The sequence below is a fragment of the Amycolatopsis jiangsuensis genome, assembly GCF_014204865.1.
Lineage (GTDB): Bacteria > Actinomycetota > Actinomycetes > Mycobacteriales > Pseudonocardiaceae > Amycolatopsis > Amycolatopsis jiangsuensis.
In genome coordinates this window covers 918850-1031767 of sequence record NZ_JACHMG010000001.1, presented here as the reverse complement: position 1 = coordinate 1031767, position 112918 = coordinate 918850, and the positions used below count along the sequence as shown (strand labels likewise).

The window sequence follows — 112918 nt, the reverse complement described above, 5'->3', positions numbered from 1 at the left end:
CTGGGCCAGGAAAGCTTCGTCGCCGACATGGCCAGCGTCGGCTGCGCGACGTTCGCCAACGGACGGATGACGTTCCTGCCGACGTCGGTGGGCAGCCGGGCGTTCATCGGCAACGCCGCGTTCGTCCCTTCCGGCTCCCGCCTCGGCGACGGTTCCCTCGTCGGCGTCAGCACGGTTCCACCGCACGACGGGGTACCGGAGGGCACCTCGTGGCTCGGCTCGCCGGCGATGCACCTGCCGCGGCGCCAGGACAGCGGCTCGTTCCCGGAGGAGCAGACGTTCCGGCCGCCGCGGCGGGTCGTCGCGCACCGGCTGGCGATCGAGTTCTGCCGCGCCACCCTGCCCGCCGCACTGCTCGGCATGAGCTTCTACCTGTACCTGCTCGTGCTGTCCAGTCTGGCGCAGGGCAACTACCTGCCGATCCCGGCGTTCGTCTCACCGGTCGTGGCGATCGCGGCGAGCCTCGCGGTGATCGGATTCTGCGCGGCCACCAAACGCAATCTCATCGGCAGCTACCGGCCGCGCGTCGAACCCCTGTGGAGCCGGTTCGTGCGCCGCGCCGAATTCGTCACCGGGCTCTACGAGGCCGCGGCGGTCCCGGCCGGGCTGGAAATGCTCGTCGGCACGCCGTTCCTGCCCGCGCTGCTGCGCTGGTTCGGGGTGTCGGTGGGCCACCGGACCTGGATCGGCACCACCTACCTGACCGAGTTCGACCTCGTCCGGATCGGCGACGACGCCTGTGTCGGCACGGAATCCTCGTTGCAGACCCACCTGTTCGAGGACCGCGTGATGAAGATGTCGCACGTGACCGTGGAACCTGGTGCGACAGTCGGTACCCGCGCGATCGTGCTGTACGACTCCGTGGTCGGCGAGCAGGTCTCGCTGGGTTCGCTGTCCCTGCTGATGAAGGGTGAGCAGTTGCCCGCCAGGACGAGCTGGCACGGCATTCCGGCACAGGGGCTCGCCGCGGCGGGAGCGGCCTCGTGAACCGGCCACTCGCCCTCGTGTACCGCGGACCCGCCACCCTCGACGGTTGTCCGGAGGCGGTCGCCGGGGTCCTCCGGGAAAGCCCGTGGGACTTCGACGTCCGCTACGTCGGCCCCCGCGAACGGATCCCGCTCGGACAGTCCACACTGGACGCCGCCACGCTGTACGCGCAGCCGGGCGGCGGCACGGTGAAGAAGGCCTTCAAGCAGTTGCGCGGACATCGCGACGAGCTCCGCGCGTTCGTCCACCGCGGCGGCCGCTACCTCGGGTTCTGCCTCGGCGGCTACCTCGCCGGCGCGACGCCCGGGTTCGGCCTGCTGCCCGGGGACACCGACCAGTACATCGACTCCGCCGGGACCGAACTGGACACCGACGGCGACGCCTTGATCGACGTGCACTGGCGTGGCCGGCGCCGGACGCTGTTCTTCCAGGACGGCCCGTACTTCTGGCTGCACGAGGGCGCCGAGGCGGACATCGTCGCGACCTACCGCAACGGCCGGATCGCCGCGCTGGCCACGCCGTTCGGTGCCGGCCGGGTCGGCGTGGCCGGGCCGCATCCGGAGGCCACCGAGGACTGGTTCACCGACGCCGGCCTCGCGGTGCCCGCATCGAGCCACCCGGCCGCGCACGAACTGGTCGACGCCGTGATGGCGAGCGGCCGGTGAAGGCGCGGCTCACCGGCGTCGACGCCACGCGCGGGATCGCGTTGCTCGGCATGATGGCCGTGCACTCACTGTACGAGTCCGACGGGCAGGGCAATCCGACCTGGTCGTTCGCCGTCTTCGGCGGCCGGGCGGCGGCGACGTTCGCGGTGCTGGCCGGAGTCGGCATCGCGTTCCTGACCGGCCGCCGCCGGGTTCGCGTGGCCGACGGGCTGCCGACCGCCGCCGCGCTCGTCGCCCGGGCCGTGACCATCCTCGCGATCGGGCTGGCGCTCGGCTACACCGATTCCTCGCTGGGCGCGGTGATCCTGCCGTACTACGCGGTGATGTTCCTGCTCGCCATCCCGGTGGTGTTCCTGCCGACCTGGGCGGTCGCGGTCACCGGCGGGCTGCTCGCGGGCGGCGTACCGGTGCTGAGCCACTTCGCGCTGGCGCGGCTGCCACCGGCCACATTGGACAATCCGACGCTCGGCTATCTGCTGCACGACCCGGTGGGCCTGCTGTCCGAGCTGTCGCTCACCGGTGAGTACCCGGCGCTGCCGTGGATGACCTATCTGTGCGCCGGAATCTTCGTCGGCCGGCTGACGCTCGCCCGCGTCAGGGTCGCGGCCTGGCTGGTGGCCGGCGGGAGCGCCCTCGCGGTCGCGGCGATCACGGCGTCCTGGGTCCTGCTGCACCACTACGGCGGGCTGACGCAGATCCAGGCCACGATCCCGCAGAGCATCCTGACCGGACCCGAGACCCAGGAGGTGCTCGCCCTCGGCGGCGATGGCACGGTCCCCACCGTGAGCTGGTGGTGGCTGGCCGTCGACTCGCCGCACACCAGCACTCCGCCCGACCTGCTGAGTACCATTGGCACGGCCGTCGCCCTGCTGGGCCTGATGCTGCTGGCCGGGCAGGTGACCGCGAAGTGGCCGCGGCGGATCATCGGCGTCGTCCAGAAACCGCTTGCCGCGGCGGGGAGCATGACGCTCACGCTTTACACCGCGCACATCATGTTCATCAATTCCGCCTATGACGTCTACGGTCCGGGCACCGGATACGTGGTGCAGGCCGTCGCGGTGCTGCTGATCGGGCTGGGCTGGCGGGCCACCGCCGGACGCGGCCCGCTCGAAGCGCTCGTCTCGGCGGTGTCGTCGCGGGCACGGCGCTGGGCGGGGAACGGTATGCGCCTGCCGCGGCTGCGGAGGGCACCGGCCGGGGAGGGTGCCTAATGGACCGGCGGCGGTTCCTGCTGGGCGCCGGGGTCCTGACCGGCGCCGCCGGCCTGACCGCGGCCGGCATCACGGTGTTCGCCCCCGATTCGCGGCCGCTCGCGCTCGTCTACCGCGGACCGGCGTCCACGGAGGGCTGCCCGGAAGCGGTCGCCGCGCTGCTCGGCAGTCAGTACCGCGTCGCCTACACCGGACCCGACGAGGAGTACCCGCTCACGGCGGACTCCCTGGCGAAAGCCGCGCTCTACGCGCAGCCCGGCGGCGGCGGTCTCGATCCGGCGTGGCGGAGGATGCGCGAGCACGCCGGGGACCTGCGCGACTACGTCCGCGGCGGCGGCAACTACCTCGGCTTCTGCCTGGGCGGCTACCTCGCCGGCCGGTCGCCCGGATTCGGTTTCCTGCCCGGCGACACCGACCAGTACATCGGCTCGCAAGGCGCGCACCTGCGCTCGACGCGCGACACCGTCCTGCCCGTGACGTGGCGCGGCGAACGGCGGCAGATGTACTTCCAGGACGGCCCGCTGTTCACCTTGGAACCCAGCGCCCCGGCGACCGTCCTCGCGACCTACCCGACCGGCGCCGTCGCGGCCGCGGTCACCCCGTACGGCAAGGGAAAGGTCGGCGTGGTCGGCCCCCACCCGGAAGCCGACGAAAGCTGGTTCCACGACGCCCGCCTCAACAGCGCCGGCGCCCTCCACCCGGAACTGGGCCGCGACCTCGTGGCGACGACGGTGGCCCGCTGAAGCCCCACCGGACGCACAGCACCAAGCCGCTGCGATCCGGATCGACTGTCATCGACACCTCGGCCACCGCACGACCCACCACGGGCAGCATCGCGAACTGGTCTCCGGCGAACCCCGCCACAGCCACCGCCGGGCCCACCCTCGCGAGCACCGGTTGCCGGGTGAAGGCGTAACCGCGCGCGGTTTCGGGTTCCGGGGTGGTTTCCAGGCCCGGCAGGTGCTCTCGCGCGTATCGCCGCGACGCGCGGACCGCCCGTCATCATCCACAACGGACACTTCAAACCGTGCGCGCAGCCCGCCCCGTGCGCACGGGACCCCTCGGACCGACGCCGGGAAGCCACCGATGGCCCGCTGCGTCCCGCCGAGTACGTGGCGGACCACCGGCCATTCCAGACCGCTCCGTACCGCCGCGAAGTCCACCGCCTCCTCGCGCACCGAGAACAGCGGCGGAACCGGCACGAGACCGGCCGTCAGCCGGGCCGAGGCGACCCCGGCCGCCACCACGACCCGCCGCGCCCGGTATCCGCCCTGGTCGCTGCGCACTTCGACCCATTCGTCACCGCGGGCCTCGATCGCGGTGACCTGTTCGCCGCCACGCATCTCGAGCCCGTCCACCCGGCTGCTCCCCCGCCGCAAGGCGGCCGTCGCCGCCGACGTGTCCAGGCTGCCGCCCAGCGGATGGAAGAAGATCCGCTTCCCGTACCGGATCCCGGGCCACCGTTCGACCGCCTCGTCCGGTCCGAGCCACCGGCCCGGCCGGCCGGCCGCATCCGAGGTCCAGGCCAGCAGATCCAGTTCGGCGGATTCGCCGTGCACGATCACGCCGGTACCCCGTTCCACCACTCCGCCCCTCCACAGTGGACGATCAACAGTGGACGACCAACAGTGGCCCGGCCGCGCCCGCTCCGCCAGCATGGATCCGGTCACCGGCCCGGCACCAGTGTTCCCACGGACTGGGCGAGACGCGTCCATCCGGGAACCGGGACCGTACAGCCCGAGGACCGGTCAGCCGGGCAGCGCGGACCGGGCCGTCGAGCACCGAGGGCCGATACGCCTCGGGCACCGGTCAGCCCGGACACCGGCACCGGCCCGCACCGCGGCTGTCACCGTCAGCCTTACCGAGCCGCCGGACCGCACCTCACGAACGCCGCCCCGGCTCGGCAAGCTCCCGGAACGTGCCGAGCAGTACGTGCGCCAGGTTGTACACCACCGCACCCGGTGGCGCGTCCTCCGCTTCGCGCGCACTGCCGACGATGCTCACCATCGGCTTGCCCACGCGCTCGGCCGCCGCCGCGACATCGCGCAGTGCCTGGCGAACCCGGGGCTCGGACGCGCCGCCGGTCAGTCCTGATGCGACGGACAGGTCGGCCGGTCCCACGAGAACCGCGTCGACGCCGGGGACCGCGAAGATTTCCGGAGCGGCCGCGACGGCCTCGGGCGTTTCGATCATCGGCACCACCACCGTGGTCTCCGCGGTGCGTTCGAGGTGCTCGGCGATCCCGCGGGCGCCGAATCGTCCCGCGCGGCTGTAGGTCGCGAACCCACGCCCGCCCAGTGGTGGGTAGTGCGCCGCCGCGACCGTTTCCCGCGCCTGGTCCACGGTGTCGACGTGCGCCGCGATCACCCCGTCCGCGCCGAGATCCAGCACGCGCAGCACGAGCGCCGGTTCGCCACTCCCGACCCGCACCAGCACGCCGAGGCCGTGCGCCCGGGCGGCGATCACGTGCTGCTGCAAGGGAACCAGGTCCGCGGGCCCGTGCTCGCAGTCGAGCACCACGAAGTCGAACCCGGCCACCCCGGCCAGCTCCACCAGGAACTCCGACGGCAGCCGCAGCAACCCGCCGAGCAGTCGTTCCCCGGAGCCGAGACGCTGCTTGAGCGTGCTCACCGGGCCACCATTCCCGCGGACAGGTCGATGTCGGCCGCGCACAGCCCTGGCATCGCGAGCATCGCGAGCACCGCGGCCGCGACCTCGGACTCGGTGACCATCCGGCCGAGCGCCGCCCGGCTGGTGAACGCGCGCTCCGCTTCGTCGACGGAAACTCCGGTGCGTTCGGCCTCCAGCCGGAAGTTGCGCGTCATCCGCGGCCCGTCCACCGGTCCGGGCGACAGCGAGTTCACCGCCACCCCGAGTGGCCCGACCTCGGCAGCGAGCGTGGTGGTCAGGCCGATCACCGCCATTTTCGACGCGCAGTAGGGCGTGCGGCGCAGCAGTGGCCGTTTCCCGCTGACCGACGCGATGTTCACGACGTCGCCCGCTCCGCGCGAGACCATCGCCGGGAGGAAGGCCCGGCACATCAGGTAGACGCCGCGGACGTTGACGGCGAAGACCTCGTCCCACTCCTGTGGTTCGACCTCGGTGAGCGGCCGCACCGGTCCCGCGACCCCGGCGTTGTTCACCAGGACCGAGATCTCCTCGTCCGCCAGTTCGGCGGAGAGCGCGGCGACCGATCCGGCGTCGGAGACGTCGCACACCGCGGCACGGCCCGGAACCGGCAAAGCCGCCACGACCGCGTCGAGGGCCGTTTTGTTCCGCCCGGCCACGACGACGCGTGCGCCGTCGCCGGCCAACGCCTCGGCGATGGCGCGGCCCAGCCCGTTGCCACCACCGGTGACGAGCGCGGTGCGGCCGGCGAGCGGGGCCGTCACGCCGGGTTCCACGACAACTCGCCGCGGCGGAACTCCGCCGCCCGCACGTCCCCGGAACGGGCGTGCCCCTCGAACAGCTCGACCCGCGCGGCACGCCCGCAGACCTCGCCGAGGCGCACGCTCGACTCGCTGTTGGTCACCTCCTGATAGGTCACTGTCTTCAGGTACTTGCCGACCCACAGCCCGCCGGTGTAGCGGGCGGCGCCGCGCGTGGGCAGCACGTGGTTCGTCCCGATCACCTTGTCGCCGTAGGACACGCAGGTACCCGGCCCGAGGAACAACGCGCCGTAGTCGTGCATCTTCTCCAGCGCCTGCCGCGGCTGTTCGGTGAGCACCTGGACGTGCTCGGCGGCGTAGCTGTCGGCCAGCGCGAACGCCTCGTCGACGGAGCCGACGACGTGGATCTCGCCGTGGTCCCGCCAGGCGGGGCCGGCGAAGTCCCGGGTGGGCATGCCCGGCAGCAACGCCTCGACGTGCCCGAGCACCTCCCGCCCGAGCGCGGCCGAGGTGGTGATCAGCACCGCGGGGGAATCCGGTCCGTGCTCGGCCTGGGACAGCAGGTCCACCGCGACGACGAACGGATCGGCGGTGTGGTCGGCGACGATCAGCACCTCGGTCGGTCCGGCGAACAGGTCGATCCCGACCTCACCGAACAGCTGCCGCTTGGCTTCGGCGACGTAGGCGTTGCCCGGCCCGGCGAGCAGGTCGACGCCTCCGATCGTTTCGGTGCCCACGGCGAGCGCGGCCACCGCCTGCACCCCTCCGAGCAGGTAGATCTCGTCGGCACCGGCCAGGTGCATCGCGGCGACGGTGGCCTCCGGGATCTCGCCGCGGATCGGCGGTGTGCACGCGGCGACCCGGGGCACTCCGGCGACCTTCGCCGTCACGATCGTCATGTGCGCCGACGCCGTGAGCGGGTACCGGCCGCCCGGCACGTAGGCACCGGCCGCGGACACCGGGACGTGTTTCTGTCCCAGGTGGACCCCTGGCAGGGTCTCCACCTCGAACTCGCGCAGCGACTCCCGCTGGTGGCCGGCGAACGTGCGCACCTGGTCCTGGACGAACCGGATGTCGTCGAGCACCTGCCCGGGCACCCGGGCGACGATCCGCTCGATCTCCCCGGCGGAGAGCCGGAACCGTTCCGGCGACCACGAGTCGAACTTCGTCGAGTAGTCGCGCACGGCGGCGTCACCGCGGTCCCGGATGTCGGCGATGATGCCGCGGACGCGCTCGCTGACGTCGTCCCGCTCGGCGGCGACCTGCGCGGCGGGCACCGCGGATTTCAGGACCTCGGACATGGGGGCTCCTCATACAGTTGCAGGGATGGGATTTCGCACAGCCAATCGGCCAGCGACGCGGCTGTGGCCTCCGGCGCCTCGACCGGCAGGAGATGCCCGGCATCCGGCAGAACCCGGAAGGCCGAGTCGCGCGCCTGCGCGGCGATGGCGCGGTGGAACTCCGGCGGGCACAACGCGTCCCGCGCGCCGCACAGCGCCAGGACCGGACAGTGCAATCCGGCGATCGCGGCGAGCGCGTCCCGCCGGGTGGCCTGTGCGGCCAGCTGTGCACGGAACACGGCGGGCCCGATCCGGCGGGCCATGGCCAGGAACTGCTCACCCAGCGCCGGGGCCGGCACCCGGCCGGCGAACATCGTGGGCAGGATTTCTTCAATGACAACGGTTTCGAACTCGCCGCACCCGGTGCGTCCGGCCAGCTCCGCCCATCCGGCCAGCTGCTCGGGCGTCGGGGCGCCGGCGTTGGTGGACATCGCGCAGAACCCGGCCAGCCGCTCCGGTGCCCGCCGGGCCACCTCGAAACCGGCGATCGCCCCGAGGCTCAGCCCGGCGAGCACGAACGGCCCCTCGACCGCCGACAGGATCTGCTCGGCCATGCCGCCGATCCCGGGCGCGGTGATCGCCACGTGCACCACGCGCCCGGGGAGCCGCGGCGCGACCGCAGACCAGAGGTCCGCGTCGCAGAGCATGCCCGGCACGAACACGACCGGCGGACGGTCGGCCGGGTTCACCGGCCGACGGGCCGGGGCAGCAGGTGGTACGGCGCGAGGTACCCGTTGTGGTCCAGGCCGGTTCCGGCGTCCGCGGCGGCCTTGACCACCTCCTCGTCCCATTCCACGCGGACGCGCCCGTCCCCGCTGTTGACGACGAGCAGCGTGGCGGTGTCCCCGGAGACGTTGCGGACGCTGCGCCACGCCCCGCGTGGCACCGACAGCATGTCCCACGGGCCAAGCCGCACGCTCACCTCGTCGTGCCGGTTGAGCGTCACCTCCCACTCGCCGTCCTTGACCAGCAGCACCTGCGTCTCGTCGTGGCGGTGCGCCGGCACGCCCTCCCCCGGCGCGGCACGCAGCCACGCCACGTTGTGCCCGTGCGGGTGGTAGATCCGCGGCTCCTGCATCCGGTCCTCGGTCATCCCGAAGCCGATCACCGGCGCCAGCTCCGCACGTCCGCCGGGCAGCACGCTGCCCAGCAGGGCGTGCCCGGACCAGTCGAGGTCACCGGTGGTCACCACCCGGCGGCGCAGCTGCTCCGCGCTGTAGGAGGGCAGCGCCGCGATGTCCTCGGCGGCCATCGGCGCCACCAGCTCGCCCGGGTCCGGCATCGGGTCGCCGGCCACGGTGTCGACCAGCCGGTTGTCCGCGGTGAGGTGCAGGCCGTGTCCCCCGGCCTCGCGCAGCACCGACGGGCCCCAGATGATCCCGCCGGTGTCGTCGTGGCCTAGGACGGTGAACAGCCAGCCGTCGTCCGGTCCGATGTTGGTGAAGCCGCGGAAGATCCAGGTGGGAATCGAGGCGATGTCACCCTCGCGCAGCACCAGCTCGCCCTGCTGTCCCTCGGCGCCCCAGCGGAGCAGGAACTCGCCCCGGAAGCACAGGAAGACCTCGGCGGTGAAGTGCAGGTGCAGGTTGTTGACGATCCCGTTCGGCATCGCCGCGGCGCCGATGTTGAACCCGTGCGCCTCGCGCAGGTTCACCACCTGGTCGGCGCTCTGGGTCACCCCCGGCCCGATCATCGAGTAGTTCTCCTTGCGGTCCGACCCGGGCGTCCGGCAGTCGATGAACGCCTGGTCACACGACACGAAATCGGCCCGCCGGATCGTGCGGCGGCTCAGCTCCCCGGCCGAGACCCAGCCCTCGCCGTTGGTCATGACACCCTCCCGAAGCAGCTTGTTAATACGTATGCAGACCATCATCCGTGCCGCGTTCTGTCAAGACTCCGACGCGCCGAGCAGGCCCCGTGAAGGCCCGCACCGATTCAGCTAGGATCCGTATGCAACAACCGGTTTCGGGGAAGGGACCGTCGATGTCGATCACGAGCCATGACGTGGCCCGGCTCGCCGGGGTCTCCCAGCCGACGGTGTCCCGCGCGCTGCGCGGCGACCACCGGGTGTCCGAGACGACCCGGGCCCGGGTGCGCGAGGCCGCCGAAGCACTCGGCTACGTGCCCAGCGAGGCCGGGCGCAGCCTGTCCACCCGCTCGACCCGGCGGATCGGGGTGGTCGTGACCGACCTGACGAACCCGTTCTACCCGTACCTCATCGAGCCGCTGCACGACCGGCTCGAGCAGCACGGGTACCGGATGATGCTGTTCACCGAGCGCAGCGAGACCGCGCTGGAGACCGAACGGCTGCTGGACCGCTCGATCGACGGGGTCGTGCTCACCACCGCGGTGCTCGGCTCCGCGCTGCCCGCCGAGCTCACCCGACGCGGGCTGCCGTTCGTCTTCCTCAACCGGGAGACCGGGACCGGTCTCGGGGACGCGGCGGTGGTCGACAACGAGGCGGGCGGCCGGCTGGCCGCCGAGGAGCTGGTCCGGCTCGGGCACCACGAGGTCGGCCTGCTCGGCGGACCGGCGGACACCACCACCGGGCGCGACCGCGAACTGGGGTTCCGGGTGGGCCTGTCCGAGGCCGGGGTCGGGCTGCCTCGCGAACGGGTGCGCCGTGGCCCCTTCGACTACGGCACCGGCTACGAGGGCCTGCTCGAGCTGGCCGGGCAGCGGCCCCGGCCCACCGCGGTCTTCTGCGGCAACGACGTGATCGCGATCGGCGCGATGAACGCGGCGCGGCGCCTCGGGCTTGCCGTGCCCGGCGACCTGACCGTGATCGGGTTCGACGATCTGCCGATGGCCTCCTGGGAGACCTTCGGCCTCACCACCGTCCGCCACGACCTGGACGGGATGGCCCAGGCCGCGGCGGAACTACTGGTCGAGCGCCTCGCCGGGACCGCGTCCGTGGCACCCCGACGGGTCAGCTTCGCCCCGGTGCTGGTGCCGCGCGGCACGCACGCGGCACGCTGACTCAGTCCGTCACCGGGGAGGACTCGGCGAACCGCCCGGTCCGCAGGGTGGCCGTGGCGCGATGGGCGGCCATCCCCTCGGAGGCGGAGATGACCTCGACCGCGTCGGCGAGCGCGGGTGTCGCCTCCCGCGCGGCGCGCTGGTAGGTCAGCGGCCGGACGAACCGCGACACGGACAGTCCGGCGCTGTGCCTGGCCCCGCCCGCGGTGGGCAGCACGTGGTTCGTTCCGGCCATTCCCTTGTCCGAGTAGGCCACCGTGCTCCACGGTCCGAGGAACAGCGATCCGTACGCGGTGAGCCGGTCGTGGTACCAGTCGTCCTCGGCGGTCTGGACCTCCAAGTGCTCCGGGGCGAGGTCGTCCATCAGTGCGGCCGCGGTCTCGCGGTCGGCCGCGACCGTGACCGAGCCGTGGTCACGCCACGCCGGGCCGGCGATCGGTGCCGTCGCCAGGGTCCCGAGCTGCCGGTCGACCTCCGCGGTGACGCGGGCCGCCAGCTCGGCGCTGGTCGTGATGAGCGCCGCGGGCGAATCCGGGCCGTGCTCCGCCTGGCCGAGCAGGTCGGCGGCGACCAGTTCGGCATCGGCCGTTTCGTCGGCGAGGACCGCGACCTCGGAGGGGCCGGCGAGCAGATCGATCGCGACGGTGCCGAACAGCTGTCGCTTGGCCTCGGCCACGAAAGCGTTGCCGGCGCCGACGAGCATGTCCACCGGGGCGTCTCCGACGAGGCCGAAGGCCATCGACGCGAGCGCCTGCACCTCGCCGAGCAGGAAGACCCGGTCGACCCCGGACACGTACGCGGCGTAGAGAACCGCGGGGTTCGGACCGCCGTGCGGTTGCGGCGGTGTGCAAGCGACGACCGACGGCACACCCGCGGCCTTCGCGACGTTGACGGTCATGAACGCACTGGCAGTCAACGGAAATCGGCCCGCGGGCAGGTACGCACCGACGCGCTGCACTGGCACGTAGCGGTAGCCGGCGACCAGTCCGGGCTCCAGCTCGACTTCCATGTCCCGCAGTGCGGAACGCGACGCACGGGCGAACGCCGCGGTCCGCGCGGCGCCGAGTTCGATCGCCTCGCGCAGGTCTGCCGGCAGCGCCGTGCCGCTTTCGCGCATCTCCTCCCGCGTGATCTCCAGCGGCCTGCCGTCGTAGTTGTCGAGCTCGGTGGCGTACCGGGTCACCGCGTCCAGCCCGTCGGCGCGGATCCGTTCGAGCATGCGGGTCACCGTCTCGATCACGGCAGGGTCGCGCTGTGCGGGTGTGCCGCCGGCCGCAGGCGTCTTGACGGCGGTGAACCGGCCGTCGAACCGGCGCCGGGTGGTTTCGGTGAAGTACATGCCCGGAAAGCTAACTGCCACCGCCCCTCGGCACTACCTTGCCCTTCGTGGGATGAGCTATAGGATTTCCTTGTGACGCTGACGCAATTGCGGGCCTTGGTCGCCGCTGCCGAGCTGGGTTCGTTCACCGCGGCCGGTACCGCGCTCGGTTACACCCAGGCCGCGATCTCGGAGCTGGTGCGCCGGCTGGAGGACGAATGCGGTCTGCAGCTGTTCCACCGGGGCGGACGCCGGCTCGCGCTGACCTCCGCCGGCGATCAGTTGCTGCCGTACGCGCGGCAGACGGTGAACGCAGCGGAAAACGCCGAGAACACGGTGAAGGCGGTACGCGGCCTGACCGGCGGGGTGGCTTCCCTCGGCTTGTTCCGCAACGCCGACTTCTACCTGCTGGCCGAACTGGGCGAGCAATTCGCCGCCGCGTATCCGGACGTACGCGTCCGGCTGGTCGGGGTGAACGCCGCGGTGGTCGCCGAGGCCGTCGCCGCCGGGGATCTGGAAGCCGGCATCGTGGTTCTCCCGGTCACGCCCGCCGGCCTGACAGTCACCCCACTCGCGCGGGACGAAGTTCTTTACGTGTCAGCGAATCCGGCACACGTCACCGAGCCGGTGGACATCACCACGCTGACCGGGCGGCGCATGGTGCTCTACGACGCGCACGCGGGCTGGACGGACCCGGACCGGCTCCAGTTGGCCGGGCGCGCCCAGGCGGCCGGCGTGCGGATCGAACCGTTCGCTGAGGTCGAGCAGGCCCAGGCAGCCCTGCACCTGGTGGCCCGCGGGGTGGGCGACACGTTCCTCTCCCGGGCGGTCGCCGAGCGGCTGTTGCGCACCGAAGGGCTGCCGCTGCACACGACGACCTTCGATCCGCCACTGCACAACACGTTCGCGCTCGTGCACCGGCAGCACACCCAGCTGTCCCCGGCCACCGGGGAACTCGCCCGGCTCGCCGTGGACCTGTTGCTGCGCAACCCGATGCTCGAACACCGGCGGCCCCTGCCGATGCAGGAGCCGCCGGAGGCGTGAGCAGACCGGACTCAGCGCGCGAACTTGTCCGCGGACAGATCGCTGCGGTAGGTCTCGGTCATGAACCTGGTGATCACCACGAGCGCCAGCACCGCGGCCACCCCGAGGTAGACCCACACCGCGTAGATCGTGCCGAAGGACGACACCAGCAGGGTCCCGACGAACGGCGTGATGCCCATGAAGATGGAGAACGAGCAGTTGTAGGCGATCGAACTGGCGCTAAACCTGGTCCGCGTCGCGAACAGCTCGGCCGCGCAGACGGTGACGATCCCGGTGAGGAAGAACTCCGGGATCAGGTAGATCAGCTGGCTCAGCACGGCGGCGGTGAACGTGCCGCCCTCGCCCACCCGGAACGCCAGCGGCACCAGCACGATGCAGGCCACCGCGCCGGTGATCAGCATCGGCTTGCGGCCGATCCGGTCGGAGAGCGCGCCGGCCAGCGGCAGCAGCGGGATCAGCACCGCGACCGAGATCGCGTTCGACAGCAAGGCGCTCGACTGCGACAGGTGCAGCGTGTCCGTCAGGTACTCCGGATAGAAGGTGACCCAGGTGTAGGACAGGATCGCCAGCATCGAGGAAGCCCCGCAGAACACCAGGATCGGCCGCCACTGCGTACGCAGCGCCTCGCGGAACGGCGCCGCGACCACGTCCGTGCCCTGCTCGGTGGCCGCCATGAACTCCGGTGACTCGTCGATCCGGCGCCGCAGCCACAACCCCACCGCCGACAGCGGCAGCACGGCGAGGAACGGGATCCGCCAGCCCCAGCTGTGCAGCGCCGCGTCGCTGAACAGCGCGCTCACCAGCGCGGCGACCCCGGCACCGGCGAGGATGCCCAGGAAGCAGCTGTTGGACGCGTAGGAGGTGTAGTACCCGCGGCGTCGCGGCTCCGCCCACTCGACCACGAACGCGACCGCGCCCACGTACTCCCCGCCCGCGACCATCCCCTGCACGACGCGGAACACCAGCAACAGCACCGGTGCGGCCAGGCCGATCCGGTCGTAGGTGGGCAGCACCCCGATCGCGGCGGTGGACACCCCCATGAACACGATCGTCCACAGCAGTACCCTCTTGCGGCCGAACCGGTCGCCCCACCGGCCCAGCAGGCTGCCGCCCAGCGGCCGGACGAGGCAGGCGATCGCGATCACCGCGTAGGCGCTCAGCACGCTCGCGGTGTGGTCGGCGGCCGGGAAGAACGAGGAGGCGAGGACCGGCGCGAGATAGCCGTACAAGCCGTAGTCGAACTGTTCGACGAAGTTCCCGATACTGCCCGCGAGGATCGCGCGGCGGATGACCTTACGGCGTCCGGCCGGATCGGCGGGAGCGGCAGTGGTCGGCACGACGGTGGACATGACACCTCCAGTGTGTGTCCCGTTTCCAGTGTGTGTCGCGAGGATGTCCCGACGGCTCGGCCGTCTGCATACGTATGATGTGCAACATAGAAGGACCGGGCCCTGGGGTCAAGGCGGCAATGACCGAGCGTTTCCGCGCCTGATCGTGGTGATCCACGCCGGAAACCGGGGCGGACTCCGCCTTGCCCGGCATAGTGCATACGGATACAGTGCCGGGCAATCGCCGCCGTGCCACGAAGGGAAGACCCATGCCACTCGATCCGGTCGCCTACCGTCCCTACCAGGATCCGGACGATTTCATCCGCGAGGTGACCGACCGCATCTGGGTCCAGCGCGACATCTCCTACATCACCGACAACTACGAGCCGGATTCGATCGTGCACGGCGGGCTCGGCACCATCGCCGGACGTGACGGGGTCATCGAAGGCAGCCTGATGCGCATCGCGCAGGTGCCGCAGCACGTCGGGCAGGCCGAGGACGTGATCTGGGAAACCCGCGGCGACGACGCCTTCCTCAGCTCGCACCTGGTCTTCTCCAGCGACACGCACCTCGTCGGCGGTGTGCCGGTGCCGATCCGCCAGCGCACCATCGCCAACTGCCTCTACCGCCGCGGCCGGATGGTGGAGGAATGGGTGGTTCGCGACGAACTCGCCAGCTGCCTGCAGCGCGGCCTCGACCCGGCGGAAGCCGCCCGTGACATGGCCTTCCGCGGGTACGAGGGCTCGATGACCGCACCCGCCCCGGCCGACGTGCTGGCCGTGGGAGACAGCGGGCCCCGCGCTGACGATTTCCGTCCGGAGTGCGAGATGGTGCTCGAGTTCATCGAGGAGGTCTGGAACGCCCGGCGGCTGCACAAGGTCACCGACTACATGCCGCGCGATCTGTTCCTGCACACCGTCGGCGACCGGACCGTCATCCGGCCGGACGGCTACCAGCGGGATCTACTCGCCCAGGTGGCGCCGTTCCCGGATGCCCGGTTCGAGGTCCGCGACGTCCAGACCAACCAGGCCGGACGCTACGGCGGGCTGCGGATCGCCGTGGTGTGGGTGATGAAGGGCAGCTACCGCGGCGTCGCCGATTTCGGGCCGCTGACCGGCCGCCCGGTCGATCTGATGGGCATCTCGCAGTTCCTCGTCCAGCAAGGCCGGATCGTCCGAGAGGTCCGGGTGTTCGACCAGCTGGCCCTGCGCGCGCAGATCAACAGCCACGAAAGTTCGTTCACCGACACGAACATCTACTGACGGCACGGGACACGCCCGCCGCCGTGTCCGATCCGACCGGACCGCGGCGGCGGGCTGCGCGAATCTCGAGGGACGGCACAGACGTTCAGTCTCTCCATTGTGGACGGCCACGCCGGTGGGCGGCGACCGCGACCGCCGCGGCCGCGGCGAGGAGTCCGAAGGACCAGATCACCGCCCCGCGGACGTTCGTGCCGAGGGAAGTCGCCGTCGAGAAGACGCCGCCGCTGAGCAGGGCGCCGACTGCGGTGCCGGCCGTTTCGGCGAAGGCGATCGCGATACCGAGCCGTGGGGTTTCCTCGGTGCGCACGCCGTCGAACACCGACGACGAGACCGGGGCGTAGCTCAATCCCATACCCAGCCCCGCCAGCGCCCACGCCGTGACCAGGATCGGCAACGCGGGCACTGGGCCGGTGACCGGCAGCTGCGGGACCACTTCCAGGACCAGCGCCACCGTCACCAGCAGCAAACCGGGCAACGCGCGGCCACCGGAGCGGCGCAGGCCGGTCAGCGCCCACGCGACCAGGCCCGCACCGACGGCGACACTGCTCGCGACAATCCCGTGGCCCAGCCCATTCACCGCGGCCAGTGGCACCGCTCCCCCGCCGCCGAAGAAGGCCAGACAGAGCCAGAACATCGTGACGGTGATGCGGAACCGCGCGCGGTCACCGTCCACTTGCGACCACAGAATGCGCAAGCCGGCCCCGATCGCGGCCGCCACCCCGAGGGCCAGCATGACCGTGCCGGCCACCCGGTTCTGCACCGCGGGCGCGGTGGTCGCGACCGCCAAGCCGCCGAGCAGCACTATCGCGTTACCCAGCTCGAGCCGCTCGGCGTGGTCACGTTTCCACGGGATCAGCTCGACGTCCCGGCCGATCAACAGCCGCCCCAGCACGATCAGCACAGCGGGCCACGCCATCGCGGCACGCCAGCCGACGGCCACCGTCACCACGGCGTTGACCGCGGGACCGGCCAGCGACGGCAGCAGCCACATCAACGCGAACAGCCCCATCACCCGCGTCCGCACCGCCCCCTGGTACAGCGCGCCGAGCGCGGTCATCCCAAACCCGGCCAGCAGTCCGCCGGAAAGCCCGCGCACGATCGTGCCGGCCAGTACGAAGGCCATCGACGGGGCGCCCACGCACAGTGCCGCCCCGCCGAGGTACAGCAGTGTCGCGATCAGCAGCACCCGGCCGGGCGCCATACGCGCGAACGGCCCGGGGCCGGCCGCCAGCACGAGAATGGTGTGAACGAACCCGCGGCGAGGGTCGCGCCGTACAGCGCGGAGCCGGACAGTTCGTTCGACGCGATCGGCAGCACCGACGAGTAGGCGATGCTCTGCACCGCACCGCCGAATTCGGTGAAGAGCAACGCGGCCAGCAACCGACCGCGCCGCCCGGCGAAAACGGCGCGGAGCGAGGAGTCCTCGTCAGGGCGCATGAGAAGGGCGAGCCGGGAAAGTACGCATCAGCACAGGGTATTCCCGGCGCGTACGGAATTCAGGCGTTCAGCTCCTCTGGGAAGACTCCGGCGTCCAGCAGTTCCGCGGCACCGCCTTGCAGTGCGGTGGCGGTTTCGATCGAACGGGCAGCATGGTCTTTTCGTACGTACTGATCGCGTCGTCAACCGTTGCGGCGTTCACGAGAGCCAGGGCGAGTTCGGCGGCATCGAGCATCGCGTAATTGACGCCCACGCCGAGCGGCGGCATCAGGTGCGCGGCGTGGCCGAGCAGGGTCACCTACCGGCTGTGCTCCCAGGTGTGCGGTACCGGGAGGGCGAGGATCGGCCGGCCGACGTACGGGCCGCGCCCCACCACCTCGGCGATCTCCGGATGCCGCTTCTCCACGTCGGAGAACCACGCCTCCAGGAAGCCGACCCCGGTGTACTCCGGGACCGCCGGTGAGAGCGCCTGCCGCACCCGGGAAAAGGCACCGTCGGCGCCGATGACGAGGTCGGTCTCCGCGGTCGTCCCGTCGGTGAAGTGCAGCTGCCGCGGTCCGTCCGCCGGGCCGCCGACGCGCTCCAGCGTCCGGCCCCATTGCACGGTTCCCGGCGCCAGCGAGCGCAGCAGCAGATCGCGGAGTGTGCCTCGGTCGATCTCCGGTTTGAACAATTCATCGGCGGCCGGGACGTGCTGCCGGCGGAGCCGGCCGTGCAGGTCGAACTGCCGCATTTCCTGCCCCTCCGGGCGTGCCAGCGCGAAGGACTCGTCGAGCAGGCCGGCCGCGTACAGGGCCAGCTGCCCGTTGTCCGCGTGCAGGTCGAGCGTGCCGCCCTGGTCACGGGCCGACGGCCCCGGGTCGCGGTCGTAGACGGTCACCGCGATGCCGTGCCGTTGCAGAATGCGGGCGCAGGTCAGGCCTCCGGGCCCGGCGCCGACGATGCCGAGTGCTGCCCGCGAGGGCGCGGGTGAGGTCATGAGGTGTTCCTTTCGCCGGAAGTCGTCGGCATCCAGCAGAGCAGAACGAGACCAAAAGTGCAACGAGTAAACTTTTCAACTGGTGCCACCTTCGGCTAGGCTGGCGGACATGAGCGAGCCTGCACCCGGACGCCGCGAACGCAAGAAGGCCGCCACCCGGCAAGCGATCGCCGACGCCGCACTGCGACTGTTCCTCGAGGCCGGGTACGACCAGGTCGGCATCCGCGACATCGCCGATGCCGCCGACGTGTCCACCACCACCGTGTTCAAGCACTTCAGCGGCAAAGAAGCGCTGGTGTTCGACCACGAGGCGGACCGGGAAGCGGAGCTGGTCGCCGCGGTACGCGAGCGGCCCGCCGGCCAGAGCATCCCGGACGCCCTGCACCGGCACGTGCTCGCCGCCTGGCCTTCGGTCGCGGATCATCCGCGGCTGGCCGAGTTCACCGCGCTGATCGACTCGACCCCGGTCCTGCGCGCCTACGCCGACCGCATGTGGACCCGGCACACCGAGGCGCTCGCCGCCGCCATCGCCGGCGAGATCGAGGCGGCGCGGGACGATCCCGCGTGCCTCGCGCTGGCCCGGTTCGTCCTGGAGATTCCCGCCGTGCTCCGTGGCCGGGCCGACCGGACTGCCGCGCTTGACGCCATTTTCGGGCTACTGGCGCACGGCTGGGATTCGGTGCGGAGCTGAACGCCGGGCGGTCAAGGTGGATCACGTACCGGACGGCGGATCGTCCGGGCTGCTTCACTCGCGCCACGGCGCCCGTACCGGGCTCGTCAACCCCGGTACTCGACAGCCGCCCCCTCGTCTCCGTCCGGCCCGTGTACGGCCGAACCGGCTGCAGCAACGAAAACCGCCCGCATTGACTGCCGCCGCGCGGGCACGCCATAGTGCCGGACAGGAGCGGCCCCACGCGGGGGTCGCCTGGCACGGAGGTCGGTATGCCGAACGGCTGGGACGTCATCGTGGCCGGAGCCGGATCCGCGGGGGCGCCACTGGCGGCCCGGCTCGCGGCCACCGGCCGGCGGGTGCTGCTGCTGGAAGCCGGCCCCGACTACCGTTCGGCCGCGATGCCCGAGGTGTGGCGTTCGGCCAACCCCGGGCGTGCGCTCGGGGCGCCGGCGGCCAGCGCCGGCCTGGTCTGGCCGGACGTCGTCGCCACCCGCACCGACAAGCAGGAAGCCGCGCTGTACTGGCGGGGACGAGGCACCGGCGGCAGCTCGGCCATCAACGGCCAGATCGCGATCCGCCCGCCCCTGGACGACTTCTCCGACTGGGCCGCCCAGGGCTGCACCGGCTGGTCCCCGGACGACGTCCTGCCGTACTTCTGCCGTCTCGAGGACGACGAACTGTTCGGCGCGGCCCCGTACCACGGACAGGGCGGCCCGACGCCGATCCACCGGATGCAGCGTGCGGACTGGGGATCCGTCGACACCGCGCTGTGCGAAGCCGCGCTCGCGGCCGGTCACGGCTGGGCCGACGACGTCAACGCACCGGGCGCGCAGGGGGTTTCGCCGTACCCGATCAACTCCCGCGACGGCCGGCGGGTGACGGTCAACGACGGCTACCTGGAACCCGCGCGTGACACCCGAAATCTGACCATCGTCGGCGGCGCGGTCGTGGATCGTGTGCTGTGGCAGGGAAACCGGGCGACCGGAGTGCGTTACCTCGCGGCCGACGGGGCACACGAGGACTCCGCGGACCTCGTCGTCGTGAGTGCCGGAGCCGTGCATTCGCCGGGGATCCTGATGCGCTCCGGCCTCGGGCCGGCGAGTCAGCTGCGGGCGCTGGACATCGATGTCCTCGCCGACCTTCCGGTGGGCCACGGACTGCAGGACCACCCGATGGCGCTGATCGCCATTCCGCTCACCGCGGAATCGGCCATCGCCTCCCCGGATGCCCGGCACACCAACGTCTGCGTCCGCTACCGGAGTGCGCCGGAAGCCCGGCCCCTCGACATGATGCTGGTGTCGCTGAACCAGAACCTGCTGTCCATGCAGGGCGCGGACCTGCGGTTCGGCGCCGGGGCGTTCGGCGTCTGGCTGAACCAGGCCTTCTCCCGCGGCTCGGTCACCCTGACGTCCCCCGATCCCGCGCGCCAGCCGGAGATCCGCGAGTCGATGCTGTCCGACGAACGGGACCGGGCGCGGCTGCGCGAGGGCATCCGGGCGCTGGCCGAGCTGGCCCGTGGCGACGCGGTGGCGGCCATTTCCGACGGCCCGCTGGAGGCGGCGAACGAAGGGTTGTTCGCGGCACTGGACGACGATGCCCGGCTCGACGACCACCTGATGGCCACCGTGGTCGACGCCCAGCACGCGACGAGCACCTGCCGCATGGGTTCCCCGGACGATCCGGCGACCGTCGTGGATCCGCAGTGCCAGGTGCTCGGGGTGTCCGGGCTTCGCGTGGTGGACGCCTCGATCTTCCCGTCGGTGCCTCGCGCGAACACGAACCTCACCGCGATCATGACCGGCGAGCTGATGGCGGAACGGCTTTCCCTCGGATAGGAGCCACCTTCGTCCGCACAGGACTCCGCCCGTGCTCAGTCCGCCAGGAACCGGTCGATCTCCGCCGCCGCCGGTGCCGTCGCCGGGCCTTCGCGCAGGACCGACAGTGCCGCTGCGGCGTTCGCCCGCACCGCGGCGGCTTCCGGGCTCGCACCTGCCAGCAGTGCCGCGGCGAGCACCCCGCAGTGCGTGTCGCCCGCTCCGTTGGTGTCCACGGGTTTCACGGGAAAGCCCGGCACCACCCGGAGTTCGCCACGGTGAGCGAGCACGCAGCCGGCCGGGCCGTTCCGGACGACCGCTGTACCGCCGATCCGCTCGGCGAGAACCTGCGCGGCGGATTCGAGGTCGTCGGTGCCGCTGAGCGACTGCGCCTCGCGTGCGTTGCCACTGACAATATCCACAGTGGACAGTACGATGGCCATGGTGCCGTGGTCGATCTCCGCGGCCAGCGGACCCGGGTCGAACAGCACCTTCGCGCGCACCACGGGCAGCCACTCCAGGAGCGCAGCACGGTTCGACTCGTGCAGCAGACTGTAACCGCTGACGTAGACGAGATCGTCCGAAGTGGTTTCGATGCCGGAAAAGCCGTGTGCGGGCAGGAAACCCTCCGCACCGGTACCGGTGACGAACGTGCGCTCGCCACTCGGGTCCACCAACACCACGCACACGCCGGTGTCGCGCTCCGCGCTCGGTGGCCGGTCCACCTCGATCCCCTCCGTGCGCAACGCCGCACGTGCCTGGTCGCCGAACCGGCCGGTGCCGTGCGCGCCCGCGTAGCGGACCCGCGCCCCCGACCGCGCGGCGGCCGCCATCACGTTGAACCCGCCGCCCGCCGAAAGACCGTGGCTGCCCGCCAAGACGTCTCCGCCCGGGACCGGCAGCTCGCCGACCCGCATCACCAGGTCCACGATCACCTGCCCGGTGTGGACCAGCCGGCCGGTCACCGCGCGGCCTTCCGGATGCCGCCGGACGCCGCGTACAGACCCGCCGCGACGACGAAGGTGATCACCCAGCCGAGCCCGTTCCGCCCCGGCCAGCTGCTCGCGAACACCCCGGAGAACCACACGTCCTCGCCGGTGCCCGCCGTGGTGAACTCGTACCCCACCACGATCGCCACCGCCCAGGCCACCAGCGCCTGCCACCGCACGCCCCCGCGGTAGAAGTACCGGCCGGCGGGGCTCAGGTCCATCAGCGCGCCGGGATCGTAGGTCCGGCGGCGCAGCATGTCCGTGGCGAACACTCCGAGCCAGGCGGTGATCGGGACGGCGAGCAGGCTGATGAACGCGATGAACGGGCCGTAGAAGCCGTCCGCGATGAGCATGAAGTAGATCGCCCCGGCCGTGGTCACCACGACGTCCACGACCACCGCGTACACGCGTTTGATGCGGACGCCCAGCGTCAGCGTCGTGAGCCCGGCCGAGTACACCGAAAGATGGTTCGACAGCAGCAGTCCGCCGAAGGCGGCGATCAGGTACGGCACCGCCATCCACGGCGGCAGCAGTCCGCGGATCGCGGCCACCGGGTCCTCGGCCTGCGCCAGCGTCGGATCCCCGGCCGAGAGCAGGCTGCCGAGCGAAATCAGCAGCACCAACGGGATTCCGGCGCCGGCGGCGGCCGAGGCGACCAGCGAACCGGCCCGCGCCGCGGGTGACTGGTAGCGGGACATGTCCGCGGAGGCGTTCGCCCAGCCGATCCCGGTACCGGCCGCGATGGTGCCGATCCCGGCGATCATCGCACCCACCGGAGCGGCCGGGGCCGAGCCGACCGCGTGCCAGTCCACCGACAGCACCAGCGGCACCCCGACGACGATGTTGAGCGCTCCGAACACCCAGGTCGCCCAGCGTTGCACCGCCACCAGCACCCGGTGCCCGAGCCCGGACACGATGACTGTGCACACGACGAACACCACGATGCATCCGACGGTCAGTACCGGATGGTCCTTGGCCCCGGATTCGGTGCCGAATAGGATCGCGCACAACGACAGCAGCGCGAACGCGGCGGTCGTGGTGTTCACCGTTTCCCAGCCGAGGCGGGAAACCAGCGAGACCACAGTGGGGCCCGCGTTGCCGCGCACGCCGAACACCGCACGGGACAGCGTCAGCCCGGGTGCCCCGCCGCGGCGGCCGGCGACCGACACCGCTCCGACGATCGCGAACGAACCGGCCGCACCCACCACGGCCACGATCGCGGCCTGCCAGAACGCGAGTTTCTGCACGGTCACCAGCGTCGCGCCGAGCGGAAGGCCGAGAATCGAGATGTTCGCCGCGAACCACACCCAGAACAACTGCATCGGGTGGCCGTTGCGCTCGTTCTCCGGGACGGGCTCGATGCCCCGGGTTTCGAGCGCGCCCTCGGCGCTGGGCGTCGCGGTGCCGGCCGCGGTGCCGGTGTCACTGCTCATGCGAGTCTCCTCATCACTGGCCGCGAAGGCCGAGCAATCCCTCGACCAGCGGCGCGAAGTCCAGGCTGTTCACCGTCAGCACCTGACCGGCGAGCTCGGCCGGCAGTCCGGAAAGCCCGTGATGGGCCCCGAGGATCGCGCCGCACATCGCGGCGACGGTGTCGGTGTCTCCCCCGAGGTTGGCGGCCAGCGCGAGTGCTTCCACCGGCCGGTCCCCCAGCGCCTCCGCGAGCGCGAACGCCGCGACGACCGATTCCTGCGCCGCGACCGACGTGCCGATCACCTGGGCCACCGCGTCGGCGAGCTCGGCAGTGCCCATTCCCCGCACCCACCCCCGGGCCCACCTGATCCGTGCCGCGATATCGCCTCCGGCACTCCAGTGGCCGCGGGCGGCACCGGCGGCCGCCGCCCGCTGCGCGTGGTCCAGCGCCTCGGGCAGGCCGGCGCCGTCGATCCCGGCGGACACTGCCGCCGCCACCGCGGCGGCCCCGGCGATGCCGAGGTTCGTGTTGTGCGTGAGCGAACTCGCCGCGACGACCGCGTCCACCAGCCGGCCGAGGTCCGGCGGCGTGGCGATCGCGACCGGGGTGATACGCATCGCCGCGCCGTTCGTGGTGCCGCCGCGCCCGGCTTCCTCCGGCGGCACCCCCGAGCCGAGCAGCTCCACGGCCCGTTTCGTGGAGGGCCCGAGCAGGTCGGCCAGCCCCCGGCGGACCATTCCGTTTTCCCACTCCAGCAACGCTTTCGCGAAGACGGCCGGCTCGATGCGGCCGCCGCCGTCGAGCAGCAGCCGGGCGACGAGGACCGCCTGCTCGGTGTCGTCGGTGACCGACCCCGCCGGCAGGCCCGGGGAGATCGGCTGGGCGTCGACCGCGTCCCGCAGCCCGCGGACCGTGCCGTAGTGCGCGGCGATCTGCTCCCGTGACATCGACTGGGTCGGCATGCCGAACGCGTCGCCGAGGGCGAGGCCGGTGAACGCGCCGAGCGCGCGGTCGCGCGTGCTCATCGCGCACCGAAGGTCAGGTGGAACCGGAAGTGCACCGGATCCAGCAGGCTGACCACGTGCTCGACGAGGTTGCCCCCGGCGTCCGTGCTCGTGCGCGTCGCGTGCAGGAACAGCTCGCCTTCGGTGCGTTCGAGCACAGTCGCGGTCTCGGCGGTCAACGCTTCCGTACCGATCCACTGCTCGCCGCTTTCGGCGCGCAGACCGGCCGCGGCGAGAGTCGCGGTGAGCGAACCGTTCCGCAGTCCCTGTCCGGGAAGGTCGGCGAGCGCGCCCGCGGCGGGGACGTGGGCGACCTCGTAGGACACCGGCCGTTCGGGATCCCGCCGGCGCCGGCGTACCGCGTAGAGCGCGCCGAACCGCTCGTTCAGCTCCTGGTCGGTCCCCGGCTCGATCCCGAGAAGTTCCGTGCTGACCGCGAACCCGGAGCCGGCGAAGGCAGTGGCCCAGCCGAGCGACTGGTCAAGGCGCACCCCGTCGAAGGTGACGAACGAGCCGACGCCGCCCTGCGTGGCGATCAGCTCCCGCCGCTGGAGTTCCGACAGCGCGCTGCGCACCGTGCCGCGGCTGACGCGGTACCGCTCGGCCAGCTCGTGCTCCCCCGGGAGCTGCTGTCCGGTGCCGAGCGCTCCGGAATGGATCTGCTGCACGAGATCCGCCACCAGCCGATCCCGTTTGCCGAAATGAACCTGACCAGTCCTGTTCATACCTGTACAGTAGGTCGTGCTCGCGAGTCAGGCAAGAGACGGAATTTCCTCAGGCCTGGACACCGACCAGCGAACGCGTACCCGGGGGCAGCTTCGCCGTCCCGTCGCCGAGGAAGCGCAGGATCGCCTCCTGCAGCGCGCGGACCGCCCGCGGCTGTTCCACGTCCCGCCGGTAGGCCAGGCGCACGATCCGGCTCAGGCCCGGTTCGGTGAACTGCGTGCGACGGAAACGGTTCCCCACCACCGTGCTCGGCACCACCGCCAGCCCGAGGCCGGCCTGGACCAGTTCCAGCACCGCGTCCATTTCGCCGCCCTCGATGGCGAACAGCGGGTCGAAACCCTCGGCGCGGCAGGCGTTCACCGTCGCTTCGCGAAGATCGTAACCGCGGCGGAACATGACCAGCGGACGCTCGCGCAACGCCCGGATCGGCATCCGGCCGCGGACCGGCGCCGGCGCACTCTTCGGGGAGATCGCCACCAGCTCCTCCACGAACAGCGGGCGGCTTTCCAAGCGCGCGTCGTCCTGCACCCGGCTGTCGACGATCATCGCCAGGTCCAGTGCGCCCTCGGACAGCTCGGTCTGCAGATCCCGCGAACCACTCTCGTGCAGCACCAGCTCGATGCCCGGGTACTCCCGCCGGAACGCGGCCAGCATCGCGGGCACCAGACCGGTGCACAGGCTCGGTGTCGCGCCGAGGCGGACCCGGCCGCGGCCCAGTTCGTCCAGCTCGCGGATGGACCGGTACGCGGCTTCGGTCTCGGCCAGGATCCGGCGCGCGATCGGCAGCAGCGTCTCCCCTGCCTCGGTGAGCGTGACGTTGCCCCGGATCCGGTGGAACAACACCGCACCGACATCGCGCTCCAGCGCGCGAATCTGCTGCGACAGCGACGGTTGCGCCACCCGCACGCGCTCGGCCGCCCGGGTGAAGTGCCGGGTCTCGGCCACCGCGGCGAAGTAGGCCAGCTGCTGGAACTGCATACCCCCAGCTTAACCCGGTTCATAGTGGTTGCCTCTGGTAACGAGAGGAATCATGTTTTTGCCCTCTCGTCGGTGCCGCTCTACCTTCGAAAGCGTGGCACCTGGACTCACCACGGCGCGCCGGCGGCCCGCCCTCCTCGCGTTCTGGAGCACCACCATCGGCAAGAAGCAAGTGATGGCGGTGACCGGACTGCTGCTCGTCCTGTTCCTGCTGGCGCACATGGCCGGGAACCTCAAGATCTTCTTCGGCCCCGAGGAGTTCGACGACTACTCGGGCTGGCTGCGCACGATCGGCGAGCCGGTGCTGCACAGCTCGTGGTACCTGTGGGTGCAGCGTTCGGTGCTGCTGCTGGCGTTGGTCCTGCACGTGACCGCGGCCGTCCAGCTGTCCACACGGGACCGCAGGGCCCGTCCGGTCAAGTACGCGCACGGCCAGCGCCCCCGGGCGAGCTTCGCCACCCACACCATGCGCTGGGGTGGCGCGACCCTCGCGGTCTACGTGCTCTGGCACATCCTGGACCTCACCGTGGGCGTGGCGAACCAGGACTTCCGCGCCGGGCACCCGTACCACAACGTCGTTGCCGATTTCCAGGTGTGGTGGGTGAACCTCATCTACCTCGTCGCACTGCTGATGCTCGGGCTGCACATCAACCACGGCTTCTGGAGCGCGGCGCAGACCCTCGGGATCACCAGCGCCACCCGCGACCGCGCGCTGCGGGCCACCGGCACCGTGCTCGCCGTGGTGATCACCGGAGGATTCATGATCGTTCCGATCGCCGTGATGGCGGGATGGGTGGCCTGAAATGCCCGACCACGACACCGACCACGACGCCGATCACCCGGGCGGCTACACCACGGGGGAACCGATCGCCGACCACGCGGCGCCGGAAGGTCCGATCGCGCAGCGCTGGAACACCCGCCGTTTCCAGGCGAAACTCGTCAACCCTGCCAACCGTCGCCGGCACCGAATCATCGTGGTGGGCACCGGGCTGGCCGGTGCCTCGGCCGGTGCCACGCTCGCCGAACAGGGCTACCACGTGGTCCAGTTCTGCTTCCAGGACTCCCCGCGCCGGGCGCATTCGGTGGCCGCACAGGGCGGGATCAACGCCGCGAAGAACTACCGCAACGACGGCGACTCGGTCTACCGGCTCTTCTACGACACGGTGAAGGGCGGTGACTTCCGCTCCCGCGAGTCCAATGTGTACCGGCTGGCGGAGGTGTCCGCGCAGATCATCGACCAGGCCGTGGCGCAGGGCGTGCCCTTCGCCCGGGAGTACGGCGGGCTGCTCGACACGCGGTCGTTCGGCGGCGTACAGGTCCAGCGCACCTTCTACGCCCGTGGCCAGACCGGCCAACAGCTGCTGCTCGGCGCGTACCAGGCACTTTCGCGGCAGATCGACGCCGGCGGCGTGGAGATCCACCCGCGTACCGAAATGCTCGACCTGGTGGTCGCCGACGGACGGGCCCGCGGGATCGTGGCCCGCGACCTGGTCACCGGCGAGGTGAGCACGCATCTTGCGGACGCGGTGGTGCTCGCCACCGGCGGCTACGGCAACGTCTTCTCCCTTTCCACCAACGCCAAGGGCTCCAACGCCTCGGCGATCTGGCGGGCGCACAAACGCGGCGCGTACTTCGCCAACCCGTGCTTCACCCAGATCCACCCGACCTGCATCCCGCGCTCCGGCGAACACCAGTCGAAGCTGACGCTGATGAGCGAGTCGCTGCGCAACGACGGCCGGATCTGGGTGCCGCGGCGGCCGGGTGACGAACGCCCGCCCGCGGAGATCCCGGAGTCCGAACGGGACTACTACCTCGAACGCCAGTACCCCAGTTTCGGCAACCTGGTCCCCCGTGACATCGCTTCCCGGGCCGCGAAGAACGTGTGCGACGCGGGTTACGGCGTCGGTCCCGGCGGGCTGGGCGTGTACCTCGACTTCGCCGACGCCCTCGCCCGGATGGGCCGTCCGGCGGTGGAAGCCAAGTACGGCAACCTCTTCGAGATGTACGAGCGGATCACCGCGGAGGACCCGTACGAGGTGCCGATGCGCATCTACCCGGCCATCCACTACACGATGGGCGGACTGTGGGTGGATTACGACCTGCAGAGCACCGTGCCCGGGCTGTTCGTGATCGGCGAGGCGAACTTCTCCGACCACGGCGCGAACCGGCTCGGCGCGTCCGCGCTCATGCAGGGCCTCGCGGACGGCTACTTCGTCCTGCCCACGACGCTGAACGACTACATCGCCCGCGGCGGGTTCACCGCGCTCGACCCGGCTGATCCGGCCGTGCGGACCGTGGAGAGCGAGGTCCGGGCGCGGCTGGAACGCCTGCTCTCGATCGAGGGCACTCGCAGTGTCGACTCGTTCCACCGGGAGCTCGGGCACCTGCTGTGGGACCACTGTGGCATGTCCCGTACCGCCGAGGGCCTGCGCAAGGCACTCGAGCGGGTACCCGGGCTGCGCGCCGAGTTCTGGCGTGACGTGCGGGTGCCCGGCGCCGGCGCCGAACTGAACCAGGAACTGGAAAAGGCCGCCCGCGTCGCGGATTTCCTGGAGCTGGCGGAGCTTCTGCTGCTGGACGCGCTGGTGCGGGAAGAGTCCTGCGGCGGCCATTTCCGGGAAGAACACCAGACCGACGACGGCGAGGCGCTGCGCGACGACGAGCGTTTCGCGTACGTGGCGGCATGGGAGCACGGCACCCGTCCGGTGCTGCACCACGAAATCCTGAACTTCGACCACGTCCACCCCACCCAGCGGAGCTACACGTGAAACTCACCCTGCGCGTCTGGCGGCAACGCGGACCGGAAGACGGCGGCCGGCTCGTCGAATACCCGGTCGAGGACGCCAGCCCGGACATGTCGTTCCTCGAACTGCTCGACGTACTCAACGAGCGGCTGATCGAAACCGGCGACGAACCGATCGCCTTCGACCACGACTGCCGCGAAGGCATCTGCGGCGCGTGTGGCGTCGTGATCAACGGCCGCGCGCACGGTCCGGAGCGCACCACCACCTGCCAGCTGCACCTTCGGTCCTTTCGCGACGGTGACGTGCTCGACGTGGAACCGTGGCGGGCAGGCGGATTCCCGGTCGTGAAGGACCTGGTGGTCGACCGGTCCGCGTTCGACCGGATCATCCAGGCAGGCGGCTACGTCACGGCCCCGACCGGCAGCGCCCCGGAAGCACACGCGACGCCGGTGCCGAAGCCGGACGCGGACCTCGCCTTCGACAACGCCACGTGCATCGGCTGCGGTGCCTGCGTCGCGGCCTGCCCCAACGGATCGGCGATGCTGTTCACCTCCGCCAAGGTGAGCCACCTCAACTCCCTGCCGCAGGGACAGCCGGAACGCGGCCAGCGAGTACTGGACATGGTGGACACCATGGACGCGGAAGGCTTCGGCGGCTGCACCAACACCGGGGAATGCGTCGCCTCCTGCCCGAAGGGCATCCCGCTGACCAGCATCGCCACCCTCAACCGCGAGTTCCTCCGCGCGACCCGCACCCGCTGACCACCTCGTGAGCGGCAACCCCGGTTCTCACCGGAGTCAGCACTCCCGAAGCAGCCCGCTCACTCCCAGCGGAAGTAGCGCGCCGCCAGTCTGCCGGCCAGGATCGTCCAGCCCAGCAGCACGGCCAGGTGCAGCGGCTGCGGCCAGTGCCCGGACGTGGCGTCCTGCAACGCTTGTACGCCGGCGCCGAGCGGAGTGAAGTCGCTGATCGTGCGCAGCACCGAGTTCATGCCGGCGCGCGGCACCCAGAGACCGGCGAAGAACATCAACGGGAAGAACGTCAGCGTGCCGATCGCACCGGCGGCCTTGCCGCTCGGCGCGACCGAGGCGACCAGCAGGCCGATGGCGAACAGGGACAGCGCCACCAGCAGGTAGCCGAGCACGTACGCGCCCGCCTGCCGGGGCAGCGGCACGTCGAAGGCGAACCGTCCGATGAGCAGGCTCACCACCATCGTGACGACCGACAGCACGGTCGCCATCAGCACCTGGGCGCCGAGCATGATCCGAGGCCTGACCGGGGTGGTGCGCATCCGGCGCAGCACCCCCTTCTCCCGGTAGGTGGCGAACAGCTGGGACAGCCCGTTCAACGCGAACATGGCCAGCCCCAACGCGATCACGATCGGCACGTAGAGGGCGATCGCCGTCCCGCCGCCGAGCGCGGGATCCGGTTGCCGCATGGACGGGACGAGGCCGAGCACCACGAGCAGGATCGGCGGGAAAGCGAGCGCGAAGAACACGATCACCGGCTCGCGGAAGAACAGCTTCGTTTCGGTGACGGTGAGCCGGAACAGGGCCGGCACAGCGGATGCAGCGGGTACAGCAGGCACAGCGGTCTCCTCAGACGTCGACGGGTCGGCCGGTCAGCGCGACGAAGGCGTCGTCCAGCGTGGTCTGCTCGATACGCAGGTCGGCGGCGGTCACCTGGTGGCGGGCGAGCACAGTGGTCACCGCCAGCAGCAGGTTCCCGGTGCCGGTCACCACGAGCTGGCTGCCGGCCCGCTCGACCGAGGTGACCTCGGGCAGCGCGGTGAGCACGGCGTCCGGCAGCGGAACCGACGGCCGGAACCGCATGCGCTGCCGGTCGTCCACCTTCGCGACCAGACCGGCCGGGGTGTCGAGGGCGGCGACCCGCCCGGAGTCGATCACCGCGAGCCGGTCGCAGAGCCGCTCGGCCTCCTCCATGAAGTGGGTGACGAGCAGGATCGTGACACCACGGGCGCGGATGTCCTCGATCAGGTCCCACACGTCCCGGCGGGCCTGCGGGTCGAGCCCGGTGGTCAGCTCGTCGAGCACCGCCACCTTCGGCCGTCCGATCAACGCGAGCGCGATCGACAGCCGTTGCTTCTGCCCGCCGGACAGCCGGCGGAACTGGGTGCCGAGCTTGTCGTCCAGACCGAGCAGCCCGGCCAGCTCGCGCCAGTCGGCCGGGTCGCGGAAGAACGAACTGTGCAGTTCGAGCGCCTCGCCGACGCGGAGTTTCTCGGGCAGCTCACTTTCCTGCAGCTGCGCGCCGAGCAGCTGCCGCAGCTCGCTTTCGTCCCGCTGCGGATCCAGACCGCACACCCGGATGACGCCGCCATCCGGGACGCGCAGTCCCTCCACACATTCGACGGTCGTGGTCTTGCCCGCGCCGTTGGGACCCAGGATGCCGAAGATTTCGCCCTGTTCGACGGCGAAACTCACCCCGTCGACCGCGGGGTGCTCGCCGTAGCGTTTGACGAGGCCGTCCACCTCGATGATTGCCATACCGCAAGACTGCCGCCGCGAGCCGCCCCGCCGGATCGACTGCCCGGCCGGTCCCGCGGCGGTACGTGGTGGATCCCGCCATCCACTGATCGGTTGACCCGCGGCCCGGGCGGAAAACCGGATGCCCCGGACCGCGCCGGAGGGCTACGGTCGCCGGCATGGGTGTCTTCGCCATCTTCCGGATCCGTCGCTTCTAGCGGCGGAATCCAGGACTTCCCGCTCCGCCGCACTCCACGCCGTCCCCGCCGGGCGCCCGCCGCCCGGTTCGCCTTCTTCCGCGGAGTGCTCACACCCATGTCTGCTCACCCCTACGGGGGCCGGCACGAGCTCGGTCAGAACTTCCTCACCGACCCGGCCACCATCGCCACCCTCTGCGCGGCCGCCGCCCGCACCACCGGTCCCCTGCTGGAACTCGGCGCCGGTGACGGCGCGCTCACCGTGCCACTGAGCCGGTCCGGCCGGCCGATCACCGCTGTCGAGCTCGATCCGCGGCGGGCGCGGCACCTGGCCCGCCGTACTCCGGACAACGTCCGGGTCGTGCAGGACGACCTGTTGCGGCACCGGCTGCCCGGCTTCCGGCACACCGTCGTCGGCAATCTGCCCTTCCACCTCACCACCGCCGCGCTGCGCAGGCTGCTGCGACATCCGCACTGGGAACTGGCGGTGCTGCTCGTGCAATGGGAAGTCGCGCGCCGCCGCGCCGGCATCGGCGGCGCCTCCCAGCTGACCGCGGCCTGGTGGCCCTGGTACGGCTTCACCGTGCCCGCCCGCGTTCCGGCGCACGCCTTTCGGCCGCGCCCGGCAGTCGACGGCGGGATCCTCGTCATCACCCGGCGCACCGAACCTCTGGTCGCCGAACGCGACGCGTATCAGGAGTTCGTCCGACGGGTGTTCACCGGACGTGGCCAGGGGCTGGCCGGGATCCTTCCCCGCACCGGCTACCTCGGCACCCGCGCCACCCGGCGGTGGCTCGCCGACGAGGGCGTGCGCCCGGCGGCCTTACCGCGAGAGCTGACTGCCCGGCAGTGGGCCTCGCTGTGGGACCGGGTGCGGTGAACAGCTTCCGGTCAGCGCTGCCAACGATGCGGCGGGTACCCGCGCTCGCTCCACTGCTGCAGATACGAGCTGACGGCCGAGCCGAACTCCCCGGCCGGGTCCCGGGGTGCGGAGGTCGCGGGCCTGCGCCGGGTCTGCCGCGGCGCGTCTTCCTTGCTGGTGGCGCGGACCGTGGTGTCCCGCACCTCGTCGGTCGCCGGGGCCGGTGTCGTGGTCGGACCGCCGGTGAGAGTCGTGACGGCCGACGGTGCGGCCGACGTGGACGAGGACGGTGCCGCTGGCGGTGGTCCGACCGGCTGCCCGGCGGTGCCGCCCGAGGGAGCCGGCCACAACGCCCACGTGCCGAGCCCACCGAGCACGACCACCGCGGCGCCGGCGACGATCAGGTACCGCGCCGGACGCCAGTCCGGCGGCGGTGCGGTACCTCCCCGGGCGGTGTCTCCCGGTGCGGAGCCGTCGAGCAGATCGTCGAGGCTCGCCAGTTCCTCCGTGACCGGGCCACCGGCCGCGGCCAGTTGCCCTGCCGCGGAACCACTCGCGTCGTCCAGGGCACCGCCGAACGCGCCGGACAGCGCAGGCGTGCCATCGGCCGCCTGCTGTCGGCGCTGCACGCGGGTGGGTTCCGCCGCGTCGATCCGGGGCATCGGTGCCGTCTCGGACATCCGCACCAGCTTCGCGACCGACTCCAGATCGCCGGCGCCACCCGGTTCCGTGCCCGCCATCCCGACCTCCGCCCGCCGGGGGCCCGCGCGGCACGACCGGCGGCCAGAGCCTAGAGACCGGCCACCGATCTTGTAAACCCGCCCTGCGGAGCGGCCGGCGGTCGTTCAGCCGATCAGAGACCCGGGACGCCGAGCGCGCCGGACAGCACGCCGTGCTGCGAGCCGGTGTCCTGGCTGTCGCTGCTGCCGTTGTCGCCGATGGTGGCGCTGGTGTGGTCGGACGTGGCGCCCTCCGGACCAGCCCACTCGCTGCCCTGCTCGTACCCGCCACCGTTGCCGTTGCCTCCGGTGGTGGCGTGGGTCCGGTCGCTACCCGCGCCGTCCGGGCCGGCGGTGCTGTCGTTCTGGTCGAAGGACGCGCCGTCGGATCCGGTTCCCGAGTCGGCGCTGGTCGAGCTGGTCGTGACGCCCTCCGAGCTCGCGGACGTGGAGGTGTCGTGGTAGCTCTCGGCGGAGGCGATCCCCGCGGCCCCCAGCGTCAGCGGCAGGGCGAGCGCGCTGGCGGCAACGACACGGCGCACGTTCTTCTGCATCGGAAGTTCTCCTTTTCCTCCGTGGTGACGAAGCCGTTCCGGCCTCGTAGGAGGACGGCTTTCCGCCACTCGGCGCAGCCACACGTCCCGGCGCCGGTGATCCGGCTCACCGGCGGGCGCCGGTCAACTCGACGGATGCGGATCACCGATCTGGAGAAGCTGCGCGCACCCAGGCATCGAGAAATGGTTGCGGTACGGCGGTTCCGCCGAACGGGAGGCTTTCCGCTCCGGCGCGCCCGATCCGGACGGCGATCTTCTCGCCGGATACGCGCAGCTGCTCGCCGGCCCGAACCCCGCCTCCTGCCCGGTGCGGACCTCGTCGCCTCAGCCCGACAGCGTGCGCCAGGCCTCCCGCCTTTCCCGCTGTTGCTCGGGGTCGGCCACGGGAGCGGCCGCCACCAGGCGCCGGGTGTAGTCCTCTCGCGGCGAGCCCAGTACCTCCGACACCGGCCCCTCCTCCACCACGCGCCCGCGGTGCAGCACTGCGACGCGGTCCGCGACCCGTTCCACCACGGCAAGATCGTGGCTGATGAACAGGCAGGCGAAGGCCAGCTCCCGCTGCAGTTGCGACAGCAGCTCCAGCACCGAGGCCTGCACGGACACGTCGAGCGCGCTCGTCGGCTCGTCCGCGATCAGCAGCCGCGGCCGCAGCGCCAGTGCCCGCGCGATGCCGACTCGCTGGCGCTGGCCGCCGGACAGCTCGTGCGGGTACCGGCCGGACCAGGCCGGGTCGAGCCGCACCGCGGACAGCAGTTCCGCCACCCGTTCCCGGTGCTCGCCGCGTGCCTCGTGCACCACCAGGGGTTCGGCGATGCTCGCGCCGATCGTCGCCCGCGGGTTGAGCGCGGACGCCGGGTTCTGGAACACGATCCCGACCTGCCGACGGATTTCCCGCCGGGCCCGCGCGTTCGCCGCCCGCAGGTCCACCCCGCCGATCCGGACCTCGCCGGCCGACGGCGCGACCAGCCCGGTCAGGACCGAGGAGATGGTGCTCTTGCCGGACCCGGATTCCCCGACCAGCCCGAGCACCTCGTCCGCGCCGATGCTCAGCGACACCCCGTCCACCGCGCGCACCGGCGGCGCCCCGCCGCCCACCCGGTAGGTCACCTCCAGATCGGTCACCGTGACGAGCGGCTCGGCCTCCGGCCGACGCGGCGAGGCCGCGCCGGAACCCAGTGACAGCACGGAATCCAGCAACTCCCGGGTGTAGTCCGCCTGCGGTGCGGCGAACAACCCGGCGACGGTGTTCTGCTCGACGACCCGGCCCTCACGCAGCACCACGACCCGGTCCGCGACGTCCGCGACCACGCCCATGTCGTGCGTGACGAGCAGGATCGAGGTACCGAGCCGGTCCCGCAGGGACCGCAGCAAAGCCAGAATGCCCGCCTGCACGGTCACGTCCAGCGCGGTGGTCGGCTCGTCCGCGACCAGCAGCGCCGGCTCGTGCACCAGCGCCGCGGCGATCATCACCCGTTGCAGCTGGCCACCGGACAGCTCGTGCGGATACGACCGCAGCACCCGCCGCGCGTCCAGCTCGACGATCTCCAGCAGCTCCCGCACCCGTTCCCGGGCGTGGGCCCTGGACACCTTCCGGTGCGCGCGGACGGCGTCCACGAGCTGGGTGCCGATGCGGAACACCGGATTCAGCGCGCTCATCGGCTCCTGGAACACCACGCCGATCTCGCCGCCGCGCACCGCCCGCCGCTCGGTACCGTCCACAGTGTAGAGATCTCGGCCGGCCAGTACCGCCGAACCGGTCACCGTCGCGGTGTCCGGGAGCAGGCCCAGCAGCGACAACGCGGTCACCGACTTGCCGGAACCCGACTCCCCGACCAGCGCGACGACCTCGCCCGGCGCGACGTCGAACCCGGCTTCGCGCACGGCTTCGACGTCGCCGAAGCGGATGGAGACGTCGCGCAGGGACAGCAGCTGCTCGGACACGGGACTACTTCGCCAGGCCCATCTGCAGGTAGTTCGGGTATGCCGGGAACTCGCCGATCACGAAGTCGCCCACCTTCGCCCCGTGCAGGAACGAGTTGCGCGTGTAGATCAGCGGGATCACCGGCGAATCCTGCAGGATCCGCTTGTCCGCCTTGGCCCACAGCTTCCCGGCCGCCTGCTGGTCCACGGTGCCCTGCGCCTGTTCGATCAGCGCATCGACCTCCGGCACCGAGTACCGCGACAGGTTGTAGCCACCATTGCCGATCTCGGACGTACCGAACAACGGCTGGATATTGGCGTTGGCGCTCGGGAAGTCCGGCTGCCACGAGCCGAGCGTCAGGTCGTAGGCACCGTCGTTGCCGGTGACCACGGCCGTCCAAGCGTCGTCGTCGAGCGGACGGAGTTTGGTCCGGATCCCGGCGCGCTGCAGTGCTGCCTGCAGGGCCTGCGCCTTGTCCGCGTCGTTGTTCGAAGTGGACACCGGGAAGTCCAGATTGTCCAGTCCGTTCGGGAAGCCCGCCTCGGTGAGCAGCTGCTTGGCCTTGGCCACGTCCCCGCCGGGCGGGGCCGGGTACAGGTCGAACTTCTCGCGGCCCGCGATGCCCTCGGTGATCAGCGTGGTCGCGATCGGCCCGGCGAGATCGGCACTGCCCGCGGTGGCGATCTGGTAGGCGGTCTTGTCCACCGCGTACTGGAACGCCTGGCGCACCTTCGGATTCGCCAGCGGACCGCGTTTCGTGTTCAGCGCCAGGTAGGCCAGCGCCCCCGACTTCGAGGTGACGAGCTGGTTCTTCGCCGCCGGGTTCGACCGGATCTGCGCCAGCTGCGCCGGGTTGACGAAGTTCGCGCCGAACGCGTAGGCGTCGTTGCCCTGGCTGGCCAGTAGCCGCTGCGACATCACGCCGGTGTCCTGGCCCAGCTGGATCACCACCGCGTCCGGAAGGCCGGAGCGGGCCGGATCGCTCTGCGCGTTCCAGTTCGGGTTGCGCGTGAGCCGGAGCCGCACGCCCTTGGTGTTCTCGGCCACCACGTACGGGCCGGAGGCGACCGGGCTCGCATCGTAGTTCGCGTCGGTGCCCTTGCCCTTCGGCACCGGCGCGAAGGCGGGCATGCTGGCGATCCACGGCCAGTCGCCGTACGGGCGGGCCAGGTGGAACACGATGGTCTTCGGGTCCGGCGTCTCGATCGAGGCCAGGTCCCCGCTCTTGAACGGGCCCTGGTAGCCGGACGCCCCCTCCAGCAACGTCTTGTGGTAGCCGAGGCCCCCGGAGAACGCGGGATCGAACGAGCGCTCGATGCCGTACTTGATCTCCGCGCTGGTGATCGGCGTGCCGTCGGCCATCTTGAGGCCGTCCTTGAGCGTGAACGTCCACGTCTTGCCGTCCGCGCTCGCCCGGCCGGTGTCGGTGGCCAGGTCCGGCACCACCGTGGCCGGACCGTCCGCGGAGGTCTTCCACGCGGTCAGCCGGCGGTGCAGGAGGCTGATCGTGGTGATCGCCAGGTTCTGGCTCTTCGCCGGATCGAGCCGGATCGACGTGACGTCGTAGAGCACGTACAGCGTGCCGCCGCGGGAAACGGCGACCGCCCCGCCCGCGCCGGACTGCTCGTTCGCGTTGCACGCGGCGAGCAGCGCCCCCGCCCCGGACACGGTGGCGGTCAGCCCCAGCGCCTTCAGGAAGTCCCTGCGATCCATCGTTGTTCCGTTCCCTTTCCTAGGTCAGCCGGGCACGGGGGTCGAGCACCCCGTAGAGCACGTCCACCACGAAGTTCGCGAGGACGACGAAGAACGCGGCGAACAGGCTCACGCCCATCAGCACCGGCAGGTCCACCTGGTGCACCGCGTCCACCAGCAGCCCGCCGAGCCCGGGCAGCGCGAACACCCGCTCGGTGATCACCGCCCCGCCCAGCAGCGCGCCGAGGTCCACCGCGAACACGGTGACCACCGGAAGCAGCACGTTGCGCAGTGCGTACTTGCCGATCACCCGCCGCTCGGGCAGCCCGAACGCGCGCGCGGTGCGGATGAAGTCCTCACCCATGATCTCCAGCATCTGGCCGCGGGAGAGCCGGGCGTACACGGCGGCGTTGATGAAGGCCAGCACCAGCCACGGCAGCACGAGGTGCCAGGCCCAGTCGACGGGGCTCTGCGCGAACTGCACGTACCCGTTGACCGGGACCATGTCCAGGGTGAAGCCGAACAGCAGGATGCCCAGCAGCCCGACCAGGTAGGCGGGAGCCGACACCCCGGCCAGCGTGATCGTCATCGCCGCCCGGTCGGTGAACCGGCCGCGGCGCAGGGCGGAGAACACCCCGGTCGCGACCCCGGCGATCAGCCAGATCACCGAGGCGCCGATCGCCAGCGACACGGTGACCGGCAGCCGGTCGCCGATCAGCGTCAGCACGGATTCGCTCTGCTGGAAGGAATAGCCGAAGCACGGCGCCGAGCACACGACCGCGGTCGCACCGGTGCCGAACGTGCGCCCGGAGAAGATCCCGCCGAGGAAATCCAGGTACTGCTGTCCCCACGGCTTGTCGAAACCCATGAACTGCCGTGCCAGCGCCAGGTTCTCCGGCGTGCACGGCTTGCCGCAGGACATCATCGCCGGGTCCGTGGGCAGCAGGTAGAACACGGCGAACGTGGCGAAGCTGACCACGAGCAGCACGGCGAGCATCCCGGCGAGCCGGACACCGACGAAGCGGACTGTGCGGTTCACCGGCGCACCGCCGTCCTCGGGTCGAGCGCGTCGCGCAGGCCGTCACCGAGCATGTTGAACGCGAGCGTCGCGATGAACAACGCGGCGCCGGGGAAGATCAGGAACATCGGATCGGTCTGCACCCAGTTGATCGCGTCGCTGATGGACCGGCCCCAGCTGGGCGTGGGCGGCGGGATGCCGACTCCCAGGAACGACAGGGCGGCCTCCAGCCCGATGTTGGCCGGGATGCTCACCGTGGCCAGCACGATGATCGGCGCCCAGAGGTTCGGCAGGAGCTCCCGGCGGAACACGTGCGTGCCGCCCGCGCCGAGTGCCCGCGCGGCACGCACGAAGTCGCGGCCGCGCAAGCTCAGTGTCTGCGCCCGGATCACCCGCGCCACCCGTGGCCAGCCGAACAGGCCGATCACCGCGATCAGCAGCAGCGGCCGCGGGATCGACGAGGGAGCCACCGCGCCGAGCGCGATCATGAAGATCAGCTGCGGAAAACCGAGGAGCACGTCGGTCACGCGACTCACCACGGTGTCCCACCAGCCGCCGACGTAGCCCGCGCTGGCACCGAGCAGCACGCCCAGCAGCACCGACACCACCGTCGCGGCGACCCCGATCAGGAACGACGTGCGCGCCCCGTACGCGACGACCGCGAACAGGTCACGGCCGGTGAGCGGTTCGACCCCGAACCAGTGACTGCCGCTGATCCCGCCGAGCGCACCGGCCCCCGTGCCGTCCGCCGGGTTCAGCAGATCCGTGTGGTAGGTGTAGGGATCCTGCCCCTCGAGCAGCGCCAGCAACGGCGCGGTGAGCGCGGTCAGGATCACCAGCACGATGACGACGGCGCTGGCCTGGGCCCAGCGGTCGTGCCGCAGCGCGCGCCACAGGTTCCGTGACGCGGCCGGAGCGGCCGCCGGAACCGGGGCGCCGCCCGGCGACAGGATGTCGGACAACGGTTCCCTTGGGGTTCAACAGGACGTGACTACCGAACTCTAAAGAACATGAAGGTGATTCACCATCATGGCCTAACCTCTCCCGGATGCTGGGACACTACCCGCCCTCGCCGGACCGCGCCGATCCGAGCCGGGTCCGTGAAGAGCCGCACGCCGCGCGGTCCGGGGTCACCGGTCCGGGGTCACCGGCAGCCCGGCGCGGACCTGCCGGTACAGCCGCGGGACGGTCGGCGCGGGCAGACTGGGCGCCCGCCGCAGCTCGGGCGGCCCGGTCGCGGTCAGATCACGCAGCACGTGGTAGACGTGGGTGAGCGCGCGCAGCACCGGGTCCGTCGCCCGGTCCCCCGCCGCGGCCGGGGTGTAGGCGAACAGCGCCACATCCGCCCGCGCCAACGGGTCCGCCGCCGCCGGACGGGCCGCGCCCGGTTCCCCCTCGGAAAGCTCCTCGACCGCGGTGGCGAGCGCCGTGCACGCGGCCACCGGCCCGTCCGGATGCCGGGCGCAGGTACCGGCGGGGCTGCGCATCGCCACCGCGAGCGCGCGGCCGTGGGTGGCGAGCGCGGCGTAGAGGGAGAGCCGGTGCCGCAGCCGCGGCGAGGTCGTGCCGCCGAGCACCGGGCGGGTGAGCGGCCGGGCGACCAGCGCGAGCTGGTACAGCCGGTGGTCCAGGGTGCGGGCCAACGCGTCGAAGTCGGACTCGCCCGGAGCCCGGCCCAGCCGCGTGGCTGCGGCCGAGAGCAGCTCACCGAGCGCGCCGAGCAGGTTGTCCCGGGCCTGGCGCACAGTGTCGCGAGTGGACAGTGGCGTGACGACCAGCGCCACCAGCAGTCCCACCGCGGCACCGGCCGCGGTCTCTTCCAGCCGTAGCACGAGCAGGCCCGCGGAGAACTCGTTCAGCGCACTGTAGAGCTGGCCGAGCATGATCGTGAGAAAGAAGATCATGCACGCGTACGAGATCCGGATCAGGTAGAAACCGAAGAACATGCAAGCGCAGATGGTGGCGAGCACTGCCGCCGTGCTGCCCGCCGTGAGCTCGGCCATGCCGATCGAGGCGAGCAGGCCCAGCAGCGTGCCCAGTACCCGGTTGAAGCCCTTGATGAACGTCTCGGTGCGGGTCGCGGTACCGGTGAACATGATGAACGCGGCGAGCACCGCCCAGTAGTAGCGCGTGTCGGACAGCTCCTTGCCGACCAGGATCGCCAGCGCTCCCGCGAGCGCCCCCTGCACCGCCTGACGAGTGGTGAAGTCCAGGCGGGACAACGGGTTCCACCGCGTGTGCCGGGCGGGTACGTCACCCGCAGCGGCCGCCGACCCCGGCAGGTTCCCGAACGCGAGGCCCACCGCCGGTTCGAAGTCGTCGACCGGTTCGGCGCCCGCGGGACCCGGCTTCGGCGCGCGGGCCAGCACCGGCACGAGGTCGAGCGCGGCGGTCGCGAAATGCCGCGCCGGCCACCAGCCGCCGGTGGTGCCGCCGGCCCGTTCGGCCAGCCCGGCGAACCGGTAGGCGACCTCGGCCGCACCCCGGTCGTCGCCGCGGGCCAGCCGGTCGGCCACCTCCGCGGCCAGCACGCTCAGCCCGGAACCACTGCTGAGCAGCGCGTACGCCGCGGTCGCCAGCTGGTCGAGAAGGTGGTGCGCCTCGACCATGGTGCGCCGCAGCCGTGCCGCGGAGAGACCTTCCGGCAGCGCGCCGGGCTGCGCGGACCAGGCCTCGACCATCAGCGCCGCCTCCGCGATGCGCGCCTGCCTCGCCTGCACCCGCTTGCGGAGGCGGGCCTCGTGACGAGGATCGCGGTTGGCCAGCAGGTCCGCGCAGGCCCGGGTCAGTGCCCGGCCCCGGGCGTCGAACGCGTGCACCACCTGTCCGAGGGTGCGGGTGGCGTTCGTGCGCAGCAGGGTCACCGACAGCAGCAGCACCCACGCCGTGGCCACCACGATCGCCAGCAGCATCGAGGGCAGCGTCGCCATCGTCGCGTGCAGGAAGGAGGCGAAGAAGTAGCCGATCCAGGCCATGAAGCCGTAGAAGAAGAACGCCGGGCCGAACCGCCGCACGAAGACGGCGAGGAACATCACCACCACGAACCCGGCGAGCATCAGCGACGGACGCGCGCTCACCGCGGCGCCGGGCACCATCCCGGCGCCGAACGCGACCGGGAAGAACACCGCGGTCTTCGCCTTCGCCCATGCCCCGCCCTGGACCAGGGCCATCGAGCCCATCATCGCCACGATGGCGCCGACCATCATCCCGGTCAGCACCCCGGTCGGGGCCGCCCCGGTCAGCCGGGCCAGCAGGTACTCCACCCCCAGCACGCTGCCCAGCGAAACCGTCACCGACACCGCCGACCGCAGCCGGCTCAGCCCTGGATCCGATGCGAGGACCCGGTCCCGGATCTCCCTACCCCTGGGCAGCACCACACCCGCCTTCCCACTCGATGGAGTGAACACCGGTACGATACCGATAATTGGCGGAGTCCTACAGGTATCCCGGAGGACCGGATCATGGAGCGGACCTTCCACGCAGGTGAACTGGCCGACCGGCTGTCCGGTACGGGTGATTCGCTGGACGTGCTCGAGCTGGCCACCGCGGTCCTCGTGCGCAATTTCGAGCTGCTGCGCCGGCGCGGCGGGGTCTACGCGGAGCTGGACCAGTCGGAGTACCTGATCCTGCGCATCCTGGACGGCCTGGGCCCGGCCGACATCGGCACGCTGGCCGGCTCGCTCCGGCTCGACCCGTCCACCGCGGGCCGCCAGGTCTCGGCGCTGCTGGGCAAGGGCCTGGTCGAGCGCGGCCCGGCCCCGGACGATCGCCGGCGCAGCATCATCACCCCGACCGAAACGGGCCGGGAACGGATGCACCAGACCCGGGCCCGCCGACGCGGTTCGATGGCCGACCTGATGGGCGACTGGACCGCCGAGGACCAGGAAGCCTTCGCCGACCTGCTGACCCGCTACAACCGCGCGGTAGCCGGCCGCTACCTCGCGGGGGCCCGCTAGCGCGTGGAAGGCTCCTGTTCAACCTCGCGGCGGGCGTCGTCGGACCAGAGGGTGTGGAAGGTGCCGTCCTTGTCGATGCGCTGGTAGGTGTGCGCGCCGAAGAAGTCGCGCTGTCCCTGGATGAGCGCGGCAGGCAGGCGGGTGGAGGCGAGGGCGTCGTAGTACGACAGCGCCGACGAGAAGCCCGGCGCGGGAATGCCCGACGCCGCCGCGATGCCGACGATGCGACGCCAGGCCGCTTCGCCCTCGGCGACGGCGTTCGCGAAGTACGGGTCGACCAACAACGACTCCAGTTCCGGGTTCTCCGCGTACGCCTCGGCGACGCGGTTGAGGAACTGGGCGCGGATGATGCAGCCGCCACGCCAGATCTTGGCCAAATTGCCGAGGTCGATGTCCCAGCCGTACTCCCTCGCTCCGGCGATGACGAGGTCGAATCCCTGCGCGTACGCGACGACCTTCGATGCGTACAGCGCCGCACGGACGTCGTCGGCGAACGTGTCCGGCACCTGCGCGATTTCCGGCCGGCTCTGCACCGACCGGTGCACGGCGGCGCGCTGGGTCGCGTTCGAAGACACCGCGCGGGCGAACACCGCCTCACCGATGCCGGAGACGGGGATGCCGAGCCCGACCGCGTTCTGCACGGTCCACACACCGGTGCCCTTGGAGCCGGCCTCGTCACGGATGACGTCGACGAGCGGCTTGCCCGTGCCGGCGTCGCGCTGCTTGAGCACCTCGCCGGTGATCTCGATCAGATACGACTCCAGGTCGCCCTCGTTCCACCGCTCGAAGATCTGCACCAGCTCGTCGACACCGTGCCCGCCCACGCGGCGAAGCAGGTCGTAGGACTCGGCGATGAGCTGCATGTCGGCGTACTCGATGCCGTTGTGCACCATCTTCACAAAGTGGCCGGCGCCGTCGGTGCCGACGTGCGTCACACAGGGTTCGCCCTCGGCCACGGCGGCGATCGACTTCAGGATGGGGCCCAGCGTCTCCCAGGCCTCGGCGGATCCGCCGGGCATGATCGACGGCCCGCGCAGAGCGCCCTCTTCACCACCCGAGATCCCGGCGCCGACGAAGTTCAGGCCCTGCTCGCGGAGGTCGCGCTCGCGCCGGATGGTGTCGTGGAAGTTCGCGTTGCCGCCGTCCACGATGATGTCGCCCGGCTCGAAGCGTTCGGCGAGCTGCTCGATCACCGCGTCGGTGCCGCGGCCGGCCTGCACCATGATGATCGCGGTGCGGGGCCGGGCCAAGGACGCGACGAAGTCGTCGACGGACTCCGACGCCAGGAAGCAGGCCTCGGGGTGTTCCCGGACCAGGGCACGGGTCCGGCCGGAAGAGCGGTTGTAGACCGCGACGGTGTTGCCCTCGCGGCCGGCGAGGTTGCGGGCCAGGTTCGACCCCATCACCGCCATGCCCACCACGCCGATGTTGGCCGTGCCGGCGGGGGTCTCCGGGTGGACAGTGCTCTCGGCGCGTCCGTTGCTCTCGGTATCGGTCATGGTCGATCCGTCCGGTCGGTGACAAGAGGGGCTTTGCTGGGCACGGACATGGTCAGGGGCGCAGCCATCCGAGCCCCGCTTCGGTCGACTCGATCGGACTGTATTCGCACCCCAGAAAGCCGTCGTAGTTCGCCTTTCGCAGAGCGAGCTTCACCTGGTCGAAATCCACCGTCCCCGACCCCGGCTCGTGGCGTCCGGGAACGTCCGCGATGTGCACGTGCGCCAGCAGCGCGGCGTGTTTGGCGATCTCCTGCTCCACGGCCAAGCCGGCGCTGACCGTGTGGAAGACGTCCAGCAAAAGGCCGATGTTCTCTTCGCCGGCCTCTCCGATGGCGCGGGCCGCTTGATCCGGGGCGTCGAAGAAGTACTCCGGCACCGCGGTTTCGCTCATCGCCTCGACGATGATCTTGATGCCCCGCGGTGCGGCCTCCCGGGCGGCGAAGGCAAGGTTCTCGACATAGCAGTCCCAGTGCTGCTGAGCCCGCTGCGCGCGCGGCAGGACACCGGCCATCGCATGCACCATCGATGCCCCGACGGCCTCCGCGTAGTCCAGCGCCTGAGTGACGCTCTCGCGGAACTCGGCACGCCGGTCCGGGAAGATGCCGAGCCCCTTCTCACCCTTCGACGCATCGCCCGAGTAGAGGCCCAGCTGCACATACCGAGCACCGGCCGACCGCAACCAGCCGGCCATTTCCGCGGCCGGCACGGAGTACGGCGCCGGATGCTCGATCGCCGTGAAGCCGCACCAGATCGCCGAGCCGATCCGCTCCGCCATCGGCCGGTCCGTGAAGAGGTAGCCGATGTGCGCACTGTAGGGGTAGGCGGGCACGTCACGCTCCACTTCAGCGGCCCGCGATGTTCCAGCCGTGGCCATGATCGCCGAAGCCCTCGCATCCGTCCGGCGTGATGGCGACCGTGTCCTCCAACTTGATGAACCCGCGTCCGGTGTGGTGCAGCTCCGTCTCGATCGAGATCACCATGCCGGCCTCCAGCGGCTGGTCGCGGTGCCGGGGCGTGTATCGGGGGAACGCATCCGGCATGAGCCAGGGAGCCTCGTGGCTGACGATGCCCATACCGTGCGCGGCGAAGAACATCTGGTCACTCGCCGAACACTCCCCCAGCGCGGCGTTCGCGTTCTCGAAGATCTCCGCGCCGACGGTGCCCGCCCGGAGGTTCTTGCGAGCGGACTGCTGCACGAGCTCGACCTGTCCGAGGAGATCGACGAGCTCCTGGTCCGGCTCGCCGGCGTAGCCCATGCGGCAGACGTCGCCGATGTAGCCCTGGTAGTTGCCGCCGGAATCGAGCGCCAGCGTCTCGCCTTCCTCCCAGGTCTTGTCATAGGGCGCACGGTTGAAGGCGGTTCCGATGTTCGTCAGCGCGTACTCGAACTTCATGCCGCGCGCCGTCTCCTCCTGCCGCAACGCGTCGAAGAGCGTCAGCTTGCTGGTGCCCGGACCGAATTTGGCGAAGACGGCGAGCATCGAATCGACGACCTTCTCGGAAGCCTCCTTGAGGATCGCCAGCTCCCGCGGCGACTTCAGCGCCCGCAGCACCTCGAGGGTGTACGTGGCGTCCGCCAGCTCGACTCCCGGAAGCTGCGCTTCCAAGACCCGGAACGCGTCGATCGGCATGAACCCGACCTCGATGCCGACGCGGCCCGCGTCGCCGCCGAGGCGCTTCAGGAGCTCGGCGGCCGCGCCGGCGTACCCGGTGCTCGTCTGTTTCGTGAGGTCGAGGTTGGTGACCCAGAAGCTGCCGAGCTGCTTCTCGTATCGCTCCATCGGGGCGCCGACGTACCCGGAGTCCAGCGGACGGCCCTTCACATAGACGAAGAACGGCAGGTAGCGGCTGAGCCCGTGGGCGTCCATGTAGTCGTAGAAGAAGAACCGGTAGCCGCCAAGGAGGTACTGGATGCTGTGCTTGGACGTCACGAGGAGCGCGTCGAGGCCCGCTTCCTCCATGAGACGATCCAGGCGTTCCGTGTCGAACGGGGGGTGGCCGTACTTGGACGTGTCTTCGACGGGGTTGCCCTCGGAGAACGCGAAGCTCATGCTGATGATCCTTTCCAGGTGGTAGTGGTCGTGGAGAACGGGATCCCGATCAAGCCGGGAACGCCCGGGTGAGGCCGGCGATCTGCTCGGCGCCGAGCGGCGAGGTCGGCCGGCCGCCGAGGATGAAGGAGATCTTGGCCGTCTCCTCGAGTTCCTCGGAGGCGGAGACGGCGTCGCTCAGGCTCGCACCCGAGACGATCGACCCGTGGTTGGCCAGCAACATCGACCGGTGCTCGCGGGAGACCCTCCGGACCTCCTCCGCGAGCCCGCGATCGCCCGGCGGGAAATACCGCACCAGCGGGAGTTTTCCGACCCGCATGACGTAATAGGCCGTCAAGGGCGGGAGGACGTCGTCCGTTTGTTCATGGCGCAGGCACGAGACCGCGACCGAATAGGCGGAGTGCAGGTGGACGACGGCGCGGGCACCGGGCCGCTCGTCGAAAACGGCGAGGTGGAAGAAGTACTCCTTCGATGGTTTGTCCCCGCTGATCAGCTCTCCGGTACGCGATACCTTCGAGATGCGATCCGGGTCGAGATTTCCGAGGCTCGAGTTGGTCGGCGTCACCAGGATGCTGCCGTCCCCCAGCCGCGCCGACAGGTTCCCGGCGGTCCCGTGCGCGAGCTGACGCGTGGCGAGCAGCCGGCCCATCCGCACGAGTTCCCGGCGAAGTCCCGCTTCCTCACTCATGTACCGCTCCTTCCCCGGCCAGGGCCTCGAGGGCCCGGGTGAAAAAGTCCGCGCCGCCGAAGTTCCCCGACTTGAGCGCGAGGGCCACCCCTCGCTTTTCGCTGACCAGCACGGGAACACCGGGGCTGATCTCCGGACCGATCGTCAGGCCGCCGAGGTCCAGCCCCTGTGCCACGGCTCCGGACGTCTCGCCTCCGGCAACCACGACCCGGCTGACGCCACCATCGACGAGGCGTCCGGCGGTCTCGGCGAACAGGCCTTCCAGACGATCGGAGACCGCCTCGCGGCCGTATCGTGTCTGCGCTGCCAGGACGTCCTCGGGCGCGGCTGACGAATAGACCAGCGGGGCTTCGCCGTGGTTCGCCTCGATGAACGCCACGAGATCGTCCGGCGAGGTGCGACCATCCAGCAGGTCCTCGACCGCGACTGCCATCGTCGGGTGCTTGCGGGCGTGCGCATCCACCTGGCTCCTGGTCCTGCCCGAGCAGCTACCGGCAAGGATCGCCTCGGTACCCGCTACGCCCTCGAAGCGAGTGCGGCCACCTCCGGCGAGTCCCCTGGCGATCAAGTTCCCGCCGAGCCCGAGCGCGATCCCCGATCCGCCGGTCAGAAGCGGCGCGTCCGCGCATGCCTGGCCGATCCTGAGGAGATCCTCGTCGGTCACCGCGTCGACGATCACCAGCGTCTCTCCGCGCTCCGCGCAGGCGCGCAGCGCCGCGCCGATCGCCTCGGCGCCTTCGCCCACAACCGGAGCGGGGACGTGACCGACCTCCGAATCGGTCTGCAGGCGGAGCCAGCGGCGGAGGTCGGCGTCGGTCATCGGCGTCAACGGATGATGCTGCATCCCCGATTCGGTGAGCAGCCTGTCGCCGACGAAGAGATGCCCCTGGTACAGGGTGCGTCGCATCGCCGGGAACGAGGGGCAGGCGACGACGCCCTTGACGCCGAGCGCGTCCGCCAGTGCTTCGGCGACAGGGCCGATGTTGCCCGCCGGCGTCGAATCGAAGGTCGAGCAGTACTTGAAAACGATCTGCCGGCAACCTTGCGCCTTCAGCCAATGCAACGCCGCAAGCGACGAAGCGACCGCGTCCGCTACCGGGATCGACCGGGATTTCAAGGAAATCACGCCGGCCTCGACCTCCGCACCGGCAGCGTCTTCGGGCACTCCGAGGTATTGCGTGGTCACCAGGCCGTCCTGCCCGTTGGCGAGGGTGTTGGCGATATCGCTCGCCCCGGTGAAGTCGTCCGCGATCACGCCGATCAGCACGGGTCACCTCCCAGGAGGCTTTTCATGCGCAGCACCGCGGCCTCCGGTGCGGCGAAGACCGGCACCTGCACCTCCGCCCGTACCTGTTCGGCCGCGCGGGAGGTCGAGAAGTGCGCGAGCATGATGGCGTCGTGGCCGGCGAACTGCGGCGCCATCTCGGCGACAAGGCGGTTGTGGGAGTCCGCATCGCCCTGCCGCAGCACCTCGATGGCGTCCGGCACGACGATCGTCTCGAGCGTGGTCGGCGCACCGGCCTCCGCGGCGAACCGGCGGAACTCCTCCTCCATCGTCGCCACCGCCGGTGCGAACGTCGCGAGCATGCCGATCCGGCCGCCGGCGGCGATTGCCGAACGGAACATCGCGTCGTTCGGACGCAGGATCGGCAGCGGAAGTTCTTCTTGCATCCGGTCGATGGCCGGACCGAACGCCGAGCAGGTGATGAGGATGCCGTCCGCGCCACTGCGCCGCGCGTAGCGGCCGAAGTCGACGAACCGCCGGATGAGCTCTTCCGAGAGATCCGGGCCGTCTTTGGCGCGGTCGATCGTCAGGCCGTCGTCGAGCAGGTTGACGGCTTCCGCTTCCGGCCAGAGCGACGCCATCGCCGCATTCACCGGGTCCATCGCGACCGGCGTTGCGTGCAGCAGCACGATCCGACGAGCGGCCTTGGCCCTGTCCGTGGATGTCATCGGGCAGCGCTCGCAATCCGCGACAGCAGACCGGAACGCGAGTAGACGCCACCCGCCTTCTCGTCGCTCAGATGGTCCACGAACGCTTCGGCGATGCCCGGCACCACGCTGTCGGCGAAGACCGCCGCGGAGAAGTCCGTGTGTTTTTGGTACGGGCCGGGGAACGGTCCGACGACGTCGATCCCGTCGATCGACATGAGCTCGCTGACCTGCTGCACGGCGAGATCGGCTTCGCCCGCGATCACCCGGTCGGCGGTGAAGCCGGCCTGGATGACAGTCGCCTTCGAGCCCACGGTCTCGGTGATGTCCAGACGCTTCATCACTTCCTGGAAGTGGATGCCACTCGCGCCCGTCAGCGAGTAGACAACTGAGCGCGCCGACACCAGTGCCGCTCGGAAACGTTCCGGTGTCGAGATGTCGGGGCGGGCAGCGCCACGTCGCACGCCGAGGCCGAAGCTGGCGCGAGCGACCGGCCGTACCGACCCGGCACGGAGGACGCCCTGCTCAACGAGTTCCGCGATCGGCTGGTCGATGGCGATCAGGACGTCCCCGCGGGCACCGGCCCGGACCCGATCGATCAGCACGCCCGTCGGGCTCCACTCCATGTCCACGTCTCGCCCGCTCCCGCGCCAGGCCGGGAGCAACGCGCTTTTCAACGCGAGCTCGACCGCGAGCGTGCTCATGACCTTCACCGGTCGTTCCATTCGGTCACCGACCCTCCGAATCGTTGAGGAGTGCGTGTGTGGCAACGGGCCGGCCGTCATCCGCCGGCTCCTGTGCCCCCGTTTCCCGGCCACGCCGTCGCACCGGGAAGAACTTGAGGGGAATGATGAGGAGCCCGGCGACGATCGCGAGGATGCCCGCGATACTCATGCTGAAGGAGAACCCGTGGTTGCTGATCAGGACTGCGGTGAGAATCCCGCCGTACACACCGCCGGTGCCCTTCGCGATCGCGTAGAGCAGGCCGTAGTTCGCGCCGGCGGCCGCGTTGCCGTAGTACTTGCCGATCGTGATGGGGAACAGCGAGAACAGCGACGCCCAGAAGAAGATGCTGAGGATCGCGGTGACGATGAACAGCAACTCGCCCCCGACGGTCCCGGCGACCACCGACCCGAGCAGCAGCAAGCCGGACAGCACGAAGCTGCCGATCATCGTGTTCTCGAGTCCCACGCGCTCCGAGACCCAGCCGAGCCCGAGCTTCCCCAAGCCGTTGGCGATGGAAATCCCGGCCGCGGCCGCCGTGCCGGCTGCGGCGGCGAAACCGAAGCTCGAGGAGTACACGACAATCCGGCTCATCCCGGCCAGCCCCGCGCCGGAGATCAGCATGAAGGAGACGATCAACGCCCACAGCTGCCAGGTGCGCAGCGCCTGGAAGAGGGTGAACTCGCGGTCGTTCGGGCGCCCGGCTGCCTTCTTCGGCTTCCACCTCGGCGGAGCCCAGCCTTTCGGCGGGTCCTTGAGGAAGACCGCCGCGACGAGCGGGACGACGAGAAGGACGGCCGTCATGACGTAGATGACGGTGAAGAACTCCGATTCCGGTGCGGACTCCGGGATGGCGCGGGTCCAGAAGATGAACGGGATCGATCCCCAGGAGAACGCACCCGCGATGATGCCGGTCATCAGACCCCGACGGTCCGGGAACCATTTGTTGCCGGTCGTCACCGCGTCGTTGTAGATGAAGCCCGTGAAGAAGCTCCCGATACACCACAGGACGAGCACGAGGTCGTAGTTCGGCCCGAGCGTCACGGAGAAGATCCCCAGTGCGGAAAGCACCCCGGCGAGGGCAGTCGTCCACCGTGGACCGAACCGATCCCGCAGCAGGCCGCCCGGCAGCATGCCGATCGCCTGGAAAACCACGAACAGCGAAAACATCGTGGAGGTCTGGCTGTCGGACCACCCGTAGACGGCACCGATCTTCCCGGAGATCGAACTCCAGGCGTACTCGAACGGGCTGATCACCAGCATCGCGAAGAACGCCGCGGTGACGACGCGGTACCGGCTGTAGCCGAGGATGTCTTTGTCTGTCTTACCGGAATGCCTTGTTGTCTCGGACATCGTTGTCCTCTCTGCGGTCAACCGGATGCCGGCGCCGGCCGACAACAGTGACAGCAAGCAGAAAGCCTGGGAGCCAGTTCCGGGCGTTCTCGCATCGGCGGGCACCCAGGCCGGTCATCCGCCGCGAAGCCACCTCTCATCCACGAGTTCTGCCTGAGCTAGGAGTGCGTCCTCACACCGACGCGGTGGCGGGCTCGTCCGTTTTGCCGGGCGCGCTCGACTTCGTGTTCTTCAGCACGACCTTGATCGCATCCTCGACTCGCTCCCGCACGTATCGGAGCGCCTCCGGGAGCTCCGCCATGTCGAAGGTGTGCGTGTGGATGATCGAAGCGTCGAACCGCTTCTGGCGCATGAACGCTTCGGCGCGGTGGGTCGCCGACTTTCCTTCGCCACGAATGCTGTACAGGTAAATGTTGTTGCGCGCCAGGTAGGCGAGATCGATCGGCACCTCGTCGGACGGGAACGCCGCCAGGCAGATCTTCCCGCCTCGGTTCAGCATCTTCGCCGCCTCGTTCACCGCGTTCGGCGCGCCCGAGCACTCGACGACGAAGTCGACGCCCGTGCCCCCGCTCAGTTTCCGGACTGCTTCGACCGGGTTTTCGTTGCGCACGTTGATGACGTGGTCCGCGCCGAGGCGCTTGCCGATCTCGAGCCGGTTGTCCCGCGTGCCGGTGAGGATCACCGGCTGCGCGCCGAGTGCTTTGGCGACCGCGGTGGCGAGAAGCCCGATCGGGCCGGGTCCGGTCACGACGACCGAATCGCCGGCGACGAGGCCACCGATCTCGGTCAGCCCGTACATGGCCGTCCCACCGGTGACGACGAGCGTCGCCTCCTCGTCGCTCATGGACTCGTCGAGATGGACGAGCGTGTTGATGTTGTTGACCTGGTACTCGCAGAAGCCGCCGTCGGTGGTGAAGCCGTTGGCACGGTGGCCCTTGTCGACGTCGCCGTAGTTTTTGCCGTAGTTGTGGCACGCGGTGTACATGCCCTCACGACAGCGCTTGCACTGGCCGCAGCCCGCGTGCACCTCCACGGTGACGCGGTCTCCGATCGCGAACTCGTCCACGCCCGGACCGAGCGCCACGACAGTTCCCATGTATTCGTGACCAGGCGTGAAGTTCTTGTTGAACGGAAGGCCACCCTCGATCTGGGCCGGCGGCCCGTGGGCGATGATCTCCAGGTCGGTCGCGCAAATGGAGGCGCCGTCGATGCGCACCAGGACCTCGGCCCGCTTCGGAACCGGAACCGGCTTGTCCACCAGCGACAACTCGCCGGGATCACCCAAGACCCAGGCCTTCATGGTGGCGGGGACAGGAAAAGCCACGTCCACTTTGACGTGCTCCGGTTGCGACATTGCGTGCTCTCCTCTGACATTCCGTTCACGCTGGGGCACCACCTGTGCAGCAGTGCCGACCTCGGATATCAGTATCCGTGCATATAGTCAGCGAGTCCAATGGATTAGGCCGCAGGGTATTATCGATCGGAGCGAATAGCGGACTCACCCGGGAGGGCTTGACTTCAGATGGCGGAGCCCTCGACGCGCCAGTCAGTAGCTCGACTCCCAGCCGGCCGGCCCCCGCGAGCCGGCGCGGTACTTCTCAAGCGGAACCTCGTTCGCCTGCCACGCCTGCACGACCGGTCCGACGATCTCCCAGCAGCGCTCGGCCACGTCGCCGCGGATCGACAGCAGCGGGTCGTCGTGGAAGATCCCGTTGAGCACCTCGCCGTAGGGGGTGAGCTCGCCGTCGCCGAACGACGACGACAAGGTCACCTGTCCCATCTCGAACGGGTTGCCGCCACCGTTCGCCGAGACGGTCAGCTCGATCTCGTCCGGATTCAGGACGATGCGCAGCGTGTCGGTCTTCGGGCCACCGGTCAGGCCCGAGGGCAGGCGGGTCACCGGCTTGAAGGTGATCAGGACTTCCTTGCGGCTGGCGCCGAGCGCCTTGCCGGAGCGCAGGGTGAACGGCACACCCTTCCAGCGGGCCGTGTCCACCTCGACCTCGATCTCGGCGAGGGTGTCGGTCTGGCGCGAAGCATCGACGCCGTCCTCGGACTGGTACGACGGCAGTTCGCGGCCATTGATCGTGCCCGCGGTGTAGACGGCACGGCGGGACGCGGTCCTCGGGTCGCCGCCCTTGAGTCGCGTCGAGCGGAGCACGCGTGCCAGCGAGGAGCGGAACTCGACCGCGTCGATCGCCGACGGGGCATCCATCGTGACCAGGCCGAGGATCTGCAGCAGGTGCGACTGGATCATGTCGACCAGGGCACCGGCCTCGTCGTAGTACTGTGCCCGGTTCTCGAGGCCGAGGGTCTCGTCGTAGAAGACGTCGACCTTCTCGATGTTGTCCGCGTTCCAGATCGGCTCGAACAGCCGGTTCGCGAAGCGCAGACCGATGATGTTGAGGACCGTGGTGCGGCCGAGGAAGTGGTCGGTGCGGTGCACACGTTCCTCCGGGACAAGCGCGAGGACGGTCTTGTTGAGCGCCGCAACACTGGCAACGTCGGTGCCGAACGGCTTCTCGAAGGCGAGCGTGGTGCCTTCGGGGAGGTCGACGTGCTGGAGCGCATCGCAGAGGTCCGATGTGGCCTGCGGGGGCAGTGCGAAGTAGAGCACCGGCGACGCCTCGGCCGCGTCGAGCAGCTTCTGCAGGTGCCTCGGGTCAGCCGGGTCGCCCTGGATGAACACCGTCGACCCGAGCGTCGCGTCGACCTCGGGACCCTCGACGTTCTGTGTGGCGAAGGACTTTTTGACGACACCCTTCCACTGCTCAGGGGTCCGCTCGCTGCGGCCCGTCCCGATGAGGTGCACCGGCACACTGCGGCCGGATTGCAGGAAGGTCCCGAGACCGGGGAGCAGCAGACGTGCGGAGAGATCCCCCGTCGCGCCGAAGATGATCATGGTGCGCTTGTCAGTCACCCTCGATGACTCCTTTCCCTTCAGTCCCTGCAAATCGATGAGAGCGAATAGCTCGACCGAGCTTAATCGACGTGTTAGCTTTCTGGCCATGCTGAGAGGGAAGGAGCGCGCCGAACCGCGTTCCGGGCGGCAAGGCGGCCGCTCGAGCAGCCGCCTCGCACTGCTCGGGCCTGCCTTCGTCGCGGCGATCGCCTACGTCGACCCCGGCAACGTCGCGGCGAATCTCACGGCCGGCGCGAGCTACGGATATCTGCTGGTGTGGGTGCTCGTCGTCGCGAATGCGAGTGCAGTGCTCGTGCAATACCTTTCCGCGAAGCTCGGGATCGTGACCGGTCGATCGCTGCCGGAGGTGCTCGGTCAGCGGATGCGACGGATACCGCGCCTGGTGTTCTGGGCGCAGGCCGAGATCGTGGCCGCTGCCACGGACGTGGCGGAGGTCATCGGTGGTGCCGTGGCGCTGCACCTGCTGTTCGGACTCCCGCTCGTGGCCGGCGGGCTCCTCACCGGCGCGGTCTCGACCATCGTCCTGGCGGTGCAAAACCGCAGGGGCGCGCGCACGTTCGAAGCCGTCGTGACTGCCATGCTCGCGGTGCTGACGATCGGGTTCTGCGCCGGATTGGCTTTCTCCGACCCCTCTCCCTCAGCGCTGATCGCCGGCCTCGTGCCCCGTTTCCAAGGTTCCGAGTCGGTCGTGCTCGCCGCCTCGATGCTCGGCGCCACGGTGATGCCGCACGCTGTCTACCTGCACTCGGCGCTCGCGAGAGATCGGTACGGCGCCACTCCGGCCGGACCGGAACGGCACCGTATCCTCGTTGCCACCCGGTGGGACGTCTGCCTGGCGCTCTTCGTCGCGGGCGGAGTGAACATCTGCATGCTCGTCCTCGCCGCCGCGAACCTGAGCGGAGTCCCCGGCACCGACACCATCGACGGCGCACAGCACGCCATCGCGGTGCAGGTGGGACCGGCCGTCGGCGTGCTGTTCTCGATCGGGCTACTGGCCTCGGGCCTCGCGTCGACATCCATCGGGACGATGGCCGGTGACGAGATCATGCGCGGGTTGCTGCGCCTGGCCGTCCCGCTGCAGCTCCGCCGGGCGGTGATGCTGGTCCCCGCGATCGCACTGCTCGCCGCCGGACTGGACCCGACGTTCCTGCTTGTCGCGAGTCAAGTGGTGCTCAGCTTCGGCATCGCGTTCGCCGTCGTTCCCCTCGTCGTGCTGACCTCCCGGCGCACCGTGATGGGCGCGGACACCAACGCAGCCGGCGTCCGCGTGCTCGCGGGAGTTCTCACCGCCGTCATCGTCGCGCTCAACGCCGCACTCGTAATCGGCACACTCGACGGGGCGCTCTAGGGTTGCAGGATGGAAACCCGGTTGCTCGAGTACTTCGTCGCCGTCGCGGGCGAACTCAGCGTCACCGAAGCGGCGCGTCGCCTCTACGCCGCGCAGTCGACGGTCTCTGCGGGCCTGCGGAGTCTCGAGGCCGAACTCGGGGTCCAGCTGCTGCGCCGCACCACCCAGACCGTCCAGCTGACGACCGCAGGCGAAGAGCTTCTCGCCAATTCACAGCAGATCATCGACGCGGTCGAGCGCCTGCGTGTTCTCGCGTCCGAGACAGCGAGCGGCCAACGCGGGCGATTGACACTAGGCACCTTCACCGGTCAAGACCTCGTCCATGATCTGCCGGCGGCACTGCGCGTCTTCCGCACCCGACACCCCCACGTCGATCTTCGGCTGGTGTTGTCCGAGCGCGGCTCGACCGGATTCGCCGAGGATCTTGTCCGAGGGAGACTTGACGTGGCTTTCTTCGCCTTGGACCCGCCGCCCGAACTCGATGTCGTCAAGCTCCTCGAAGCCCCCTATGTCGCGTTGGTCGAGCCCTCCCATCCCCTTGCGGCGGATACCGTGGTCTCACTCGCACAGCTCGCACCGGAACCCTGGATCGATTCGCCGGCGGGATACGGCCACCGAGTCGGCGTGGAACACGCTCTCGCCCAGCACAGACTGCGGCGACAGGTGGTCGCCGAGGTCGCCGACCTGCTCGCGATCCCCAGATACGTCGCCACCGGGATGGGAGTCGCCGTCGTCCCGGACATCGTCGACTCCAGCGATTGCGCCAAGCTGACGATCGCCGAACCGATGACGCCGTGGATCGTCAACCTCGCCACCCGGCAAAACGCCGCTGAGCGTCCCGCGGTCGCGGCCTTGATCGATGTGCTGCTGTCCCACCACCTGCCGACGACATCAGGCCGGCAAGCACACGGCAGCGCCTCGCGTTGACGACAAGCTGCCCGCGTGAGGCTCTGTGGTACGACCTTTTCCTTGCCGGCCCGGCCGCCGGTCACTCCCGCGCGAGACCCGCGTGCGCCTCCCGCAGGGTGCGTTTGACGATCTTGCCACTGGGGTTCTTCGGCAGTGCCGGTACGAACACCACGTACTTCGGGCACTTGAACCCCGCCAGGCGTTCCCGTGCGTGTGCCAGGACGGCTTCCTCGGTCAGCGTCCCCTCCTCGCGCGGGACCACCGCCGCGGTCACCGCCTCGATCCAGCGCGGGTGGGAAACCCCGAACACGGCCACTTCGGCCACGCCCTCGAGCAGGTAGAGCGCCTCCTCCACCTCGCGGCTGGCGACGTTCTCCCCGCCGGTCTTGATCATGTCCTTCTTCCGGTCCACCACCGACAGGTAGCCCGCTTCGTCCAGCACGCCCAGGTCACCGGAGTGGAACCAGCCGCCGTCGAAGGCCGCCGCGGTCTTCTCCTCGTCCTCGTAGTAGCCGAGGGTGGCGTGCGGGCTGCGGTGCACGATCTCGCCGATCTCGCCGGGCGGCAGCTCGCGGCCCTCGTCGTCGACGATCCGCGTCTCCACGTTCAGCGCCGCCCGCCCGGCCGAGCCGGCCTTCGGCAGCTGCTCGTGCGGACGCAGGATCGTGGCCAGCGGCGACATCTCGGTCTGCCCGTAGAAGTTCCACAGCTGCACGTCCGGCAGCCGCCGGGCCAGCTCGCGCAGCACCTCGACGGGCATCGCCGAGGCGCCGTAATAGCCCTTGCGAAGGCTGGACAGGTCGGTCTCGTCGAACGCGGGATGCCGCAGCAGGGAGATCCACACCGTCGGCGGGGCGAACAGCTTCGTCGCCCGTTCCCGCGCGACCGTTTCCAGCAGCGCGGCCGGATCCGGACCGGGCAGGATCACGCTCGTCGCGCCGAGGTAGACGTCCACCGAGAAGAAGCAGTCCAGCTGCGCGCAGTGGTACAGCGGGAGCGCGTGCACCTCGACGTCGTCCGCGGACATGCCGCCGTCGATCGCGCACGAGACGTACTGCGTGATCAGCGAACGACTCGACAGCAGCACGCCCTTCGGCCGCGACTCGGTGCCGGAGGTGTACATCAGGCGCACCGGGTCGTCGTCGGCCACCAGCACATCGGGCGCCGACGCGTCGCCAGGGCTGTCGATCCAGTCCGCGACGTCCTCCCAGCCCGCACGGTCTCCGCCGATCCGCGCCCGCAGCACGCCGGTCCTGCCCGCGCGCTCCAGTGCGGCAGCCGCGGTGTCCAGCAGCGGCTCCTCCGCCACGAGTCCGGAAACCCCGGCGTGGTCGAGGATGAACGCGATCTCGTCCGCGCCGAGCATGAAGTTGACCGGGACCAGTACCACGCCGAGCTTCGCCGTGGCGAACACCAGTACCGCGTACTCCCAGCCGTTGTGGCTGAGCAGCGCCAGCCGGTCGCCCTTGCCGAGGCCGCGCTCGGCGAGCCGGTGCGCGCACCGGTTGACCGCTGCGTCGAACTCGCGGTAGGTGATCCGCCGCTGCCCCGCGACGACCGCGAGCCTGTCCGGATGACGCAGCGCCGTGCGCCGCAGGAGGTCGCCGACCGCATGCTGCCGGGCGTGCTGGATGGCTTCCGTCGTTTCGGCTCGGTACGGGCTCGGCATAGCGGGAGTCTCATCCACCGGCCCGGCACGCGCAAGCTCCGGCCGGACCGGCTCGGTAGGCTGCTTCCGGACACCCGGGGGCGAGGCGTGAGCGAGCAGACCGAAGCACCGACACTGGACCGGCCCGACATCACCGCGCGGCTGCCGCGGTACCGGCTGCTGCGCCAGCTCGCCGAGACGCGGATGAGCGAGGTCTTCCAGGCGGTCGACACCGGCTCCGGGCAGGCGGTGGCGCTGAAGGTCGTCGGACCGCGCTTCCTGCAGGTGCTCGGGTTTCGCGAGCGCTTCGAACGGGAGACGCGGATCGCCAGGGACCTGGTCCACCCGAACGTCGTCAAGACCCTCGACGCCGGGCTGAGCACGGACGGCACGTTCGGCTATCTGGCCATGGAGTACGTGCGGGGCACCAACCTCTCCCGGCTGCTCGGCACCCGCCGGACGCTGCCGTTCGAGACCACCGTGACGATCGGGCGCGGGGTCGCCGCGGCGCTCGACGCCGCGCACCGCCGGCACCTCGTGCACCGCGACGTCAAGCCGGGCAACATCCTCGTCGAAGAGCACACCGGGCATCCGTACCTGTGCGACTTCGGCATCGCCCGCCAGCTCGACCGCACGAGCCTCACCGCGAGCGGCGCGTTCCTCGGCACGATCTCCTACGCCGCGCCGGAGCAACGGGAAGGCAAGCCCGCCGGACCGGCCGCCGACGTGTACTCGCTCGCCTGTGTGCTCTACGAATGCCTGGCGGGCGCACCGCCCTACCACGTGAACCTCGCGCATCCGGGCGCCGCTGTCCTCAGCCGTTCGCTGGATCCCGACCCCGCGGTACGACACCCGACGTGCGCCGCCTTGATCGAGGACTTCGTCAGCACGACCGCCGCGGCGAAATCCGCCGCGCGCCGCCGCCGGCTTCGGCGGCGCGCGGTCATCCCCGCGGCCGCGGCCGTGGTTGCGGGCTCACTCGTGGCGTGGCTGACGGTCGGAGCATCGTCCGGGCCGGACGACGCCACGCTCGACCGCGTGCCCTCGGCGTTGCGCGGCGATTGCGGTTCCGCTGAGTCGCCCGTCGCCGGCGCGGCCGCCACGCTCACCTGTCATGACGCCACCGGCCGGTCCGCGACCACAGCCCTGTACGACACTCCGGAGCAGGCCTCCGATGCCTACACAGCAGCCGTGGGCGAGTCCGGCGTCCGCACCGGACAAGGTGACTGTTCATCCGCGACCGGCGCGGAACATCGTTATCCCGAAACTGGTCCAGCCCGTGGCCGAGTTCTCTGCACTGTCCGAAGCGGACAGTCCACAGTGGTATGGAGCGACGACGCGGCCCGCGCCGTGACCACCATGGAAGCCGCCGGCGACGCGACGCTGCGCCGTGCGTGGGCGGGGTGGAACCCTGCACCCGCGTTCCCGAGCGCGGACGAACAGGCGCTCACGCACGTGGCCGCCGGAACCGCCTGCCGCCGCAGCGGCCCGGCGGAACTGGGCGGCTACCGCGGCGCCGTCGCGGGAATCACCTGCACCCCGCGCGGCACCGGCGCCCAGGAGGTCTCGTACTTTCGCTTCGCGGACCTGCCCACGCTGCGCGCGACATTCGAAAGCATGGCCACCACGGCACACGCCCCGAGCGGGAGCGGCTGCCCCGGCCCGCCGTTTCTCGGCACGACGCGGTTCGACTGGCTGAGCGTCGACCTCGGGCAGGTGCTCTGTCACCCGGGTCCGGCAGGCACTGTCGCGCTCGACTGGAGTCTGGAAGCGTTCGCCGTGATCGGGCACGTCACCGGCACCACCCCGGACGCGACCGGCGCGTGGTGGGCCGACTGGCACCTCGCGCCGCTCGGCCGGATCGTGGACGAGGTCAACACCCGCGCCTCCCCCGCGTTTCCCGACCCGGCGGAAAAGGCGCTCCTGGGCCACGTACCGGCGGTCTCCCGGCTGAACTGCGTGCGCCCGTCGGCCGGGCAGCAGTGGACCGACCTCGGCGCGGTGGTGCCGGTCGCCGCGGTCGCCTGTGGACGGACCAGCGGCGCCGGGCTCGTCACGTACTACCAGCTGCCCGACGCGGCCACCATGAACCAGGTCTTCAACAGCTCCGGTGACAGCGAAAAGGCGTGCACCGACCAACCGAAGGACTTCTCCGCCGACCGTCCCTACGCCCGCGACGGCCGCACCGGACGCCTTTCCTGCGGCACCGTCGACCCGGGCGGCGAACGCTACCTGAAGTGGACGGACGACCGGACCGGCGTACTGACCGTCGCCCACCGCGGCACCGAACCGTTCGCGATGATCGACTGGTGGACCCATGACGCCGGGCCGGTCTAGGACGGCCGCGCTGGTTCGGTGCAGCACGCTGAGCGCGTCAGCCCTGCACGGTCCCGCCCACCGAGGAGCTCAGCTGGGTGTTGCCGGAGCCGCCGCCTGCCGCTCCGGTGTGGACTGATTCCTTGCCGTCGAAGACCGAGTACAGCTCGATGCTGTTCGCGCCGGAGCCGGAGTAGCTGATCTCCAGCGTCCACTGGTGGGCCTTGCCGTCGGCAGGGACGGTGATGGACTGGCGCCACGGGAGCCGCACCGTGCCGGTCTGCTTCGTGGTGCCGTCCAGGGTGTAGACGATCTCCTTGAGCGCGCCGCTGCCGTCCGCGTTCAGCACGAGGGTGTGCGGCTGGCGGTCGGGCACCGGCTCGGACGACGGCGCGGCGGACGACGACGGAGACGGAGCGGGCGGCGCGGGCGCCGGGTCCGGGGTGGCCGAGCATCCGGCGAGCAGCGCGGACAATGCCACCGGCGCAGCGGAGAACCGGGCAGTGGTGCGAAAATTCATGGACGCACGGTACCGGCCCGGTGAGGGGACCGGTCCCCGATCGGAGAGGAACCGCGGTGACCGTCTCCCCCGCCGCCGAGCCGGCCCCGCCGAGCCCGGGCCCGCCGGGCGCCCTTTCGGTCCGCAGCCTCTCCGGCACGGTGGTCCGGCCGGCCGGCGAGCACGTCCGGCTGCCGTTCGGCCGCGACCCGGGCACCGAGGGCGTACTGGTCGGCCCGGACGACCGGCGGGTCAGCCGCGAGCACGGTTCGTTCACCTGCCGGAACGGCACCTGGTGGCTGCTCAACAGCGGGCACACCCCGATCGAGTACGCGCCGACCCGGCAGCTGCACGCGGACGACGAGCCGGTGGCGATGCCGCCCGGGCGCACCGTCCTGCTGCTGGTGACCGGCTCCGGTGGGCGCAAGCATCCGCTCGAGGTCTACGTGGCCGCCGCCGACCACGATCGTCCGCCGCCGGCCGCCGGTCCGACGCTGCCCGCACTGCAGTGGCGGCTCACCGAGCGGGAACGGCTCGTGCTGACCCTGCTGGGCCAGCAGTTCCTGCGCCGTGACCCCCGGCCGCAGCCGATGAGCCGTGGCCACGTCGCCGCGATCCTCGCCGAGCTGGAGCCGGAAGCGGCCTGGGAGGAGAAGAAGGTGGACCGGGTGATCGCCGGGGTGCGCGGCCGGCTCTCCGCCGCGGGCGTGGCCGGGCTCCGCCGCGACGAGGTGCCCGAACCCATCGGGAACTCACTCAACCACAACCTGCTCACCGAGCTGGCGATCCGCACGACCACGCTGAGGCGAGCCGATCTGGAGCGGATCGACGGGCTGGACTGAGCGGCTCAGCCGTCCCGGGCCCACACCCGGACCGCGGCGGCCACCGCGATGCCGGCCGCACCGAGCACGATGCCGGCCACCGGCAGCCCCGAGGCGATCAGGCCGAGCGCGGCGACGCCGAACAGCGCCACCTCGAGGAAGAACCGGGTCGGTTCCGGCGCACGCCGTTTCGCGCGCGGTGCCACCACGAACGCCCAGATGACCGCCGCCAGTGCCGGCCACAGCACCGCGGCCAGCACGTCGAGCAGCACACTCCCGCCGAGCCGCGCCCCGGCGACCGCGAGCCCGGCCAGCAACGCCAGTTCGGTGCAGAACCGGAGGGCGAGGACGAAGCCCGCGAAGCCGCGCAGAGCCGGTCGAGTCGTGGTCACCCCGGCAGCGTAACGGCCCCGACCCCCTCGACGGCGACGGCCTTTGCCCGGCGCCGGCATCGCCTCCGGAAGGCAGATTCCTGCGACGTGACGTGCACGGTTATCGCCGCGGCAAGCGTCGCCTCGGCACCCAGGGCACCGGCAACCATCGCTCCGGCACCCGTCGTTTCGGCAACCATCACTGCGGCAACCATCCCCTCCGGGACCGTCGCTCCGGCACCGCGGCGAGCGGGCGCCCCCGGGCCCGGGCACGATGTCCGGTCCGGGGTTTCACGATGCGCAACCGGGCGGACCACCCCGGACCACCGGACCGGCCGGGCGCGAGGTGCTGACCAACCGCCGCGTGCGTGCGCGAATTGCTCGCGCAACCCCCTCTCGGCGATTCACCAGGCCTTTTCAGCGTACCCGCGTAGTCGCGCGGACACCGAGGGTCAAATCTCGGCTTTCGTTCACAACATCTTGGCAACCGCCTTGACACCGGCTGTGGTCCGGACCACTCTCTCAACATTGGTCTACACCATTTGTCACTCACCGGCCGGGCGGCCGGGCATCGAAGGGACGGACAAGTGAAGCGCTGGCTCAAGCTGGCGGCGGGGGCCGCCGCCATCACGCTCGCGACAGCCGGGTGTGCCGGCTCCGGCGGGGGTGACGACGCCTCCGGTGCGGGAGGCGGACAGGGCAGCACGCTGACGGTCTGGCTGATGACCGGCTCCGCGCCGGACAGCATGACCAAGGCGCTGAACCAGGAGTTCGAGGCCGCCCACCCGGGCATCAAGGTCGACTACCAGATCCAGCAGTGGAACGGCATCCAGCAGAAGCTGACCACCGCGCTCGCCAGCGACACGCCGCCGGACGTGATCGAGGTCGGCAACACGCAGACCCCGGCGTTCGCCTCCCAGGGCGTGCTGACCGATCTTTCCGGGGACGCGCAGAACCTCAACGGAGCACAGTGGCTGGCCGGGCTCAAAGCCTCCGGCGAGTACGAGGGCAAGACCTACGGCGTGCCCTTCTACGCGGCCAGCCGTGAGGTCATCTACCGCAAGGACATGTTCGAGCAGGCGGGCATCGCCAAGCCGCCGGCCTCGACCCAGGAATGGCTGGACGCGATCACCAAGCTGAAGGCGAAGTTCGGCAGCGACAAGGAGTTCCAGCCGCTGTACATGCCGGGGCAGAACTGGTACGCGCTGCTGTCGTTCATCTGGGACAACGGCGGGGACATCGCCAAGCCCGACGGCAAGGGCTTCAAGTCCACGCTGGACAGCGCGGGCGCCAAGGCCGGTCTCGAGTTCTACAAGCAGCTCGTGGAGGCCTCCGGCACCACCGCGCCGAAGGACAACGACGAGGCCAACCCGCAGCAGGCCGGCATCTACGGCGGCGGCAAGGTCGCCATGTTCATCGGCGTGCCGAGTGAGGTGCCGACCGCGGCCGAGACCGACCCGGGCATCACCGCGAAGACCGGTGCCTTCCCGATCCCGTCCGAGAACGCCGGCAAGAGCGCCCCGGTGTTTCTCGGCGGCTCGAACCTGGTCGTGCCGGTCAACAGCAAGAACTCCGATCTGGCCAAGGAGTACCTGAAGCTGCTGACCAGCACCAAGTACATGACGCAGGTGGCCGCCGCGGGTGCCGTGCCGGGCGCGTCGACCGACGTGAGCGCACTGTCCAAGGACCCGCTCGGCGCGGTGATGGCGCAGGCCTCGCAGAACGGCCGCGCGGTCCCGACGAGCCCGAAGTGGGGTGAAGTCGAATCCGGGCAGAACCCGCTGAAGGACATGCTGACCGCGTACCTGACCGGGAAGAAGAATCTGGACCAGGCCACCGCGGACGCGAACACCGCCCTCGACAAGATCATCGGCGGATGACCGCGACGAAGGACGCGCTGATGCCGGCGGGCACCACCCCGCCGGCATCGGCCCGCGTCGGTCCCCCGAAACGCCGCTGGAGCGCGGAACGGCTCACGCCGTACCTGCTGATCCTGCCCGCCCTCGCCGCCGTGCTCGTGCTGCTCGGCTGGCCCACCGTGCAGATGCTCGGCATCAGCGCCCGGCAACTCGACCTGCGCGAGCTGGTGACCGGGAAGACCGTCTGGGTCGGTCTGCAGAACTACACCGACGTGCTGACCGACCCGGAGTTCTGGTCGGTCGCCGTGCGCACCGTGGTGTTCACCGCCGCGCTGGTGGCCGCGACCCTGCTGATCGCGCTGCTGATCGCGGTGCTGATGCGCCACCTCAACCCGGTGCTGCGGATCTGCGTGCAGGTGTCGCTGGTGCTGGCCTGGGCGGTCCCGGTGATCGCGACGACGACCGTGTTCCAGTGGATCTTCGACCAGCAGTATGGGATCCTGAACAAGACGCTCGACAAACTGGGGTTCCACTCGTTCATCGGCTACTCCTGGTTCTCCAGCGGCACCAGCACCCTCGCGGTGATCGGGCTGCTGGTGCTGTGGCAGGCGGTGCCGTTCGTGGCCTTCACCCTCTACGCCGGGCTGCTCGGGGTACCCCGCGAGCACTACGAGGCGGCCGGGATCGACGGCGCCGGGCCGTGGCAGACCTTCCGGGCGGTCACCTGGCCGGTGATCCGGCCGATCCTGACCATGGTCACGTTCCTGTCGGTGCTGTGGGACTTCAACATGTTCGGCCAGGTCTGGGCGATCCGCCAGGGCGGGCCGGACGGGGCCAGCACCACGCTGGCGATCCTGCAGTACCTCAAGGGCATCGCGGGCAGCCACTTCGGCTCCGCCGCGGCGATCGCCACCATCATGCTGGTGCTGCTCCTGGCGGTCACCGCCCGGTACGTGCAGCTGCTGGTCCGCACCAAGGACGGGGAGATCACGTGAGGAAGTCCCGGACCCAGCGGGTCACGCTCTCGGTGGCCGGCGTGCTGGTCGCGCTGGTGTTCTTTTTCCCGACGTACTGGATGTTCACCACGGCGCTCAAGACGCCGGGTGAGATCCTCTCGCCGAAGTTCGACCTGTTCCCGTCCTCGGCGACGCTGTCGAACTTCGCCTCCGCGCTCACGAAGCCGGGGTTCGTCACCTATCTCGGCAACAGCTTGATCGTCACGCTCGGCGCGGTGCTCGCAGCGCTGGTCGTCGGGGTGCTCGCGGCGATCCCCCTCGCACGGTTCCGCTTCCGCGGCCGCAAAGGGTTCCTGCTGCTGATTCTGGTGGCGCAGCTGGCACCGCTGTCCGCGCTGTTCATCCCGATGTACCTGCTGATGCGGGATATCGGACTGCTGAACACGCTGCCGTCGCTGCTGCTGGTCTACTTCGCGACGTCGCTGCCGTTCACCGTGTGGATGCTCTACGGGTTCGTCAACGGGATCCCGTACGACCTCGAAGAGGCGGCCATGATCGACGGCTGCAGCCGCACCGGCGCGTTCCGCCGGGTCACGCTGCCACTGCTCGGACCCGGGCTGGTGACGACGTCGGTGTTCAGCTTCATCACCGCGTGGAACGAGTTCCTCTTCGCCCTGGTATTCATGCGGGACCAGTCGAAGCAGACGCTGCCGGTGTGGCTGTCGTCGTTTCGCACCGCGTTCTCCGTGGACTGGGGCGGGGTGATGGCCGCTTCGGTGGTGTACGCGATTCCCGCGCTGGTGTTCTTCCTGATCGTGCAACGGAAACTCGTGTCCGGGATGACCGCCGGCGCGGTGAAGGGATAGCCGATGTCCGACCCCCGCAGGTGGGCCGAAGCCGTACTGCTGCCCGGGTTCGCCGGGACGACCGCACCGGACTGGCTGCTGCGCCGGCTGGCAGGCGGGCTCGGCGGCGTGGTCCTGTTCGGCCGCAACGTGGTCGACGACGAGCAGGTCGCGGCGCTGACCGCCGGCCTGCGCGCGGAACGCGAGGACATCGTCGTGGGGATCGACGAGGAGGGTGGCGACGTCACGCGGCTCGACGTCGCCACCGGCTCGTTCGTGCCGGGGCCGCTGGCGCTCGGCGCGGCCGGGGATCCCGAGCTGACCACGTCCGTCGCGGCGGCGCTGGGGGAACGGTTGGCGGCCTGCGGGGTGACGGTGAACCTGGCCCCATGCGCCGACCTGACGCTCGCGCCGGAGGACCCGATCATCGGTGTGCGAGCGTTCGGCTCCGATCCGGCGGCCGCGGCGCCGCACGTGGCCGCCTACGTGACCGGGCTGCAGAAGTACGGCGTGGCCGCGTGCGCGAAGCACTTCCCCGGACACGGCGCGGCGACTGAGGATTCTCATGTCGCCCTGCCGGTTCTTCCCCGGACGCCCGAAGAACTGGCGTCGGTCGAACTGGTCCCGTTCGCCGCGGCGATCCAGGCCGGCGTCCGTGCGGTCATGTCCGGGCACCTCGTCGTGCGGGAGTGGGGCCAGGAACCGGCAACGGTGAACCGCACCGCGCTGACCGACGTCCTGCGCGGCGAGCTCGGCTTCACCGGAGCGGTCATCACGGACGCTCTGGAGATGGGCGCGGTTTCCGGCGCCTACGGGCGCCACGACGGCCTGGGTGACGCGGCTGTCCGGGCACTCGCCGCAGGCGCCGACGCGTTGTGCGTCGGCGGTGCGGCCTTCGACGCCTCGACCTTGGACCGGATCACGGCAGCCATCGTCGACGCGGTCGCCGAAGGAAGGCTTTCCGCGGACCGCCTCGCCGACGCGGCCGCTCGCACGGCATCGCTGGGAACTTCCCCCGCCACGGCACCGCTGCGTCCGGTCGATCGCACTCTGGGGCTGGAAGCCGCACGCGCCGCGCTGCGCATCACGGGGAAACCCGCGCTCGCCGGCGCGCCGCTTGTCGTCGACGTGCGCACCGACCCGACCATCGCGGCCGGGCCGATGCCGTGGGGTCTCGGCTCGCACCTGAGCGAGCTGGTTCCCGGCACCCGGGCGCTGACGGTCGGCCCCGCCGACGCGGAGAAGGTGCTCGCGGAAGCGGGGTCGTGGCCGAGCGTCGTGGTGGTGACGCGGGAGGCGCACCGGCATCCGGCCGTCCGCGACTTCCTGGATCGATTGTCCACTGTGGATTACATCAGGGTGGAGACCGGTGTTCCGGGCCCGGTTTCGGCGGACCGGCCGCGGATCGACACGTTCAGCGGATCGTATGTGAGCCTGCGCGCGGCGGCGGAGTACCTGGCCTGAGTGCTCAGGTTCGGGGATCCACGTGGATCTTCGGGCCCGCGGTGGCTCCCGGCGGCCGCTGCCCGGCCAGGACCGCGGCGACGTCGGCCAGCCCGACGGTCGCCGCGACCAGCGGGCGGGGATCGACTTCGCCCGCGGCATAAGCGTCGATCGTCGCGCGCAGGCCGGGCGACGCGCTCAGGATGCCCACCGCGGTGATGTCCTTCAGCACCAGGTTCCGGGTGTCGACCGGGCTGGGCTCCCCGGCGAGTCCGATGTAGACGACGCGGCCCGCGGGCTGCACCAGCTCCACTGCGTGCGCCGGCGAGGCCGGATCGCCGGTCGCGTCGACGACCGCGTCGAACGGAAGTGGCGGCGGTGCGGTACCGGCGGCGAAACCCAGGGAACAGGCGAATTCCACCGACCACGGAGTGGTTCCGGCCAGATGTACCTCGCTGCCGGCCGCGCGCAGGAACAGCGCGGTCAGCAGGCCGATCGTGCCCGGGCCGAGCACGAGGACCCGCTCCCCTGCCGCGGCACGGGCCGCGCGGAAGGCGTTGCCACCCGGCTCGACCAGCGCACCGAGTGCCGGGTCGAGCCCGGCGGGGAGCTCGTGCACCGAGGTGACCGGGACCGCGAGCTGCTCGGCCAGCGCACCGTGCCGGCCGCCGCGGATGCCGACCTCCTGCCGCTGCGCGCACACATGCTGGTGCCCGCCGAGGCAGCTGCGGCACCGGCCGCAGCCGAGCATCGTGTCGCCCGTGACGCGGCGGCCCAGCCAGGCGCGGTCCACCCCGGCACCGGCCGCGGACACCGTGCCGCACCACTCGTGCCCGAGGCGCATCGGGTAGCGGGCGTGCCCTTCGGCGAGGTACTGCATTTCGCCGGTGAAGAACTCGACGTCGGTGCCGCACACCCCGGCCCGTTCCACATCGACCACGACCTCGCCGGGCGCGGCAACCGGCTCGGGCACCTCGGACACCCCGGCGACCCCGGGGCCGGTCACGACGAACGCTCTCATCCGCGGGATGGTAGCCGGGTTCAACGCTCGCGCAGGTACTCCGCGGTCCCCGGGTCAGCCGGGAAGAACGATTCGATCACCAGCTCCGCGACGGTCACGTCCAGCGGAGTGCCGAACGTGGCGATCGTGCTGAAGAAGGTCAGCTCGGCGTCGCGGTGCCGGTATCGCAGCGGCACGAAGATGTCGCCCGGGCCCGGGATCTCCACCTCGGGCACCGGCTGTGCGCACGGGTACCCGCGCAGTTCGGTGAGCAGCTCGGCGAGCACCGGGTCCGCGGTCTGCTCGACCTGGCGGCGCAGCCGGCCGAGCAGGTGCGCCCGCCACTCCCCCAGGTTCAGCACGTGCGGCGCCATGCCTTCCGGATGCAGGGTGACGCGGAGGACGTTGACCGGGCCTTCCAGCAGCTCGGGGGTAACCGCCTCGGTGAGCAGCGCGAGGCTCCGGTTGGCGTCGACCAGGTTCCAGGACCGGTCGACCACCGCCGCCGGGTACGGATCGTGGCCGGCGAGCAGCCGCCGGACCGCTTCGCGTACCACCGCCATCTCCGGTGCGGCGAGTCCCGCTTCGCCGTACGCCGGGGCGTAACCCGCCGCGAGCAGCAGCCGGTTGCGCTCGCGCAGCGGGACATCGAGGTGCTCGCCGAGGCGCAGCACCATGTCGCGGCTGGGCCGGGAACGGCCGGTTTCGACGAAGCTGAGGTGGCGCGTCGAGATCTCCGCGGAGATCGCCAGATCGAGCTGGCTGATCCGGCGCCGGTCGCGCCATTCCCTCAGCAGCTCGCCGACGGGCGCCTTCACCGTAGTGGTCACTCCGCAGACGCTACGGCCTGCTGTATGCGGTGACCATTACCTCGTGGGTAACGGCCACCGCACCGCCCGAGCACGCCGGAATCATTACCTGCCGGGTAATCGACCCGGCGCGTGGGCTCGGCCAGGCTGTGCCGCAGAAACCGTTACCGAACAAGGAGAATCCCGATGTCCGAGGCTTTGCAGCTCGCCCACCGCTACCTCGCCGTGTGGAACGAGACCGACGCGAGCCGCCGCCGTGCGCTGATCGCCGAGGTCTTCACCCCGGACGCGTCCTACACCGATCCCCTCGGCACGGCCACCGGCCACGACGCGATCGACGGTTTCATCGCCGGCGCACAGGAACAGTTCGCCGGGCTGGTGTTCAGCCTGCCCGCCGAGCCGGACGCCCACCACGACCTGGCCCGCTTCCAGTGGAACCTGTGCACCCCGGCGGCCCCGGACCCGCTGGCGATCGGCTTCGACGTGATCGAACTGGCCGACGGCCGGATCACCAAGGTGCACGGCTTCCTGGACAAAGTCCCGGCCTGAGCCGCGGTTGGGCACCGGGCAGCTGGTCCTGGCCCGGACTCCGACACAGGTTCCGGCGGCGGGCGGCACTTCGTCCGCCGCCGGGGCACCAGGTTGTGGCGGCGTGCATTTCGACTGCCACTCTTCGATCCGGCCTCGCGGGTGGATCTGGCCGTCCCTCATCCGCCCGGTCCAGACCACGAGAAGAGGTTCAAACCACTGCCTGAGAGGTTCCGGGGAGGACTTGTTCCTTCGGCGCCGAGCTCGTGGATACCGGCTCCGTCTCTCGCGCGCGGAATCGTCGACCGCGCGTTCAGTCCAGCCGCACGCCGCGGGCGGCGATCATCCGGTGCGGCGGGCGTTGCGGCGCTGGGTCAGCTCGTCCGGGACGACGGCCTCGACGACGCCGCCGTCCGCGCGCTCGGCGGGGAACTCGTGGATCGTGCCGTTGATCTCCTGCATCGCACCGCTCACCGCGATGCCGAACACGCCCTGCCCACCCTGCAGCAGATCGACGATCTCCTCCGGCGAAGTGCACTCGTACACCGTGGTGCCGTCGGAGAACAGCGTCACCCTGGCCAGGTCCCGTACCCCGCGTACCCGCAGGTGCTCGACCGCGACGCGGATGTTCTGCAGTGAGACGCCGGTGTCCAGCAGCCGCTTGACGACCTTGAGGACCAGGATGTCCTTGAACGAGTAGAGCCGCTGCGAACCGGAACCGTGCGCGGTGCGGATGCTCGGCGCGACCAGCTTCGTGCGCGCCCAGTAGTCCAGCTGACGGTAGGTGATCCCGGCGATCTGACAGGCCGCGGGCCCGCGGTAGCCGACCAGCTCGTCGGGCAGTGAGGCGTCGGGGAACAGCTCGCCCTGCTCGCCGCCGGCGACACGTTCGGGCGGCCTCTCCGGACTACCAGCCTCGACCACGCAAGCCTCCCCTCGCCCGACCTCGTCGGCCGGCGAACACAGCCGGCCGGACCCAGGAGCGGGATCGGCCGGGGAGCACCGCCACGACCGCACGCGGTCGGCGAATCACATCGTGGCGATTTACCGCCTTCGACGGTAAGGCCGCGCCGCGGGCCGGTCAACGCGACGCGCGGCGCACCTCAAGCCGGTGTCGAGAGTTGGCCCGTTCGCCGTACGGGATGACACGTATTACTCATACGTGTTACTTTTTACTCATGCAAGTAACCCAGAACAGTCAAGCCGAACTCGGCCTGAGCATCACCGAGGCCACCACGCGGGCGCAGATCATCGGGGCGACGATCGCGACGATCGCCGACCACGGCTACGCGCGCACCACGTTCGCGCGCATCAAGGAACGCGCCGGGCTGAGCAGCACCCGGCTGATCTCCTATCACTTCACGAACAAGGCCGGCCTCATGCAGGCGGTGCTGAGCACTGTGGTCGAGACCAAAACGCAGTATCTGCAGGAGCGCAGTACCGGCATCGACCCGGGCGACCGGGCCGCGAACCTGCGCGCCTACCTCGAAACATCGGTGGCGTTCCTGCGCGACTACCCCCAATGCGTGCGGGTGCTGGTCGAAATGGCCGCCCACACCGACGACCACGACGGCTGGTCGATGACCGGCGTGATGCTCAGCCAGGTGCGCACCGGATTCGTGCAGCGGCAACTGGAGCAGGGCCGCCGGGAGGGTGCCTTCGGCGACATCTCCGCGGAGGTGGTCGCACTATCGATCGCCCACGCCGTCGACGGGGTCGCGGCCGCCTACGCGGCCGACCCGTCGATCGACCTCGACCGGTACGGCCGCGAACTGGCGGATTTGTTCGAACGCGCCACCGCCCCACGATGACCTCGTGCCTCGGTCACGGCGGCGGTCTTCCCGGCGGGCAACTCCATCGCCGGGAAGCCCACCGCCCGCGGCGCTACGTCACGACACTGCCTCGCCTACACCCGGAATCCGGCCTGCGGCCCATCGTCCGAGTGACCTGGCCCGCAGCTCATGGCCAGCGCGGTCGAGCGAAAATCCCGCCTGCGCCATCCGGGAGACCCGGGCCAGTCGAACCGCAGCTGGCATCCGGGAAGCGGCGACCCACGCCTGGCCGGCGGGAGGGTCAGGTGTCGGCGCCGCGGAAGTCTTCCGGGGAGACCGAGTCGAGGAACTCGCGGAACTTCTCGACCTCGTCCTCCTGCTCGTCCGGGATGATCAGGCCCGCCTCCTCCAGCACCGCGTCCACGGCGTGGATGGGCACCCCGATCCGCAGCGCCAGCGCGACCGAGTCGCTGGGGCGCGCGGACACCCGGATGTCACCGTCGAAGACCAGTTCGGCGAAGAACGTGCCTTCCTTGAGGTCGGTGATCACGACCTGTTCCAGCTCCCGGCCGAGCGCGCCGATGACCTCTTTGAGCAGGTCGTGCGTCAGTGGCCGGGCGGGTCGGACTCCCTGCTGCTCCAGTGCGATGGCGGTGGCTTCGACCGAGCCGATCCAGATCGGCAGGTACCGCTCGCCCTCGGTCTCCCGCAGCAACAAGATCGGCTGATTCGCGGGCAGTTCGACCCGCACTCCGACGACGCGCATCTCGCTCATCGGGCTTCGCCTCCCTCTCGTGCACACGGGCTGCAGCGCTTGCGACGTACTCGCGCCGTTGCCTCCGACGCTACCCGTCATCCGGGCGCTGTGCTCGCTCGTGGCGGACATTCTCGGTTCGCGGCGCCGCAAACCGTCTCTCACGGTACGGCATACGGCGGCGAACATTCAGGCATTGACAGGTGCGGCGAACCGGTTCTCACCGTGCGGGAGCCCGGGCTCAACCGCCGGCGACCCCGCGGATGCCGGCCTTCACGAGCAGCGTGTGCAACGTGACCGACAGCGCGGCGAGCTCCCGGACCACCTCGTCCGCGCGGGCTTTGGCGTCCGTGTCACGATGCCGGTACATCGGGGTCACGATCTGCTCCAGCAGGCCCACCTCGCGGTCGGCGGCGGCGCGGAAGGCACGCAGGTGCCTCGGCTCGATCCCGAATTCGGTCAGCGCCCGCGCGGTCCGCGCGATCGGCACCGCCTCCGGCCCGAAGAACCCGGCCGGACCGGGCCGCAGCAGGCCGTACTGGCACAGCTGCCCCAGTACCTGCTCGTCGATCCCGGCCTGCTCCAGCAGGTCTTCCTGGGTGAGCCGGGCATCCGGGCCGGGCTCGAAGTCCGCGGCGACGGGCAGTCCGCCGGAACTCGGATCACCCAGCGGGACGAGCCGGCGCGGCAGCCGCGGTGCCGGCTCGTCCGGCGCGGTCCCGGCGTCCGCGGCGTCCAGCTGCTCCTTGATGACCTTCAGCGGGAGGTAGTGGTCGCGCTGTGCGGACAGCACGAACCGCAGGCGCTCCACGTCGGCCGGCGCGAACTGCCGGTATCCCGAGGGCGTACGGCCCGGCCGGACCAGACCTTCCGCTTCCAGGAACCGGATCTTGGAGATGGTGACATCGGGGAAGTCGCCGCGCAGCTGCGCGAGCACCGCCCCGATGCTCATCCCGTCGCGCCGGGCCTGGTCACGACCGGGCTGGCCGGCCGCCGTCACTGTGCCCCCTGGCCCCCGTGGCCCGGGCCGGTCAGGAAGACCAGGCGGAACTTGCCGATCTGCACCTCGTCACCGCCGGCGAGCACGGCCTGGTCGACCGGCTCCCGGTTGACGTAGGTGCCGTTGAGGCTGCCGACGTCGATCACGACGAATTCGCCGCCCTCACGCCGGAATTCGGCGTGCCGGCGGGAGACCGTGACGTCGTCGAGGAAGATGTCGCTGTCCGGATGCCGTCCCGCGCTGGTGGTGTCGCGGTCCAGGAGGAAACGCGACCCCGCGTTGGGTCCGCGCTTGACGACCAGCAGGGCGGAACCCGGCGGCAGGGCGTCGACGCCCTGTACCGGTGCCTCCGCGGCCGGCCCGGACTCCTGGCCTTCGACATCGGCCAGGAAATCGGCCCGGAAGACAGAGGTCCGCTCCGGAGACTGCTCCGGGGGAACGCCGGGCCCGTCGTTCGTGCTCACCTGAGCTCTCCTCTACACAAGATGTTGCCATCGACCAAGAACGTGTGGCTGTCAACGTACCGTGCCTGATCGGTCCGGGACCTCGCGGCTCCCCCGAAACCCTCAGCCCTGCACGAGCGCCCGGTACGCCTCGGCGTCGAGCAGCGTGTCCGGGCTCGCGGGGTCTGCGGGCCGGAGGTCCACCAGCCACCCTTCGCCGTACGGATCGGAGTTGATCAGCTCCGGCGATGCGACGACCGCGTCGTTGACCGCGACGACCTCGCCGGCCACCGGCGCGAACAGCTCGGACACGCTCTTGGTCGATTCGACCTCGCCCAGCGCGTCCCCCGCGCCGAGCTGCCTGCCCACCTCGGGCAGGTCGACGAACACCACGTCGCCGAGCTGGTCCTGGGCGTACTCGGTGATGCCCACGCGCACGAGCGAGCCTTCCCGGGCGACCCACTCGTGTTCCTCGGTGTAGCGCAGCTCTTCCGGAGTGGTCAAGGCCCTCCCCTTCCTGGTGCCGGACTTCCTGGCCGGTCATCTTCCCTCACCGCGTGCGCATCGCGCGCACCGCCTGTACCACGTACAACACCCCTGACCAGAGGTAAAGCACCCCACCCCAGATCATGAACGCGTACGCGATCGGCCGCGCGACCGCGGCGACCGTGGAACCGCCCTGGGTGAGCAGCAGGAACGGGAACGCGTACATCAGCACGAACGTCGCGCCCTTGCCGATGTAGGTCACCTCAGGCGGAGAGAACCCGCCGCGGCGCAGCACGAGCACGCAGATCCCGAGCACCAGCTCCCGCAGCACGAGCGGCACCACGACCCACCACGGGATGATGTCGCGCAGCAGGAAGGCGACGAGCGTGGCGAGGATGTAGAGCCGGTCGGCGGCCGGGTCGAGCAGCGCCCCCAGCCGCGACATCTGGTCGAGCCAGCGGGCGAGCTTGCCGTCCAGCCAGTCGGTGAGCGCGGAGAAGATGAGCACGCCGAGTGCCCAGCCGTCCGCCTTCGGCCCGAGCAGCAGCCACAGGAACACCGGGACTCCGGCGAGCCGCAGCAGGGACAGCAGGTTGGGGACGTTGAGCGCCTGCCGCCAGAGGGAGGGCTCGGTCTTGGGCTCGGGGACCGTGGTCACGCGTTCAGCCTAGAGTGACCGTTCCGGGCCCGGACGCAGCCGTCCCCACGGAAACAGGCCGCCGAGTCGCGCGGGGCCACTCAGCGTGCGAAGAAGTCCAGCGCGGCCTGCTTGAACCGCCTGCTGGACACGGCGTTGAAGTGGTTGCGCCGCTCGAGCGAGACGAACGGAGCGTCCATCGACGCGGCGAACTCCGGGGCGTCCACGGCCACCTCGTCGGTTTCGCCCGCCGCGAACAGCACCGGGCACGGCGGCGCACCCTCGAGCCGGTGACCGGCCACGGCGTCCGCGCAGGCTTCGAGATCGCCGCCGGACAGCGCGGCCTGGACGCGGGCCAGGTCCGCCCGGTCGACGGCCGCGCCGCCGATTCCGCCGAGCGCCAGCCTGCCGATCCGTCCGGGCGCGAGGCGGGCCAGCTCCCAGCCCACGAGGCCGCCCATCGAGTACGTGACCGCGTCCACTTCGGACAGTCCGGCCTCGTCCAGTACGGCCAGGACGTCCCGCGCCAGCCCCCGCGGCGAGTACCCCGACGCCGGCCTGCCGCTCTGCCCGTGTCCACGCAGGTCGACCAGCACGTGGCCGCTGTCCTGCACGGCACGCACCCATCCGGTGCGTACCCAGGTGCTGTCGCTGTCGGAGGCGAACCCGTGCACGAACAGCACCGGACGCGGACCGGGGGCGGTGTCGTACCAGAGCTTGGACCCGTCTGCCGCGGTGGCGAACACGGCTCAGTCCTCGGGCAGGGTCAGCCGGACCCGGCGTTCGGGCTTCTTCTCTTCCGGCACCGTGCCGACGATCCCGGCCCGCTCGTCGTCCACGGTGAAGGTGACCAGCGGTTCGCCGACCGCCAGCTCCTCGTCCGCGCCGACGTGCAGCCGCGTGACCCGGCCCGACTGCGGCGACGGGATCTCGACCGCCGATTTGGTGGTCTCCAGCTCGACGAGCGGGCTGTTGCGCTCGACCCAGTCGCCCTCGGCCACGAGCCATTCCAGCACCCGGGCGCTGATCAGGCCCTCGCCGAGGTCGGGCAGGGGAAAGGTCGCTTCAGCCACGGCGGTACTCCAAGGTCTTCTGGACGGCGGTGAGGACACGGTCGGCGCTGGGCAGGTACTCGTCCTCGAGCACACCGGAGGGATAGGGCACGTCGAAGCCGGTGACGCGCTGGACCGGCGCGCGAAGCTCCGCGAAACACCGCTCGGTGATCAGCGTGGACACCTCGGCGCCGAGCCCGGCGGTCAGCGGTGCCTCGTGCACCACCACGGCACGGCGGGTGCGGGCCACCGATTCCGCGAGTCCGGCCGCGTCGATCGGCTTGAGCCACCGCAGGTCCACCACCTCGAGTTCGACCCCGTCCTCGGCGGCGAGTTCGGCGACCTGCAGGCAGCGCGCGACCATCGCACCCCACGCCACCAGCGTCGCGTGCTTGCCCGGCCGCACGACCCGGCTGGTCCCGGCCGGGAGCGTTTCGGCAGGCGCGGTCGGGTCGAACGCCTCGCGCTGCCAGTACCGCGACTTCGGTTCCAGGAAGATCACCGGATCCGGATCGGCGATCGCCTGCCGCAGCAGGTGGTAGCCCTCGGCGGGCGTGGACGGCGAGACCACCTTGAGCCCGGGTACGTGCGCGAACAGCGCCTCCAGGCTCTCGCCGTGGTGCTCCGGCGCCTTGATGCCGCCGAAACTGGGCAGGCGCAGCGTGATCGGCATCGCGTGCACCCCGCGGCTGCGGTAGTGCATACGGGCGACCTCGTTGACGATCTGGTCGATCGCCGGGTAGCAGAACCCGTCGAACTGGATCTCCGGCACCGGCCGCCACCCGGCCATCGCCAGCCCGACCGCCATGCCCATGATCCCGGCCTCGGCCAGGGGCGTGTCGAACACGCGCTGCTCGCCGAACTTGGCACGCAGCCCGTCGGTCACCCGGAACACCCCGCCGAGCGTGCCGACGTCCTGCCCGAAGACGAGCACCCGGTCGTCGTCCTCGCACGCGTGGCACAACGCGAGATTCAGGGCCTGCTGCAAGGAGAACTCAGACATCCAGGGACTCCTTCCACACCCGCTGCTGCTCCAGCAGCGCCGTCGTGGGCTCGCGGTAGACGAACGAGAACAGCTCCTCGGCAGGTCGTGGTGTGAGCTCGAGCAGTCCCTTCCGGACCTGCTCGACCACCTCGTCCGCGTGCCGTTCGGCTTCGGCGACTTCGACCTCCGGCAGCCGTCGCGCGGCGCGAGCGATCGGGTCGCGCTCGCTCCAGGCCCGCTCGTCGGCCAGGCTGCGGTAGCGGCCGGGATCGTCGGAGGTCGAGTGCGGTCCGAGGCGGTAGGTCATCGCCTCGATCACCGTCGCCCCGCCGCCGTCGCGGGCCCGGTCGAGCGCGGCCCGCGTCGCCTCGAACACCGCCTCGACGTCGTTGCCGTCGACCCGGACGCCTTCGAGGCCGTAGCCGGCGGCGCGGGCAGCCACCGAGCCGCCGGCGACCTGTTGCGTGGTCGGCACCGAGATCGCCCAGCCGTTGTTCTGGCAGAAGAACACCACGGGCAGCCGGTAGACGCCGGCGAAGTTCATCGCCTCGTGCACGTCGCCCTGCGAGCTCGCCCCGTCGCCGAAGTACGTGATGGCCGCGCCGCCGGTTTCGTCCAGCTTCGCGCCCATCGCCCAGCCCACCGCATGCGTGACCGGTCCGCCGACCACCGCGTTGAACGGCGCGAGCCGCGCGGCCTGCGAGTCGTACATCCCGCCGTGCCAGATGTTGAGGTGCGTCGAGAGGTAGGCGACGAGATCGACGTCCATCGCGACCGCGACGCCGAGCTCGCGGTAGGTGGGGAAGGCGAAGTCGCGGGTCAGATCCAGGGCGGCGGCACTGCCCACCTGGGCGGCCTCCTGCCCCTTCGCCGGGGCGTACGCGGGAAGCACGCCCTGGCGCTGCAGCGCGATCGCTTCTTCGTCAATCCGCCGCGCGAGCAGCATCGAGCGGTGCAGCCGGCGAAAGCTCACATCGTCCATGCACGAAGCTTCCGCAGACCGGGCCGGACTGTGCAAGTGTCCCTGTTTCAGCTGGTCACTTTGCACGATCCGGCAAGCGATCACCGGTGTTCACTGGACACTGTGTCCAGCGGGCTCCCGCGCCGTTCACCGTGCGACGCGGGGCCGGATCGTCAGCTCGCGCGGCGGTGACTCCAGCCACGGCGCTTCAGCTCGGCGGTCCGCAGGGCTTCGGGGCGGCCCCGGCCGTCGCGGCCGACCCAGCGGTGGCGGCCGGTGCCGGTCTCCAGGACGTACGGACGGCCACTGCACCACACGACACTGCACGGCGCGGTGGGCGGTTCGGTCGGCTGCGGGGTGGTGGCGGCTTCGGTGCTCATACTGTGTGCGGCTCGTGCTTCCTGACGCTGAACGGCGCGTCGACGGTGGGTTCGGGGATCCGGGCGCAGCGGGTGCGTCCGTCCGGTATTTCGGCACCGGCCCGGCTCGCGTTAACGAACCGGGCCGAGATTCGTCCGATCGATTCGCCCGGGCAGCACGGGATTTCACGATGTGAAACCATCCGTATGTCCACTGTAGACGAACGGCGGCGCGCCGGTCCCCCGCCGCTGCCGGGGTGCGGTCCGCTGACGGGCGACAATGGCGTCCAGACCCCGGCGAAAGGACCCCGGTGCGCCCGTCGAAGATCGTGTCCGGCCCGTTCTGCGCGGCCGCGCTGCTGCTCGCCTGCACCGCCTGTTCGGGGGATCCAGCCCCGCCGACGGCGGCTCCTCGGGCACTGTCCGCAACCACCGCCGCGCCGTCGCCGAGCACGCACGCCCCTCCCCCGCTGCCCGCGACGGCGGAGCCCACCCCGAAACCGACTGGGAAACCCACCACCACACCGGGCACCGCGAAGGCGTCCGCCGCACCGGCTCCCGGCACCTGCGGCACGGTGACCGCGGCCAGCGGGCTCACCCTCTACGTCTACGACCCGGAAACGGTGCCGTGCGGGCAGGCGCTGACGCTGGTCAAGGACTTCCACGAGGCCATCACCGGCCGGCAGGGCTCCGGCTCGAACGAGGCCGTGGACGCGACCGTCGACGGCTGGCGGTGCACCTCCGGCCCACCCTCCGCGCAGGGCGGCACCACCTGCGACAAGGGCGCGCAGACGGTGTTCGCCGCGGTGGTGCCTGCCGAATAGCCCGGCACCACCGCGGTCAGGACGTCAGGGAGTCAGGACTTCAGGTCCGGGAAGTCGTCCTCGCGGAACTCCTCCGCGGGCCGCTGCCCCTCGTGTTCCCGTCCGCGCAGCTCGACCCGGCGGATCTTGCCGGAGATCGTCTTCGGCAGCTCGGCGAACTGCAGCCGCCGGATCCGCTTGTACGGCGCGAGATGCTCCCGCGCGTAGGCGAAGATCGCCCGCGCGGTGGCGGCGTCCGGCTCGTGGCCGACGGCGAGCACGACGTAGGCCTTGGGCACCGCCAGCCGGATCGGATCCGGCGCCGGCACGACCGCGGCCTCCGCGACCGCCTCGTGCTCGAGCAGCACGCTCTCCAGCTCGAACGGCGAGATCCGGTAGTCGGACGCCTTGAACACGTCGTCGGTGCGCCCGATGTAGGTGAGGTAGCCGCGTTCGTCGATCGAGCCGACGTCGCCGGTGTGGTAGTAGCCGCCGGAGAACGCGGCCGAGGTGCGCTCGTCGTCATCGGCGTACCCGGCCATCAGGCCCACCGGCCGGTGCTCGAGGTCGAGGCAGATCTCGCCCTCCTGCGCGCGCTCGCCGCTGACCGGATCGACCAGGGCCACCACGAATCCGGGCAGCGGCCGTCCCATCGAGCCCGGTACGACGTCCTGGCCCGGGGTGTTGGCGATCTGCACGCTGCTCTCGGTCTGCCCGAAGCCGTCGCGGATGGTCCGGCCCCAGGCCTTCTCGACCTGCTCGATCACCTCGGGGTTGAGCGGCTCCCCCGCGCCGACGACCTTCCGCGGCGGCGTGCGCAGCGCGCCGAGGTCGGCCTGGATCAGCATCCGCCACACCGTCGGCGGCGCGCAGAAGCTGGTCACGCCGCAGCGGTCCATCTGTGCCATCAACGCGGCCGCGTCGAAGCGCGTGTAGTTGTACAGGAACACCGTCGCCTCGGCGTTCCACGGCGCGAACACGTTGCTCCAGGCGTGTTTGGCCCAGCCCGGCGACGAGATGTTGAGGTGCACGTCGCCCGGTTCCAGCCCGATCCAGTACATTGTGGACAGATGGCCGACCGGATAGGACACCTGGGTGTGCTGGACCAGCTTCGGCTGCGCGGTGGTGCCGGAGGTGAAGTACAGCAGCAGCGGGTCGGCCGCGGCGGTGACACCGGCGGGGGCGAACTCCGCTGGCTCGGCGTAGGCGGTCGAGTAGGCGTGCCAGCCGGGCACCGGCTCACCCACCGCGATCCGCGTGTAGTCACCTTCGACGCCGGCGAACTTCTCCGCGTCGGCCGAGCGCACCACGACGTGCCGGGCGTGCCCGCGGGCCACCCGGTCGGCCAAGTCCGCCGGCCCGAGCAGGGTGGAAGCCGGGATGATCACCGCGCCGAGCTTGATCGCGGCGAGGATGGTCTCCCACAGCTCGCCCTGGTTGCCCAGCATCAGGATCAGCCGGTCACCGCGGGTGACGCCGAGCCGGCGCAGCCAGTTCGCCACGCGGTCCGAGCGCTGCGCCATCTCCGGGTAGGTCCAGCGGTTCTCGGTGCCGTCCTCCTCGACGATCCACAGCGCGTACCGCTGCGCGTTCGCCGGATCGCGGGCCACCACGTCGAACCAGTCCAGTGCCCAGTTGAACTCCGCAGGCCGTGGCCAGGCGAAGTCCCGGTAGGCGGTGTCGTAGTCCTCCCGGTGCGCCAGCAGGTAGTCGCGCGCCTCCCGGAACGTCCGGTGGCCCGCCGAAGCGCCGTTGCTCACGTCGTACCCTCTCTCACTCGCCCTTGAACTCGGGTGCGCGGCGCTCCAGGAACGCCTGGATCGCCTCCTGCAGATCCTTGCTCGGCAGGAACGCGGAGTTCCACGCCGCGACGTACCGCAGGCCCTCGGCGACCTGCCGTTCGGTGTTGGCGGCCAGCACCTGCTTGGTGCCCTGCACGACCAGCGGCGGGTTGTCCGCGATCTCCGCGGCCAGTTCACGCGCCTTCGCCAGCAGGGTGTCCTGGTCCGGGTACACCTCGTTGACCAGGCCGATCCGCTCCGCCCGTGCGGCGTCGACGTCCTTGCCGGTCAGCGCCAGTTCGCGCACGTGGCCCTCGCCGATGATCGAGCCGAGCCGCTGCAGGCTGCCGATGTCCGCGACAATGGCGACCTTCACCTCGCGCACGCTGAACTTCGCGTCCGCGCTGGCCAGCCGGACGTCCGCGGCGGTGATCACGTCGACGCCGCCGCCGATGCACCAGCCGGACACCGCGGCGATCACCGGCTTGCGGCAGGCGGCGATGGAGCTGACCGCGTCCTGCAGCCGGCGGACCTCGCCGTGGAACTCGGTACGCGGCCCGGCCAGCGCGTCCCCGGCGAGCAGCGGTGCCCAGCTGCCCATCATCGCGGGCAGGTCGAGGCCATAGGAGAAGTGCTTGCCGCTGCCGGTCAGCACCACCGCGCGCACCCGCGGGTCGGCGTCCAGCGCGGCGAACACCTGCGGCAGTTCGCGCCAGAAGTCGGGCCCCATGGCGTTGCCCTTGCCGGGGCCGAGCAGCCGGACCTCGGCGACCGGACCGTCGAGGCCGACTTGGAGGGAGACCAGCTCGGGCAGGCCGGCGACGGGCTGGGTGGCATCAGGTGCGCTCATGCGGCCATCTTGACTCATCCGGCCCGCCCCGGCTCATCCGGTTGACACTGTGCCAACTGACACCGTGCCAACGCGGCCGGGGGATGCTTTCCTGGAGATCCACCGAACGCGGCCCGCCCGCACCGGCGAAAGGCAGGTGACATGCCCCCGTCTCCGACCCCGGCTTCGATCCCCGCTTCCGCACCCGCCGAGGACGTGCTCGTCCCGGTTCCCGGCGAGCCCCGGCGGACCCGGCCGATCGAGCTGTCCGGCTCGTTCCGCCACGACGGGCACCGGCTGTGCTACACCGAATTCGGCCACGGCGAACGGGTCGTGGTGCTGATGCACGGCATCATGTTCACCCGGCGGATGCACGCGCCGCTCGCGCGCCGGCTGGCCCGCGCGGGCTTCCGCGTGATCACTCTCGATCTGCTGGGGCACGGTGACTCGGACCGGCCGACGCAGTCGTGGCGTTATTCGATGCCGGCCTTCGGCGAGCAGGCCCTGGCGTTGCTGGACCACCTGGCTCTGCCCGACGCGGTCGTCGGCGGCACCTCACTGGGCGCGAACGTGGCGCTGGAGGTCGGCGTCCGCGAGCCGGAGCGGGCGCGGGGACTGCTGGTCGAGATGCCGGTGCTGGACAACGCGATCGTGGCGGGGCTGCTCACCTTCTCGCCGCTGCTGTTCGCCGCGCGGTTCCTGCCGGTGACCGTACGCGGGGTCGCGGCCGCGGCGAACCTCGTCCCGCACGGCAGCCAGTGGGTCGACGTGATCACCGACACGCTGTCACAGGAACCCGAGCCGATGGCCGCGCTGCTGCACGGGGTGCTGTTCGGCCGGATCGCGCCGCCGAAGTCGATCCGCCGCGGAATCACCACCCCGGCGCTGGTCATCGGGCACGAGGGCGATCCCATCCACCCGTTCGGCGACGCCGGCAGCCTGGCCGGTGACCTGCCGAACGCGGAGTTCGTCCAGGCCCGCAGCCCGGTCGAGCTCCGCTTCGACCCGAAACGGCTGACCGCGGCGATCCGCGACTTCGCGTTCCGCTGCTACCCGTCCTGAGCGCGGGCCCTCACGGCAGCTGCTCCCCGTCCTGAGCGCGGGTCAGGGCGGCGACCGGGCCGAACACGATCACCGCGGGCGGCCGTACCCCGGCGGCCGCGGCGTCCTCGACGATGCCGGTCAGGGTGGAGCGCAGTACGCGCTGGGTGCGCATCGTGCCGTCCTCGACGACCGCGACCGGGGTGTCCGCCGGCCGTCCACCCTCCAGCAGCGCCTTCGCGAACAGCGGCAGCCGTTCCACTCCCATCATGAGCACGATCGTGCCGCGCATCCGGGCGAGCGAGGACCAGTCGACGAGCGAGCGGTCGTCTCCGGGCGCGACGTGTCCGGAGACCACCACGACCTCGTGCGCCACGCCGCGGTGCGTCACGGGTACGTCCGCGACCGCGGGGACGGCGAAGGCGCTGGTGATGCCCGGCACCATGGTCACCGGCACGCCGGCCTCGGCGCAGGCCTGCACTTCTTCGAAACCGCGGCCGAACAGGTACGGATCGCCGCCCTTCAGCCGGACGACGAACTTCCCTTCGCGAGCCTTGTCGATCAGGGTGCGGTTGATCACGTCCTGGCTCGCCGCGCGCCCGTACGGAATCTTCGCCGCGTCCACGACCTCCACCTCGGGCGCCAGCTCGTCGAGCAGTTCACGCGGCGCCAGCCGGTCGGCCACGACCACGTCGGCACGCGACAGCAGCCGGCGGGCTCGAACGGTGATCAGGTCGGGATCACCGGGGCCACCGCCTACCAGGGCGACGCCGGGCATCTCCTGCTTCGAGGCAGCCTGTGCACGGTCATCGTCGACAGTGCCCGCGTGGAGACCGTCGAGGATGCTGTCCCGCACCGCGGCGGAGCGCAGTGGTTCGCCGCCCGAGAGCACACCGAAGAGCAATCCACCGTGCCGCCCGGTCGCCGGGGTCACTGCGCTTCCGGACTCACCCTCGTCCGCGCGTACGCAGAACACACGCGCCCGCTCGGCTTCCGCGCACACCGCGGCGTTCACCTCGGCACTGTCGGTGCAGGCGAGGGCGTACCAGGCCTCGGCGAGGTCGCCGTCGGCGTAGCCGCGCCGATGCCAGACGAGTTCGCCCGCGTCAGCCATCGCGCCGACCGCCGGAGTCGTGTGCGGCGAGACCAGCTCCACGCGCGCACCCGCGCGTAGGAGCCGTGGCAAGCGGCGCTGGGCGACCGAGCCACCGCCGACCACCACGACGCGGCGGCCGGCGAGCTGGAGGCCGGAAAGGTAGTGCGGGTCGTCCATGCCGGAAAGTCTGCCTGGTCACGACCCGCCCACCCGCACACCCCCTCCCGTGCGCCTCGTGAGTGCCGACGCCGAGGAGAACCGGCGTCGGCATTCACGAGGCAGGGGCGGGTCAGCGGGCGGACGAGGGGTACGGCAGCAACGCCATCTCGCGGGCGTTCTTGATCGCGGTCGCGACCTGCTTCTGCTGCTGCGGCGTCAGTCCGGTCACCCGCCGGGCGCGGATCTTGCCGCGGTCGGAGATGAACTTCCGCAGCAGGTCCGTGTCCTTCCAGTCGACCTCGGTGATCCGGGCGGCGTGCAACGGGTTGACCCGCCGCCGGGGCGGACGGTCGCGGTTCGGCTTCGGCATCGCGCTCACCAGCTCGACTTCGAGACGCCGGGCAGCTCGCCGTTGTGCGCCATCTGCCGCAGGCGGACGCGGGACAGGCCGAACTTCCGCAGATAGCCGCGCGGACGGCCGTCGGCGGTGTCCCGGTTGCGGATCCTGGTCGGGCTCGCGTCCCGCGGCATCCGCTGCAGCGCCACCACCGCGTCGGCCTTTTCCTCGGCCGACGAACCCGGCGAGGCGATCACCGCCTTGAGCGCGCGGCGCCGTTCCACGTACCGTGCGGCGATCACCTTGCGCTGCTCGTTCTTCGCGATCTTCGACTTCTTCGCCATCAGCGCTCTTCCTTGAATTCGACGTGCTTGCGCGCGACCGGGTCGTACTTGCGCAGGACCATCCGGTCCGGGTCGTTGCGGCGGTTCTTCGTGGTCACGTACGTGTAGCCGGTGCCGGCGGTGGACCGCAGCTTGATGATCGGCCGGATGTCGGTGCTCTTGGCCATCTAGAGCTTCACCCCCTTCGCGGCGAGTTCGGCGACCACGGCGTCGATGCCGCGTTTGTCGATGGTCTTCATGCCCTTCACCGACACCTTCAGCCGCACCGTCCGGCCGAGGCTCGGCACGTAGTAGCGGCGGCTCTGCACGTTGGGCTCCCAGCGCCGCGAGGTGCGGCGGTGTGAATGCGAGACCTGCTTGCCGTAGCCCGGCTTGCGGCCGGTGACCTGGCACACGGCTGACACGAACCCTCCCGAGTTGGTAGTGACATTCGTTTTCATCTACGCTGGGACTGTACCGCCCTCCGTCACCTGGAGTTCCCGTGCCCCTTCCTCCGCGTGTGCCGCTCGTCCTCGTGAGCGGCCTCGCCCCGGCCCGCAACGACGAGCTCGCCGCCCTGCTGCGTGCCGGTCCCGGCACCGCCGTCGTCCACCACGATCTGCGCCACATCGGCTCGGGTGTCGTCCGCCGCCGGCTCCGGCTCGGCAACCGCGACGAGCTGACCGCGCTGGAGCTCGCGCACGGCTGCGTGAACTGCACGCTGCGCGAGGACCTGCTGCCGCTGCTGCGGCGGCTGGCCCGGATGCCGCAGGTGGACCGCATCGTGGTCCGGCTCGACGAGGCGATGGAGCCCGAACCGGTGAGCTGGGCGATCCGGAACGTGCTCGTCGGCGACCGGCCGGTGATCCACGACGTCGAACCCGAGGCGGTCTGCACCGTGCTCGACTGCGCGAGCTGGCTCGCCGACGCGACCGGCGACGACCTGCTCGCCGAGCGGGGTCTGCAAGGCAGCCCGGAGGACGAGCGCACGCTCGCGCAGGTCGCGCTGTCCCAGGTCGAATCCGCGGACGTGCTCGTGCTGGCCGGCGCCGCCACGGATGCCTGGGGCGCGGCCAAGGCGTCGGCCGTACTGGACCGCGTGGCGCCGTCGGTGCCCCGGGTCGAACTCGGCCGGATCGACGCCGCCGGGCTGCTGGCCGCGGTCCCCGCGGACGCCCGCCGCGGCGCTGTCACCGATCTGCACGGCGCGTTGCTGCGCGGTGCGCCACCTCTGCACCCCGACTGCGGGATCGAACTGCTGACCTTCACCGCGCAGCGGCCGTTCCACCCGCAACGTCTGCACGACGCGATCGACGTACTGCTCGAAGGCGTCGTCCGCACCCGCGGCCGGGCCTGGGTGGCGAGCCAGCCGGACGTGGCGTTCTGGATCGAGTCCGCCGGCGGCGGGCTCGGCATCGGGCACGCCGGCCCGTGGCTCGCCTCGCCGGAGGGCCCGGACTGGGCCGAGGTCTCCCCCGAACGCCGCACGCTCGCGTCGTTGCGCTGGGACCCGGTGCACGGCGACCGCGCCCAGGAACTCGTGATCGTCACCGACCAGGCCACCCCGGACGAGGTCGAGGCCGCGCTGCGCGGCGCGCTGCTGACCGACGCCGAACTGGCCGAGGGGGAAGCCGTCTGGCGCGGCTACCCCGATCCGTTCGGCGACTGGCACGAAGACCCGTGCGACGCGACCGAAGAAGACGAAACGGACCGGCATGTCAACGCCGCCAACCGGAAGGACGAAACCCCGTGAAACCCGGCATCCATCCCGACTACCACCCGGTGGTGTTCAAGGACTCGTCGACCGGCGACGCGTTCCTCACCCGCTCCACCCTCACCTCCGAGCGCACCGTCGAATGGTCCGACGGGAACACCTACCCGCTCGTGCTGGTGGACATCAGCGCGTGGTCGCACCCGTTCTGGACGGGCAACCAGCGGATCGTCGACTCGGCGGGCCAGGTGGAGAAGTTCCACCGCCGCTACGGCCGCCGCCAGGCCGGGGGTGCGCGCTGATGGCCGTGCCGAAGCGGAAGACCTCGCGCAGCAACACCCGCAGCCGCCGGGCGCAGTGGAAGGCCGCGGTGCCGGACCTGGTGCCGATCGTGGTCGACGGCGAGCGGAAACTCGTGCCGCGCAAGCTCATCAAACACTTCCAGCGGCTCGAGCGGTGAGTGTCCCCGTCACTGTCCTTTCCGGATTCCTCGGCGCCGGGAAAACCACGCTGCTCAACCACATCCTCGCTCAGCGCGAGGGAGTGCGGGTGGCGGTGATCGTGAACGACATGAGCGAGGTGAACATCGACGCCGCCCTCGTGCGGGACGGCGTGTCCCGCACCGAGGAGCGGCTCGTCGAACTGACCAACGGGTGCATCTGCTGCACCCTGCGCGAGGATCTGCTCGACGAGGTGGCCCGGCTGTGCGCCGAGGGCCGGTTCGACCACCTGCTCATCGAGTCGAGCGGGATTTCCGAGCCGATGCCGGTCGCCGCCACGTTCTCGTTCCCCGGCGAGGACGGTGTGCCGGCGTTGACCGGCGCGCGGCTGGACACCATGGTGACCGTGGTCGACGCGGCGAACTTCGCCCGCGAACTGGCCGGCGGCGATTCGCTGGTCCAGCGCCGGCTCGATCAGTACGAGGGCGACGAACGCACGGTCAGCGACCTGCTGATGGACCAGATCGAGTTCGCCGATGTCCTGCTGCTCAACAAAACCGACCTCGTGCCGGGCACCGAGCGCGACCGGCTGATCGCGACGCTGCGGCGGCTGAACCCGTCGGCCGACGTCGTGCCCGCCGCGTTCGGCCGGGTCCCGCTGGACCGGGTGTTCGGCACCGGCCGCTACGACGCCGAGCGGGCACAGCAGGCCCCGGGCTGGGTCGCGGAACTCAACGGCGACCACGTGCCGGAGACCGAAGAGTACGGGATCTCCAGCGTGATCTTCCGCGCCCGCACCGCGTTCGATCCGGTGCGGCTCTGGGAGTTCGTGACCGAACGGCTGGACTCCGGCGAGTTCGGCACCGTCCTGCGGTCGAAGGGGTTCTTCAGCCTGGCCTCCCGGCCCGGCACGCTCGGCCTGTGGTCCCAGGCCGGTTCGGTGGCCCGGTTCGAACCGCAGGGCGTCGCCGGGGAGCCTCGTCAGGAGCTCGTGTTCATCGGCGTCGACCTGGCCGGGGACGCACTCCTGTCGGCCCTGGCAGGCTGCCTCGCCACGGCGCCCGCGACCGCCGATCCGTTTCCGGAGTGGGCACCGGCGCACGTCCACTGAGGACAGATATATGCCGTTCAAGCATGCGCGCTATGCGAATCATGCGTTGGACGCACCACCTTACGCGGCTTAGCTTCGGAGGGAGACGACCAAGGAGCAACGCAATGCCGATGACGAAGATCTACCTGCGAGAGGGCAGCGCGCCCGAGCACAAGCACGCCATCTCCGAAGCGATCCACCGGGCACTCGTCGAGGTCCTCGGCATCCCCGAGGACGACCGGTTCCACGTCTTCCACGAGCTGTCCGACGAGAACCTGATCTCCGCACCGGTCGCGTTCGGCCTGCCCCGCCGCCGGGAGGCCGTGGCCCTCCAGCTCTACTTCGGTCCGCGGCCGGTCGAGGTCCTCAACCGGCTCTTCGAGGCGCTGGTGTCCGGATTGACGAGCACTGCCGGACTGGAACGGCGCGACATCTACCTCAACGTGATCGAGTCCCCTTCGCCGAACTGGTGGGCGCAGGGACGCGTGCTCGATCCGGAAACGGGCTTCGACGTGCGGATCGCCTCGGACCACGTGCCCGAGGCGAGCTAAGCGATCGGCACCGCGGCCGCGGCCTCTCGCAGGCAGTCGCCGAGTGCGGTCACCTCGGCGGTGGCCGCACCCGGCAGGCGCGCCATCACCACGCGGCCGGCGACCGGCTCACCGTCGCGGACGCGGACGAGCCGCACGTTCGCCGGCACCAGGCCGGCCAGGTACGGCGGGATCGTCGTGGCCCCGTGCCCGGCGGCCACGAGGGTGAGCTTGCCGAGCCAGTCCCGCGCGACGTGGCTGACGGCGGGCCGCTGGGGCAGGGCCGGCCACACCCCCATGGCCGGTTCGCCCGTCGTCTGCGGGCTCGCGATCCACGACGTTCCGGCCAGCTCGGCCAGCGTCACCGTGCCGTCGAGGCCGAGGACCGAGCGCGCCGATACCGCCACCAACAGCTCCCCTTCGAGCAGCGTTTCCAGTTCCAGCGCGGGCTTCTCGTGATCGGGCAGCCGCTGCAACGCACGGGATGAAAGCACGGCCACGTGCATGGTCCCGGCTCGCACGCTTCGCGCGAGCGCCGGCGTGGATCCCTCGCGGGTGGTGATCTCCACCTCCGGCGCACGGTCGCGCAGCAAGGCCAGCGTCGCGGGCAGCAAGGCGGCTCCGAGACTCGTGAACACACCCAGGCGGATCCGGACCGTGTCCGGGGCGGCGCCGCGCATCCGGCCTTCGGCGCGGTCGAGCTCCTCCAGCGCGGACGACGCGTGCCGAAGCAGGACCGAGCCGGCCGCGGTGAGCCGCGCACCGCCGGCTGTCCGGTCGACCAGCCGGCTGCCCGCCGACCGCTCGAGCGCCGCGATCTGCCGGGACACCGCGGACTGGGTGTACCCGAGCGCCGACGCGGTCGCGGTGAACGAACCCGTCTCCGCGAGCGCCCGGAACGTCCGCAGCGCCGTCGAAGACCACTCCATGAGCGAACAACATACGCCGACGCGTGAGCAGACCGTTTCCGCATCGCGTCGAACGAAGGCACCACCCCGGACGGGTTGAGTGCCGGCGCCGACCTGGCCCACCGGCCCTCACCTGTTTCCGGGCGCCGGTGGCCTGAGGCATTTTTCCGTTTCGCGCGAGTTGATCAGCCCGGGTTTGCCAGTCTAGGTTGGCGATCGTGACGGATCGGCTGGCTGCGGAACCTGCCCGGCGCGGTCCGGGCCGCCGGTGACCGCGCCGGCCCGGACCGGGCGCTACAAGTGGGTGGCGTTGTCGAACACCACCCTCGGCGTGCTCATGTCGGCGCTCGACGGGTCGATCGTGATCATTTCGCTGCCCGCGATCTTCCGCGGCATCGGGCTCGATCCGCTCGCCCCGGCCAACATCGGCTACCTGCTGTGGATGATCCTCGGCTACCTGCTCGTGTCCGCGGTGCTGGTGGTGACCCTCGGCCGGCTGGGCGACATGTTCGGCCGGGTCAAGATGTACAACGTCGGGTTCGTGGTGTTCAGCGTCGCGTCCGTCGCCCTGTCGTTCGATCCGTTCCACGCGGCCGGCGGCGCGCTGTGGCTGATCGGTTGGCGGGTGGTGCAGGCCGTCGGCGGTGCCATGCTCACCGCGAACTCCGCGGCGATCCTCACCGACGCGTTCCCCCGCGAGCAGCGCGGGATGGCGCTGGGCATCAACCAGATCACCGCATTGGCCGGGCAGTTCCTCGGACTGGTCGCGGGCGGGCTGCTCGCCGAGATCGACTGGCGCGCGGTCTTCTGGATCAGCGTCCCGTTCGGCATTTTCGGGGCGGTGTGGTCGATCCGCAGCCTGCGCGAGATCAGCACCCCGCGCGCGGCGAAGATCGACTGGGGCGGCAACGTCACCTTCGCGGCCGGTACCGCGCTGCTACTGGCCGCGATCACCTACGGCATCCAGCCCTACGGCGGCGCGGCCACCGGCTGGGGCAGCCCCTGGGTGCTCGGCGGGATCGGTGCGGGAGTGCTGCTCCTGGTGGCGTTCTGCGTGCTCGAGACCAAGGTCGCCGCGCCGATGTTCCAGCTGTCGCTGTTCCGGGTCCGCGCGTTCACCGCGGGCAACCTGGCCGCGCTGCTCACCGCGATCGCGCGCGGCGGCCTGCAGTTCATGCTCATCATCTGGCTGCAGGGCATCTGGCTGCCCCTGCACGGCTACGACTACGAGAAGACGCCGCTGTGGGCCGGGATCTACCTGCTGCCGCTCACCGTGGGCTTCCTCATCGCCGGGCCGGTCTCCGGGTACCTGTCCGACCGGTTCGGCGCACGGCTCTTCTCGACCGGCGGGCTGGTCCTGGTCGCCGGCGCGTTCCTCGGGCTGCTCGCGCTGCCGGTCGACTTCAGCTATCCGGCGTTCGCGGCGCTGCTCGTGCTCAGCGGGCTCGGCCAGGGCATGTTCTCCGCACCCAACACCTCGGCGATCATGAGCAGCGTCGGCGACCACCAGCGGGGCGTGGCCTCCGGAATGCGCTCCACGTTCCAGAACTCCGGCACGTCGCTGTCCATCGGGGTGTTCTTCTCGCTGATGATCGCCGGGCTGGCCGGTTCCCTGCCGCAGACGCTCAGCAGCGGCCTGCAGGCGCACGGCGTTCCCGCGGACGTGGCCGCGCAGGTCGCGCAGCTGCCTCCGGTGAGTACCCTGTTCGCGGCGTTCCTCGGCAGCAACCCGGTCGCGCACCTGCTCGGCCCGGACGTGCTCGCCCGGCTCTCCCCCGGTGACGCTGCCGCGTTGACCGGCAAGGAGTTCTTCCCCCGGCTGATCTCCGGGCCGTTTCATTCCGGGCTCGTCACGGTGTTCACCGCGGCGACGGTGATGGCGCTGGTCGCCGCGCTGGCTTCGGTGTCGCGGGGGAAGCGGTACTTCCACGGAGAGAATCAGTAGGCGTCTCAGGGCGTGTACAGGGAACCGAGGAACTCCACCAGCAGCCGCTCACGCAGCGGCTCCGGCGCGGTCGCCAGCAGCGCGTTGATCGGTGCCATCCGCTCCGGCAGACCGCCATCGTCGCCGAGTAACCCGGCGGCCGCGAGCAAACCCGCGAACTGGTCCGCAGTCAGCGTTTCCGCGTCGAGCGCGGCCACGAACGCGGCGACCTCGGAGTCGATCCGGACCGCGCCGGCCTCGCGGGCGGCCGCGACCGACGCGCTCAGGTCCGCGAGGAATTCCGCCTCACTGCCGTGGTTCGCGGCGGTGACCGTGAGGTGCAGGTTCAGCGGCGAGCTGCCGTGCGCGAACTGCGGCTGCACGTACCAACCGCGCACCTTCATCTCATCCGCGACGGTGAACAGGTCGAATCCGTCGTTCTCAGCGGTGAAAGCGATCAGCGTCGAAGACGGGTCCCCCAGCACGCGTAAGCCGTCGATCGCGGCCACGCCGGACCGGATCCGGCCGACGGCCTCGCGCGTCACCTCGGCCAGCCGCAGATAGCCATCCTCGCCGAGGTGGTGCACCACGGCCCACGCGGCGGCGAGCGGGCCGCCCGACCGCGTGCTCTGCAAGGTCGGATTCAGCATCGTGTAGCCGGGCCACGCAGCGCTCGCGAAGTAGTGCGTCCGCCGCAGCTCGGCGTTCGCGTGCAGCAACACCGAAACCCCCTTGGCGCAGTAGGCGTACTTGTGCAGGTCCACCGAAATGCTCGTCACGCCGGGCACGCGGAAGTCGAAAAGCGGCACCTCCGCGCCGAGCTTCGCGAAGTACGGCAGCACCCAGCCGCCGATGCACGCGTCGACGTGCATCCGGACCCCGGCCGACGCGGCGGCCGCGGCGATCTCCGGGATCGGGTCCACCACGCCGTGTGCGTAGGAGGGTGCGCTGGCCACCATGAGCACAGTGGACTCGTCGATCGCGTCCGCCATCGCCGACGGCACGGCCCGAAACGTCTCCGGATCCACCGGCACCACGACTTTCCGCAGACCGAACAGGTGCGCCGCTTTGTGAAACGCGGCGTGCGCGGTTTCCGGCAGCACGATCGACGGCGAGCCGACCTCCGGCCGGGCGTCCCGCGCGGCGAGCACCGCCAGCAGGCACGACTCTGTGCCGCCCGAGGTGATCGCGCCGACCGTCTCCGCGGTGCCGCCGAGCAGCTTCGACGCACACGCGACGAGGTCGTTCTCCATCCGCAGCAGGCTCGGGAACGCGGTCGGATCCAGTCCGTTGGCGGAACTCGCCAGCGCGTGCGCGGCCGCCGCGACCTCGTCCACTTCGGACAGACCGCTGTCGTACACGTAGGCGAGGGTGCGCCCGCCGTGGGTGGGCAGGTCGCCTGCGCGCAGTTCACGCAGCCGCGCCAGTACGCCGGTCACGACCGGCCCCGCAGCACGGAACGGCGCAGCAGCGGGATGGCCGCCACGATCAGCACGGCAGGCAGCACCGACGAACCGATCGTGATCGCGGTGATCGCCGAACCCGGTTGCGCCCCGGTGGCGTCGGTGCTCGACACGTAGTCCCCCGCCTGCAGCACCAGCCCGAACAGGCCAGGACCGAGTGCCAGCCCGAGTGTTTCGGAGGCGGTCCACACCCCGGCCGTGATGCCCGCGCGGGTCTCCCCGGTCCGCTCCTCCTCGTCGGTGATCAGGTCCGGCAGGATCGCCAGCGGGAACACCGAGATCCCCGCGTAGCCGACGCCGGCCAGCGCGACGAACACCAGGGTGATCGCCAGCGGCAGGTCGTGGGCGAAGAACATCGCGACGAGGCCGGCGAAGAACGCCGCGGTCGCGATCCGGAACCCGGCGAGCTTGCCCCAGCGCGCACCCACCCGCGGCCACAGCGGCATGGTGATCAGCGCCGGCCCGACGAACGCCACGAAGATCACCGTGCGGTAGCCGGGATCGCCGAGCACGTGCTGGGCGAAGTACGGGATCGCGGCCAGCACCGTGCCGATGCCCAGCGCCTGGATGAAGTAGACCCCCAGCAGCCACCGGAACGGCCGCCACCGCGCGATGGTGCGGGCCAGCTCCCTCGTCCGGACGGTGTTCGGACGCAGCGAGCCGACCGGGGCGCCGCGCAGGCCGTAGTAGACGCCGAGGGTGGCGAGCAGGATGATCACGGCCATCACGAGCCCCATCACCCGGTAGCCGGCCACCCCGTCGAGCACATCGGTGATCGCCGGGGCACCACCGCCGGAGATCAGGATCGCCACCGCCAGCACGCCGATCCGCACACTGGTCAGCCGCGTCCGCTCGTCCGCGGAGTCGGTCAGCTCGGCGGGCAACGCGTTGAACGGCACCTGGAAGAAGGCGTACGCCGTGGCGCACAGGAAGAACACGACCACGACGTAGGCCGCGTCCAGCACCGGTTTGCCGAAGCCGGGGTGCGCGAACAGCGCCGCGAACAGGATGGCGACGCCGATCCCGCCCCGCAGCAGATACCGCCGCCTGCTGCCGGTGCGCACGAGGTCGGCGTCCGAGAGCCGGCCGGCGATCGGGTTGAACACCACGTCCCACGCCTTGGGCACGAACACGATGATCCCGGCCGCGGCGGCCGGCACCGCCATCGTGTCGGTGAGGTAGGGCAGCAGGAGCAGCCCGGGGACGGTGCCGAACGCCCCGGTGACGAACGAGCCGAGCGAGTAGCGGGAAGTCGTCCGGCGGGACAGCGTCGCCAAGGGTCCTCCTGGAAGGGCGGTCCGGCGGACGCCATGCCTGGCCCATCTCCGCCGGTGACCGCTAGGGGTCACCGACGAATCGTGCCACCGTCGTCCGGCACCTTCGGTACCGGCCCGTCCGCCCTCACGAGAGTGCGTCGGCGGCCTTGGCGAGTGAACCGGCGTCGCCGCGCAGCAGCAACGTGGTCACCACGGTGTCCTCCCAGGCGGCCAGCTCTTCGCGGATCTTCTCCGGCGGGCCGATCAGCGAGGTGTCCTCCACCAGCGACGTCGGGATCGCGGCCACCGCGTCCTCCTTGCGGCCGGCGAGGTAGAGCTCCTGCACCTGGTCGGCCACGTCGCCGTAGCCGAGCCGCGCGAACACGTCGTGGTGGAAATTCACCGCCTTCGCCCCCATTCCGCCGATGTAAAGCGCCAGCGCGGGTTTGATCCAGCTAGCCGCCTCCTCGACGTCCTCGTGCACGATGACCGGCACCGACGCGGCCACCTCGAAATCGGCGAGACCGCGCCGCGCGCCTTCCCGCGCGAAACCCTCTTCCAGTGCCGCGCGGTAGAACCCGTCGGCCTTGGGCGAGAAGAACAGCGGCAGCCACCCATCGCAGATCTCGGCGGCCAGCGCGACGTTCTTCGGGCCCTCCGCGGCGAGGTAGATCGGCAGATCGGCACGCAGCGGGTGCACGGTCGGCTTGAGCGGCTTGCCGAGCCCGGCCCCGCCCCGCAACGGGAGCTGGAAGAACTGCCCGTCCAGCGTCACCGGTTCCTCGCGGGCGAGGACCTTGCGGATCACCTCGACGTACTCCCGCGTGCGCGCCAGCGGTTTCGGGTACGGCTGCCCGTACCAGCCTTCCACCACCTGCGGGCCGGACGCGCCCAGCCCGAGCACGAACCGGCCGCCGGAAAGGTGGTCCATGGTCAGCGCGCTCATCGCGGTCGCGGTCGGCGTGCGCGCCGACATCTGCACGATGTTGGTGCCCAGCTTGACCCTGCTGGTCGAGGAACCCACCCAGGCCAGCGGCGTGAACGCGTCCGAACCGTAGGCCTCGGCCGACCAGACCGAATCGAACCCGAGCGCCTCGGCCTCGAGCACCGCCTCCAGCGCGCCCGGAATCGGCCCGCTGCCCCAGTACCCGAGGTGAAAGCCCAGCTTCATGCAACCCTCCTGTGGTGTGTCCCGAAGTCCGTGCAGGTTCCTTCGAGGGAACCAGAGTGCTTCACGGCACCTCCGGGCAGTAGTGCTCCGGCTTGCCGCGCTCGGCGAGCGGCGGCAGGTTCCTCCGTGGAGTCTCGACCAGCGGCGCGTCCGTGGCCCGCACGCCACGCGCACGGCGCCAGCCTGCCCGGGCCCGCGGATGGTAGCGGCGGTCGTGCGGGACGAGCCCGAACACCGCGTCGATCAGCTTCCCCGCCCGGCGGTGCACCCGCTCGTCACGGGCCGACCAGCGGTAGCCCAGCAGTTCGCGCACTTCCGGGTCGTACAGCCCCACGGTGAGCCAGACGAATCCACGCGCGATCAGCGCCGCGGCCGGACGCCACAACGGATCCGGCAGCCACGGGAGGAACGGCGGCTTCGCGATCCCGCGCAGATCGAGCACGTCCCTGGTGGCCTTGTTGTCCTCCAACACCTCGGCGCACATGTGCTTCCAGTAGCGCTGGAAGTCCTCCCAGGACTCCGGCACCGGACGCATCGTCATCCGGTACATCCGCCACCAGCGCACGTGCTCCTCGAACAGCCTCCGCTTCTCCGGCTCCCCGATCCCGCCCATGAAGTGGTCGGCGATCAAGATCGTGCTGACGAAGAACGTGGCATGGGCCCAGTAGAACGTCTCCGGGTCGAGCGCGTGGTAGCGGCGGCCCTGCGCGTCGACGCCCTTGATCCGGTCGTGGTAGCCCCGCACCTCCAGTGCGGTGTGCGCGGCACCCGGCCCGTCGTAGACCACGCCGCCGATCGGGTAGAGCGAGCGGAACAGCCGCTGCCAGCGTTCGGCGAAGAACCGGGAATGCTGTTCGACGCCGGCGCCGAGGCCGGGATGCATGTTCTGCATCGAACCGGCCCACAGCGCGATCAGCAGTCCACGCCAGTCGCCGAAGTACTTCCAGGTCAGCGAATCCGGGCCCAGCGGCTCGGGAGTCTCCCCGGTCATCGCGGCTCCTCGGCGGATCGGCGAACTGACTACGGCTGTTGTCAGGTTAGGATGTGACAACAGCCGTGGTCAACATGGCGGGACCGGAAGCAAGTGATCGACAGCGCCGAATCGACAGTGAGGAGCGGAGATGCCGGGCCGCACGTGGGCGGGCACCACGCTGGAGGACCGTCGCGCGCAGCGGCGCGCCCAGCTCATCGGCGCCGGTCTCGAGCTGCTCGGCGCGGACGGATCCGCGGCGGTGAGCGTCCGCGCGGTGTGCCGCCGCGCGAAGCTCACCGAACGGTACTTCTACGAGAGCTTTTCCGACCGCGAAGAACTCGTCGCCGCTGTCTACGAGCATGCCGGCGAGCGCGCCCGGCAAGTCCTCGTCGACGCCGTGCTCGACGTGGCGGAACCGCGGCGGCGGGCCGAGCACGCGGTGACCGCGTTCGTCGAGCTGGTGCTCGAAGACCGGCGGCTCGGCCGCGTGCTGCTGCTCGCGCCGCTGACCGATCCCGCGCTCACCCATCGCGGACGCCATCTGCTGCCCGCGTTCGCCGCGCTCGTCGGGGAGCAGCTCTCGCGCGGCGACGAGACCAGCCGGCAGCTGGTGTCGATCGGCCTCGTCGGCGCGCTGAGCAACGTGTTCATCGCCTACCTCGACGGCACGCTGCGGGTGTCCCGCGAACGCCTGGTCGAGCACTGCGTACGGCTGGTGCTCGGCGCGGACGCCCTCGGTTCCTGAACTCACCGCGTCGCGGCCTGCTCTTCCCGCAGCCGCAGGGCGATGTCGATGATCATGTCCTCCTGCCCGCCGACGTAGCGTTCGGCACCCACCCGGTACAGGATTTCGTGCGCCGGCACGCCATAGCGCTCGGCCGCGCGTTCGGCGTGCAGCAGGAAGCTCGAGTACACCCCGGCGTAGCCCTGCACGATCGACGACCGGTCCATCACCGGCAGCCGCGTCAGGTACTTCTTCACCACGTTCTCCGCAGCGTCCATCAGCACGTCCTTGTCCACCCCGGTCTTGACGCCGAGCCGGTCGAAGGTCGCCGCCAGCACTTCGGTGGGCGAATTCCCGGCCCCGGCCCCGAGTGCGGTGAGCGAGCCGTCGATCTGCCGGGCACCGGCGCGGTGGGCGAGCACCGAGTTGGCGACGCCGAAGCTGAGGTTCTGGTGCCCGTGGTACCCGACCTGGGCCTCGTCCCCGAATTCCGCGACCAGCGCGGCGACGCGGTCGGCGGCCTCCTCCAGGATCAGCGCACCGGCCGAGTCCACCACGTACACGCACTGGCAGCCGGCATCGACCATGATGCGGCCCTGTTTCGCCAGGTCCTCCGGAGTGGACATGTGCGACAGCATCAGGAAGCCGACCGTTTCCAGGCCGAGATCGCGGGCGGCGCCGAAGTGCTGGATGGACACGTCCGCTTCGGTGCAGTGCGTGGCGATCCGGACCGCGCCGGCGCCGAGGTCGGCCGCCGCACGCAGGTCGGTGACCGTGCCGAGCCCCGGCAGCAGAAGAACGGCGATCGTGGCGCGGGTCGCCTCGTCCACCGCGGCGGCGATCAGATCCCGTTCGTCCACCAGGGAAAAGCCGTAGTTGAAGGTGGAGCCGCCGAGGCCGTCGCCGTGGGTCACCTCGATCAGCGAGATCCCGGCGTCGTCGAGCGCGCGGACGGTGTCGCGCACCTGCCGTTCGGTGAACTGGTGGGCCATCGCGTGGCTGCCGTCGCGCAGCGTCGTGTCGACGAGCCGGACTTCGCTGTTCACGCGGCCACCTCCTGTGCGGCGAAGAGATCCCCGACCCTGGCCGCGGCCGCGGTCATGATGTCGAGGTTGCCCGCGTAGGTGGGCAGGTAGTCACCGTTGCCGGCGACCTCGAGGAACACGCCGACGCGGGCGCGGCCACCCCAGTCCGGGCGCGGCGGGTCGAACTGCGGTTCGGCCTTGAGCCGGTACCCCGGTACGTACCGCTGCACTTCGCCGACCATCCGCTGGATCGACTCGGTCACCGCGGCGAAGTCGGTGTCCGGATCGACCGCGCAGAACACGGTGTCCCGCATGATCATCGGCGGATCCATCGGATTGATGATGATGATCGCGCGCCCCTTCTCCGCGCCGCCGACCTGTTCGATGCCGCGCGCGGTGGTCACCGTGAACTCGTCGATGTTCGCGCGGGTGCCGGGCCCCGCCGAGCGCGACGACACCGACGCCACGATCTCCGCGTACGGCACCGGCGTCACCCGCGACACCGCGTGCACGATCGGAATGGTGGCCTGTCCACCGCAGGTGATCAGGTTGACGTTGCGGGCACCGAGGCGGTCCGGCGGGTTCACCGCGGGACAGGTGAACGGGCCGATCGCGGCCGGCGTCAGGTCGATCGCGCGGATCCCGGCGTCGGCGTAGCGCGGGGCGTTGGCCAGATGCGCTTTCGCCGATGTCGCCTCGAACACCAGCTGCGGTGGTTCGGCGCGGGAAAGCAGCCAGTCCACGCCCTCGGCCGAGGTCTCCAGCCCGAGTTCCGCGGCACGGGCGAGCCCGTCCGAGGCCGGGTCGACCCCGACCATGTAGCGCACTTCGACGTGCTCGCTGCGCCGTAACTTGGCGAGCAGATCCGTACCGATGTTGCCCGGGCCGACGATCGCGGCCGTCACCTTGCGTTCCGCCATGCCTGCACCGTCCTCGCCGGGATGGGGCACACTCAACACATGCGTACCACTGGGCGGAACGATCAGCCGGCCGACGGACTCGTCGCGGCACGCATCGCCGCACTGCTCGACGCCTTCCGGCCGGGCGACGACGTGCTGGGCGTGTCGGAGCTGGCGCGGCGCACCGGACTGGCGAAGACGACCGTGCACCGGTTGGCCGGGCATCTCGCGGACACCGGGCTGCTGGAACGTGACGGCACTTCGGTGCGGCTCGGGTTGCGGCTGTTCGAGATCGGCCAGCTGGCCGTGCGCCGTCGCGGGCTGGTCGAGGCCGCGCGGCCCTACCTGGCCGATCTGCGGGAAGCCACGCGCAACACCGTGCACCTCGCCGTGCTGGAAGGCACCGAGGTGGTGTACCTGGACGTGCTGCGCGGACCGGACGCGCCGGACCTGCCGTCCCGGATCGGCGGCCGGTTCCCGGCGCACGCCACCGGAGTCGGGAAGGCCATCCTGTCCCGCTCCCCCGCCGACGTGGTGACGCGCGTGATCGAGGCCGGACTGCCCCGGGTGAGCAGCCGCACGATCACCGCGCCCGGTCTGCTGCGCCGCCAGCTGGCCCGTATCCGCGACGACGGCATCGCCCTCGAACGCGAGGAATCCGGCGTCGGCGTGGTCTGCGCGGCGAGCCCCCTCGTGGACGCGAACGGGCTCGCCGTCGCCGCGGTGTCCATTTCCGGCTGGGCGACGCGGATGCGCACGGAACGGGTCGCCCCGGCCGTCCGCACGGTCGCGCTCGCGCTGTCGCGGACGATCTCCGAAAGCTGAGCGGCTACTTGAGGCCGGTCTTCTCCATGAGCGGCACGAGCTTTTCGAGCGCGTAGCGCTGCGCACCCGGCGTACCGGCGGAGAACGCGTTCGACAGCTCGCCGTCGATCACGACGGAACGGCCGTCCTTCACCGCGGGAATCAGCTTCCACTGGGGTTCGTCGGCGATCTGCTTGCGGTCGATGAAGATCGGGAACGCGACGAGCAGGTCCGCGTCGAGGAGACCGAGCTGCTCGCCGGAGATCGAGGCCGAGAAACCGCCCGAGTTCGGCTTGAGCTTCGCGATGGCCGGGGACTGCTGGAAGCCCAGCTTCTGCAGGAAGCCGAGCCGCACGTCGCCCTCGGTGTAGGCGCCCCAGCCCTCGGACGTGCGGGTCGCGACCGTCACGGATTTGCCCTTCCACCCCGGGTGCGCCTCGGCCGCCGCGGAGAAGGCCTTGTCCACCTGGGCCAGCAGCTCCTCCCCCTGCTTCTTGACGCCCAGGGCTGCGGCGATGGTGGTGGTCTCCTGTTCGGTGGAGGTGAGGTAGTTCTCCGCTCCGGCCGGGATCCCGACCGTGGGAGCGATCTTGGCCAGCAGATCGTGCCGTCGCTGGTCACCGGAGCCGCGCACGTCGAGGATCAGGTCCGGCCGCAGCGCGGCGATCTTCTCGTAGCTGGGGTCCTGGGTCTGGATGATCTCCGGTGGGTTCTGGTACTTCCCGGCGTCCCACGGGCCCACACCGGTGCCGCCGAACTGCAGCCAGTCGGATGCGCCGACCGGCTGGACGCCCAGTTCCAGCGCTGTCTCCGCGTCACCCCAGCCGAGCGCGACGACGCGTTCGGGCTTCTTCTCCACGGTCACGTCACCGAATTTCGTCGGCACGGTCACCGGGTACGCGGAGCTGTTCGACGCCGTGTTCGGGCTGCCGCCGGATTCCGGGGTGTCCGATCCGCTCGAGCAGGCACTCAGCAGCAGCACGGCGGCGGACAAGGCGCCGAGGAGGGCGGGTTTCTTCTTCACGATGACGACGGACCTTTCTCCCGGCTCCGCAGCCGGACGCGGCGCACGCCACTAGGTTAGCCTAAGCTAAACGCTGGTACGCCGGGCCCTTCCGACCGCGACCGCCGTGCCCTCCTTCCCGCACTCCAGTGTGGTCCTCGCGGTGGCTACTGCGCCGCCACCGTCTGTTCCGCGACCGCGAGCGAGGGCGCCGCCGGAACGCCGGCCAGCAGGCCCCGCCGGGCCAGCTCCGGGCGGACTCCCTCGCCGAACCAGTACGCCTCCTCCAGATGCGGGTATCCGGACAGCACGAACTCGCTGATCCCGGCAGCGTGGTACTCCTCGATCAGGTCCGCGATCTCCGCGTGACTGCCGACCAGCGCGGTGCCCGCGCCGCCGCGCACCAGGCCGATACCCGCCCACAGGTGCGGGTGGATTTCCAGCTGTCGCGCGGAGGTGGCGCTCCGCCCGCCGTGCAGCGCGACCATCCGGCGCTGGCCGACCGACTCGCTCGCCGCGAGGGTCGCCTGCGCCTGGGTGATCTGCTCCGGGCTCAGCGCGTCCAGCAGCTTCTGCGCCTCCGCCCAGGCCTCGGCCGAGCTGTCGCGGGCGATCGTGTGCAGCCGCACCCCGAACCGGACGGTGCGCCCGTTGGCCTCGGCCAGCTCGCGCACCCTGGCGATCTTTTCGGCGACCTGCGCGGGTGGCTCACCCCAGGTGAGGTACACGTCCGCGTGCCGGGCCGCAACGGGGAGCGCGGCGGGCGACGAGCCGCCGAAATACAGCGGCGGCACCGGATCCGGCTGGGCCAGCGTCGTCGCTCCTTCCACCCGCAGGTGGTTTCCGGTGAAGTCGAAGGGCTTGCCCGACCACACTCCGCGCACGATGGACAGGAATTCGTCGGTCCGCGCATACCGTTCGTCGTGGTCGTGCCAGTCGCCGAACCGGCGTTGCTCGACCGCGTCCCCGCCGGTGACGATGTTCAGCAGCGCCCGGCCCGCGGACAGCCGCTGGAAGGTGCCAGCCATCTGCGCGGCCAGCGTCGGCGAGACGACCCCGGGCCGGAACGCGATCAGGAACTTCAGTCTCGACGTCTCACGGATCAGTGCCGCGGTGGTCAGCCACGCGTCCTCGCACCAGGTGCCGGTCGGCGTCAGCACACCCTCGAAACCCTGGTACTCGGCTGCCCGGGCGACCTGTGCGAGGTAGTCCAGGTCCGCGGTCCGCTGTGCACTCGGCCCGAGCGATTTCTTGGCGTGGAAGCGTTCCACGATGGTCCGGCCGTCCCCGGTGGTCGGCAGGAACCAGTGCAGTTTCAGGCTCATCCGTTCCTCCTCACGGCCTCGATCTCGGGTCCGTAACGGCGATCGGCGAACGCCGAGAAGTCCACCTTCCCGGGCAGCGTGCCCTCCTCGGTGAACGCGTCGGCCAGCTGCTGCTCCGAGGCGATCACCGCATCGTCCAGCGGTGCGGGCACGTCGCGGCCCGCGGCTACGGTCTTCTGCGCGACAGCGGGCTTCAGCCCGGTCTCCGCCGCCCACGCCCGTGCCCACTCGTCGTGGTGCGTGTTCGCCCACACCTGCGCCTTCACCACGCGTTGCACGAAGTCCTTGATCGCGGTGTTCTTGCCCGGATCGGCGAGCGCGCTTCTCCCGGCCGTCTCGAAGGCCAGGCCGTTGGAGCTGCCTCGGCCGTCGGCCAGCACCCGCGCATGCGCGTCGAGTTGTGCTTGGGCGGTATAGGGATCCCAGATCGACCACGCGTCCACCTCGTGCTGGGTGAACGCCGCGTACGCCTCCGACGGCTGCAGGAACGACAGCTTGACGTCCTTCGTGGACAGTCCGGCCTTCTTCAGCGTGTTGAGCAGCTGGCCGTGCGCCGAGCTACCCTTCGCGACGGCGATCGTCTTGCCCCGCAACGATCCGACGTCCCGCAGCGGGGAATCCGGCGGCACCAGGATGGTTTCCCGCTCGACGTTGCTCTTGGCCACGCTCACCACGGAGATCTTCGCCTTCGCGGCCGCGGCGAAGATCGGCGGCGTGTTGCCGACCCGACCGAGATCGATCGCGCCGGCGGACGCCGCTTCCAGCAGCGGCGGGCCCGAGGTGAAGGTGGACCATTCGATCCGGTACGGCACGTCGCCCAGCGCCTTGGCCGCGGTGAGCAACGACTTCACCCCGCCTTTCTGATCGCCCACCCGGAGCGTGACCTTCGCCAGCTCGGCGGGGGAAACGGCGGCGGGCACGGGCGCCGGCCCGGTGGCGGCGCCCGACGACGAGCAGGCGGCGAGTCCGCCCAGCAGCGAGGCGGCGGCCAGCACGGCCAGTGTGCTACGCAGGTGCACTTTCGGTCACTCCCAAATCGGCCAGGACGCGGCGGCGCACGTCGGCGTGGTCGGCGGCGGCGCGCGGCCGCGGATGATCCAGCAGGTGCCGCGCGACGATATGCCCGTCGCCCAGCACCAGGATCCGGTCGGCCAGCACCAGCGCCTCGTCCACGTCGTGGGTCACCAGCAGGACGGCGGGCCGGTGCGTGCGCCAGAGGTCCTCGACGAGCCGGTGCATGGCGAGCCGGGTCAGTGCGTCGAGCGCCCCGAACGGCTCGTCGAGCAGCAGCAGGTCGGGCTCACGCACCAATGCGCGGGCGAGCGAGACCCGCTGGGCCTCCCCGCCGGAGAGGGTCAGCGGCCACGCGTCGGCGTGCTCGGCCAGCTGCACCTCGCTCAGTGCCTGTTCGGCGAGCGCACGGTCGCGTGAGCGGTTCTCCCCACCGCGGCGCAGGCCGAGCACGATGTTGCGCCACACCTTCCGCCACGGCAGCAGGCGCGGCTGCTGGAACGCGACCGAAACCGTACCGTCCACTTCGGACTTGCCCTCGATTTCGGTGTCCAGTCCGGCGAGCACCCGCAGCAACGTCGATTTGCCCGAGCCGCTGCGGCCGAGCAGGGCCACGAACTCACCGCGTTCGATGCTCAGGTCCACCCCGTTCAGCACGGCGCGGTCACCGAACCGCTTGGTCAGCCCGGAAACCGTGGTCACTGGTTCCGCCATCGCAGGGTCCTCCGTTCCAGCAAGCGCACCAGCGCGTCGGTGGCCAGGCCGAGCACCGCGTAGACCACGAGCCCGACCACCACCACGTCGGTGCGCAGGAAATCGCGAGCGTTGGTGATCAAGTAGCCGATCCCGGCGTCCGCGTTCACCGTCTCCCCCACGATCAGCGCCAGCCAGGCCACACCGAGCGACTGCCGTAGCCCGACCAGGGTCTGCGGCAGCGCTCCGGGCACGACCACGTGCCACAGCCGTTCCCCGCGGGTGAAACCGAGCGCCCGGGTCGCTTCGACCAGCCGTTCGTCGGCGCCGCGGATTCCCGAGTGGACGTTCAGGTAGAGCGGGAACGCCACGCCGAGCGCGACAAGCAGGATCTTCGTCTCCTCACCGATCCCGAACCACAGGATGAACAACGGGATCAGCCCGAGGAAGGGCAGGGTGCGCAGCATCTGCACCGGCGGGTCGACCAGTGCCTCGCCCCAGCGCGACAGTCCGGAAAGGACACCGAGGAGGATGCCCGCCGCGGCACCGAGGACGAATCCGGCACCGACGCGGCCGAGGGAGACCAGGAACGCGGTGCCGAGTTCCCCGCTGCTCGCGGATGCGAAGCCGGCCTGCAGGACCGTCCACGGCGAGCTGAGCTTTTCCGGTGGCAGGACACCCGTCGAGCTGGCGATCTGCCATGCCACGAGCAGCACGACGGGACTGATCCAGCGGCGCGGCGACGGCAGCCGCCGCCGGACCGGACGGGGCACCGGAGCCGACGCCGCCGGATCGGCGCGCGAGGGCACGCCCGTGGTGGAAATCGACACGGATTTCTCCCGGGTACGGTTTTTGTTCGGAGACAGGAAAAACGGCGTTCAGCAAGGCCGACAGGCGCCGCCGGCCCGGCGGCCGAGATCGATGTGCCGGCGGCACACCAAGGCAACACCGCTATCCATGGCTCCGAGCTTCAAGCCACGACCGTGGGAAGTCAATGCGGCCCCGGATGGCTCTCACGCACTGGAATCCGCCCCGGCGGAAACGGCTTTTGTGTGCCGGGAGACCGTGTCACTTCCCGGCATACAGGACACTTCTCAGCCGAACAGGCCACGCCATTGTTCGAGTGTGCGCGGACGGAAGACGAAGTTGGCGGACTTGACCCGCGAAAGCGCGGCGGAGGGCTCGGGTGAGTACTGGTGCCCGGGGTAGACCACCGGATCACCGGGGAGCGCGGCAAGTCCTTGCAGGCTGCGGAAGATCTCGTCCGCGTCGCCGCCGGGCAGATCGGTGCGGCCGCAGCCTTCCAGGAACAGCGTGTCCCCGGACACCAGCCGATCGCGGACCAGCAGGCATTGGCTGCCCGGCGTGTGCCCTGGCGTGTGCAGCAGGCGGATGTCGACCGAACCGACACTCAGCACGTCGTCGTGGTCGTGCCCGCGCAGATCGCCCGCGGCGACCCCGGTGACCCGGCGGACCCATTCGGTCTCGGCGGAGTTGACGTGGATCGGCACCGGCGCGGTCGCGAGCAGTTCGGCGATCCCGGGCAGCTCGATGCCCATCAGGTCGCCGCCGACGTGGTCCGCGTGGTGGTGCGTGGCGACCACCCCGGTCAGCCGCATGCCGTCCGCCTCGAGCAGGTCCAACAGGTCGCGGACCGCGTACGCCGGGTCGACCACCACCGCTTCGCCGGTTTCGCGGTCGCCGATGAGGTAGGCGAAGTTCACCATCTGGGTCGCGACCGGATCGCCGGCCGCGAAGTCCCGGCCGGCGAGCAACTGGCGGAAGTACAGCTGGTCTGGCATGACCGCAGCCTAACCGCCGGTGCTCGCTCGCCCACCGCGCCGTCGGAGATGCACGCAGCGTCCCGATCATGACCGGCATAGGGTTGACCGCATGGTGTGGGGATTCCTGGGCGCGCTGCTGTCCGCCGTCGCCTACGGCGTCGCCTCCGTGATGCAGGCCGTCGCCGCGAAAGCGGCGCCGGACGCGGGCGCGGGAGTCGATCCGCGGTTGCTGCTGCGGGTGCTGCGGCAGTGGAAATACCTGCTGGGGCTCGGACTCGACGTGCTCGGGTTCGTCGCGCAGATCGGTGCGCTGCACGTGCTGCCGCTGTTCGTGGTCCAGGCGACGCAGGCCGCCAGCCTGGCCGTGACCGCTGTGGGCGCGCGGGTGTTCGGCGTCCGGCTGGGTGCCCGGGAGTGGACGGCGGTGGCGGTGGTCTGCGCCGGGCTCGCGCTGCTGGGTTCGTCGGCCGAGAGCGAGGGCTCGGAACAGGTCGGCCTGGGCTTCCGCATCGCGCTGATCGGTGCGGTGGTGGTGCTCGGCCTCGCCGGGCTCGCCGCCGGACGCGCCCGGCGAGGCATCCGGACCCCCGCGCTGGGACTGGTCGCCGGGTTGTGCTTCGGCCTGGTCGCGGTCGGCGGCCGGGTCATCCCCAGCCTGGCGCCGCTGGACCTGCTGCGTGATCCCGCGCTGTACGTGGTGGCCGTCGCCGGCGGGATGGCGATGCTGTTCTACGCCACCGCCCTGCAACGAGGCAGCGTGACGACCTCGACGGCGATGATGGTGCTCGGGGAGACCGTGCTGCCTTCGCTGGTCGGCGTCGTGTTCCTCGGCGATCGCACCCGCCCGGGTTTCGTGCTCGTGGCACTGGCCGGGTTCGTCCTCGCGGTGGCGGCCGCCCTCGCGCTGGCGCGCTTCGGCGAACCCACCCCGGCCGCCGAGACCGCGGACCGGTAGCGGCCTCAGCCGCGGTTGCGCCGCCAGTGGCTCGACAGCAGCCACATCAGGTACAGCCCGCCGATCGCGCCGGTCGCGATGCCCACCGGCAGGCTCTCCTCGCCGAACGCCAGCCGGGTCAGCAGATCGCTGGCGACCAGCAGCAGCGCACCCATCAGCGCCGAGCACACCAGCACCGGCCGCGCCGAGCGGACCACCCGTTTCGCCAGCTGCGGGGCGGACAGCGCGACGAACGCGATCGGGCCGGCCGCCGCGGTGGCGATCGCGCACAGCACCACCGCGACCGCGATGGCCACGATCCGGCTGCGCTCCACCGGCACGCCGAGGCCCTTGGCCGCGTCGTCGCCCATTTCCAGCAGCGCCAGCCTCCGTCCGTAGCCGAAGGCCACCGGCAGCAGCACCACCACGGCCACCGCAAGCGGGACGACCTCCTCCCAGCCGCGGCCGTTGAGCCCGCCGACCAGCCAGGCCTGCGCCGAGTACGCGTCCTGCATCGACGCCCGCGTGATGAGGTACGAGTTCGCCGCGAGCAGCATCGCGGCCACGCCGATCCCGACCAGGATCAGCCGGAACCCCTGCAGCCCGCGCCTGAACGCGAGCAAGCCGACCACCAGCGCGGTCACCACGCCGCCGGCCAGCGCGCCGAGGGCCACGTCGCCGGAGCTGCCGTGTGCCAGCACGATCACCAGCAGCGCCCCGGTCGCCGAGCCCTGGGTGAAGCCGATGACGTCCGGGCTGCCGAGCGGATTGCCGGACAGGCTCTGCAGGATCGCCCCGCTGACCGCGAGCGCGCCACCCACCAGCACCGCGAGCAGCAGCCGCGGCAGCCGGAGGGTGGTCACGATGAACTCGGTGCCCGAATCGCCGAAGCCGAGCAGCGTCTTCACCACGTCGAGCACCGACAGCGGGTAGTCACCGGTGGTCATGCTCACCGCGGCGAGCACGAACAGCAGCACGGCCAGCACGATCGCGGTCACCAGCGCCCGCGGACGCACCTGGATCGCGGCGGGCCTCTCCCGCACGGCGGTCACAGCCGCGCCAGCTTCCGCCGCCGGCACAGGGCCACGAACACCGGCGCGCCGAGGAACGCGGTGACGATGCCGACCTGCAGCTCCTCCGGCGGGTTCAGGATCCGGCCCACCACGTCCGAACCGATCAGCAGCACCGGGGACAGCACCATCGAATACGGCAGCACCCACCGCTGGTCCGGTCCGACCAGTGCGCGCACGATCTGCGGCACGGCCAGCCCGATGAACGTGATCGGCCCGATCGCCGCGGTCGAGGCCCCGCACAGCAGCGTCACCGCGATCGCGCCGAGCACCCGCGTCCGGCCGGGCCGCGCGCCGAGCGCCCGCCCGGTCTGCTCCCCGAGCGCGAGCACGTTGAGCGGGCGGGCCAGCAGCAGCGCGAGCACGATGCCGACCGCCACGAACGGCGAGATCTGCACCAGCACGTCCGCGCGGCGGCCGCTGAGCGAGCCGACGTTCCAGAATCGGAACTGGTTGAAGGTGTTCGGCTCCAGTAGCAGGATCGCGCTCAGATAGGCCTGCAGCACCGCGGTGAGCGCGGCCCCGGACATCACCAGCCGGTCCGGCGTCGCCCCGGCGCGCCCGGCCGTGCCCAGCACGTACACCACCAGCGAGGCGATCGCCGAGCCGAGGAAGGCGAACCACACGTACCCGAGCACGCCGGTGACGCCGAAGAACGCGATCGCGGACACCACCGCGGCGGCCGCGCCGTTGTTCACCCCGAGGATCCCCGGATCGGCCAGCGGATTGCGGGTGAGTGCCTGCATGACCGCACCGGCGAGCCCGAGTGCCGCGCCGACCAGCGCGCCCAGCAGCGTCCGCGGGATCCGCTGGTCGTGGATGATCACCGCGTCGACCGAGGTGCCGTCGTCGTGCCAGAGCACCGACCAGATCGAGCCGAACGGGATGCTCTTCGAGCCGACCCAGACGCTCACCAGCATCACCAGCACCAGTACCGCGAGCGCGACCACCAGCCCGGCGGCGCGCACCGTACGGCCGCGTCCGCCACGGACCGGCGGTTCGGCCGGCGCCGTCGGGCTCACGCTGAGGACCACAACACCTCCCGGGGACAGGGCAGCGCGGCTTAGACTAGCCTTACCTTCGCGTACAGAGTGACACGGAGGTGCCGGTGACCACGGCTGGGGCGACCACCGGACGGGCAGTCCTGCGACAGGCCATTGGCGGGCAACGGAAACAGGTGCTCCTCGGAGTGCTGCTCGCGGTCGGGCACCAAGGCGGCGAGGCGCTGGTTCCGGTCGTGATCGGGGTGGTGCTCGACCGAGCGGTCGCGGACAGTTCGGCGCTCACGCTGGTGGGCTGGCTGGCCGTGCTCGCGGTCGTCTTCCTGGTGCTGTCCAACAGCTATCGCTTCGGCGCTCGGGCCGCGGAACGGGCGTCGGTGCGTGCCGCGCACGAGATCCGGCTGGCGCTCAGCCGCCGGGTGCTGCATCCCCGTGGTGGCGCGGAAACCGGTGCCCTCGCCGGGGAGCTGGCCAGCGTCGGCGTCTCCGACGCCCGCCGCGTGGGCCGGGTCAACGCGGTGCTCCCGTTCGGGGTCGCCGGGTTGTCCGGGCTCGTGGTCAGCGCCGTGGTGCTGCTGCGGATGTCCGTTCCGCTCGGGCTCCTGGTGCTGCTCGGCACCCCGCCGCTGTTGTTCCTGGCCCATCTGATCGGCAAGCCGCTGGAGAAGCGCAGCGCGGTCGAACAGGAACGCGCCGCGCACGCCTCCGGCGTCGCCGCCGACCTCGTGTCCGGGCTCCGGGTGCTGAAAGGCATCGGCGCGGAGCCCACCGCGGTGGCGCGTTACCGAGACACCAGCCAGAATTCGCTGTTCGCGACCATCCGTGCGGCCCGGGCACAGGCGTGGCACAACGGCGCGCTGCTCGCGCTCAGCGGGATCTTCATCGCCGTGGTCGCCCTGGTCGGCGGTTCGCTGGCGGCGAGCGGGGACATCACGATCGGCGACCTGGTCGCCGCGGTCGGGCTCGCGCAGTTCCTGCAGACGCCGTTCCTGATCTTCTCGAACGTCAACGCCCAGCTCGCCCAGGGCCGCGCGTCGGCCGCCCGCGTCGCCGCGGTGCTGAACGCGCCGCTGGCCGTGCCGGAGGGGGACGGCGCACTGCCCGCGCCCTCGACCGGACGCGTGGAGCTGTCCGCGGTGTCGCACGGGAAACTCCGTGGCCTCGACCTCACCGCGGAACCGGGTGAGCTGCTCGGGGTGGTGACCACCGATCCGGCCGCGGCCACCGACCTGCTCGACTGCCTCGGCCGGTTCGCCGACCCGAAGCACGGCACCGTGCGGATCGACGCGGTCGATCTGTCCACTGTGGATCCGTTGGAAGCGCGTGCGACGGTACTTGTCGCCGCGCACGACGCCGATCTGTTCGAAGGCACCCTGGAGGAGAACGTGCGGGGCGGAATGGCGGCGGTGCCGGACGGCGTGCTCGCCGCGGCGGCCGCCGACGAGGTGGCCGGCACGTTGCCCGAGGGCACCGCGACCGCGGTCACCGAACGCGGGCATTCCCTCTCCGGCGGACAGCGGCAGCGGGTCGCGCTGGCCCGCGCGCTGGCGGCCGACGCACCCGTGCTCGTGCTGCACGATCCGACCACGGCCGTGGACACGGTCACCGAAGCCCGGATCGCCGAGGGGCTGGCGCAGTTGCGTCGCGGACGGACCACCATCGTCGTCACCACCAGCCCGGCGCTGCTGGCCGCCACCGATCGTGTGGTGCTCCTGGAAAACGGGCAGGTGGCCGCCGAGGGCAGCCACGCCGGCCTGGTGCGTGAGCGCGCCGGCTACCGCGCGACGGTGCTCTCGTGACCGCGCGCGAGCTGCTGCCCACTGCGAGCGGCAAACGCATCCGTGCCGTCCTCGGCGAGCTGCTGCGCCAGTCGAAAGGCCGCGCCGCGGGGTCGTTCGTGTTCGTCGTCGGCGCGACCGCGATCGGCCTGCTCACCGCTCCCCTGCTGGGCCGGGTGGTCGACCTCGTCGCCACGCACCGGCCCGCCTCCGAGCTGGTGACCCCGGTGGTCGAGCTGGTGCTGGTGGCGATCGGTTCCGCGATCCTGACCGCGATCGGCGTCGCGATGCTCGCGCGGCTCGGTGAGACGATGCTCGCCGAACTCCGGGAGCGGTTCGTCGACCGGGCGCTCGGGCTGCCGCTCGAGCAGATCGAAAAGGCCGGTTCCGGGGACCTGACCACCCGTGTCACCAACGATGTGTCCGTGGTTGCCGAGGCCGTCCGGGAGGCGCTGCCCGCGCTGGGCCGCTCGGTGCTCACCATCGTGCTCACCCTGGTGGCCATGGCCGTGCTCGACTGGCGCTTCCTGCTCGCCGCCCTGCTGGCCGTGCCGATCCAGCTGCACACGGTGCGGTGGTACGTGCGCCAGGCGAAGCCGCTGTACGTCGCGCAGCGGGCCGCGGTCGGGGCGCAGCAGCAACAACTGCTCGACACCATCGGCGGCGCGAAGACCGTGCGGGCGTTCCGTCTCGCCGACGCGCACGTGCAGCGGGTGCGCCAGCGCTCGGAAGGCGCGGTCGAACTGGCGCTGCGCGGGATCCGGCTGATGACGCGGTTCTTCGGACGGCTCAACCTCGCGGAGTTCGTCGGGCTTTCCGCCGTGCTGGCCGCCGGGTTCCTGCTGGTGGGCGCGAATCTCGCGACGGTCGGCGTGGCGACCGCGGCCGCGCTCTATTTCCACAGCCTGTTCGGCCCGATCAACACCGCGCTCGCGCTGGTGGACGACGCCCAGTCCGCGACCGCGAGCCTCGCCCGGTTGATCGGCGTGGCGGATCTGCCGGTCCCCGCGGAACCGGCTCGCCGCTCTCGTCCGCTCGACGCCTCGGTGAAGGCCACCGCGGTCGGACACTCCTATGTGGACGGCCATCCGGTGCTGCGGGACGTCGATTTCGAACTCGCGCCGGGCGAACGCGTCGCGCTGGTCGGCGCCAGCGGCGCCGGCAAGACGACGCTCGCGAAGCTCGTCGCCGGCATCCACCACACGACCAGCGGAACGGTTTCGCTCGGCGGGGTACCGCTGGAGGAGCTGGGACCGGCCGCCACCCGCCGGACCGTGGCGCTGATCAGCCAGGAGGTGCATGTGTTCAGCGGCACGCTGGCCGCCGACCTGCGGCTCGCGGCTCCCGAAGCCACCGACGACGAGCTGCGCGGCGCGCTTTCAACGGTCGGCGCGCTCGACTGGGCCGAAGCGCTTCCGGACGGCCTCGCCACCGTCGTCGGCGAAGGCGGACGCCAGCTCACCGTCACGCAGGCGCAGCAGCTCGCGCTCGTGCGGCTGGTCCTGGCCGACCCTCCGGTGGCGATCCTGGACGAGGCGACCGCCGAAGCCGGCAGCGCCGGCGCCCGCACTCTGGAAGCCGCGGCCGCCGCCGCGCTCGAGGGACGGACCGGCCTGGTCGTGGCACACCGGCTCACCCAGGCGGCCGCGTCCGACCGCATCGTGGTCCTCGACGCCGGCATGGTGGTCGAATCCGGCACGCACGACGAACTCGTGGCCGCCGGCGGCCGGTACGCCACCCTGTGGGCCGCCTGGTCCGGCACCCGCCGCCCCTCCGACGACCGCACTCCCCCGAGCTCCCCGCAGCCGTAGCAGGCCGTCGACGCCCTCTTTCGCGGAGCGACCTTCGGGAAGAGACCTTCACGGCACTCGCGCGGGCCTGTCACCGGAAGCTGTCAGCGGGTTCCGCTCACCGCGTACTCCGGACGGTCCGCCGCCGCCTCCCTGCGGTCCACAATGGACTGCAGAATCTCGCCGACGCGGACCGCGGTGTTGGACAGCAGCGACGACGTGATGCCGTGTGTGTGTTCGGTCCCGCCCTGCAGGTAGAGTCCGCCGTGCACCCCGGCATCGGTGGTGATCCGGTAGTCCCGCTCCACTCGCAGCCGTCCTTCGGCGTCCCGGTGGCAGCGCTGCGCCAGCGAGCCCAGCAACGGCGTCGGGTCCGCCGGGAGGTAGCCCGTGGCGTACACGACGGCGTCCGCGTCCAGCACCGCACGCTCGCCGGTGGTCAGCGATTCGACGGTGGCCCGCACGTGCGTGCCCTCGTCGGTCACCTCGACCGGCCGCGAGACGTTGAACCACCGCAGCCGTTCCACGCCGAGTACCTTCTCGCGGTACCGCCTGCGATACAGCTCGTCGATCAGGTCCAGGTCGACCGCGGAGTAGTTCGTCGCGCCGTGGTAGCGCATCAGCCGGTCCTTGACCGGGTCGCTGGCCGTGTAGAACTGGTCCACGCCCTCCGGATCGAAAATGCGGTTGGCGAACGAACTGTCGTCGGCAGGGCTGTAGCCGTAGCGGGCGAACACCGCGCACACCTCCGCGCGCGGGAATTCGTCGTGCAGCAGCGCGGCGACCTCCGCCGCGCTCTGCCCGGCACCGATCACCACGAACCGGCGCGCCGGGCTGCCACGCAAGGACTCCACGCGGTACAGCAGCTCGCTGTTGTGCCAGATCCGCTCGCCGGCGGTGATCCCGTCCGGCAGGTTCGGCCGCAATCCGGTGCCCAGCACCAGGTTTCGCGCCCTCAGCTCGGTCGTTTCCCCGCCACAGCGGGCCCGCACGTCGAAGTAGGCGACCGCGCCGCCACGCAGCACGGGTTGGACGGAGACGACCTCACTGCCGTAGGAGACCACGTCGTCGACCTTCTCCGCGGCCCACGCGAAGTAGTCGTGGAATTCCACGCGCAGCGGGAACAGTGTCTTGTGGTTGATGAAGTCGGCGAGCCTGCCCCTGGCGTGCAGGTAGTTCAGGAAGCTGAACTCGCTGGTCGGATTCCGCATGGTGACCAGGTCCTTGAGGAAGGAGACCTGCATCGTCGCGGTGTCGATCAGCATCCCGCGGTGCCAGCCGAAGCTCGGCTGGCGCTCGAGGAAGTGCGCGGTGATCGGGTCCCCCGCGGAGCCGTCGGCGTGGTACTCGGCGAGCGCGATGGCGAGCGCCAGGTTCGACGGCCCGAATCCCACCCCGACGACGTCGTAGACCGGTACCTGGCCATCCACCACTGCTCCTGACATGTTCGTCCCCTAGCGCGGCACCTGCCGCATCGCGGTTCCGACGATTCCGACTGTTCAGCGATTCAGGAAACCCTAACCTAACTTAGGGCAGCCTCAACTAGTACCGTGTGGGTGATGTTCGCCTCGACCACGAAAGGTGCACCACCGATGCGCGTGGCCATGTTCGGCTATCAGACCTGGGGACACCGCACCCTGAAAGCGCTGCTCGACGCGGGGCACGACGTCGCGCTCGTGGTCACGCACCCACCGAGCGACCACGCCTACGAACGGATCTGGAGTGATTCGGTCGCCGATCTGGCGCAGGAGAACGGCATTCGGACGCTGCTGCGCACCCGTCCGGACGATCCGGAGCTGGTGGCCGAGCTGAAGGCCGCCGAACTAGACCTGATCGTGGCGAACAACTGGCGTACCTGGCTGCCGCCGGAGATCTTCGAGCTGCCCCGGCACGGGACGCTCAACGTGCACGACTCCCTGCTGCCCGCCTACGCCGGGTTCTCCCCGATCATCTGGGCGCTGATCAACGGCGAACCCGAGGTCGGCGTGACCGCGCACATGATGAACGACGAACTCGACGCGGGTGCGATCGTGGCGCAGCGCGCGGTCGCGGTCGGCCCGAAGGACACCGCGACCGACCTGTTCCACCGCACGGTGGAGCTGATCGAGCCGATCACCACCGAGGCGATCGGCCTGATCGCGGCCGGAAAGGTCGTACCGATCCCGCAGGACCGCACCAAGGCGAGCTTCTTCCACAAACGGGCCCCGCGCGACAGCCTCATCGACTGGACCTGGCCGGCCGCGGACATCGAACGGCTCGTGCGCGCGCAGTCCGACCCGTACCCGAACGCTTTCGCCTACCACCGCGGACAGGAGCTGCGGATCGTGCGCGCGTCCGTGTCGCAGGGCCACTACGGCGGAACGCCGGGGCGGATCTTCATCCGCGAGGGCGACGGCGTGGTGATCGTCGCCGGCCCGGAAGCCCGCCGCGGCCACTCACCCGGCGTCGTGGTGGAACGAGTCCGCACCGCCGACGGCACCGAACTGCCCGCCGCGGACTACTTCACCACGATGGGTGGATACCTGACCGGCGACCGGTAGGGCACGCAGCCTGCGTACCTGGCTGTACCGGGTGGCCACGACGACA

The 112918-nt window shown here is 70.9% G+C and carries 114 protein-coding genes (2 of these 114 running past the window's edge); 39 read left to right on the top strand and 75 right to left on the bottom strand.

The window, feature by feature from the left end:
• The 4 genes in view from BJY18_RS04580 to BJY18_RS04565 are tightly spaced (each overlapping or abutting the next) and all read left to right on the top strand, a layout consistent with a single transcriptional unit that may run on beyond the window.
• Positions 1–987, top strand: partial view of a Pls/PosA family non-ribosomal peptide synthetase gene (locus BJY18_RS04580; RefSeq protein ID WP_184777934.1) — the 3' portion only. It extends 3045 nt beyond the left edge of the window; only the last 987 of its 4032 coding nucleotides appear in the window; its start codon lies beyond the left edge, outside the window; its stop codon occupies positions 985–987.
• Positions 984–1652: a BPL-N domain-containing protein gene (locus tag BJY18_RS36640; RefSeq protein ID WP_184777932.1), complete on the top strand. Its 669-nt coding sequence runs from the start codon at positions 984–986 to the stop codon at positions 1650–1652. Before BJY18_RS04580 ends, BJY18_RS36640 begins: the two co-directional genes overlap by 4 nt.
• Complete coding sequence (locus BJY18_RS04570; RefSeq protein ID WP_312873740.1) at positions 1649–2863, top strand: heparan-alpha-glucosaminide N-acetyltransferase domain-containing protein; 1215 nt, start codon at positions 1649–1651, stop codon at positions 2861–2863. The genes BJY18_RS36640 and BJY18_RS04570 overlap by 4 nt, the downstream gene beginning before the upstream one ends.
• The gene (locus BJY18_RS04565; protein ID WP_184777930.1) at positions 2863–3606 is read left to right on the top strand and encodes a BPL-N domain-containing protein; all 744 of its coding nucleotides are present in this window, start codon (positions 2863–2865) and stop codon (positions 3604–3606) included. Before BJY18_RS04570 ends, BJY18_RS04565 begins: the two co-directional genes overlap by 1 nt.
• Before the next feature lie 48 nt (positions 3607–3654).
• Here the strand turns inward: BJY18_RS04565 and BJY18_RS04560 are convergent, their stop codons facing one another.
• The 6 genes from BJY18_RS04560 to BJY18_RS04535 all read right to left on the bottom strand — a co-directional run bounded on the left by BJY18_RS04560 (position 3655) and on the right by BJY18_RS04535 (position 9420).
• Positions 3655–4449 (bottom strand): FAD-dependent oxidoreductase, encoded by a 795-nt coding sequence (locus BJY18_RS04560; protein WP_184777928.1) that lies wholly within the window; start codon positions 4447–4449, stop codon positions 3655–3657.
• A gap of 295 nt (positions 4450–4744) precedes the next feature.
• Positions 4745–5494 carry an HpcH/HpaI aldolase family protein gene (locus BJY18_RS04555; RefSeq protein ID WP_184777926.1) on the bottom strand — a complete coding sequence of 250 codons (750 nt, stop codon included), beginning with the start codon at positions 5492–5494 and terminating at the stop codon, positions 4745–4747.
• Entirely contained in the window at positions 5491–6255 is a 765-nt protein-coding gene (locus tag BJY18_RS04550) for an SDR family NAD(P)-dependent oxidoreductase (protein WP_312873739.1), read from the bottom strand. The genes BJY18_RS04555 and BJY18_RS04550 overlap by 4 nt, the downstream gene beginning before the upstream one ends.
• Entirely contained in the window at positions 6252–7553 is a 1302-nt protein-coding gene (gene hisD, locus BJY18_RS04545; protein WP_184777922.1) for a histidinol dehydrogenase, read from the bottom strand. Before hisD (BJY18_RS04545) ends, BJY18_RS04550 begins: the two co-directional genes overlap by 4 nt.
• Positions 7538–8281, bottom strand: coding sequence for an alpha/beta fold hydrolase (locus tag BJY18_RS04540; RefSeq protein ID WP_312873738.1), 744 nt, complete (start codon positions 8279–8281; stop codon positions 7538–7540). Before BJY18_RS04540 ends, hisD (BJY18_RS04545) begins: the two co-directional genes overlap by 16 nt.
• The gene (locus tag BJY18_RS04535; RefSeq protein ID WP_184777918.1) at positions 8278–9420 is read right to left on the bottom strand and encodes a cupin domain-containing protein; all 1143 of its coding nucleotides are present in this window, start codon (positions 9418–9420) and stop codon (positions 8278–8280) included. The genes BJY18_RS04540 and BJY18_RS04535 overlap by 4 nt, the downstream gene beginning before the upstream one ends.
• Positions 9421–9575: 155 nt before the next feature.
• On the opposite strand from BJY18_RS04535, the gene BJY18_RS04530 reads away from it, so the two are divergent.
• Complete coding sequence (locus BJY18_RS04530; RefSeq protein WP_184777916.1) at positions 9576–10571, top strand: LacI family DNA-binding transcriptional regulator; 996 nt, start codon at positions 9576–9578, stop codon at positions 10569–10571.
• Between the two features lies 1 nt (position 10572).
• On the opposite strand, the gene hisD (BJY18_RS04525) is transcribed toward BJY18_RS04530, so the two are convergent.
• Positions 10573–11910, bottom strand: coding sequence for a histidinol dehydrogenase (hisD, locus tag BJY18_RS04525; RefSeq protein WP_184777914.1), 1338 nt, complete (start codon positions 11908–11910; stop codon positions 10573–10575).
• A gap of 72 nt (positions 11911–11982) precedes the next feature.
• Between hisD (BJY18_RS04525) and BJY18_RS04520 the strand changes: the two genes are divergently transcribed.
• Positions 11983–12933 (top strand): LysR family transcriptional regulator, encoded by a 951-nt coding sequence (locus BJY18_RS04520; protein ID WP_184777912.1) that lies wholly within the window; start codon positions 11983–11985, stop codon positions 12931–12933.
• Positions 12934–12944: 11 nt separating this feature from the next.
• Here BJY18_RS04520 and BJY18_RS04515 read toward each other — a convergent pair whose 3' ends face one another.
• Positions 12945–14282, bottom strand: a complete 1338-nt coding sequence (locus BJY18_RS04515; RefSeq protein ID WP_184777910.1) for an MFS transporter — start codon at positions 14280–14282, stop codon at positions 12945–12947.
• 248 nt (positions 14283–14530) lie between these two features.
• Here BJY18_RS04515 and BJY18_RS04510 point away from each other — a divergent pair, with 248 nt between their 5' ends.
• A complete protein-coding gene (locus tag BJY18_RS04510) occupies positions 14531–15523 on the top strand; it encodes a nuclear transport factor 2 family protein (RefSeq protein ID WP_184777908.1) in 993 nt (330 codons plus the stop codon).
• Positions 15524–15608: 85 nt separating this feature from the next.
• Here BJY18_RS04510 and BJY18_RS04505 read toward each other — a convergent pair whose 3' ends face one another.
• The 4 genes from BJY18_RS04505 to BJY18_RS04495 all read right to left on the bottom strand — a co-directional run bounded on the left by BJY18_RS04505 (position 15609) and on the right by BJY18_RS04495 (position 17939).
• Positions 15609–16724, bottom strand: coding sequence for an MFS transporter (locus BJY18_RS04505; protein ID WP_184777906.1), 1116 nt, complete (start codon positions 16722–16724; stop codon positions 15609–15611).
• Positions 16700–16960 carry a hypothetical protein gene (locus BJY18_RS04500; protein WP_184777905.1) on the bottom strand — a complete coding sequence of 87 codons (261 nt, stop codon included), beginning with the start codon at positions 16958–16960 and terminating at the stop codon, positions 16700–16702. The genes BJY18_RS04505 and BJY18_RS04500 overlap by 25 nt, the downstream gene beginning before the upstream one ends.
• Positions 16961–17027: 67 nt before the next feature.
• Complete coding sequence (locus BJY18_RS36635) at positions 17028–17258, bottom strand: FAD-dependent monooxygenase (RefSeq protein WP_312873737.1); 231 nt, start codon at positions 17256–17258, stop codon at positions 17028–17030.
• Positions 17259–17939 carry an FAD-dependent oxidoreductase gene (locus tag BJY18_RS04495; protein ID WP_246458766.1) on the bottom strand — a complete coding sequence of 227 codons (681 nt, stop codon included), beginning with the start codon at positions 17937–17939 and terminating at the stop codon, positions 17259–17261.
• Between the two features lie 109 nt (positions 17940–18048).
• Here BJY18_RS04495 and BJY18_RS04490 point away from each other — a divergent pair, with 109 nt between their 5' ends.
• A complete protein-coding gene (locus tag BJY18_RS04490; protein WP_184777903.1) occupies positions 18049–18630 on the top strand; it encodes a TetR/AcrR family transcriptional regulator in 582 nt (193 codons plus the stop codon).
• Between the two features lie 251 nt (positions 18631–18881).
• The gene (locus BJY18_RS04485; protein WP_184777901.1) at positions 18882–20447 is read left to right on the top strand and encodes a GMC family oxidoreductase; all 1566 of its coding nucleotides are present in this window, start codon (positions 18882–18884) and stop codon (positions 20445–20447) included.
• A gap of 35 nt (positions 20448–20482) precedes the next feature.
• Here the strand turns inward: BJY18_RS04485 and BJY18_RS04480 are convergent, their stop codons facing one another.
• From BJY18_RS04480 to BJY18_RS04460, 5 genes are read right to left on the bottom strand one after another with little or no spacing between them, the layout of a single operon-like run.
• Positions 20483–21391, bottom strand: coding sequence for a PfkB family carbohydrate kinase (locus BJY18_RS04480; protein WP_184777899.1), 909 nt, complete (start codon positions 21389–21391; stop codon positions 20483–20485).
• Positions 21388–22848: a purine-cytosine permease family protein gene (locus tag BJY18_RS04475; RefSeq protein WP_184777897.1), complete on the bottom strand. Its 1461-nt coding sequence runs from the start codon at positions 22846–22848 to the stop codon at positions 21388–21390. The genes BJY18_RS04480 and BJY18_RS04475 overlap by 4 nt, the downstream gene beginning before the upstream one ends.
• A 13-nt stretch (positions 22849–22861) precedes the next feature.
• Complete coding sequence (locus BJY18_RS04470; protein WP_184777895.1) at positions 22862–23854, bottom strand: ADP-ribosylglycohydrolase family protein; 993 nt, start codon at positions 23852–23854, stop codon at positions 22862–22864.
• Positions 23851–24558 (bottom strand): GntR family transcriptional regulator, encoded by a 708-nt coding sequence (locus BJY18_RS04465; protein ID WP_184777893.1) that lies wholly within the window; start codon positions 24556–24558, stop codon positions 23851–23853. The genes BJY18_RS04470 and BJY18_RS04465 overlap by 4 nt, the downstream gene beginning before the upstream one ends.
• A 49-nt stretch (positions 24559–24607) precedes the next feature.
• Positions 24608–25537 (bottom strand): LysR family transcriptional regulator, encoded by a 930-nt coding sequence (locus tag BJY18_RS04460; RefSeq protein ID WP_184777891.1) that lies wholly within the window; start codon positions 25535–25537, stop codon positions 24608–24610.
• Between the two features lie 94 nt (positions 25538–25631).
• Between BJY18_RS04460 and BJY18_RS04455 the strand changes: the two genes are divergently transcribed.
• From BJY18_RS04455 to BJY18_RS04445, 3 genes are read left to right on the top strand one after another with little or no spacing between them, the layout of a single operon-like run.
• Entirely contained in the window at positions 25632–26339 is a 708-nt protein-coding gene (locus tag BJY18_RS04455) for a succinate dehydrogenase cytochrome b subunit (protein ID WP_312873736.1), read from the top strand.
• A 1-nt stretch (position 26340) separates the two neighbouring features.
• A complete protein-coding gene (locus BJY18_RS04450; protein ID WP_184777887.1) occupies positions 26341–28305 on the top strand; it encodes a fumarate reductase/succinate dehydrogenase flavoprotein subunit in 1965 nt (654 codons plus the stop codon).
• Positions 28302–29042: a succinate dehydrogenase/fumarate reductase iron-sulfur subunit gene (locus BJY18_RS04445; RefSeq protein ID WP_184777885.1), complete on the top strand. Its 741-nt coding sequence runs from the start codon at positions 28302–28304 to the stop codon at positions 29040–29042. Before BJY18_RS04450 ends, BJY18_RS04445 begins: the two co-directional genes overlap by 4 nt.
• A 59-nt stretch (positions 29043–29101) precedes the next feature.
• On the opposite strand, the gene BJY18_RS04440 is transcribed toward BJY18_RS04445, so the two are convergent.
• A complete protein-coding gene (locus BJY18_RS04440) occupies positions 29102–29869 on the bottom strand; it encodes an ABC transporter permease (RefSeq protein WP_312873735.1) in 768 nt (255 codons plus the stop codon).
• A 10-nt stretch (positions 29870–29879) separates the two neighbouring features.
• Positions 29880–30788, bottom strand: coding sequence for an ABC transporter ATP-binding protein (locus BJY18_RS04435; protein WP_184777883.1), 909 nt, complete (start codon positions 30786–30788; stop codon positions 29880–29882).
• A gap of 294 nt (positions 30789–31082) precedes the next feature.
• Between BJY18_RS04435 and erm the strand changes: the two genes are divergently transcribed.
• On the top strand, positions 31083–31844 hold the full coding sequence (gene erm, locus BJY18_RS04430; RefSeq protein ID WP_184777881.1) for a 23S ribosomal RNA methyltransferase Erm: 762 nt from the start codon (positions 31083–31085) through the stop codon (positions 31842–31844).
• 11 nt (positions 31845–31855) lie between these two features.
• On the opposite strand, the gene BJY18_RS04425 is transcribed toward erm, so the two are convergent.
• From BJY18_RS04425 to BJY18_RS04395, 7 genes are all read right to left on the bottom strand, one after another.
• A complete protein-coding gene (locus BJY18_RS04425) occupies positions 31856–32566 on the bottom strand; it encodes a hypothetical protein (RefSeq protein ID WP_184777879.1) in 711 nt (236 codons plus the stop codon).
• 113 nt (positions 32567–32679) lie between these two features.
• A complete protein-coding gene (locus tag BJY18_RS04420; protein WP_184777877.1) occupies positions 32680–33099 on the bottom strand; it encodes a hypothetical protein in 420 nt (139 codons plus the stop codon).
• Positions 33100–33423: 324 nt separating this feature from the next.
• Positions 33424–35040, bottom strand: a complete 1617-nt coding sequence (locus tag BJY18_RS04415; RefSeq protein ID WP_184777875.1) for a dipeptide ABC transporter ATP-binding protein — start codon at positions 35038–35040, stop codon at positions 33424–33426.
• 4 nt (positions 35041–35044) lie between these two features.
• Positions 35045–36733, bottom strand: coding sequence for an ABC transporter substrate-binding protein (locus tag BJY18_RS04410; protein WP_184777873.1), 1689 nt, complete (start codon positions 36731–36733; stop codon positions 35045–35047).
• 19 nt (positions 36734–36752) lie between these two features.
• Positions 36753–37751 (bottom strand): ABC transporter permease, encoded by a 999-nt coding sequence (locus BJY18_RS04405; protein ID WP_184777871.1) that lies wholly within the window; start codon positions 37749–37751, stop codon positions 36753–36755.
• Positions 37748–38692, bottom strand: a complete 945-nt coding sequence (locus tag BJY18_RS04400) for an ABC transporter permease (protein ID WP_184777869.1) — start codon at positions 38690–38692, stop codon at positions 37748–37750. Before BJY18_RS04400 ends, BJY18_RS04405 begins: the two co-directional genes overlap by 4 nt.
• A 168-nt stretch (positions 38693–38860) precedes the next feature.
• On the bottom strand, positions 38861–41107 hold the full coding sequence (locus BJY18_RS04395) for an FUSC family protein (RefSeq protein ID WP_184777867.1): 2247 nt from the start codon (positions 41105–41107) through the stop codon (positions 38861–38863).
• A gap of 84 nt (positions 41108–41191) precedes the next feature.
• Between BJY18_RS04395 and BJY18_RS04390 the strand changes: the two genes are divergently transcribed.
• Positions 41192–41686: a MarR family winged helix-turn-helix transcriptional regulator gene (locus BJY18_RS04390; protein WP_184777865.1), complete on the top strand. Its 495-nt coding sequence runs from the start codon at positions 41192–41194 to the stop codon at positions 41684–41686.
• Here the strand turns inward: BJY18_RS04390 and gnd are convergent.
• The 10 genes from gnd to BJY18_RS04340 all read right to left on the bottom strand — a co-directional run bounded on the left by gnd (position 41683) and on the right by BJY18_RS04340 (position 52942).
• Positions 41683–43185, bottom strand: coding sequence for an NADP-dependent phosphogluconate dehydrogenase (gene gnd, locus BJY18_RS04385; protein ID WP_184777863.1), 1503 nt, complete (start codon positions 43183–43185; stop codon positions 41683–41685). The genes BJY18_RS04390 and gnd overlap by 4 nt on opposite strands.
• A 52-nt stretch (positions 43186–43237) precedes the next feature.
• A complete protein-coding gene (locus BJY18_RS04380) occupies positions 43238–43960 on the bottom strand; it encodes a hydroxypyruvate isomerase family protein (RefSeq protein WP_184777861.1) in 723 nt (240 codons plus the stop codon).
• A gap of 67 nt (positions 43961–44027) precedes the next feature.
• Positions 44028–45236: a M24 family metallopeptidase gene (locus tag BJY18_RS04375; protein WP_184777859.1), complete on the bottom strand. Its 1209-nt coding sequence runs from the start codon at positions 45234–45236 to the stop codon at positions 44028–44030.
• A gap of 49 nt (positions 45237–45285) precedes the next feature.
• Complete coding sequence (gene otnC / locus BJY18_RS04370; protein ID WP_184777857.1) at positions 45286–45924, bottom strand: 3-oxo-tetronate 4-phosphate decarboxylase; 639 nt, start codon at positions 45922–45924, stop codon at positions 45286–45288.
• On the bottom strand, positions 45917–47191 hold the full coding sequence (otnK, locus tag BJY18_RS04365) for a 3-oxo-tetronate kinase (RefSeq protein ID WP_184777855.1): 1275 nt from the start codon (positions 47189–47191) through the stop codon (positions 45917–45919). Before otnK ends, otnC begins: the two co-directional genes overlap by 8 nt.
• On the bottom strand, positions 47185–47877 hold the full coding sequence (locus BJY18_RS04360) for an aspartate/glutamate racemase family protein (protein WP_184777854.1): 693 nt from the start codon (positions 47875–47877) through the stop codon (positions 47185–47187). The genes otnK and BJY18_RS04360 overlap by 7 nt, the downstream gene beginning before the upstream one ends.
• A complete protein-coding gene (locus tag BJY18_RS04355) occupies positions 47874–48641 on the bottom strand; it encodes a molybdate ABC transporter substrate-binding protein (RefSeq protein ID WP_184777852.1) in 768 nt (255 codons plus the stop codon). The genes BJY18_RS04360 and BJY18_RS04355 overlap by 4 nt, the downstream gene beginning before the upstream one ends.
• Positions 48586–49932, bottom strand: a complete 1347-nt coding sequence (locus BJY18_RS04350; RefSeq protein WP_184777850.1) for an OFA family MFS transporter — start codon at positions 49930–49932, stop codon at positions 48586–48588. Before BJY18_RS04350 ends, BJY18_RS04355 begins: the two co-directional genes overlap by 56 nt.
• A 172-nt stretch (positions 49933–50104) precedes the next feature.
• On the bottom strand, positions 50105–51286 hold the full coding sequence (locus BJY18_RS04345; RefSeq protein ID WP_184777848.1) for a zinc-dependent alcohol dehydrogenase: 1182 nt from the start codon (positions 51284–51286) through the stop codon (positions 50105–50107).
• Between the two features lie 192 nt (positions 51287–51478).
• Positions 51479–52942, bottom strand: coding sequence for a glucose-6-phosphate dehydrogenase (locus tag BJY18_RS04340; RefSeq protein WP_221457554.1), 1464 nt, complete (start codon positions 52940–52942; stop codon positions 51479–51481).
• Here BJY18_RS04340 and BJY18_RS04335 point away from each other — a divergent pair.
• Complete coding sequence (locus BJY18_RS04335; RefSeq protein WP_184777846.1) at positions 52941–54203, top strand: Nramp family divalent metal transporter; 1263 nt, start codon at positions 52941–52943, stop codon at positions 54201–54203. The two genes, BJY18_RS04340 and BJY18_RS04335, sit on opposite strands and share 2 nt — an antisense overlap.
• Positions 54204–54212: 9 nt before the next feature.
• Positions 54213–55130: a LysR family transcriptional regulator gene (locus BJY18_RS04330; RefSeq protein WP_184777844.1), complete on the top strand. Its 918-nt coding sequence runs from the start codon at positions 54213–54215 to the stop codon at positions 55128–55130.
• A 61-nt stretch (positions 55131–55191) separates the two neighbouring features.
• Here the strand turns inward: BJY18_RS04330 and BJY18_RS04325 are convergent, their stop codons facing one another.
• A complete protein-coding gene (locus BJY18_RS04325) occupies positions 55192–56781 on the bottom strand; it encodes an acyl-CoA synthetase (RefSeq protein WP_184777842.1) in 1590 nt (529 codons plus the stop codon).
• A gap of 87 nt (positions 56782–56868) precedes the next feature.
• On the opposite strand from BJY18_RS04325, the gene BJY18_RS04320 reads away from it, so the two are divergent.
• The gene (locus BJY18_RS04320; protein ID WP_184777840.1) at positions 56869–59097 is read left to right on the top strand and encodes a serine/threonine-protein kinase; all 2229 of its coding nucleotides are present in this window, start codon (positions 56869–56871) and stop codon (positions 59095–59097) included.
• Between the two features lie 37 nt (positions 59098–59134).
• Here the strand turns inward: BJY18_RS04320 and BJY18_RS04315 are convergent, their stop codons facing one another.
• Positions 59135–59596, bottom strand: a complete 462-nt coding sequence (locus BJY18_RS04315; RefSeq protein ID WP_184777838.1) for a hypothetical protein — start codon at positions 59594–59596, stop codon at positions 59135–59137.
• A 56-nt stretch (positions 59597–59652) separates the two neighbouring features.
• Between BJY18_RS04315 and BJY18_RS04310 the strand changes: the two genes are divergently transcribed.
• Entirely contained in the window at positions 59653–60417 is a 765-nt protein-coding gene (locus BJY18_RS04310; protein ID WP_184777836.1) for an FHA domain-containing protein, read from the top strand.
• Positions 60418–60422: 5 nt separating this feature from the next.
• On the opposite strand, the gene BJY18_RS04305 is transcribed toward BJY18_RS04310, so the two are convergent.
• A complete protein-coding gene (locus tag BJY18_RS04305) occupies positions 60423–60788 on the bottom strand; it encodes a YrdB family protein (protein WP_184777834.1) in 366 nt (121 codons plus the stop codon).
• A gap of 566 nt (positions 60789–61354) precedes the next feature.
• On the opposite strand from BJY18_RS04305, the gene BJY18_RS04300 reads away from it, so the two are divergent.
• Genes BJY18_RS04300 through BJY18_RS04285 form a run of 4 tightly spaced genes read left to right on the top strand, consistent with a single transcriptional unit; the run spans position 61355 to position 65891 of the window.
• The gene (locus tag BJY18_RS04300) at positions 61355–62647 is read left to right on the top strand and encodes a sugar ABC transporter substrate-binding protein (protein ID WP_184777832.1); all 1293 of its coding nucleotides are present in this window, start codon (positions 61355–61357) and stop codon (positions 62645–62647) included.
• Positions 62644–63621, top strand: a complete 978-nt coding sequence (locus BJY18_RS04295; RefSeq protein WP_184777830.1) for a carbohydrate ABC transporter permease — start codon at positions 62644–62646, stop codon at positions 63619–63621. Before BJY18_RS04300 ends, BJY18_RS04295 begins: the two co-directional genes overlap by 4 nt.
• Positions 63618–64448: a carbohydrate ABC transporter permease gene (locus tag BJY18_RS04290; protein WP_184777828.1), complete on the top strand. Its 831-nt coding sequence runs from the start codon at positions 63618–63620 to the stop codon at positions 64446–64448. Before BJY18_RS04295 ends, BJY18_RS04290 begins: the two co-directional genes overlap by 4 nt.
• Positions 64449–64451: 3 nt before the next feature.
• Positions 64452–65891 carry a glycoside hydrolase family 3 N-terminal domain-containing protein gene (locus BJY18_RS04285; protein WP_184777827.1) on the top strand — a complete coding sequence of 480 codons (1440 nt, stop codon included), beginning with the start codon at positions 64452–64454 and terminating at the stop codon, positions 65889–65891.
• A gap of 4 nt (positions 65892–65895) precedes the next feature.
• Here BJY18_RS04285 and BJY18_RS04280 read toward each other — a convergent pair whose 3' ends face one another.
• Together BJY18_RS04280 and BJY18_RS04275 are read right to left on the bottom strand one after the other, a co-directional pair.
• Entirely contained in the window at positions 65896–66891 is a 996-nt protein-coding gene (locus BJY18_RS04280) for a zinc-dependent alcohol dehydrogenase (RefSeq protein ID WP_184777825.1), read from the bottom strand.
• A gap of 20 nt (positions 66892–66911) precedes the next feature.
• Entirely contained in the window at positions 66912–67700 is a 789-nt protein-coding gene (locus tag BJY18_RS04275; RefSeq protein WP_184777824.1) for a helix-turn-helix domain-containing protein, read from the bottom strand.
• A 165-nt stretch (positions 67701–67865) separates the two neighbouring features.
• On the opposite strand from BJY18_RS04275, the gene BJY18_RS04270 reads away from it, so the two are divergent.
• Entirely contained in the window at positions 67866–68228 is a 363-nt protein-coding gene (locus BJY18_RS04270; RefSeq protein WP_184777823.1) for a nuclear transport factor 2 family protein, read from the top strand.
• Positions 68229–68549: 321 nt separating this feature from the next.
• Here BJY18_RS04270 and BJY18_RS04265 read toward each other — a convergent pair whose 3' ends face one another.
• Entirely contained in the window at positions 68550–69131 is a 582-nt protein-coding gene (locus tag BJY18_RS04265) for a MerR family transcriptional regulator (protein ID WP_184777822.1), read from the bottom strand.
• A gap of 254 nt (positions 69132–69385) precedes the next feature.
• Between BJY18_RS04265 and BJY18_RS04260 the strand changes: the two genes are divergently transcribed.
• Complete coding sequence (locus BJY18_RS04260; protein ID WP_184777821.1) at positions 69386–70018, top strand: TetR/AcrR family transcriptional regulator; 633 nt, start codon at positions 69386–69388, stop codon at positions 70016–70018.
• 262 nt (positions 70019–70280) lie between these two features.
• Here BJY18_RS04260 and BJY18_RS04255 read toward each other — a convergent pair whose 3' ends face one another.
• From BJY18_RS04255 to BJY18_RS04210, 10 genes are all read right to left on the bottom strand, one after another.
• Complete coding sequence (locus tag BJY18_RS04255; protein WP_009078856.1) at positions 70281–70754, bottom strand: bifunctional nuclease family protein; 474 nt, start codon at positions 70752–70754, stop codon at positions 70281–70283.
• 220 nt (positions 70755–70974) lie between these two features.
• Positions 70975–71733, bottom strand: a complete 759-nt coding sequence (gene ftsR / locus BJY18_RS04250; RefSeq protein WP_312873734.1) for a transcriptional regulator FtsR — start codon at positions 71731–71733, stop codon at positions 70975–70977.
• Positions 71730–72197 carry a glycogen accumulation regulator GarA gene (gene garA, locus BJY18_RS04245; RefSeq protein WP_184777820.1) on the bottom strand — a complete coding sequence of 156 codons (468 nt, stop codon included), beginning with the start codon at positions 72195–72197 and terminating at the stop codon, positions 71730–71732. Before garA ends, ftsR begins: the two co-directional genes overlap by 4 nt.
• A gap of 102 nt (positions 72198–72299) precedes the next feature.
• Positions 72300–72680 carry a glycine cleavage system protein GcvH gene (gcvH, locus tag BJY18_RS04240; RefSeq protein WP_184777819.1) on the bottom strand — a complete coding sequence of 127 codons (381 nt, stop codon included), beginning with the start codon at positions 72678–72680 and terminating at the stop codon, positions 72300–72302.
• Between the two features lie 46 nt (positions 72681–72726).
• A complete protein-coding gene (gene clsA / locus BJY18_RS04235; protein WP_184777818.1) occupies positions 72727–73320 on the bottom strand; it encodes a cardiolipin synthase ClsA in 594 nt (197 codons plus the stop codon).
• Positions 73321–73400: 80 nt separating this feature from the next.
• Complete coding sequence (locus BJY18_RS04230; protein WP_184777817.1) at positions 73401–74045, bottom strand: alpha/beta fold hydrolase; 645 nt, start codon at positions 74043–74045, stop codon at positions 73401–73403.
• 3 nt (positions 74046–74048) lie between these two features.
• Positions 74049–74372 (bottom strand): biotin/lipoyl-containing protein, encoded by a 324-nt coding sequence (locus BJY18_RS04225; protein ID WP_184777815.1) that lies wholly within the window; start codon positions 74370–74372, stop codon positions 74049–74051.
• Positions 74365–75354 (bottom strand): alpha-ketoacid dehydrogenase subunit beta, encoded by a 990-nt coding sequence (locus BJY18_RS04220; protein WP_184777813.1) that lies wholly within the window; start codon positions 75352–75354, stop codon positions 74365–74367. Before BJY18_RS04220 ends, BJY18_RS04225 begins: the two co-directional genes overlap by 8 nt.
• Positions 75347–76318: a thiamine pyrophosphate-dependent enzyme gene (locus BJY18_RS04215; protein WP_246458765.1), complete on the bottom strand. Its 972-nt coding sequence runs from the start codon at positions 76316–76318 to the stop codon at positions 75347–75349. Before BJY18_RS04215 ends, BJY18_RS04220 begins: the two co-directional genes overlap by 8 nt.
• Before the next feature lie 152 nt (positions 76319–76470).
• On the bottom strand, positions 76471–76677 hold the full coding sequence (locus BJY18_RS04210; protein ID WP_184777811.1) for a hypothetical protein: 207 nt from the start codon (positions 76675–76677) through the stop codon (positions 76471–76473).
• Positions 76678–76967: 290 nt separating this feature from the next.
• Here BJY18_RS04210 and BJY18_RS36285 point away from each other — a divergent pair, with 290 nt between their 5' ends.
• Entirely contained in the window at positions 76968–77480 is a 513-nt protein-coding gene (locus BJY18_RS36285) for a hypothetical protein (RefSeq protein WP_312873733.1), read from the top strand.
• Positions 77481–77512: 32 nt separating this feature from the next.
• Here the strand turns inward: BJY18_RS36285 and BJY18_RS04200 are convergent, their stop codons facing one another.
• Complete coding sequence (locus BJY18_RS04200) at positions 77513–79219, bottom strand: AMP-binding protein (protein WP_184777809.1); 1707 nt, start codon at positions 79217–79219, stop codon at positions 77513–77515.
• A 13-nt stretch (positions 79220–79232) separates the two neighbouring features.
• Positions 79233–80090 carry a crotonase/enoyl-CoA hydratase family protein gene (locus tag BJY18_RS04195; RefSeq protein ID WP_184777807.1) on the bottom strand — a complete coding sequence of 286 codons (858 nt, stop codon included), beginning with the start codon at positions 80088–80090 and terminating at the stop codon, positions 79233–79235.
• 141 nt (positions 80091–80231) lie between these two features.
• On the opposite strand from BJY18_RS04195, the gene BJY18_RS04190 reads away from it, so the two are divergent.
• Positions 80232–81131 (top strand): alpha/beta fold hydrolase, encoded by a 900-nt coding sequence (locus BJY18_RS04190; RefSeq protein WP_184777805.1) that lies wholly within the window; start codon positions 80232–80234, stop codon positions 81129–81131.
• A gap of 10 nt (positions 81132–81141) precedes the next feature.
• Here the strand turns inward: BJY18_RS04190 and cobA are convergent, their stop codons facing one another.
• From cobA to rpmB, 5 genes are all read right to left on the bottom strand, one after another.
• Positions 81142–82383: a uroporphyrinogen-III C-methyltransferase gene (cobA, locus tag BJY18_RS04185; protein WP_184777803.1), complete on the bottom strand. Its 1242-nt coding sequence runs from the start codon at positions 82381–82383 to the stop codon at positions 81142–81144.
• 112 nt (positions 82384–82495) lie between these two features.
• Positions 82496–82744 (bottom strand): 30S ribosomal protein S18, encoded by a 249-nt coding sequence (gene rpsR, locus BJY18_RS04180; RefSeq protein ID WP_184777801.1) that lies wholly within the window; start codon positions 82742–82744, stop codon positions 82496–82498.
• Positions 82741–83046 (bottom strand): 30S ribosomal protein S14, encoded by a 306-nt coding sequence (rpsN, locus tag BJY18_RS04175; protein WP_184777799.1) that lies wholly within the window; start codon positions 83044–83046, stop codon positions 82741–82743. The genes rpsR and rpsN overlap by 4 nt, the downstream gene beginning before the upstream one ends.
• Positions 83046–83213: a 50S ribosomal protein L33 gene (gene rpmG / locus BJY18_RS04170; RefSeq protein WP_184777797.1), complete on the bottom strand. Its 168-nt coding sequence runs from the start codon at positions 83211–83213 to the stop codon at positions 83046–83048. The genes rpsN and rpmG overlap by 1 nt, the downstream gene beginning before the upstream one ends.
• A complete protein-coding gene (gene rpmB, locus BJY18_RS04165; RefSeq protein ID WP_184777795.1) occupies positions 83214–83450 on the bottom strand; it encodes a 50S ribosomal protein L28 in 237 nt (78 codons plus the stop codon).
• A gap of 77 nt (positions 83451–83527) precedes the next feature.
• Between rpmB and mrf the strand changes: the two genes are divergently transcribed.
• From mrf to BJY18_RS04140, 5 genes are all read left to right on the top strand, one after another.
• Positions 83528–84778 (top strand): ribosome hibernation factor-recruiting GTPase MRF, encoded by a 1251-nt coding sequence (gene mrf / locus BJY18_RS04160; protein WP_184777793.1) that lies wholly within the window; start codon positions 83528–83530, stop codon positions 84776–84778.
• Positions 84775–85038 carry a type B 50S ribosomal protein L31 gene (locus BJY18_RS04155; RefSeq protein WP_184777791.1) on the top strand — a complete coding sequence of 88 codons (264 nt, stop codon included), beginning with the start codon at positions 84775–84777 and terminating at the stop codon, positions 85036–85038. Before mrf ends, BJY18_RS04155 begins: the two co-directional genes overlap by 4 nt.
• Positions 85038–85196, top strand: coding sequence for a 50S ribosomal protein L32 (gene rpmF, locus BJY18_RS04150; RefSeq protein WP_120025786.1), 159 nt, complete (start codon positions 85038–85040; stop codon positions 85194–85196). Before BJY18_RS04155 ends, rpmF begins: the two co-directional genes overlap by 1 nt.
• Complete coding sequence (locus BJY18_RS04145) at positions 85193–86287, top strand: GTP-binding protein (RefSeq protein ID WP_184777789.1); 1095 nt, start codon at positions 85193–85195, stop codon at positions 86285–86287. Before rpmF ends, BJY18_RS04145 begins: the two co-directional genes overlap by 4 nt.
• A gap of 104 nt (positions 86288–86391) precedes the next feature.
• Positions 86392–86817 carry a tautomerase family protein gene (locus BJY18_RS04140; RefSeq protein ID WP_184777787.1) on the top strand — a complete coding sequence of 142 codons (426 nt, stop codon included), beginning with the start codon at positions 86392–86394 and terminating at the stop codon, positions 86815–86817.
• Here the strand turns inward: BJY18_RS04140 and BJY18_RS04135 are convergent.
• The gene (locus BJY18_RS04135; RefSeq protein ID WP_184777785.1) at positions 86814–87725 is read right to left on the bottom strand and encodes a LysR family transcriptional regulator; all 912 of its coding nucleotides are present in this window, start codon (positions 87723–87725) and stop codon (positions 86814–86816) included. The genes BJY18_RS04140 and BJY18_RS04135 overlap by 4 nt on opposite strands.
• Positions 87726–87972: 247 nt before the next feature.
• On the opposite strand from BJY18_RS04135, the gene BJY18_RS04130 reads away from it, so the two are divergent.
• Complete coding sequence (locus BJY18_RS04130) at positions 87973–89649, top strand: MFS transporter (RefSeq protein WP_312873732.1); 1677 nt, start codon at positions 87973–87975, stop codon at positions 89647–89649.
• Between the two features lie 5 nt (positions 89650–89654).
• Here the strand turns inward: BJY18_RS04130 and BJY18_RS04125 are convergent, their stop codons facing one another.
• The 4 genes from BJY18_RS04125 to BJY18_RS04110 form a co-directional block, all read right to left on the bottom strand.
• Positions 89655–91067 (bottom strand): pyridoxal phosphate-dependent decarboxylase family protein, encoded by a 1413-nt coding sequence (locus BJY18_RS04125; protein WP_184777784.1) that lies wholly within the window; start codon positions 91065–91067, stop codon positions 89655–89657.
• Positions 91064–92368, bottom strand: a complete 1305-nt coding sequence (locus BJY18_RS04120) for an MFS transporter (protein WP_184777782.1) — start codon at positions 92366–92368, stop codon at positions 91064–91066. The genes BJY18_RS04125 and BJY18_RS04120 overlap by 4 nt, the downstream gene beginning before the upstream one ends.
• 124 nt (positions 92369–92492) lie before the next feature.
• A complete protein-coding gene (locus tag BJY18_RS04115; protein ID WP_184777780.1) occupies positions 92493–93518 on the bottom strand; it encodes an LLM class F420-dependent oxidoreductase in 1026 nt (341 codons plus the stop codon).
• A 61-nt stretch (positions 93519–93579) separates the two neighbouring features.
• Positions 93580–94509 carry an oxygenase MpaB family protein gene (locus BJY18_RS04110; RefSeq protein ID WP_184777778.1) on the bottom strand — a complete coding sequence of 310 codons (930 nt, stop codon included), beginning with the start codon at positions 94507–94509 and terminating at the stop codon, positions 93580–93582.
• Between the two features lie 130 nt (positions 94510–94639).
• Between BJY18_RS04110 and BJY18_RS04105 the strand changes: the two genes are divergently transcribed.
• Positions 94640–95236 carry a TetR/AcrR family transcriptional regulator gene (locus tag BJY18_RS04105; RefSeq protein WP_184777776.1) on the top strand — a complete coding sequence of 199 codons (597 nt, stop codon included), beginning with the start codon at positions 94640–94642 and terminating at the stop codon, positions 95234–95236.
• Between the two features lie 2 nt (positions 95237–95238).
• On the opposite strand, the gene dmpG is transcribed toward BJY18_RS04105, so the two are convergent.
• Together dmpG and BJY18_RS04095 are read right to left on the bottom strand one after the other, a co-directional pair.
• The gene (dmpG, locus tag BJY18_RS04100; RefSeq protein ID WP_184777774.1) at positions 95239–96261 is read right to left on the bottom strand and encodes a 4-hydroxy-2-oxovalerate aldolase; all 1023 of its coding nucleotides are present in this window, start codon (positions 96259–96261) and stop codon (positions 95239–95241) included.
• The gene (locus tag BJY18_RS04095; protein ID WP_184777772.1) at positions 96258–97160 is read right to left on the bottom strand and encodes an acetaldehyde dehydrogenase (acetylating); all 903 of its coding nucleotides are present in this window, start codon (positions 97158–97160) and stop codon (positions 96258–96260) included. Before BJY18_RS04095 ends, dmpG begins: the two co-directional genes overlap by 4 nt.
• 39 nt (positions 97161–97199) lie before the next feature.
• On the opposite strand from BJY18_RS04095, the gene BJY18_RS04090 reads away from it, so the two are divergent.
• Positions 97200–97964: an IclR family transcriptional regulator gene (locus BJY18_RS04090; RefSeq protein ID WP_184777770.1), complete on the top strand. Its 765-nt coding sequence runs from the start codon at positions 97200–97202 to the stop codon at positions 97962–97964.
• Positions 97965–97968: 4 nt separating this feature from the next.
• On the opposite strand, the gene BJY18_RS04085 is transcribed toward BJY18_RS04090, so the two are convergent.
• From BJY18_RS04085 to BJY18_RS04060, 6 genes are all read right to left on the bottom strand, one after another.
• Positions 97969–98967 (bottom strand): ABC transporter substrate-binding protein, encoded by a 999-nt coding sequence (locus BJY18_RS04085; RefSeq protein WP_184777768.1) that lies wholly within the window; start codon positions 98965–98967, stop codon positions 97969–97971.
• Positions 98968–99113: 146 nt separating this feature from the next.
• Positions 99114–100271 carry an LLM class flavin-dependent oxidoreductase gene (locus BJY18_RS04080; RefSeq protein WP_184777766.1) on the bottom strand — a complete coding sequence of 386 codons (1158 nt, stop codon included), beginning with the start codon at positions 100269–100271 and terminating at the stop codon, positions 99114–99116.
• On the bottom strand, positions 100268–101290 hold the full coding sequence (locus BJY18_RS04075; RefSeq protein ID WP_184777764.1) for an ABC transporter substrate-binding protein: 1023 nt from the start codon (positions 101288–101290) through the stop codon (positions 100268–100270). The genes BJY18_RS04080 and BJY18_RS04075 overlap by 4 nt, the downstream gene beginning before the upstream one ends.
• Positions 101277–101996: an ABC transporter ATP-binding protein gene (locus BJY18_RS04070; RefSeq protein WP_184777763.1), complete on the bottom strand. Its 720-nt coding sequence runs from the start codon at positions 101994–101996 to the stop codon at positions 101277–101279. Before BJY18_RS04070 ends, BJY18_RS04075 begins: the two co-directional genes overlap by 14 nt.
• A complete protein-coding gene (locus tag BJY18_RS04065) occupies positions 101981–102805 on the bottom strand; it encodes an ABC transporter permease (protein WP_184777762.1) in 825 nt (274 codons plus the stop codon). Before BJY18_RS04065 ends, BJY18_RS04070 begins: the two co-directional genes overlap by 16 nt.
• A 264-nt stretch (positions 102806–103069) precedes the next feature.
• The gene (locus BJY18_RS04060; protein ID WP_184777761.1) at positions 103070–103777 is read right to left on the bottom strand and encodes an MBL fold metallo-hydrolase; all 708 of its coding nucleotides are present in this window, start codon (positions 103775–103777) and stop codon (positions 103070–103072) included.
• A gap of 91 nt (positions 103778–103868) precedes the next feature.
• On the opposite strand from BJY18_RS04060, the gene BJY18_RS04055 reads away from it, so the two are divergent.
• Positions 103869–104714, top strand: a complete 846-nt coding sequence (locus BJY18_RS04055) for a DMT family transporter (RefSeq protein WP_184777760.1) — start codon at positions 103869–103871, stop codon at positions 104712–104714.
• A gap of 5 nt (positions 104715–104719) precedes the next feature.
• Here the strand turns inward: BJY18_RS04055 and BJY18_RS04050 are convergent, their stop codons facing one another.
• Both BJY18_RS04050 and BJY18_RS04045 read right to left on the bottom strand, forming a co-directional pair.
• On the bottom strand, positions 104720–105745 hold the full coding sequence (locus BJY18_RS04050) for a FecCD family ABC transporter permease (protein ID WP_184777759.1): 1026 nt from the start codon (positions 105743–105745) through the stop codon (positions 104720–104722).
• Positions 105742–106785, bottom strand: a complete 1044-nt coding sequence (locus BJY18_RS04045) for a FecCD family ABC transporter permease (protein WP_376774639.1) — start codon at positions 106783–106785, stop codon at positions 105742–105744. Before BJY18_RS04045 ends, BJY18_RS04050 begins: the two co-directional genes overlap by 4 nt.
• Positions 106786–106871: 86 nt before the next feature.
• On the opposite strand from BJY18_RS04045, the gene BJY18_RS04040 reads away from it, so the two are divergent.
• Both BJY18_RS04040 and BJY18_RS04035 read left to right on the top strand, forming a co-directional pair.
• A complete protein-coding gene (locus tag BJY18_RS04040; protein WP_184777758.1) occupies positions 106872–108563 on the top strand; it encodes an ABC transporter ATP-binding protein in 1692 nt (563 codons plus the stop codon).
• Positions 108560–110353: an ABC transporter ATP-binding protein gene (locus BJY18_RS04035; RefSeq protein WP_184777757.1), complete on the top strand. Its 1794-nt coding sequence runs from the start codon at positions 108560–108562 to the stop codon at positions 110351–110353. The genes BJY18_RS04040 and BJY18_RS04035 overlap by 4 nt, the downstream gene beginning before the upstream one ends.
• A gap of 83 nt (positions 110354–110436) precedes the next feature.
• Here the strand turns inward: BJY18_RS04035 and BJY18_RS04030 are convergent, their stop codons facing one another.
• Positions 110437–111777: a lysine N(6)-hydroxylase/L-ornithine N(5)-oxygenase family protein gene (locus tag BJY18_RS04030; protein ID WP_184777755.1), complete on the bottom strand. Its 1341-nt coding sequence runs from the start codon at positions 111775–111777 to the stop codon at positions 110437–110439.
• 147 nt (positions 111778–111924) lie between these two features.
• On the opposite strand from BJY18_RS04030, the gene BJY18_RS04025 reads away from it, so the two are divergent.
• Together BJY18_RS04025 and BJY18_RS04020 are read left to right on the top strand one after the other, a co-directional pair.
• Entirely contained in the window at positions 111925–112872 is a 948-nt protein-coding gene (locus tag BJY18_RS04025; RefSeq protein WP_184784408.1) for a methionyl-tRNA formyltransferase, read from the top strand.
• Positions 112873–112903: 31 nt separating this feature from the next.
• Positions 112904–112918, top strand: partial view of a sigma factor-like helix-turn-helix DNA-binding protein gene (locus tag BJY18_RS04020; protein ID WP_312873730.1) — the 5' portion only. 489 nt of this gene lie beyond the right edge of the window; only the first 15 of its 504 coding nucleotides appear in the window; the start codon lies at positions 112904–112906; the stop codon falls past the right edge of the window.

Bases quoted from the DNA above. Each gene is read 5' to 3' on its own strand.
- BJY18_RS04565 (WP_184777930.1), top strand. From the start codon at position 2,863: ATGGACCGGCGGCGGTTCCTGCTGGGCGCCGGGGTCCTGACCGGCGCC.
- hisD (WP_184777922.1), bottom strand. From the start codon at position 7,553: ATGTCCGAGGTCCTGAAATCCGCGGTGCCCGCCGCGCAGGTCGCCGCC.
- BJY18_RS04535 (WP_184777918.1), bottom strand. From the start codon at position 9,420: ATGACCAACGGCGAGGGCTGGGTCTCGGCCGGGGAGCTGAGCCGCCGC.
- BJY18_RS04530 (WP_184777916.1), top strand. From the start codon at position 9,576: ATGTCGATCACGAGCCATGACGTGGCCCGGCTCGCCGGGGTCTCCCAG.
- hisD (WP_184777914.1), bottom strand. From the start codon at position 11,910: ATGTACTTCACCGAAACCACCCGGCGCCGGTTCGACGGCCGGTTCACC.
- BJY18_RS04515 (WP_184777910.1), bottom strand. From the start codon at position 14,282: ATGTCCACCGTCGTGCCGACCACTGCCGCTCCCGCCGATCCGGCCGGA.
- BJY18_RS04510 (WP_184777908.1), top strand. From the start codon at position 14,531: ATGCCACTCGATCCGGTCGCCTACCGTCCCTACCAGGATCCGGACGAT.
- BJY18_RS04505 (WP_184777906.1), bottom strand. From the start codon at position 16,724: ATGGCGCCCGGCCGGGTGCTGCTGATCGCGACACTGCTGTACCTCGGC.
- BJY18_RS04500 (WP_184777905.1), bottom strand. From the start codon at position 16,960: ATGCGCCCTGACGAGGACTCCTCGCTCCGCGCCGTTTTCGCCGGGCGG.
- BJY18_RS04495 (WP_246458766.1), bottom strand. From the start codon at position 17,939: ATGACCTCACCCGCGCCCTCGCGGGCAGCACTCGGCATCGTCGGCGCC.
- BJY18_RS04490 (WP_184777903.1), top strand. From the start codon at position 18,049: ATGAGCGAGCCTGCACCCGGACGCCGCGAACGCAAGAAGGCCGCCACC.
- BJY18_RS04485 (WP_184777901.1), top strand. From the start codon at position 18,882: ATGCCGAACGGCTGGGACGTCATCGTGGCCGGAGCCGGATCCGCGGGG.
- BJY18_RS04475 (WP_184777897.1), bottom strand. From the start codon at position 22,848: ATGAGCAGTGACACCGGCACCGCGGCCGGCACCGCGACGCCCAGCGCC.
- BJY18_RS04470 (WP_184777895.1), bottom strand. From the start codon at position 23,854: ATGAGCACGCGCGACCGCGCGCTCGGCGCGTTCACCGGCCTCGCCCTC.
- BJY18_RS04465 (WP_184777893.1), bottom strand. From the start codon at position 24,558: ATGAACAGGACTGGTCAGGTTCATTTCGGCAAACGGGATCGGCTGGTG.
- BJY18_RS04460 (WP_184777891.1), bottom strand. From the start codon at position 25,537: ATGCAGTTCCAGCAGCTGGCCTACTTCGCCGCGGTGGCCGAGACCCGG.
- BJY18_RS04450 (WP_184777887.1), top strand. From the start codon at position 26,341: ATGCCCGACCACGACACCGACCACGACGCCGATCACCCGGGCGGCTAC.
- BJY18_RS04435 (WP_184777883.1), bottom strand. From the start codon at position 30,788: ATGGCAATCATCGAGGTGGACGGCCTCGTCAAACGCTACGGCGAGCAC.
- erm (WP_184777881.1), top strand. From the start codon at position 31,083: ATGTCTGCTCACCCCTACGGGGGCCGGCACGAGCTCGGTCAGAACTTC.
- BJY18_RS04425 (WP_184777879.1), bottom strand. From the start codon at position 32,566: ATGGCGGGCACGGAACCGGGTGGCGCCGGCGATCTGGAGTCGGTCGCG.
- BJY18_RS04420 (WP_184777877.1), bottom strand. From the start codon at position 33,099: ATGCAGAAGAACGTGCGCCGTGTCGTTGCCGCCAGCGCGCTCGCCCTG.
- BJY18_RS04410 (WP_184777873.1), bottom strand. From the start codon at position 36,733: ATGGATCGCAGGGACTTCCTGAAGGCGCTGGGGCTGACCGCCACCGTG.
- BJY18_RS04390 (WP_184777865.1), top strand. From the start codon at position 41,192: ATGGAGCGGACCTTCCACGCAGGTGAACTGGCCGACCGGCTGTCCGGT.
- gnd (WP_184777863.1), bottom strand. From the start codon at position 43,185: ATGACCGATACCGAGAGCAACGGACGCGCCGAGAGCACTGTCCACCCG.
- BJY18_RS04380 (WP_184777861.1), bottom strand. From the start codon at position 43,960: ATGGCGGAGCGGATCGGCTCGGCGATCTGGTGCGGCTTCACGGCGATC.
- BJY18_RS04375 (WP_184777859.1), bottom strand. From the start codon at position 45,236: ATGAGCTTCGCGTTCTCCGAGGGCAACCCCGTCGAAGACACGTCCAAG.
- otnC (WP_184777857.1), bottom strand. From the start codon at position 45,924: ATGAGTGAGGAAGCGGGACTTCGCCGGGAACTCGTGCGGATGGGCCGG.
- BJY18_RS04360 (WP_184777854.1), bottom strand. From the start codon at position 47,877: ATGACATCCACGGACAGGGCCAAGGCCGCTCGTCGGATCGTGCTGCTG.
- BJY18_RS04355 (WP_184777852.1), bottom strand. From the start codon at position 48,641: ATGACGGCCGGCCCGTTGCCACACACGCACTCCTCAACGATTCGGAGG.
- BJY18_RS04350 (WP_184777850.1), bottom strand. From the start codon at position 49,932: ATGTCCGAGACAACAAGGCATTCCGGTAAGACAGACAAAGACATCCTC.
- BJY18_RS04345 (WP_184777848.1), bottom strand. From the start codon at position 51,286: ATGTCGCAACCGGAGCACGTCAAAGTGGACGTGGCTTTTCCTGTCCCC.
- BJY18_RS04335 (WP_184777846.1), top strand. From the start codon at position 52,941: ATGCTGAGAGGGAAGGAGCGCGCCGAACCGCGTTCCGGGCGGCAAGGC.
- BJY18_RS04340 (WP_221457554.1), bottom strand. From the start codon at position 52,942: ATGGCCAGAAAGCTAACACGTCGATTAAGCTCGGTCGAGCTATTCGCT.
- BJY18_RS04330 (WP_184777844.1), top strand. From the start codon at position 54,213: ATGGAAACCCGGTTGCTCGAGTACTTCGTCGCCGTCGCGGGCGAACTC.
- BJY18_RS04325 (WP_184777842.1), bottom strand. From the start codon at position 56,781: ATGCCGAGCCCGTACCGAGCCGAAACGACGGAAGCCATCCAGCACGCC.
- BJY18_RS04315 (WP_184777838.1), bottom strand. From the start codon at position 59,596: ATGAATTTTCGCACCACTGCCCGGTTCTCCGCTGCGCCGGTGGCATTG.
- BJY18_RS04295 (WP_184777830.1), top strand. From the start codon at position 62,644: ATGACCGCGACGAAGGACGCGCTGATGCCGGCGGGCACCACCCCGCCG.
- BJY18_RS04285 (WP_184777827.1), top strand. From the start codon at position 64,452: ATGTCCGACCCCCGCAGGTGGGCCGAAGCCGTACTGCTGCCCGGGTTC.
- BJY18_RS04280 (WP_184777825.1), bottom strand. From the start codon at position 66,891: ATGAGAGCGTTCGTCGTGACCGGCCCCGGGGTCGCCGGGGTGTCCGAG.
- BJY18_RS04270 (WP_184777823.1), top strand. From the start codon at position 67,866: ATGTCCGAGGCTTTGCAGCTCGCCCACCGCTACCTCGCCGTGTGGAAC.
- BJY18_RS04260 (WP_184777821.1), top strand. From the start codon at position 69,386: ATGCAAGTAACCCAGAACAGTCAAGCCGAACTCGGCCTGAGCATCACC.
- BJY18_RS04255 (WP_009078856.1), bottom strand. From the start codon at position 70,754: ATGAGCGAGATGCGCGTCGTCGGAGTGCGGGTCGAACTGCCCGCGAAT.
- BJY18_RS04220 (WP_184777813.1), bottom strand. From the start codon at position 75,354: ATGTCTGAGTTCTCCTTGCAGCAGGCCCTGAATCTCGCGTTGTGCCAC.
- BJY18_RS04215 (WP_246458765.1), bottom strand. From the start codon at position 76,318: ATGGACGATGTGAGCTTTCGCCGGCTGCACCGCTCGATGCTGCTCGCG.
- BJY18_RS04210 (WP_184777811.1), bottom strand. From the start codon at position 76,677: ATGAGCACCGAAGCCGCCACCACCCCGCAGCCGACCGAACCGCCCACC.
- BJY18_RS04195 (WP_184777807.1), bottom strand. From the start codon at position 80,090: ATGAGCGCACCTGATGCCACCCAGCCCGTCGCCGGCCTGCCCGAGCTG.
- BJY18_RS04190 (WP_184777805.1), top strand. From the start codon at position 80,232: ATGCCCCCGTCTCCGACCCCGGCTTCGATCCCCGCTTCCGCACCCGCC.
- cobA (WP_184777803.1), bottom strand. From the start codon at position 82,383: ATGGACGACCCGCACTACCTTTCCGGCCTCCAGCTCGCCGGCCGCCGC.
- rpsN (WP_184777799.1), bottom strand. From the start codon at position 83,046: ATGGCGAAGAAGTCGAAGATCGCGAAGAACGAGCAGCGCAAGGTGATC.
- rpmG (WP_184777797.1), bottom strand. From the start codon at position 83,213: ATGGCCAAGAGCACCGACATCCGGCCGATCATCAAGCTGCGGTCCACC.
- rpmF (WP_120025786.1), top strand. From the start codon at position 85,038: ATGGCCGTGCCGAAGCGGAAGACCTCGCGCAGCAACACCCGCAGCCGC.
- BJY18_RS04140 (WP_184777787.1), top strand. From the start codon at position 86,392: ATGCCGATGACGAAGATCTACCTGCGAGAGGGCAGCGCGCCCGAGCAC.
- BJY18_RS04135 (WP_184777785.1), bottom strand. From the start codon at position 87,725: ATGGAGTGGTCTTCGACGGCGCTGCGGACGTTCCGGGCGCTCGCGGAG.
- BJY18_RS04115 (WP_184777780.1), bottom strand. From the start codon at position 93,518: ATGAAGCTGGGCTTTCACCTCGGGTACTGGGGCAGCGGGCCGATTCCG.
- BJY18_RS04110 (WP_184777778.1), bottom strand. From the start codon at position 94,509: ATGACCGGGGAGACTCCCGAGCCGCTGGGCCCGGATTCGCTGACCTGG.
- BJY18_RS04105 (WP_184777776.1), top strand. From the start codon at position 94,640: ATGCCGGGCCGCACGTGGGCGGGCACCACGCTGGAGGACCGTCGCGCG.
- BJY18_RS04095 (WP_184777772.1), bottom strand. From the start codon at position 97,160: ATGGCGGAACGCAAGGTGACGGCCGCGATCGTCGGCCCGGGCAACATC.
- BJY18_RS04090 (WP_184777770.1), top strand. From the start codon at position 97,200: ATGCGTACCACTGGGCGGAACGATCAGCCGGCCGACGGACTCGTCGCG.
- BJY18_RS04080 (WP_184777766.1), bottom strand. From the start codon at position 100,271: ATGAGCCTGAAACTGCACTGGTTCCTGCCGACCACCGGGGACGGCCGG.
- BJY18_RS04070 (WP_184777763.1), bottom strand. From the start codon at position 101,996: ATGGCGGAACCAGTGACCACGGTTTCCGGGCTGACCAAGCGGTTCGGT.
- BJY18_RS04060 (WP_184777761.1), bottom strand. From the start codon at position 103,777: ATGCCAGACCAGCTGTACTTCCGCCAGTTGCTCGCCGGCCGGGACTTC.
- BJY18_RS04055 (WP_184777760.1), top strand. From the start codon at position 103,869: ATGGTGTGGGGATTCCTGGGCGCGCTGCTGTCCGCCGTCGCCTACGGC.
- BJY18_RS04030 (WP_184777755.1), bottom strand. From the start codon at position 111,777: ATGTCAGGAGCAGTGGTGGATGGCCAGGTACCGGTCTACGACGTCGTC.
- BJY18_RS04025 (WP_184784408.1), top strand. From the start codon at position 111,925: ATGCGCGTGGCCATGTTCGGCTATCAGACCTGGGGACACCGCACCCTG.